The organism is Micromonospora arida (assembly GCF_042873195.1).
In the GTDB taxonomy this organism is placed as follows: domain Bacteria; phylum Actinomycetota; class Actinomycetes; order Mycobacteriales; family Micromonosporaceae; genus Micromonospora; species Micromonospora arida.
On sequence record NZ_JBIALC010000017.1, the window covers coordinates 1 to 107294 of the forward strand.

A 107294-nucleotide genomic window follows, 5' to 3' on the forward strand; every position below is an offset into this window, starting at 1 on the left:
CTGCCTGGTGGATCGGCCCGGTGATTCCTGATACCGAGGGCTCCCCGGGTGACCTGGTGAGGTCGGGAACAGGGAGCAGAGGTGCCCCGACGCCGGCAAGGTCACGCCTGTCAGGCCGGAAACAGGGCACCGAACTGCCCCGACGCCGCCAAGGTCACGCTCGATCCAGGATGTAGTGGCCTCACGACGTGCGGACACCACTACATCCAGGATGTTGCGCGATCTTGCGGCCGGGCCCGGCGCCGGTCAGCGATCTTGCGGTCGGTGGGTCGGTGGGTCGGTGGGTCGGCAGGTCGGCAGGTCGGCGGTCAAGGGTTCCGCAGGTTGGGGGTCTGCAGGTTTGGGGGTCTGCAGGTTGGGGGTCTGCAGTCTGGGGGCGCGGTCCAGGCCTCGGCCTGGTACCCCGGGCTAGGCTCGGCCTGTGGATGAGGTCCTGATCTTTGTGGTGTTCGCGGGCTGCGTGGCGGCGGTCCTCGGCATCCTCTGGTGGCTCGCGTCCCGGGTCCGTCGTCGGGGCATCGGTGGCGACGTCATGGGTCCGTTCGAGGAGATGTGGCACCCCGCGGCGCACCGGTTCCGGGCCGAGGTCCGGGTGCAGGAGACTCGGACGGTGCCGATGCCACCGCAGGGCGGCAAACGCAATGGGCGCGGCGGCAACGCCGCTGAGCTGACCCCAGACCTGAGCTGACCCCAGACCTGAGCTGACCCCAGAGCAGGGCAGCCACTCAGTGCAGGCCCGATCCCAGAGCAGGGCAGCCACTCAGTGCAGGCCCGACCCCAGAGCAGGGCAGCCACTCAGAGCAGGACCGACTCGGAGCGGGGGCCTCAGGAGGGCTTCGGCCCGCAGACGTAGCGGGGCTCCGCGTCGTAGCGCCAGGTGAACTTCTCCCGCTTGACCACCACGCCGCCCTTCTTGATGACCCGGAAGGCGTCCTGGGTGAAGCCGTTGATGCCGTTGGTCTCGATGCACGAGGGGCCAGGAGCCAGATGGATCTGCTTCGGCGTCGTGATGTTGCGGCGCGGCCCGTACTCGGTCTTCACGCTGTCGTAGATCTTCGTGCTCCAGATCGACACGGTGATCGTGCTGGACGTGTACGACGTGTCGATGAGTACGCCGTACTCGGTGTTGTTGCGGAACTTGAAGTCCAGATCCGGCCAGAAGATGGTCGACTCGATGACCGCCGGGTACCTGTCGAACCAGTACGAGTGCGGCTTGTGTTCGACGTCCTCCAAGCCGGCGTAGTAGGTCGCGTTGAACAGCGTGGTGGTGAACTGCGAGGTGCCGCCGCCGACGCCCGGCACGAGCTTGCCGTCGAGGATGACGGGTGCGTCCCGGTAGCCCTGGGCGTAGCCGCGCTCGCCGGTGTGCCCGTTGAGCGAGAACGTCTTCCCAGGTAGCACGACGGTGCCGTCCACCTTTCTCGCGATGGTCGCGATGTTCTGGCTGCGCGACGAGGCCATGCCGCCGGTGAACCGGGTGGTGAAGGTCGACACCCGTTCCTTGATGCCCAGGCCGGCGAGCTTCTCCCCGGTCAGCTCCGGCGGCGTCGGCGTCAACTCGCCGGTCACCTCGCGGCCCTCCGCCTTCGGCAGCACGGCCAGCAGGTCGCGACTGAGGGCTGCCGTGTCCAGCTGCTGCCCGGCTTTCCCCTCCTTGGCGGTGGGCCGACCACCGGCAATCGTCATCGTGGCGTTCTTCGGCGGCACCTCGATTGCGGCCAGCTTGTCGCCGAGCGCCGCCCGCAGCCGCTTGACGTCCACCGAGGGGGTGAGCTTGCCGGTCTTGTCGGCGCCGAACCGGAGGCTCTTCGCGATGGCGGCGGGCGGGATCGTCACCTGGCCCTTGTTGGTACGCAGGGTGACCGGCGCGGCGACCGCCGGCTTCGCCAGCTCGCTGACCATCCGGTCCAACTCCTCCGGAGTGGTCGCCGGGTGGGTCTCCACCAGGGGCACGGTGACCGGGGCGCCGGCCAACCAGCCGGCGCGGACCACGTCGGCGGAACGCTCCGGGTTCAGAGCCAGCCCGGGCTTGGGCTGTACGACCTTCGGCGTGGTGCCCTGGTAGGTGATCGCCGGCATCGTCATGCCCTGGGCCTGGTTGCCGAGCACCTTACGGAGCGCGTCGTCCAACCGACCCACGTCGACGGTCACCACCGGCTCGACGGTGCGGGAGCCGACCAACCGGCTGACCGGGTGGGCGTCGGCCTCGGCGGCTGCCGCGACGGTCGCCGGCACGTCGACGGTCAGCCCCACGTCGGCGGGGTTGATCTCGGCGGTGCGCCCGTCGACGGTGACCTTCAGCGGCGTGGCGAGGGTTGCCGCCCGCCGGTCCAGCTCCGCCCGCAACTCCCGGTCGGCATCCGCGCGGCTCCTGCCGCCCAGTTCGGTGCCGAGGACGCTGGTGCCACGGGGAACATCACCGGCGTACGCCCAGGCGCCGGCACCCGCCACGGCGGCGATGACGCCACCGGTGATGCCGGCGGCGAGCAGCATGCGCACCCGACGCGGCCGGCGCGGGCCGCCGTCCGGCTCGCCGGGAGCGGCTGCGGTGATCGGCTCAGCGCCGTCGTCCGGCCAGGTGACCGCGGTGACCTGCACGGTGGGCCGGTCGTCGGCGGGTGGACTGTTTTCGCCGTACAGCGTCACTGCAACCTCGATCGCCAGGGTGCCGCGGGAGGTCCGCCCTCCCGGAGGCACCTACGGTAACGAATGCCCGGCCGTCCTTGTCGGCTGCGCCCGTCAGGCGCTGCTACCGCGTGTCGTTCGGCGTGTCGCACCGGTCCGGGGGCGGTGCCGGTGGAAGACCACCGACGTGGCACGGTGACCGGGTGGACACTGCGGAACGGGTGTTGGCGTACGGGGGCGGATCGCTGGACCGGGCGGGACCGTTGCGCACCGATCCGACGCGGTTGGGTGCGCTGCTCACCGAAGCGACCAGCGTGCTGCTGCCGATGTGGCGGGACCGTTGTCTCGTCGACGGGCACGGGCCGGTTCGGCTCAGCGCGGAGCGCGCGGCGCTGGTCCGGTCCGCCGCCGGCGAGACCGTTTTCCTGGGGCTCGATGGGGAGGCCGCCGTCTTCGCCGCGGATCTCTCCGCGCTCCCCGAGCGGTCCGCCGTCGAGATGGCCGGTGCGGTGCGGTCCGTCGACGTGCGGGCACTGGTCGGGCGGCTCGAACCCGGCGACGCGGCCGTCCAGGCGTACGCCAGGGGTTTGTTGCACTGGCACCGGCAGCAGCGATTCTGCGGGACGTGCGGTGCGCCGGCCGTCGCCGGCGGCGGCGGGCACCTGCGGACCTGCACCGACACGGAGTGTGGACGTCTGCTGTTCCCCCGGATCGAACCGGCCGTCATCGTGTTGGTCGAGGCACCCGGTCGGAAGGGGCGCTGTCTGTTGGCCCGCCACGCGGGCGCGGCCGAGGACGCGTACTCGACGCTTGCCGGCTTCGTCGAGATCGGCGAGAGCCTGGAAGACGCGGTCCGTCGGGAGATGGGCGAGGAGGCGGGCGTGACTGTCACCGACGTGACCTACCAGGGGTCGCAGGCGTGGCCGTTCCCCGCCGGCCTGATGGTGGGCTTCCGGGCCACCGCCACCTCCGACGAGGTACGCGTGGACGGCGAGGAGTTGCTGGAGGCGCGCTGGTTCACCCGGGCGGAGCTGCGGGACCGGGCGGTCTCAGGTCGTCCGCTCGGTCGGGCGGACTCGATCGACCACCGACTGCTGACGGACTGGCTCGCGGAGGGCTAGTCGGGCTGGGCCGCGGCAACCGGAGCGGGCCGACGGGCCGTCACCGCCATCAGCGCGGTGGTGACGATGGCTGTGCCCAGGGCCACGAGGAGAAGGCCGGGGACGGTGTGGGGCCGGAGGGTCGCGGTGACGGCCACCAGGCCGGCCACGCCCACCCACAGCGGTGCCGCCGCCCAACGCGCGCCGGCCGCGAGGCGGTCGTTGAGCAGCACGAACGTCACCGCGTAGAGCGCACCGACCGCTGCGAAGAGGGGCGCGTACCGGCCCAGGTGGTCGTAGTCGGGCCCACCGGCGAGGCGGAAGGCGAGCCCCCCGGCGAGCGTCGAGCCGAGGACCAGTGCCACGCCACAGCCGCCTGTCACCGCGAGCGCAACCGTTCGGCTGCGTCGGTCGCCGCGGGCCAGCCGCGGTAGGGCGAGGACGGCGGCGACCTGCGGTGCCCAGAGCGCGCCCTTGCTCAGGACGGTGCCGACCGAGTACGCCCCGGAATCCGACGGGGACAGCAGTTGCCGGGCCAGCAGCAGGTCGGCGTAGGAGACGACGAGCATCGCCAGGGTCGCACCGCAGCCGGCGACGACCTGAGCGACGGTCAGCCGTGGCGCGGTGGATGACCGTCGGGGCTCGCGGGCGAGTCGGGCCAGCACCGCAGGGGTGAGGGCGGCGGTCAACGCGCCGAACGCCAGCGCGCCGGTCGGTCCCGCGCCGAGCAGCAACCCGACGATCACGCCGCCGTAGCGGCCGGCGGCGAGCAGGGCCATCCCGACGGCGAGTCGTAGGAAGCGTTGGCCACCCTGCAACTCTCCGAGGGACCGGGAGGACAGCACGATCGCCGCCGTGGTGACCGCCAGCAGCGCGGGCATCTCGACCGGCAGATCCAGGGCGGTGACCAGCAGTGGTGTCGCCGCGACCAGGGTTCCCGCGCACACTGCGGCGGTGACGGCGGTGAGCCGCCGAGTGTCGGAGGCGCCGTGCCGGGCGCGGTGCACGGCGACGGCCAGTTGCAGGCCGAGCCCGGGTACACCGACGATGGCCACCAGACCGAGGGCGGCGGCGAGCGCGCTGAGGTCGGCCGGGTCGAGCCGTCGGGCGGCCAGCACCGGCACCAGGTAGGCCAGGCCGTTGACCAGGACCCCGGCCAGGGTGATGCTGATCCCCGCGGTGCCCAGACCGTTGTTCCGTCGGCCCGGATCCTCCGTCTCCGCCCGCCGCGCCGTCTGCGTTGTCCGGTCTGTCGCCGTCGGACGGACGGGTCGCCAAGGGCTCACGTGACCTCCGAGAAGGTCGGAAGCTGCCCGTCGGCCGGCCCCGCCGGGTCAGGTTTGGTCGGGTCCGGCTTGGCCAGGTCCGGGTTCGGTCCCTCCCCGACCAGCGCAGTCGCCGTAACGGCCGAGGTCACGGCGGTCGGCCTGGCCCGGCGTACGGGCCGCCGTCGGGCGGTGGTGGAGAGCCACAGAGCGCCCAGGGCGACGACGATCATGAGTTGCAACAGGGCGTCGGTGTTGCGTTGCGTCGAATTGAGATAGAGCCACCCGGCGAGCAGGACGAGCACGCCGGGGAGCCACGTCTCGACGGCCCGGCTGATCGTCCTGGCCCGACGTGGGTCGGCCGACCAGGGCAGGCGGCGTGGGCCGGGTACCGCCAGCATGAACCCCGCCGCGACCAGCAGGCCGCCGATGAAACCGCTCCACAACACCAGCGCGGCGGCACCGACGGCCAACAACGGCAGGGATCGGGTGACCCGACGACGGCCCCGCGGTACGGCGGTCGACGACGTGCGCCCGGTGGGCTGCCGGGCGGGTAGCACCGCGAGGAGGACCACCACCGCCAGCAGGATGCCGCCGAGCAGAAGGCCCGCCCGGTACGTCGTGTCCGGGGCGAAGCGGAGTACCACCTCCCCGGAGGTGCCGGCGGGAAGAATCCAGCCCTGTTGCCATCCGTCCACCACCAGCGGCTTCAGCGTCCGCCCGCCGATGGTCGCCTCCCAGCCGGTGTTGGTGTTCTCCCGCACGGCGAGTACGCGGTCGACGGGGTGATCGGCCACCCGTACCCGTCGTTCGGTGGCTTCCCAGGAGCCCACCTCGATGGCGCCAGCGACCGCCGCCGGGGTCGGCGTGGGCGTCCGCGGCACCAGGGCGACCCGAGTCGGCGAGGCGAGCTTGCTCGGTGTGGTCACGAGGCGATGCTCCCCGCGGCCCAGGTCAAGCTGTCGGGGCGTGGCCCGCCCGCACGGTGTCGCCGGCATCTCGCGCAGTTCCAGCAGGTCGCGGAGTGTGCCGCGGAGCGTCGTGGTCACCCGGGACGCGCCGATCTGCAGCGTCGGGCCCGACCCGCAGGCCAGCGTCAGGGGTGCGTCGAGGCGCGGTTTGACGATGGTCGCTCCGGGCAGCACGGTCACCTCGCCGACCGCGACGGGCAGCTTCTCCGGCAACCGCAGCTTGTACGGGTCCGTGCTCGTGGCGGACGGCTTGTCGAGGAACTGGATGGTGATTTCGTCGGTCCGCATCGGCGGGTCCAGGCGAAGGAGCCCATCGTCGCCGAGCAGGCTGCTTCGGAAACCGTCGTCGCCGACCACCCGCACACTGCCGAGGCGGGTGGCGGCTGTGCCGTCGTCGACGGAGAACCGGAGCCCGGTGATGGTCTGCGGCTTGAGCCACGTGAGGCGCAGGATCGGTGCCTCGTCGCTGACCGCCGGTGACCAACTGGTGGTCGGGTCCCCGTCGAGCGCCGCGCCGGCCCGACCGGTCGGGTCGGCAACGGCCGTTGAGGAGGCGCTGACTTGCGCGGCGAGGCGCAGCGGCTGTGCGTCGGCCACCAGCTTGTCGAGAGTGTTGTCCAGGTCCGGGCCGGCCGTCGGCCGCGCCCACAGCTTGGCGTCGTACGCGCCGGCGGCGGGCAGGGTGAGGGTCCGGTCGATGGTGGAGGCGTCCTCGGAACCGCGGACGGCGTCGGTGGAGCAGCGCGGGTGGCCGTCGACGGAGAAGCAGGCCGGTGTGGTGGGCGCCGCCGACACGACGACGGTCGCCGGCCGGTCGGTGGCCGGTGCGGCGGGAAGGACGAGGGTCCGGCTGGTCTGGATGCCGGGAATCTTGATCTCGGCGATGCCGACCGACCTGTTGCCGAGCGAGCGGAGGTCGTACGCGTCGTCGATCGTGATCTGGACCGCGCGGGTGGCGTGGACGCCGGGCAGTTCGAAGACCATGTGATCGCTGAACTGTTCGACGGTGCGGCTCTCGTACCCGGCGGTGACGGTCACCTTCGTGGGCAGGGCGTCGGCTTTCACGTCGAACCAGACCTCGACCCGGGTGACCCGTGTCGGGTTGGCGAGGCCTACCTCGACCCACTGGCGGTCGCTGGGCGAGTACGGCGCGGACTGCCAGGAGGTTTCGGGATTGCCGTCCATCGCCGCGTACGGCTGGTGCTCGGGGCGGGCGCCGCCGGGGGAGTCCACCTGCGAGCGGGCGGTCGACGCGCGGATCGCGTTGATGCCCTCAAAACGAGCGACGGTGGACTGCTGCGCTCCCCACTCGGGCAGGTAGTCGTGGGCGGGTGCCGTCACCTCGAAGGTTTCGTCGGCGGTGAGGGTCTGTGAGGCGTTGTCGCGCGCTCGGCCGAATGACACGTCCCGCCTGCGCAGCCCGTCGGTCATCGCGACCGGACCGGCGACGCCGGCAGCCGCCGCATCGCCCGCCAGGATCGTTGGCGCCGCGCCGAGCTGCCCTGCCGCGGCGAGGTCGAGGAGCGATTCGGGGCCGCCCACCACGGTGGTCACGGCGTCACGGTCGTATGCGACGACCGGCTCGATTTGCCGGTCGACCCGGTAGACCTCCAACGCCCGGACGGGCACGTCGAGCCCCTGGTCGCGGAACTCGTCCGGGGACGAGGGCTTGCCGCGCAGGGGGCCGAAGGAGGTGACGCGGGTCAACCCGGGTGAGCGCTCCAGTGCCTGGCGGACCACTGCCGGGCGGGTCGTGTCGGAGCGGCCGTGGTCAAGGTCGGCGCGGAACAGGACGTGGCTGATCCCGGACCGGGCGAGCAGGTCGGCCAGCCCGGTCGAGCCGGAGCCGGTGGCGAGTGTCGACTCGATCGCGTCCAACAGCCGGATCGTGGTCGGTGGGGTGAAGGGGATGGCGTTGCGTACCGCCCACCGGCTGTTCAGCAGCGGCTGGGCGATCTCATCGGTGGTGTTGCCCCAGTCGTACGAGGGGAAGCGCGCCCCGGGTACGACGAGCACCCGCCCGCGCCCGGTGTTCGCGTCGAGCCAGTCGGTGGCCTCATGCCAGTAGCCGGGCACCGCCTTGACGCCGCTTGGCGTGGCGAGACCGCCGGCAAGCGCGGGCGTGGCAACCGCCGTGACGGCGACCATGGCCACGCCGGCCGTGAGCCAGGCGCGTGCGACCGTTCGTGGGCGATGCTGCTCGGGCGCGGTGCGTGCCGCGCGGACGGCCAGGCCGATCAGGTGCGCCATGCCCAGGGCCAGGGGCAGGCGGAGCAGGACGTCGAACTTGTGCACGTTGCGCAGGGGGGCACCGACGCTGTCGAGGAACTCCCGCTGAGGGCCGGCGAGGATGTTCGGCAGGTCACCGACGTGCCCGAGACCGACGAGCGCGGCGCCCAGCACCAGACCGGTGATGAGGAACCGGCGGTGCGGCATCCCGCGTCGGGACAGCCCGAGGACACCGAGGGCGGCGACCACCAGGGTGGCGGCGACCAGTAGCGCCTCGTTGGCGAGTCGTGCGCCGGCCGGAAGGGTCGCCCCGAACGGGGAGGTCAGGTAGGCGAGCCAGTAGGAGGCGCCGCGGAGCGTCGTGACCGCGTCGGTGACGCTGGTCGTGTTCCGGGCGGTCTCGATGTAGTCCAGGAAGGGTGGGCTGTACCGCCCCAGAACGAGCAGCGGAATCAACCACCACGCCGTGGCCAGCGCCACCGCGCCACACCAGGCGGCGATGGCGGTGACGCGGCGGCGTACGGGTTGGAGGGTGGCGAGCCAGAGCAGGGCGAGTGGCACTACCGCGGCCACGGCTGTGGCGTTGACTCCACCGGCGCAGGCGACGGCGACGGCGGACCCGGCGACGGCGCGCCGCAGGGGGGTGCCGCGGGCGAGGCCCACCAGCGGGATGAGTACCCAGGGGGCGATGGCGCTGGGCCAGGACTCCACCGAGGCGTAGCCGAGCTGGGTGAGGATGCGGGGTGACAGCGCGAAGGCGACACCGGCGATCATGCGTCCGGCGGGCGTGCCGATGCCGAGCCTGCCCGCCAGCCGTACCACTCCCAGGTAGGCGACACAGAAGATCAGCGCCCACCACAGCCGCTGGACCACCCACGGCGCGAGGCCGAGTTCCGATCCGAGCAGGAAGAACGGGCCCATCGGCCAGAGATATCCGTACGCCTGGTTCTGTAGCTGACCGAACGTGCCGGTGGGGTCCCAGAGGTGCAGCGAGCGGAGCAGCCAGCCGGCCGGGTTGACGCTCAGGTCGACCTTGGTGTCGGGGACGACCTGACCCGGGGCCTGCTGGAATGCGAGGGCGGTCAGCGCGATGCAGATGACCAGGTGCCGGAACCGTCGGGCCGTGTGCCGGCTTCGACTGGACGCCGGAGCGGCGCCACTGGTCACCTCTGCACGCATTTCGGCTCCTGTCTTCACCGGCCGGACGCGCACCTGCAGCCGACGACTGTCGCGCGACGTTATCCGGACCGGGCACGGACGGGCGACCAGGGGGCTGCGGTGGCGTTATCGGGAGAACGGCCGTCCCCACGGCGTGTAAGCGTGTGGCAGGCTGCCGACCATGTCAATGCCAGAAGCTGAGGCCGAGACGCGTCCGGAACGCGTCGCGTCCGACGGCGACCGGCCGGGGCCGGTCGGCCGATGGTTCCGTGCCGACCGCGTCCGCGCGGTAGCGATCGCCCTCATCGTCGTGTCCGTCGCGTGGCGCGCCGGCCTTGCCACCCGTGGCTGGTTCTCGCAGGACGAGTTCGTCATCGCTGCCCAGGTCCTCGACACCCGGTTGGACGCGGACTTCCTCCTGCGTACCTTCAACAACCACCTCATGCCCGGCGGCCTGCTGGTGGCGTGGGCGATGGTGCGGGTGGCGGGCTTTGTCACCTGGCCCTGGGTGCTGCTGCTGGCGGTCGGCCAGGCGGCGATCGGGTTCGCCGTCTACCGGTTGCTGCGCCATCTGCTCCGGCCGGGCTGGGGGCTGCTCATCCCGCTGTGCCTGTTCGTGTTCAGCCCGCTGACGCTCGAGGTTTCCTCGCTGTGGCTGGTCGGGCTGCTCGTGATGCCGATGCAGTTGGCCCTGGTCATGGCGGCGACGGCCCAGGTCTGGTACGTGCGGACCGGCCGGCTGCGGCACCTCGTGGCGGTCGTCCTGTGGGTGGTGTTCGGCCTGCTCTTCGACACCAAGTCCCTGCTGATCGTGCCGCTGCTGTTCCTGCTGACCGTCTTCCTCTTCACGTCGGGCGGCGCCTGGCGCAGCCTGGTGACGACGGTCCGCCGACACTGGCCGGCGTGGCTGGTGCTCGGTGCGCTCTCGGGGGCGTACCTGGCGTTCTATCTGACCCGTCCCGCCCGCGAGTTGGACGAACCCACATCCGCCGGTCAGGTCCTCAAATTCCTCGGTGATCTGGTCGGCGAAACCGTCGTTCCGGGTCTGCTCGGTGGCCCCTGGCGTTGGGCGTACGCCGGTGACGGTCCTCCGGCCGTGAACCCGTACGACATCGCCAAGTGGCTGTCCTGGGCGGTGCTGGGGGCTCTCATCGTGGTCACCGCGCGGCGGCGCCCGTCGGCCCGGCGGGCCTGGCTGCTGCTCGCGTGCTACCTCGGGCTGGTCGCCGCGCTCTTCGCCGTGACCCGCCTCGGTGGGCCGCTCGGCTCGTTCGTGGGCATCATTCCCCGGTACGTCGCCGACGTGGTGCTGGTCGCCGCGATCTGTGTCGGCGCGGCCCTGTTGGGGACGAAGGACGCCGATGAGGAGGACGTGTCCGCGTGGCCGGTGCCGACCGTTCTGCGGGAGCCGGGTGCCTTCGCGGTCGGCCTGGTCTCGATAATCGTCGTCCTGGCCACCATCGGGGTGGGCACGCTGTGGAGCACGGCCCGTTTCGGGGACAACTGGAGCACCAAGTACGGACGGGACTACCTCGCGACGACGCAGATCGAGCTTGCCGCCGCTGCGCCGGGCACCGTCTTCCTGGAAACCACCGTCCCGGACCGCGTCATCGCCGGCTACTTCTGGCCGGACAATCTCCAGTCGCACTTCTTCCGCCCGGCCGAGCGTCGGCCCACGTTCGTGGAGGAGGCCGAGAAACCGTTCATGTTCGACGACTTCGGCCGGATTCGTCCGGTCGTGGTTCAGGGGCGGAAGGTCGTGCCCGGCACGGTGCCCGACTGCGGGCACCTGGCGGAGGGTGGTCAGCCCGCCCGGATCCCGTTGGACGGGTACCTGGAGGAGTGGCCGTACGCGATCCATTTCGGCTATGTCAGTTCGGGCGACTCGACGGCAATCTTCCGTCTCGGGGACAGCGTCCGGGTGATCACCCTGAAGCGCGGGCTGAACGACGTGTTCTTCCTGCTGGAGGGGGCTGGGGACGCCGTCGAGGTCACCGTGAGCACCTCGGGGGTCAGGGTGTGCACCCAACTGATCACCGTCGGCCGCGCGGTGCCGGCACCGTGAATGGTTGAGCAGACCACCGGCGTCGGGGCCCCACCGGTGCGGCGGGTGCGGGACGCGCTGCCGCTGTACGCCGTTGCGGCGGCCGTCACGGTGCTGGTGCTGGCCCCGCTCGCGGCACCCGGCTACGCGCTGCTGTACGACATGGTGTTCGTACCCCGGCAGCCGCTGAGTTGGGATCTCGTCGCCCCGGCGCAGACTCTGCCCCGGGCGGTGCCGATGGACGCACTGATGTCCCTGGTCACCCAGATCGTGCCGGGCTGGGCGGTGCAGCGGGTGGCGCTCGGTGGGGCGGTTCTCCTGGCCGCGGTCGGCGCCGGCCGTCTGGTGCCGACGGAACGGCTCGCGGTCCGGTTGCTCGCCGCGGTGGCGTACGCGTGGACGCCCTACCTTGCCGAGCGGCTGCTGATCGGACAGTGGGGGCTGCTGCTCGCGTACGCCGCGCTGCCCTGGTTGGTCCGGGCGGCGCTGGACCTGCGAGCGGGTCGTGATGGCGCGCTCGCTCGGGTGGTGCTCGCCGCCGCTCCCGCCGCGATCACCCCGACCGGCGGGCTGATCGCGTTGGGCACGGTGGTCCTGCTGGTGTGGGACCGGACGCGCCTTCGCCGGTCGGCGCTCGTGGTGGGCGGCGTCGCGTTACTCAACGCCCCCTGGGTGACCGCGGCCCTGGTCACCGGCGCCGGCGGGTCATCCGATCCGGCGGGGGTGGCGGCGTTCGCGGCGCGTTCGGAGAACTGGGCCGGTCCGCTGGTGGCGCTCGCGGGTACGGGTGGCGTCTGGAGCGCACAGGCGACCCCGTCCAGCCGCGCGGCACCGCTGGTGCCGCTGGCGACCCTGCTCCTGCTGATCCTGGCCGGTGTCGGTGCCGGCCTGCTGCGGCGTCGGCTGCCCCCGGGCGCGGCGGTGCGGCTGGCGGTGCTCGCCGGGGTCGCCTGCCTTCTCGCTGCCCTCGGGGTGCTCCCCGGCGGGGCCGCCGCGTTGCGCTGGGCGGTGGTGCATCTGCCGGGTGCGGGGCTGCTTCGAGACGGCCAGAAGTTCCTGGCCCCGTACGCCCTGCTGCTGGTGGTGTGTGCCGCGTTGGGAGCCGAGCGGCTGGTGGCCAGGATCGACCGGGAGGTGGCGGGGGTGGTTCTGGTCGGCCTGCTGCTCCTGCCGGTGGCCGTCATGCCGGACCTCGCCTTCGGCGGTGCCGGCCGGCTTCGTCCGGTGAGCTATCCGGCGGACTGGCAGGTGGTCGCCGAGCGGGTGGCCGGCGAGCCGGGGGAGATTCTCGCGCTGCCGCTGTCCGCCTACCAGGCCTACCCGTGGAACCCGGGACGTGTCGTCCTGGATCCGTTGCCGCGCTATCTGCCGGGGACGGTGCTGACCGACGACACACTGCGGGTCGGCGATGTCGCGGTGGCCGGGGAGAATCCACGGCTCCGCGAGGTGCGCCGGGTGTTGGCCGAGGGGCTGCCCGTCTCGGCCACCGGCGTGCGCTGGGTGGTGGTGCAGCACCAACTGCCCAGCGAGGTCGACCCTGCGACCCTTCGTGACCTCGAAGCCGTTCACGAGGGACCGTTCCTCACTCTCTACCGAAATCCTGCTGTTCCTCCGGAATCGAACCCCCCTGGACTTGGAGCGTGGGCAGTCGTGATGGCGCTCGGCGCTGCCCTTCTGGTGGTCATGGCTGCCGCCATTTCGGCACTACACCGGCGTCCTACCGCGTGGTAACGTCCGCTCGCACGTCTCGCCATTGGAGGATTGGCATGCGTAGAGCTCTGACCCTGGTCGTCTCCGGCATGGTGGCGGCGTTGCTGGGGATCCTGGCCCTCGGCGGGCTCTCGGCCGCCGCGACCGCCACCGACAAAGAGGCGGCCAACGAGGCCAAGAGTGTTTCGGAAGCGGCCAAGCGTGCCGGAAAGAAGGACCCGTACGCCCCCGTGGTCTACGGCGACAGGTAGGACGGCTCGCCCCGCTGCTGCACTGGGCGGGGCGACTCCACACCGCCCAGCAGGTCCGCGAAGTGCCCACCCGCGGCCTGCCAGGTGAAGCTCGCCGCGTGCTTCCGGGCCTGCGCCCCCATCTCCCGCCGCATTTCGTCCTCGTGCAGAAGTGTGCGCACCTTCGCCAGGTAATCGTCGATGTCGTCGGCCAACAGGCCGGTACGCCCGTCGACGACAGCTTCGGCGACTCCACCCGCTTCCCGGAACGCGACCGTTGGCGTGCCCGCGGAACCCGCCTCGACAATCGTCAGGCCCCAGCCCTCCTTGAGTGACGGGGTCAGGGCGACCCAGGCCGAGGCGAGCAGAGCGGCTTTTTCCTCCTCCGTCACGAAGCCCCGGAAATCCACCCGCTCGGTGATGTCCAGCTCCGCGGCGAGCTCGCGCAGGTGCGACTCCCACCAGCCCTGGCCGGCGACGACCAGCCGCAGCTGGGGCAACTCGTCGGCGAGGGCCGCGACCGCCCGCAACGCCACCTCGACCCGCTTGTGTGGCACCAGCCGATTCAGCGTCACGAGCAGCGGGAACGGCGCCCGCTCGGCGTCGGTGCGGGGCAGCGCCGGGGTGCCGTTGTGCACCACGGCGACCTGCTCCGGCGGTACGCCCAGTACGGCCAGTTCTCTACGGGTGGCTTCGGAGACGGTGACGTATCGGCACCGCCGGTAGACGCGTACGGCGAGAGACGACTCGACCCACCAGCCGAACCGGGCGGCCCACTGCGGAAGGACCACCGGCCACTGCTCGCGATGCACGTGGTGGATCAGCTTGACCACCGGGCGCCGTGTCCACAGCGGGGAGAGGAACGGCAACCCGTTGCAGACGTCGACCAGGATGTCGGGCCGGCCACCCCGACGGCTCGACAGTGGGCCCACGCCCACTGCGCCGGCCAGGTAGCAGAGCGCCGCCCAGAGGTAGACCGTGACTCTGCCGCCGCGCCGCACCAGCCGGACGCCTGCCTCGTTGACCTCGTCGCCGGGTGCCTCGCTGTGGGCGGCGCAGAAGAGGGTGGCGCGGAAACCGCGCGACACCAACTCGGCGGCGATCCGTTCCACGTACACCTCGGAACCGCCACCCTCGGGGTTACGGGTGTCTCGCCAGTTGAGGAACAGCACGTGTCCGGGCATGCCGAAGCGACGCTCCACGCGAACCCTACTCTCAAGTAATTTAGGGACGCGCGTCACACTAGGGGCTGGGGTGCCGGCCGGCAATGCCCCGATGGGGCAGCGCTGATCGACTGGCGCTACGCGTTGACCGTGGGTGTCGGCGTGACCGTCGGCGCCGCGACGGCCGGTGCGGCCACGTCGACGGCGGGTGTGCCGGACGCCTGCCCGCGCCTGGCCGGTCGCTTCCGACGCTGCGATCCGAGCACCTGCAGGGGCCGCTCGACGCCGTAGTAGCTGACGGTGGCGTACACCAGACCGAAGATCATGGTGAGTGCGAAGGTGTTGAACAGTCCGCCGGTGAAGAGCGGTCGGTCGTCGATCAGGTAGATCAATTCGATGACCAGCGGGTGCCAGAGGAACAGTCCGTACGAGACGGTGCCGAGCCATCGGGCGGACTTGGCGCCGAAGACCTCCTTGACCCGCGTCCGCCCGCCGAAGGCCACCGGGATCAGGATCAATGTCGCGATCGCGAGGTACAGGGCCAGCTTGATGGCGAACTCGGCGGCTGTCGGACCGGCGAGGTCGCGGGGGCCGGCGATCGGCGTCGTCGCGATCGCCATCAGCCCGACCGCCGCTGCCCAGCAGGCAATCGGTGCGGAGGCGAGGTCGTCCAGCACGCGGAAGGCGGCGGGCGCTGTCCCGGTGCGCAGGGCGACGTGCACAGCCGCCAGGGCCATCCCTGCGCTGAACCAGGCGGCGTACGAGGGGAGCCACATGGTGTGCAGGCCATTGCTGAGCCAGCCGAACCCCAAGAGGGCGAGCCATCCCGCAGTCACCAACAAACCCCCGCAGACGATCGCGACGGTTCGGACGGGACGCCATGACCGACCAACAGCGAGCACGGCTACCAGCGGCAGGATCAGGTAGAACGCGACCTCGGTGGCGAGGCTCCAGGTCTGGGTGAGCCCGGAGCGCAACTGGCCGGGCCCGTAGATCTGGGTGAAGGTGAGGTGGCGAATCCAGTCACCGGCGGACGCCGGCTGATTCTGCGGCAGGACGATCAGGCAGACCAGCACCGCCAGCCAGTAGGCCGGCAGGATTCGTAGGGCCCGCCGCCAGAGGTACCGCCCGGCGCGCGGTCGGGCCTGTCCCGTCGCGGCGTTCAGTGCCCACGGTCGGAACAGCAGGAATCCGGAGAGCACGAAGAAGATGGCAACGCCGACGTCGAGCCGGGCCAGCCAGCCGCCCCACGTGGTGTTCATGGTGGCGGCGGTCTGGAACCCGATGTGGTGACCGACGACCGCCACGGCGCCAATTGCTCGCAGCGCGTCGAGGGCGGGGAGTCGGTCGGTTACCGATGTCTGCGGAACTGTTGGCGCGGCGGCTGTGGACATCTGGACATCCAGGGGGTCGCTTTGAAGGTGACCGGGGAGTAACCTCCCGCCATGTTAAGGATCGGGTGCCCCGGACAACAGGTCGTAGGGCGGCAGGCTACAGGAGGATGAGTGAAGCTTCGCGTGGGCGCCGCGCTCTTCGGGCTCGGTGTTTTGTTGCTGGTCTTCGCGGCTGGGCTGCCGTTCTATGTGGCCCCCTCCGTGACCAAGCTCCCTTATGATCTTGAACCAACGACGTCCGTCGCGGAGGCGAAGAACGCCAAGTTCCTGAAGATCACTCGTGTCGGCGAGTCGGTGAGCATCGAGGTTCTGCAAGGTGACCTCGTCTCCAGCGTCGAGGTCATTCCTCAGCCGGACGACACGAGGGACCGGCTACCCGAGGAACTCAAGGGCGACGCGGTGATCTGGGACGTCTACCAGACGGTCCGGCGTGCCGACACCCCGGATGTGGTCAGCCAGTACAGCACCGAGCTGGCCCTCGACCGGATCTCCGGCGCGGCTGCCCCGTGGAAGGAGCAGTGGCTCAACGAGAGCGGCGCCGAGCAGACTCCGGTCGGGAACGTGAGTTACTCCGGCCAGATCTACAAGTTCCCGTTCGGCACCGAGAAGCGGGCCTACCAGGTTTTCGACCGTGACCTGAAGCGGGCCGTCCCGGCGAAGTTCGTCGGCACGGAAAAGATCAAGGACATCGAGGCGTACCGCTTCGAGCAGCGGATCGAGAACGAGGTGCTGAACACCCCGGAGGCGAGCCTCAAGCCGCTGCTCGGCAGGTTCGCCCCCGGCGCCACCAGCGGTCAGATCGTCTACAGCAACACCCGTACGCTCTGGATCGACCCGGTGACGGGCTCCTACGTGAAGGTCCGGGAACAGCAGAACAAGGAGTTGCGCCCCGACACCGGCGCCGCCACGGTGCTGCTGGACGCGGACTTCAACTACAACGACGACACGGTCACTCGCAGTGTCGAGACGGCCAAGGACAACCGTTTCAAGATCGGCCTGATCAGTTTCTGGGGCCCGATCGCCGCCGGCGTCCTTGGTCTGATCGCCCTCGTCGTCGGCGTATGGCTGGTGACGCGGACCAACGACGGTGCTGCCCGGCACCGCGCCGACCCGGCTGTGGCACCCGGCACCGACCCGACTCACACGCGGGTGGACCAGGAACCGGTACGCGACGCGGAAACCGCCGAGCAGCCCAGGACCGAGCCCGCAGGCGGTCCACTGACCGACGAGATCCCGCCGGCGTCGACGAACTGGAAGTCCGAGGACCCGACGGTGCCGACCCAGCGCCCGGCGCACGGCGAGGTGGAGCAGCGCTGACGGGTACGACAGGAAGCACGACTGGGGGGTGGGCCGCGATGCGGTCCACCCCCCAGTCGTGGAGCGGCACCTGCCTCTAATGCCCTGCGCGGCGCACGGCGTACCGCATGCAGACCCAGTCGTCGCTGTACAACAGATCGCGCCACTGCCCGACGATGTCCCCGCCGTGTGCGGCCATGAGGCGCACCATGTCGGCGTGCGGGACGACCGTCATCTTCATCGGCGCCGGATAGTTGAGCAGGTGGCGCTGTGCCCAACTGATCAGGCGGGACGGTGCCAGATGCCAGACGATGCCCCTGGCCGTACGCCCCCGCTCGGTTGGCAACCCGATGACGGCGGTGCCGCCCGGCCGCAACACGCGCAGGAACTCGGCCAGATAGTGATCGATCGCGGGGCGCGGCAGGTGTTGCAACACCAGAGCGCTGTAGACCAGGTCGAAGTGACCGTCGGGAAACTGGCTCAGGTCCGGTGCGTCGTTGAGGACGAACCGGATGTTCTCGGCGCTCCGGTTCAGTCGCCGGGCGGTTTCCAGCATGGTCGGAGCGATGTCCACACCGACGACCTCGTCCGCGTGTGGGGCGAGTGCCTGCGACAGTCGGCCGACGCCGCAGCCGAAGTCGAGCACCCGCTCCCAACGGGTGGGCAGGCCGAGTTGGCGAAGTTGGCCGGTCGTCTCCTCGACGTCGGTGCGGCCGGTGGCCAGGAACTCCCCGACGTCCCACCGTCCGCCGCGTTTGCCGGGCTCAACGAGTACGGCCCAGAGTGGATCTTCAGCTCCGAGCTTGGTCCAGTGGCGTCGCACGTCGTTCAGATGCACGCCGAAACCCTAGGACCTCGGGCCGTTCAGTGGGGTCCTGCTGTCTCCGGGATCGCCTGGATGTTCGGACGAGAGGACGAGCCGAACGGCCCTCCGCGACCTGCGCACTTTACATCCGTTACCTAATTGTAATTCGTCGATGCTCTGCCACTCTCCGCTGTTGGGGCCCAGGGTTGTGACGTATTTGTCGTACGACGAGGCTTCTGTCCACACAGGTACTTCCACGATTCGTGACGTCGGCCTGCTGTTGGGTCGCCCTCGTGTTGCCGCCGGATGGTCAGGGGGTTGTGAGTCGCGCCGCAACGGGTGCACGATCAGGCTCGATCGTTACCCGCCGGTAACACATGGCGGACCCGGTGCGGGGCCGCCAGTCCGGGACCGGCCACCTGAGGAGGAACCCGTGCAGGATCGGTTTGAGGATCAGGGTCGTACCCGGTGGCGGCGGTTCGCCGCCATGGCGGTCCCCGCCACCGCCGCCGTCGGCGCCATCCTGTTCGGCATGTCGACCGGCGCCATCGCGTCCGACGTCACCGTGTCCGGACAGACGTTCAAGATCGGCGCGGCCCGCCTCGAGGGCGACGGCTTCAAGCAGTACGGCGGCGTCGTCCGCGAGAAGGGTGAGAACGGCAAGACCCACCCGATCGCCGTCGCCGAGATCAGCAGCGCGGAGCTCTACGACCTCTGCCAGTCCATCCGCTCCGACCTGCCCGGCCTGCCGGTGGTGCTCACCATCAACGCCGGTGAGGGCAAGGAGCCTGCCCGGGCCAAGGACCTGCTGATCGCCATGGACTCGCTCGACGGCAACGCGACGTTCACCAACATCAAGATTGGCCGGGACGCGACGGACCTGAACGCCACGGCGCAGAAGGGTTCGTTCGGCCAGAATTCCGACCACGTCACCATCACGAACCTGCAGCAGGTGTCCCGCTACACCACGGCGGCCACCTTCAACCTGGTCGGCCTCCGGTTGAAGGTCAACGTGGGCGATGACGCCAAGGGCAAGGAGTGCTTCTGAGGTGACTGGGTCCGCGCTGGCCGACCACCGCGGGCCCCGGCCCCTGTCCCCGTCCCGCTCCGCCAGGAGGAGTACGTGACAACCGCCAACGCGTCCCACGCCCGGCCCGGCGGTACGGCCCAGGCGTGGCAGACCTTCCGTCGCTGGCAGCGGAGCCGACCGTTCTGGGGTGGTCTCTTCATCGCCCTGGCCGGGGTGGCGATGTTCGCCTCCACCCGGATGACGATCAACGGCCTGAGCTTCCACAGCGGAGCCACCGGCCTGCTCTCGCTCCTGATCCCGGTCATCCTGGTGACCTGCGCCCTGCTGCTCTGGTTGAGCCCGGCGCAGCGGCTGTTCTACTCGGTCGTCGCGGCGGTCACATCGGTCTACTCGCTGATCGGGCTCAACCTGGGCGGCTTCTTCGTCGGTCTGCTGCTCGGCATCGTCGGCAGCGCGCTCGCCTTCGCCTGGACCCCGATCCGACCCGCGCCAGCCGCTGCCGACCTGTCCGACACCGAACTGCCCGTCGCCGAACAGGTCGATGCGGATCAGGCGGAGGCGGATCAGCACGGCGCGGATCAGCACGGCGCGGATCAGCCTGGCGCGGATCAGCCTGGCGCGGATCAGCCTGGCGCGGATCAGGCGGACGCGGATCAGCCCCACGCCGAGCAGTGCGGAGTCGAGCGGCTCGACACGGAGCGGATCGGAGTCGTGCAGGCCGACGCGGCCGGCGAACCGGTGGACCGACCGGCGGGCGACGCGACCGACGCGGGCGCACCCCCCGAGTGGCCGGGACGTTCTGCTGATCCTCGGGTGTTCGGAGTCGCACTGCTGGTGCTGGGCCTCGCCGCGGCCGGCCTGGCCACCCAGCCCAGAGCGGTGCAGGCCGCACCGACCCGACCCGCCGCGACCGCCTGCCCGACCCCGTCCCGGTCCGCCACGCCGTCGCCCAGCCCCACCACTCCCACCACCAGGACGCCGACCCCGACACCGAGCGCCAGCCCGGAGCGGGACGGCAACATCATCACCGACATCCTGGACGAGATCGGGGACCTGCTCACCGGTGGACGCAACGAGAAGACCGCGACGCCGTCGGCTACCCCGACCGCCAGCCCGTCGGCGAAGCCGACAGTCACGCCGACGGCCCGTCCCGGGTCCACGGCCTGCCCGTCACCGAACCCGGGCGGGTCAGGCAAGCCCGGGGCCACGACACCCGACAAGCCAGACAAAGCGGAGCCGGGCAAGCCGCTGCCCCGCATCGCGGCCGACCCGAATCTGCCAATGGTGGGCCAGATGCCGTCCAAGCTCACCGGCTCCAAGGTCACCATGACCGGGCTGCGGTTCGACGGGACCACCGAGCTGCAGACCGAGAAGGGCAGCCTCAAGGTGCTGAAGTTCAGCATGCGGGAGGCGGTGACCGACGACTTCCTGCTGGTCGCCGACGGCCCCGACGGGCGCACCCAGCGATACAAGACCGACCGGCTGACCGTCCGGGGTGACGTGGCCTTCTACTCCACCCGGTTCGTCGGCAAGCTGCTCGGCATCAAGCTCACCCTGACCCCGGACCTGCCGTTGCCGGACGGGATCCCGGTCACCCTGCCGATCTCGATCACGTTCACCGACCCGGTGATGGACCTGGCGTACGTCACCAGTGACACGCTGACCGCCCGGCCGTCGTTGGCGCTGGCCCTCGGCTGAACGTCACCCGTACCGATGGCTCCGGGTGCTGGCGGTACGACGAGCCGCCAGCGCCCGGCGCCATCAGCGACTCAGAGTCGGGCCAGCGCCCGACGCAGCGGGTCGAGACCCAGCGCGCCCAGGTCCAACGCCTGCCGGTGGAACTCCCGCAGGTCGAAATCGGCGCCCTTGCGGGCCTTGGCGTCCTCGCGGGCCTGGAGCCAGATCCGCTCACCCACCTTGTACGACGGTGCCTGCCCCGGCCAACCCAGGTAGCGGTTCAGCTCGAAACGCAGGTTCTCGTCCGGAACCCGGCAGTGCGCCCGCATGAACTCCCAGCCCAGCTCGGGCGTCCACCGCTCGCCCGGGTGGAAACCGAACGGATTGTCCTTCGGGATCTCCAACTCCAGGTGCATGCCGATGTCCACGATCACCCGTGCCGCGCGCATCGCCTGGCCGTCGAGCATGCCCAGCTTGTCGCCCGGGTCCTCCAGGTAGCCAAGCTCGTCCATCAGCCGCTCCGAGTAGAGCGCCCAGCCCTCACCGTGCCCGGAGACCCAGCAGAGCAGCCGCTGCCAGCGGTTGAGCAGGTCGGCCCGGACGGCGGTCTGCCCCACCTGGAGATGGTGACCCGGCACGCCCTCGTGGTAGACCGTGGTCACCTCTCGCCAGGTGGAGAAGTCGCTGATGCCCTGCGGCACCGCCCACCACATCCGACCCGGGCGGGAGAAGTCCTCACTCGGGCCGGTGTAGTAGATGGCGCCGTCACTGGTCGGTGCGAGGCAGCACTCGATGCGGCGGACCTGCTCCGGGATGTCGAAGTGGGTGCCGTGCAGCTCGGTGATCGCCTTGTCGGCCAGGGCCTGCATCCAGTCCCGGAATGCCTCCTTGCCCTGGATGGTCCGGGCCGGGTCGGCGTCCAGGGCGGCCACGGCCTCGTCGACGCTGGCACCGGAGCCGACGATGCGCCCCGCCACGACGCGCATCTCCGCCTCCAGGCGGGCCAGCTCCGCGAAGCCCCAGGCGTACGTCTCGTCCAGGTCGACCTTGGCGCCGAGGAAGTACTGCGAGGCGAGCTCGTAGCGCTCCCGGCCGGCGGCCTGCTTGTCCCGCCCGTGCGGGGCCAGCTCGGTACGCAGGAACTGGCCGAACTCCGCGGTCGCCGCGGTCGCCGCCGCCGCACCCCGACGCAGCTCCGATCCGAGCGTGCCCTCTGCCCCGAGCCGCTCGACCAGCCCGTGGAAGAAGTTGTCACCGGTCGGGTCGACCCAGATGTCGCACTGCTTGGCCACCTCGACCAGCTGCACCTTCGAGCTGACCTCACCGTTGGCGAGCGCCTCACGCAGGGTGGTCTTGTAGCCCTCCAGTGCGGCGCCGAAGCCGTTGAGCCGGGCGGCGATGTTGGCCTGGTCGTCGCTGGTCGCGGTGGGCATCAGGTCGAACACCATGCGGATCTCGTGCAGCCCGCTGGTGATCACGCTGACCTCGCTGGTCACCTCGCCGGCGTCGTACCGGGCGAGGTCCAGGCCGAGCCGTTCCTGCATGGCTTCCTTGGCGGTCCGTTCCGATTCGGTCTCCGGCTCGATCACCTCCAGCTCGGTGAGGGTCCGGCGGGTGAGGTCCGCGCGCGCACCGTAGCCGTCGGGTGAGAGGTCGTCGAGCTGGTCGTCATGGCCGGCGATGCCGACGAAGGTGGCGCCGGTGGGGCTCAACGGCGCCCACTCGGCCACGTAACGGTTGGCGAGTTCATCAATTCGTCCCACGCTGCGACCCTACGTGACCACCCCACCCCTGTGTCGCCGACGTTTGTCGTGTTGGAGCTGCGGGTTCAGGCACGGCGGGACGGCCGAAAAGGCGCGCGACTTTGTCGTACGGTTGCGGCAGAGTGTCAGGGGTGACCACCGATACCACTCCTGACAAAGCGCCGGTCCGCGCCTGGCTGCCCGGCTTTGTCGCCCTCGCCGCGATCTGGGGTTCCAGCTTTCTCTTCATCAAGGTCGGGGTGGCCGAGCTGCACCCGGTCCAACTCACCCTCTACCGGGTCGTCGCCGGCGCGTTGACCCTGCTGGTGGTCCTCGCCGTGCTGCGCGATCGGCTGCCTCGCGAGCCCCGGGTCTGGGCGCACCTGACCGTCGTCGCCGCCTTCGGCGTGGCAGTGCCGTTCACCCTCTTCGGCTACGGCGAGCAGCGGGTCGAGTCGATGCTGGCCGGCATCTGGAACGCCACCACGCCGTTGATCGTGCTGCCGCTGGCGGTGCTGGTCTTCCGCACCGAGCGGCTCACGCTGCGCCGTGCGGTCGGGCTCGGGCTCGGCTTCGTCGGGGTGCTGGTGGTGCTCGGGGTCTGGGAGGGCATCGGCGGGGCGCACTTCACCGGGCAGCTCATGTGCTTCGGTGCGGCGGCCTGCTACGGCGTGGCCATCCCGTACCAGAAGCGGTTCGTTGCCGGCAGCTCGTACTCGGGCCTGTCGCTCTCCACCGCGCAACTGCTGCTCGCCGCCGCGCAGCTGGCCATCGTCACGCCCTTCGTCGCCGGCCTGCCGCCGCTGCCCACCGAGCTGTCGGCGGGGGTGGTGGCAAGTGTGCTGACCCTCGGCGCGCTCGGCACCGGGCTCGCGTTCGTGATCAACATGCGCAACATCCGGGTGGCCGGCGCGAGCACCGCGTCCACCGTCACGTACCTGATTCCAATCTTCGCGGTGCTGATCGGTGCTCTGGCGCTCGACGAACGACTCAACTGGCACCAACCGGTCGGCGCGTTGATCGTGCTGCTCGGGGTCGCGGTCTCGCAGGGGATGTTCAGTCGCCGCCGGAGCAGCCCGGTCGTCGGCGTCGGTGCTCCCGCCACACCCGCCGCCGAACCCGCCCGCAGCTGACAGACCCACGCACCGGAGGCTGGTCAGGCGCGGTTGTGCGTCCAGGCCACCAGTTGTTCTGCCGACCAGGTGTTGATCACGCGGTCGGCGGGGACGCCGCAGAGGGCGGCGCGTTCGCAGCCGAATCGCTGCCAGTCGAGTTGGCCGGGCGCGTGCGCATCGGTGTTGATGGCGAACCGGCAGCCAGCCTCCAGGGCGCGGCGGATCAGGCGCTTCGGCGGGTCCTGCCGCTCCGGCCGAGAGTTGATCTCGACGGCGGTGTCGTGCTCGGCGCAGGCGGCGAAGACGGCGTCCGCGTCGAAGTCGCTCTCCGCCCGGGTACGCGCGCGGTGCCCCCGATCGCCCGGACCGGTCACCCCGGCCGGGCGGGACGACACCATCCGGCCGGTGACGTGACCGAGGATGTCCAGGTGCGGGTTGGCGACCGCCTTCAGCATGCGCCGGGTCATCTTCGACCGCTCGTCCTTCAGGCCGCTGTGCACCGAGCCGACCACCACGTCGAGCCGCGCCAGCAGGTCGTCGTCCTGGTCCAGGGAGCCGTCGGCAAGGATGTCCACCTCGATCCCGGTGAGGATCCGGAAACCCTCGGGCAGCGCCGCGTTGACCTGCGCCACGTGGTCGAGCTGCCGGCGCAGCCGCTCCGCGGTCAGCCCCCGGGCAACCGTCAGCCGGGGCGAATGGTCGGTCAGCACCATGTACTCGTGGCCCAACTCCACAGCGGCCAGCGCCATCTCCTCGATGGGCGAGCCGCCGTCGGACCAGTCCGAGTGGGTGTGACAGTCGCCGCGCAGGGCGGCGCGGAGCGCCGTGGCCTCGGCGTCCAGGTCGCTGCCCTCGGTCGCCACCAGCCGGCGGAGGTAGACCGGCTCCTCACCGGCGAGGGACTCCGCCACGCAGCGGGCCGTGACGTCACCGACACCGGCCAGTTCGGTGAGCGTGCCGTTGCCGGCCCGTTCGGTCAGCTCGGCCGTAGGCAGGCCGGCCAGCGCCTTCGCCGCCGACCGGAACGCGCGTACCCGGTAGGTGGCCTCGTTCGCCCGTTCCAGCAGGAACGCGATCCGGCGCAGGTCGGCGATGGGATCTCTCGCGCGAGCCATGTCAGGGCGCCTTCGGGCAGCCGTGCTTGCGTTGCCACGCGGTGACCTCGGCGGCCGGCTCCCGGTTGCCGCCGCGCCGCCAGGAGTCCAGGTAACGCGCCGGCCAGATCACCCCGCGCCGAATCCACCAGCCGTCCTTGCCCGCGCACGCCGGCGAGATGCCGAAGTGCACATGACACACGTTGTTCGCGTTGCCGGTGCGGCCCACCTTGCCGAGCTGCTGCCCGGCGCGGACCCGCACCCCGGCGTCGACTCCGCTGGTCACGACACTCAGGTGCGAGCCGTAGTAGCGCACCCCGTCGTCGCCGAGCAGGGCGACCGACAGGCCGCCGTTGTCCGGGCCCTGCGGCCCGCGCTTGCGGTACCGGTCCACGCGGCTCACCTCCAGCACCGTCCCGTCGGTCACCGCCACGAACGGCTCGCCGCAGTCGGCGAAGAGGTCAGTCGCCGGGTACGCCCCGTGCGTCGGGTGATAGTCGACGTCGTCGGCGCGTACCGGAAAGACGTGCTTCAGCCCGGTGCGGGTTGCCGTCGCCGACGGCCTGGCCGACGACGGCACCGGGGGGCTCGGGTCGGTCGCCGCCGGCGTGGGCGGCTGCGACGCCGGTTGGTCGGCGGTCGCCCAGACCGAAGGTGGCGTCGGCGCGGCGCCGTCGGGCACCCCCGGCCGGGTGGTCGCACAACCGGCGGCCAGCACCGGGGCGAGCAGCAGCAGGATCGGGTACGCCGGACGAGCGCGGCGGCTGATCGTCGGCGAGGACATCCGGTCATCCTGGCAGAGCCGGTACCGTGGGCACGAGCGGCACGCGTGAGGGAGGGCAGCGACGGTGACCATTGCCCGACCCGACCCTGGCCCGGATTTCGGTGCCGTCCGCCCGGTGCCGCGTACCCCCTCGGGTCTCTTCCCCTCCGGGCCACCGACGCGGCCCACCTACCGCGAGCCGCACCCGGTCACCGGCGGTGGTGTCGCCTCCGGTGGCGGCGCGGCGGCCGGCTGGCTGCTGCTGTTCGGCCTGCTCGGCACCGATGTGACCAGCTACGCGTGGTGGACGGTGTTCGCCGGCCTGCTGGCCTGGGCCACCGCCCTGGTGCTGGTCCGCTTTGGCGACCGAGGGGTGGCCACCGGGGTCGCCATCGTCACGGCGGGTGGTTGGAGCATCGCCGCCGCCGTGGTGGCGGTCCGCTGGGCCACCAGTGGTGACTGGCCGCTGTGGTGACCGGCACGGACAGGCTCCGAAACCGCGTTCGGTGACTGCACCGTGTGCCCGGTTGGCTGCGTAGCGAACGCCGTCTTGACGTGGCCGCCGAGACTCGGCACGCTCGCAACTATGGCCTGGACCACTCCCCGGCAGGATCCCGATCGCAATCGCCGTCGGCTGCAGTTGCTGGCCGAGTTGGCGGGCGCCCGGGCGGTCCGCCAGCGCAGCCGACCGCAGCGGCAGCGCACCGAGCGTCTGCGCCAGCTCATCGCCACCCGCCGTCGAGTCGTCGGCTGATCCGACTTTGTCAGGAATGACCCGCCCTTCGGGGCGTTGACGGGTCGCCTGCCGACCCGACCGGCTAACGTGCACGCGTAACGAGTCGACGCTGTGTCGAGGGCTATTGGGGGGACCGTGTCGTACTTCGCTGCGGCCGTGGTGCGCGACGAGAGTGGCTGGACCGCCGCCGAGGTCAGCCTGCGTGGCGCCACCGACATCGACGAGGTTGCCGACCGGCTGCGTGACGTCGACCTGGAGGCCGACGTGTCGCTGCTCTTCGTCGAGGCCGATGACGCGTACCTGGTGATCCTGCGCCTCGACGAGGGCGAGGACCTGCGCGTGTTCGGTTCGGACTCCGCGTACGCCGAGGAGTCGCAGCTCGGGGCGCTGCTGGTCGGTGACCTGAAGACCTCGGTCACCGGGCTCGACGGTGACGACGAGCCACGCCCGGTGAGCACCGGTGACGAGGAGAGCGAGCAGCCCGTCGTCGACCCGGAGGCCGACCCGGTCGGTGAGGCCGACCTGCTGGCCAACCTGGGCATCTCCGCGCAGAAGCTGCTGACCCTCTGCACGCACGAGGGGATGATGCCGGCGGACGTCACCGCCGAGATCTGCCAGGTGCTCGGCTGCGCCGACGAGGTCGAGGAGTTGCGTGAGGTCTGAGCCGGCCGACGCCACCGATCCGTCGCTGGAGTCGATCCGACCGGGCCAGCCGACCCCCGGCGCGGTGGGCCGCGCCGGGCCCGGCGCTCACGAGGGTCTGGCCGACCTGGGCGAGGTCGGCCGACGACAGCGGCACGAGCTGTGGATGCGCCGCGCCCTGGAGATCGCCGTCGCCGGTCCACCCGTCGACGACACGGTCAGCACCGACGTCGACGACGTGCCGGTGGGGGCGGTGCTCTACGGGCCGGACGGCACCGAGTTGGCCACCGGACGCAACGAGCGCGAGCTGACCGCTGACCCCACCGCCCACGCCGAGGTGCTGGCCCTGCGCCGGGGCGCCGAGCGCACCGGCCGGTGGCGGCTCGACGGCTGCACCCTGGTGGTCACCCTCGAACCGTGCACCATGTGCGCCGGGGCGCTGGTGCTGGCCCGGGTCTCCACAGTCGTGTTCGGCGCGTGGGAGCCCAAGACCGGCGCGGCCGGATCGCTCTGGGACGTGCTGCGGGACCGTCGGCTCAACCACCGCCCCGAGGTCTACGGCGGGGTGCTGGAGGCCGAGACCGCCACCGTCCTGCGCGCGTTCTTCCGCTGACAGGCGCTGGCCGCCGTCTGGCTCTCTGCGGCCTGGCGGCCTGGCGGCCTGCTCTCTGCGGCCTGGCGGCCTGATGCGAAAGAGCGTGATGACTCCGAGGCATATTGATGCCACACAGTCATCACGCTCTTCGCGGTATTGCCGCCCGAACAGGTCAGGCGATGATCGTGTCGAGGGCGATCTCGACCATCTGGCTGAAGGTCTGCTCGCGCTCCTCCGAGGTGGTCTTCTCGCCGGTCTTGATGTGGTCGCTGACGGTCAACACGGTCAGCGCGCGGGCCTTGAACCGGGCGGCGATCGTGTAGAGCGCCGCCGACTCCATCTCCACAGCCAGCACCCCGTAGTCGGCGAGGGTGTCGTACAGGTCCGGGCGGTCGGTGTAGAAGGCGTCCGCCGCCAGGATCGGCCCCACGTGCATGGTGATGCCGCGCCGCTCGGCCACCTCGACCGACGTACGCAGCAGCCCGAAGTCGGCCACCGGCGCGTAGTCGATCAGCCCGTCGAAGCGCATCCGGTTCATGTTCGAGTCGGTGGACGACCCGATCGCGGCCACCACGTCCCGCAGTTGCAGGTCGGTGCTGAGGGCACCACAGGAGCCGACCCGGATCAGCGTCTTCACGCCGTACTCGTTGATCAGTTCGTGGGCGTAGATGGAGGCCGACGGCATGCCCATGCCGGAGCCCTGGACGGAAACCTCGACGCCGTTCCAGCGGCCGGTGAAGCCCAGCATGCCCCGAACCGTCGAGTAGCAGGTGGCGCCCTCGAGGTAGGTTTCCGCGATCCACTTGGCCCGCAGGGGGTCACCCGGCATCAGGACCCGCTCGGCGATCTCGCCCGGCTTCGCGCCGATGTGCGTACTCATGGCAAAGATCCTGCCAGGCCGGCCCGGGCGATACCGGTTCGGCGTCGGAACCGGCGGTCCTGTACCCTCGTCGGCGGTGGCGTGTCCGAGCGGCCTAAGGAGCACGCCTCGAAAGCGTGTGAGGGTTAACGCCCTCCGAGGGTTCAAATCCCTCCGCCACCGCTCTGTAGTGCAGAAAACGCCCGGTCGATCCGCGAGGATCGACCGGGCGTTTTCGCGTCAGAGCTGCTGCTCGCCGCCGTCGACGAACAGCTCGCCGCCGGTCATGAAGCTGCTCTGGTCGGAGGCGAGGAAGAGCGCGGCGTTGGCGATCTCGTCCGGGTGTGCCATGCGCTGCATGGGCACGCCCGAGGCGATGGTCTTCAGCAACCCGGGGGCCTCCGCGGGGCTGGGCGCGAGGCCTGCCAGCCCGGGGGTCTCGGTCGAGCCGGGGATCAGGGTGTTGACCCGGATCTTCCGGCCGATCAGCTCGGCGGCCCAGGTGCGGCCGAACGAGCGGATGGCTGCCTTGGACGCGGCGTAGACGCTGAACGCCGGGGTGCCGTTGCTGGCGGCGGTCGAGCCGGTCAGCACGATCGACGCGCCCTCGTTGAGCAGGGGCAGGGCCTTCTGCACGGTGAAGATGGTGCCGTAGATCTTGGTGTCGAAGGTGGTGGCGACGTGCTCGACCGTGATCGAGTCGAGCGAACGGAACTCACCGCCGCCGGCATTGGCGAACACCACGTCCAGGTCAGCAGGCCGCCGACCCGGTCTGAGCGGTCACCGTTCGAGCAGCGCCGCCATCCCGTCGAGCAGTCGTTGCAGACCGAAGTCGAAGAGACTCTCGACATTGAGGTCGATCGCCGTCCGGCTCAGTCGGGCCAGATGCGGAAACTCGCCCGCCGCGAGCAACCCACCGAACACGTCGGCCTGGGTCTCCATCCACTCGTCGTCGGTCAGGCCGGTCTCCTGCTCCGCTTCGATTCCTCGCTCCAGGTTGATGGCGGTGCCTCGAACATGGTTGGCCAGTGCGGCCACCAGGTGGAGCTGGGTGTGCTGGTCCAGGCCCTGCCGGGCGAGGGCGCGCAGTGCCCACTCGGTGTGCGCGACGGCGTGCGGTGCCATCAGCGGGCGGGTCAGCGAGACGACCTGGGCCAGCCAGGGATGCCGCCGGTAGATCGACCACTGAAGTCGGCTGAGCAACTCCAGTTGGGCTCGCCAACCGGGCGGGAACGTGCCCGGCAGCCGATGCGCGGCGAAGGCCGCGTCCGCCATCAGCACGAGAAGCTGCTCCTTGCCCCGAACCTGCCGGTACAGCGACATGGTGGGGACATCCAACTCCGTCGCGATGCGCCGCATGCTCAGTGCCGGTAACCCCTCGGCGTCGGCGATCGTCATGGCGGTCCGCACGACCTGGTCGCGATTCAGCCCCTGGACGGGCAGCCGCCGACCGGCGGACGGGGCACCCCGACCCGGCCTGGTCGGCGCTGCGCCGGTCACCACCATGCCCACACCCGGCACCGCCCGGACCAGGTTCTCCTGGCGAAGCGCGGTGAGCGCCCGGCTGGCGGTCGCCATGGCGACGCTCCATTCCCGGACGATCTGCCGGGTGGACGGCACCCGGTCGCCGGGGCCCAACTCGCCTGCCACGATGCGCCGTCGCAACTCCCCGACGATGCGCAGATAAGGAGGAGTGGATCCGTCGATCTCCGCCACGATCGCCTCCCGCTGGCCTGCGGTGACCGTAGCGCACTAGAGCACCAGCGGGTGCCCCCGTCTTTCCTGCCACGGCGCACTAGAGCTCCCTGGCCGGATGGTTGCCAGCTCGACATGCTCGGCGCAGCCCGGTGCGTACGCCGTACCGGCGTCGACGAGATGGGGAGAGCATGAGAAGACTTTCGTACCCCCGATGGGCCGTCACGGTGGGCGCTGTCGCTCTCGTCGGCCCGGCGATGGCCGTCGGTCCGGCCGCGGCCGACGACGACCTCCGGAGCGCGGCCGTCGTCCGGACCGACCAGGGCGCGGTGCGCGGGACCGTCGCGGCCGAGCACCGCTCGTTCCAGGGCATTCCGTACGCGAGCCCGCCGGTGGGCGCGCTGCGCTGGGCCCCGCCGCAGCCTGGTCCGAGGTGGACCGGAGTACGCGACGCGAGCCGGCCCGGTGCCGCCTGCGCCCAACTGCAAGGGCTGCCGATGGACACACCCTCCGAGTCCGAGGACTGCCTCTACCTGAATGTCACCACCCCGCGCTCGGCCGCGCGAACGCCTCGACCGGTGATGGTCTGGTTGCACGGCGGGGACTTCCGGTTCGGCAGCGGCGACGGATACGGCGGGCAGCGGCTGGCCACCGGTGGTGATGTCGTCGTCGTCACGGTGAACTACCGGCTCGGCGCGCTCGGCTTCCTGGCGCACCCGGCGCTGGCCGGTCGGGACGGAATCACCGGCAACTTCGGGTTGCAGGACCAGCAGGCCGCGCTCCGCTGGGTGCGGCGCAACGCGGCGGCCTTCGGAGGCGACCCGGGCAACGTCACAGTGTTCGGCCAGTCCGCCGGGGCGACCAGCGTCTGCGCGCAACTCGCCGCGCCCGCCACCGCCGGCCTGTTCCACCGGGCGATCATGCAGAGCAACTCGTGCGCCAACCCGGTCCAGACGCGGGCCGAGGCGGTCGGGGCGGCCCAGGAGTTCGCGTGGAGGATCGGCTGCACCGAACCGGCTGTGGTCGCCGCCTGCCTGCGCGGACGTTCCCCCGCCCAGCTGATCGAGACGGTCGGCTATCCCGGCGCGGGGGTCGACCTGGGCCCGGTCGTCGACGGCCGCACGCTACCGGTGGACCCGGCGTACGCGCTGACCACCGGGAGGCTGCATCCGGTGCCGGTGTTGACCGGGATGAACCGGGACGAGTCCCGGCTCGTGGTGTGGGGGATGGAACGGGTCGGGCTCAACTGCCCGGAGCCGCCGAAGCCGGACCAGGAGCCGGAGTCGTGCCCGCTCACCGACGACCAGTACAGCGACCAGGTGCGCGCCATGTTCGGTGACTACGCGGGGGAGGTGTTGGCCCGCTATCCGCGCGACGCGGCGCAACCCGCCAGCGTGACGTTGGGCGCCGTGCTGACGGATCACGACTACGCCGAGCCGGTCTACTCCGCCGCTTTGGCATTCGCGCGGCGGGTGCCGACGTTCGCGTACGAGTTCGCCGACGAGGACGCGCCGTTCTTCACCGAAGGTCCGGAACCGACGTTCGCCACCGGCGCGTACCACTGCGCTGAGTTGCCGTACCTGTTCACTGTCGACTACGCCGAGGCCTTGACGCCGACTCAGCGGCGGCTCTCCGACGCGATGGTCCGGGCCTGGACCGACTTCGCCCGGACGGGTCGGGCGGGCTGGCCTCGACTCCGCCCTGACGCTCCGTACGTGCGAGGGTTCGCCGGTGGCGGCGGATCGGGCGGGTCGGACTTCGCGGCGGCCCACTCGTACGACTTCTGGCGGTCACTCCGTCGCTGATGCCGTCACGGGCGCGACGAGTGGGCCGGCCCCCGGGAGACCCGGCCCGCTCACCGGCCCGGATCCTTGAGGAAGGTGAGCACGGCGGCGACCCGGCGATGCAGGTCGCCGTCGGGTGGCAGGTCGAGCTTGGTGAAGATGTTCCCGATGTGCTTGCTCACCGCGCGCTCGGTGATGACGAGTTGGGCGGCGATGCCCGTGTTGGTGCTGCCTCCGGCCATCAGCGCGAGCACCTCGCGTTCCCGTGCGGTGAGATCGGTGAGCGGGTTGCGCCGGGCGGTGACGAGTTGGGCCACGACCTGCGGGTCCAGCACGGTGCCTCCGGCGGCGACCCGACGTAACGCGTCAAGGAACTCCTCGACCCGGGACACTCGGTCCTTGAGCAGGTAGCCGACGCCGCCCTGCCCGTCGACGAGCAGCTCGGTCGCGTAGGCGCGCTCGACGTACTGGGAGAGCAGCAGCACCGGTAGCCCGGGATGTAGCCGGCGCGCGGCCAACGCGGTGCGCAACCCCTCGTCGCGAAAGGTCGGCGGCAGTCGGATGTCCATGATGGCGACATCGGGCCGCTGCCGATCGATCGCCGCGATGATGTCGTCCGGTGTGTCCACCGCTGCCGTCACCTCGAAGCCGGCGGTGCTGAGCAGCAGATTGAGCCCTTCCTGGAGCAGGACGTTGTCTTCGGCGATCAGGACGCGCACGGCAACACCACCCGTAGCACTGTCGGCCCGCCGATCGGGCTGCTCAGTTCGACAGTGCCGTCCAGTGCCGCGACCCGGCGCCGGATGCCGGTCAGGCCGGTGCCGGTCGACGACTGTGCGCCGCCGACGCCGTCGTCGGTCACGTTCACCACCAGCTGACCCGCCTGGTGCTCCACCCGCAGGTCACCCCCGGTCGCCCTGCTGTGCCGAGTGATGTTGGCCAGCGCTTCCGCCACGACGAAGTAGGCGGCGCTTTCCAACGCTGCCGGTAGTCGTCGCAGCGGGGTGACCCGGACCGTTAGCGGCACCGGACAGTCGGCGGCGAGCGCGTGCACCGCGCCCGGCAGCCCTCGGTCAGCCAGAATCGGTGGGTAGATGCCCCGCACCACGGCGCGCAGCTCGGTCAGCGCTGCCTCGACGCTGGTCCGTGCCCGCTCGATCAGCTGGTCCGTCAACGCCGGGTCGGCTGCCCGTTGACGTTGCGCGACGCCGAGCTGGATGGCGATCGCCACCAACCGGGCCTGGGTGCCGTCGTGCAGGTCGCGCTCGATTCGCCGCAGCTCCGCCGCGTGGGCGTCGAGTGCGCCGGCCCGGGTGGCGGTGAGCTCAGTGACCCGCCGCTCCAACCGGCTCCGCGAGGACGGCGCGAACGACACTCGCGCCGCCTGGGCGTACGCCACGGCGCAGGCCGGGACGGCCCACCGGAGAAGTGCCAGCGCGGCGAGCCCCAGCAGGGGCGGCACCAGCAATGCCTGGGCCCAGCTCCGGATCGGCACGACAAAGGTCAGCGGCGCCTCGACCGGCACGGCCCACCACATCAGCGGCACGATCAACCCACCCAGCGCGAGTAGCCAGAGCAGCAGCACACCGGCGGCTAGCGGCACACCGGCGACGGCGTGCACGGTCAGCCAGAGCGCACTCCGGTAGGTGGCCGGATCGCCTGCGGCGGCGCGCAGCCACGCGGCTTGACTGGCGCACAGCACCTGGGACTCGACCGGAATCGCCGGGCCCAGCAACCGGTCTGCGCGGCGCCGCTCCAGGCGAGCGAGCGACCTGATGACACGCACGGCTGGCGGTAGCAGCGCGATGCCGACCAGGACGAGGCTCAAGCCGAGTGCCCCGGCGAGCGCGCCGATCGCTACCGCCGACGCCACCGCAGTGGCCCCGCCGGTCACCAGGTACGTCGTCGCGAACCAAGCCCGCCGCATCCTCACATTGTCCGGTCACAGGGGCGGCCGGGGCAGTGTAGCCAGCTACACCATTGATCCGGGTCTCTGCTCCCTCGTGGCCACGCCTGGCCGTCCCTAGCGTCGACGACATGAGAAGACCGACACGACGACGGCACACATTCGGCGTGCTCGCCGGAGTCGTCCTGCTCACCATTGCCGGCGCGGGAGCACCAGCCGCGGCCCGTCAACCAGGGCCGGCGTGCTCCGACCGACCGGCGACGACCGCCGCGCTGCACGACCTGACCGGCGCCCACCTGTTGGTCGGCGCGGCCATCGAGGTGAGCGGACCCGAGTGCGGCCGGTGGTCTGCTGCCAGCGGCCGGGCTGACCTGCGAACGGGCCGGCCGATGCGGGTCGACGAACGGATCCGGATCGGCAGTTCGACGAAGGCCTTCACCGCGACAGTGGTGCTGCAACTCGTCGCGGAGGGCCAGCTCGTCCTGGACGCTGCGATCGAGAGGTATCTGCCAGGTCGGATCCGTGGCAACGGGTACGACGGCCGACGGATCACCGTCCGTGATCTGCTGCGGCACACCAGCGGCCTGCCCGACCACGTCGATGCGCTCGACTGGGACCGGGTGGATCGTTGGCGGTATCGGCACTTCGCGCCAGCGGAGCTGATCGCGATGGCGCTGGCCCAGCCGCCGCCGACGGCCAGTTGGCACTACTCGACCACCAACTACGTCCTCGCCGGCCTGATCGTCGAGCAGGTCACCGGCCACGACATCAGCATGGAGATCACCCGGCGGATCATCGGCCCGTTGGGCCTGCGCGATACCTACTGGCCGGGCGACTCGGTGCGGATCCGGGGTGACCATCCGCGCGGCTACGCGTTGGTCGGCGCCGAGCGGCGGCGCGACGTCACCGAGTTCAGCATGTCGTACGGCGGAGCTGGTGGCGCGCTGGTCTCGTCCCTCGCCGACCAGAACCGGTTCTTCGCCGCGCTGCTCGGGGGTCGACTGCTGGACCCGGTCCGCCTCGCCGAGATGACCCACACCGTGCCGACCGATCCGGACCGGCTGTGGCCCGACGCCCGATACGGGCTCGGGATCATCTCGACGCCGTTGGTCGACTGCGGCGGAGCCCTGTACTGGGGCCACGGTGGCACGACGCCGGGCTTTCGCACCCTGGGCGGGGTCACCGCCGGCGGTCGCCGGGCGCAGTTGGTGGTGAACGACGAGCCGGCGTCGTACGAGAGCTGGCAGGCGTTGTCCACGACTTTGCACACCGCCCTGTGTGAGGCCCGGTGATCCGCCGCCGGGCTGATTTCCCGACCGAGGAGATGACGATGACCTGGAGCAGATGGACCGCGACCGCGACGAGAGTGGCGGCCACGCTGACCGTGCTGGCGATCACCGCCACTGCCGCCGGGGTGGCGCCGGCCGCCGCCGCCGACGACCTGGCCGATACCCAACGGCAGCGGCTCGACTGGCACACCTGTCAGCGGGGCTCGTCCGACGCGGCTGGCGCCGAGCTGGATCAGGCCGGCGCTTCCTGCACCGAGCTGGCCGTTCCGCTGGATTACGCCCGCCCGGACGGCCGCACCATCAACCTGGCACTGTCCCGGCTGCCGGCGACCGACACCACGCACCGGCTCGGCGTCCTGCTGCTGAACACCGGCGGTCCCGGTGCGCCGGGGAGGTCGGACGTTCTGCCGATCCGACAGTGGCTGGGTGAGGTCGGGGCGAGGTTCGACCTCATCGGGCTGGACCCTCGGTTCGTCGGTCGCAGCACCCCGCTCGACTGCGGCTGGCCAACGGGCACCTGGACTCGCTCCGCCGGGCCGGACCGCGCCACGTTCGACCGGCTGACAGCGTTCGAACGGGACCTGGCCGCCCGATGTGCCCGCCGGCACGCCGACCTGCTGCCGCACATCACCACCCGGAACACGGCCCGCGACATGGATCTGCTCCGGGCCGCGCTCGGCGAGCAGAAGCTCTCCTACCTGGGCTACTCCTACGGCACCTATCTGGGCGCGGTCTACACCCAGATGTTCCCGGAGCGTGCCGACCGGGTCGTCCTGGACAGCGCTGTCGACCCCGCCAGCTACGGCGCGAGGGTGCTGCGCGAGGCCGGGCCCGCCAACGAGGTGGCACTGCGCGACTGGGCGGACTGGACGGCCCGCCACCACGAGCGGTACGGCCTGGGCCGCACCAGTCAGCAGGTGCTGGCCGTGGTGGACGGGATCCTCGCCGCCGCGAGCCGCCGCCCGCTACGTGTGGGTGGCTATCAGGTGGACCGGCAGACGGTGCCGTACCTGCTGCTCAATCGGCTCAGCGACGATCGGGACGAAACGCAGGCCGACCTCGCGCAGACGGTTCGGGTGCTCTGGCAGGCCGTGGTGTCGGGCTCCGCGACTCCGACCGCGTCTCTGGCGGACACCCTGTCGTTTCTGTTGACCGGTGCCGAGTCGGCAACCGGCAGCGTGCAGGCCGCGATCCTCTGCGGGGACGTGCCGGTACGCCGTGCTGCCGGGCACTACTGGCGCGATATCCGGCAGCATCAGACCGCTGAACCCCGTTTCGGGGAGTTGACCAGGGCTATCAGTCCGTGTGCGTTCTGGCCTCAGCAACCCCGGGAGCGACCGACAGTCGTGCAGAACTCCGTGCCGGCACTGATCGTGCAGTCCACGGGAGACACCCGCACGATCTACCGGCATGGCCAGGCCATGCACCGGGCGCTCACCGGTTCCCGGCTGATCACCCTGCACGACGCTCGGATTCACGGTGTCTTCGGCAACTACGGCAACGTCTGCGTGGACGATGCAGTCGTCGCCTACCTCGCCCACGGACAGTTGCCGGCCAGAGACCTCGACTGCGCCAGCCGTACGTCGTCCTGATCAGTCCGCGCCGGTCAGCAGGGGCGTCGTGCAGGAACAGGTACGCGCGGTCGCCACTGCGGGCGAGCAACCCGTCGAGGCGACACGTCCCCTGTGGAGCCCGCAGACGGCTGGCCTCCGGGTAGCGGTCCCAGACCGCGTCGACGGGCGAGCCCGCCGTTATGCCCTTGGGTGTCCGCATCGGTCGTTCGGCCGCTGACGCTGCGGTGTTCGGCGAGCCGGCTCTCCGAGTGAAGAGCCGGCTCGCCGCCCGTCACGCGTCGGGGTTGCTGGCGTCGCGGTGGGTCAGCTGGTACGCGGCGTCGACGCCGTCCGCCTCCAGGATCACCGTGACTGGTCCGTCAGGTAGCGAGCAGGAAATGGTCCGCTCGACGGCGTAACCGGTCGGGCCGCAGTAGCGACGTCCCTCCGAGTCGAACACCGACAGGCGAGCGTCACCGGTTCCGTCGGTCCGCTTCCACGTGAACGACTCCGTGGCGGCGCGAGCGTCGGCCGGAATCGAGAAACAGACCCCGAACCGGTCGGCACCCGTCGTCACCGTGGCACCCGTCGCACCCGCGGGCAACGTCGGGCAGGCGGGCGGGCCGTCGGTACGTGCGAACGCGAGCGAGTACGGCCCGTCCGAGGCGCCGTTGCGCGAGTTGAGTACGGCGAAGTACGGTGCCTGGCCGGTCAGCTCGCAGTGGTACTGGCGCAGCGCCCAGGAGGAGTCACACATGAATGCCCCGGTGGAGTCGATCACCGTCACGTCGGGCGAGCCGGCTCCGGTGGCGTCACCCGGGAGCAGTTCGGTGATGAGGGCACCGGAAGGGCTGCTCAACTGGAGGCAGTCGAACTGCGCGGGGTTGGCGAGCTGCCCTCGTACCGGTGCGTCCTGCCAGCCGGTGTCGGACGCCGGCCGGCAGTCGGACGGCAGCCACGGCAACACCGCGAGGTGGTACCGCAGGCTCTCGTCGATCACCGCGTCCACAGTGCCGCCACCGAGCACCAGCGTGTACCTGCCGGCGGCGGGGACCTGACACCACTCGTCCATGCACACCCGGTGGCCGGTGCTGTCGTAGACGTTCGCGTACTGCCGGTAGTTGTCTTCCCCGACCGCCTTGATCCGGTAGGTGCCCGCGGCGGGGAGGTCCAGGACGCGGCACCGGACGGCGCCGAGCGGGCCGGCCGGGGCGGCGTTGTACGCCCCGGGGGTGACCGTCGGGCAGCCGGTCGCGTCCGAGAGGCTGCGGACCTGCATCCGGTAGGTCAGGTCGGTGTCCTCCGAATTCCAGCGGGAGAGGTAGGAGACGACCCGGAAGGTTCCGGTCGACGGAAGGACGCAGCCGTCCTCCCCCTCCGTCGTATCAGCGCACACCACGCCGCCCTGCTCGTCGACGAGCCAGGAGGAGATGTCGTTGTACCGGTCCGGGGTCCGGTACACCATGACGCGCTCACCGGCCTCGCCGTGGAACGGCTGGCAGTTGGTCTGCACCGCCGAGGTCTGGTGCACCGTCAGGGTCGGCTGGTCCCACCCGAGCCCGCTGGGGGCGGCACAACCCTCTGACTGGTCGAGTCGGGCCACCGCCATCCGATAGGTGACCGGTTCCCAGTTCCAGTTCTGCGCCACGAACGTGTAGTTGCCGGCCGTCGGTGCGGCGCAGGACCGCGAGGAGTCCCACTCCGTGCACACCACTCGTCCGGCCTCGTCGTACACCTGCCAGTTGAGGTACTGGTTCGCGTTCTGCTCCATGCGGACGAGCAGTGGGCCGGGGGTGGTGACTCGCAGCGCTTGACAGCCGATGCCCTCGTACGGGGGCACGGTGCCGGTCCCGACCGCGGCGCCGGGGTCACCGAACGCGGTTAGGGGCAGGGCGGGGCAGCCGACGGCCCGCGACAGCCGCGGCATCTTGAGCGTGTAGGCGGCCTTGCTGCCGTAGGCCTCCCGCAGGAAGAGCCGGTACGGCCCGGACCCTTCGAGCGTGCACTCCGTGACGTAGCGCACCGTGCAGACCGGCTGGAACTGCGCATTCAGGATGGCGCCCTGGATGTCCTCGGCACCGCCCGGGTCGGCCAGGTGCAGGACCGAGCCGGCGGGCTGCTTGAACGTGAAGCAGCGGGCGGCCAGGCCGGCGGGCAGCGTGCCGCTGCGTCCGGTCGAGGCGAAGGAGAAGAAGCTCTCGGGCAGGTTGGCGCAGGTGGACGGGGTCCGCATCGACTCTGCCGACAGCGAGTAGGCGCCCTTGCCGGTGCCGTAGTCGAGGCCCACAGTCACCGTGTAGGTGCCCGCGGCGCCGAGCACGCAGTCGGTCAGGTACGAACTGACGTAGCAGGCGTGGGTGCCATCAGGACCCTTGACCTCGGCCCCGACACCGTCGCCGGAGACCTCCAGAAGCCCGATGTAGAGGGTGTCCTGGTCGACAGTCGAGGTGATCGTCCACGTCTGCTTCGTGGCGCCCGAGATCGACGCGCACTTCAGGACCTTGCCCAGCGGGAGCTGCCCGCCGCAGGTGGCGGACGTGCCGACCTTCGCCGGGGTCTCGGTGGCCGCGGGGGTCGCCCGGATGACCGGCGCTTGCGCCGGCTTGGAGGCCGGGCGCGGCTGCTCGGTCGTCACTGCCGGTCGCGCTGACGGCTCGCCGGTCGGAGCGGCGGTCGCTGGACCTGCCAGCACGCCCGCGCCGGCGGCGCTGAGGGCGGCCACGGCCGCCCACCTCGCGACGTGTCTCCACACCGGATCGAACATGGTTGTACGCACGCTTGGCTCCCCCGCTAGAGTCGCGCGATCTGCGCGAGCGCAGGGATAATTTCACGAAGTTCGATAGCCGACAATCGGCTTGTCGGGCATCCGCTGAACGGCGGTTCAGCAGGGGCCGATGCCCTCGTCGAAGAGGCGGCGGGCCCAGTCCGCGTACCCGGCGATGGTTTTTCGGACCGTGCGCCCGTCGTGCAGGAACAGGTACGCGCGGTCGCCACTGCGGGCGAGCAACCCGTCGAGGCGACGCGTCCCCTGTGGAGCCCGCAGCCGGCTGACCTCCGGGTAGCGGTCCCAGACCTCGTCGACGGGCGAGCCCGCCGTTATGCCCTCGGGTGTCCGCATCGGGTCGCCGACCCAGAGCAGCACGAGTTTGTCCTCCACGAAGACCGGGCTGACCATGTCGTGGCCGGCGAGCATCGGCCCGCAGGCGTCCAGGCTGGTACGCAGGATGCCGCGTCGGGTCAGCTCGTCCTCGGTAACACCGAACTCGATGTTGCGCAGGCCGTTCAGGTCGATGATCTCCACGTTGCCGGCGGGCCGACCGTTCGGGATCGACCCGGTTGGCGGTACGCCGCTGCCCGCGATCGAGGCAGCCGTCAACAGTGTGGCGATAAACGCAAATTGTCGCAATTTCATGGAATCCCCCAGTCCCCAACGGAACCGGAGCGTTCAAGTTGCTGCCGAACGCCGGATTACTGGTTTTCCCACTGTTCGACCAGCTCGTCCCAGTGGTCGGCGCTGAGTCGACGCCGCCCGTGCGCCAGCCAACCCTCGGTGCTCCGTTCCAGATGCAACCCCAGCTCGGCGAACGGGTCGATCCAGGTGCCGGGCTCCACGCCGAGCTGACTCAGCGCACCGTTGATCGGCCACTGCTCGCGCGGCGCGCTCAACTCGTCGTCGAAGCGCGGGCCCCAGGACAGCACCCCGCCCAACCACACCGCTGCCGACTGGTGGCCGATGCCACCACCGAACTCCGCCTCCAGATAGGCCACCGGCCCCGACTGTGACCATCGGGTCAGCACCTCGACCAGCGCCGTCGACAACACCAGGTCGAACGGGCGCGCGGCGCTCCGGTCGTCAGTGGCGAAATCCGGCAACGACCCGGTCAGCTCGATCACCAGCTGCGGGGTGACCGGCAGCAACGCGAAGTCCTGGCGCAGCTCGCCGAGGACCGCGTGATCCAGCTCGGCGGTCTGCTCGCGGAGCAGCTCAACGTCCGCGACCACCGCGCTGAGCTGGTAAGCCATCGAACCCTCCGCCGTCCACAGCCTGTGGATAGAACATGTGTACGACGGCTGCAGACCGCCGGCCGCCTCCGGACGGTACCCGTCGTTCCCCCTCAGTTGCCCACTGCCGAATGGTCCGTTCCCCGCACTGCCCGTTCGTCTTATTTTGAAGATCGAGTCGGCTGCCTATGGTGTCCAGGCGCCCATCGAAACGGGGTATCTATGCAGCGAAGCGCAACTTTTCTGGTTCTCCCAACTGTTCTGGCCAGCCTGGCAATCAGTGCCCCCGCAAAGGCTGCGGAAGGCGTCCGGACCATCACCCGGGACGGCGTCGTTCTCCAGCACCACCAGGTGTCCTGGCTGAAGGCGACGCCCCGGTTGCGGGGCACGGGTGTCGGTCAATCCGACTTCGACGGCGACGGCACCGACGACATCGCGGCCTCTGGCGACCCGTTCAATTACAACTTGCCGCTGGTCCCGGCCGGTGTGGTCACCGTGCGGTATTCATCCGCCGCAAAGGTCGACTACCTCATGGGTGCATTACCGGAGGGCGGTGGTTCCGTCGCGTTCGGCACGACTCTCGTGGCGGGGGACTTCAACGGCGACCGTTACGACGACCTGGCGATCGGCAACGCTGACGAGCCGGACGCCCGGACCAAGACCCACGCCGGCGGGATCTGGGTCATTCCGGGAAGCAGCAGCGGCCTGGTGGTCAACTCGGCAATCCATTTCAACCAGGACTCGCCGGGTGTTCCGGACAGCCCGGAGACCTTCGACCAGTTCGGGGGTGCCCTCGCGGCCGGTGACATCAACGGGGATGGCCGCGACGACCTCGCCATCGGCGCCTGGGGCGAGTCGATCGGGACCAAGGCGGCCGCCGGGGCGGTCACCGTCCTCTTCGGTGCGTCGGGCGGCCTCACGGCCACCGGGGCTCAGCACCTTCAGCAGGACCAGGCCGCGGTGCCCGGATCGGCTGAGAGCAACGACCAGTTCGGCTTCACGCTCGCGATCGGAAAGGTCGACAACAACCGGTACCAGGATCTGGTCATCGGCGCTCCGCGGGAAAACGACGGCGCGAGCTGGGACGGCACCGGCATGGTCACCCTGATGTGGGGCTCGGCGAGTGGTGTGTCGTCCACCGGTGCCACCTCGGTCACCGGTGCGGCGATCGAACCCAACGATGGGACCGGCACCGTCGCCTGGTACCTGGGTGACGCGCTCGCGGTCGGCGACCTGAACGGCGACGGGCTGGGCGAGGTGGTCGTCGGTGCCTCCGGCGCGCAGACCCCGCACATCAACGGCGGCCTCATCGCGGCCTTCGCCGGCCGCTCCGGCGGCCTGTCCAGCAGTGCCGTGCAGATCATCACCCAGCGTACGGCCGGTGTGCCGGACGACCCCGAGGACGACGACCGCTTCGGTGGCGTGCTGGCGGTCGGCGACGTGACCGGTGATGGCAAAGCGGACGTGCTGGTCGGTACCCCCGGCGAGGACGTCGGCTCGCGGGTCGACGCCGGCATGATCACCCTGCTCAAGGGGTCCGCCGGTGGGCTGACTGGGGCCGGCGCGCAGGCGTTCGACCAGAACCACGGTGCCGTTCCGGATGCTTCCGAGAACGGCGACAGGTTCGGCTCCTCCGTCGCCCTGCTGAACCTCAGCCGCGCGAGCGGGCTCGACGCCGTCGTGGCGTCAATCGGCGAAGAGGTGAACGGTGACCTCGCCGGATATCCGTCCGGGGTCATGAATCCGTTCTACGCCTCCGCCGGCGGGCTGGCGCCGCAGAACAAGACGTGGAGCGGTCTGTCCGACCGGACCGAGTTCGTCTGGCCCCAGCGCTACGGTCTCCGGATCGCTGGGCCGCAGAGTGGTGGCACGGTTTTCTGAGTGGTGCTCAGCAACGCCCGGTCGGTCTGTCGTGGACCGGCCGGGCGTTTTGCGCGAGTACCGGCCGCGAGCGTGCCGTCAGGCGGGGTCGCTCGGAGTCGGCCGTTGTCAGGCCCGCCGGCGACGGCCGAAAACTGCGGTCAGGCGGGCGTACTCCGCTGCCCGCCGGCCCCTACCGGTGCGCGGTGCCCGCCCATCGAGCCTTCCCGGCGTCAAGCTCCAGATCTTGGACAGTTTCCGTTAGCCCGCCGTGCGAACGGAAACTGTCCAAGATCTCGACGAAGTCGAGGTGCCGGGCCGCAGCCGGCCATGTCGGTCGGCGGTCGGGCGTTTGCGCCAGTCTCGGCCGCGAAGGGTGACGAAGGTCGTCGGGGCGGGTTCAGGCCCGCCGGGATAGCTGGCTGACGAACGCGCGCCAGGCCGTGGGCGCGAAGGCGAGCGCCGGGCCGGTCGGGTCCTTCGAATCCCGTACGCCGACGACGCTGGGCAGGTTGTCGGCGACCTCGACGCAGTTGCCGCCGTTGCCGCTGCTGCGGCTGCTCTTGCGCCACCGGGCGTCGTTCAGCTCCGTGACTCCGCCACTTCCTGGATGAATTCGACCGACTGCCAGTGGGACAACGCCTCGCCGCGCACGTTCTCCCATGCCGCCATCATGGCGGCGATGTCCTCGGGGTCGCTAGCCACTTGTCCCTGAAGTTGGTTGTCGAGGTAGCCGGCGACCCGGTGGTCGTGGCTGTGCGCGCTCACGAAAGGTCCGTTGAGGCACGGGAGCGACCGCGCAGACGACTCAGGGCCGGTCCCCGTTAGGGCCGGCCCTGTCGTTCGTGCTGCTCAAGAGAGCGGAGGATACGAGATTCGAACTCGTGAGGGTGTAAACCCAACACGCTTTCCAAGCGTGCGCCCTAGGCCTCTAGGCGAATCCTCCGCGAGCCAGGATACAGGCCCGTGTCGGGCGGGCCACCCCACCACCCCCTGAAGATCGACGGGCGGTCGGGTAGGCTGGGCGTCACCTCCCGTGCGGCGGTATCTCGTGAACCTCCCCAGGGCCGGAAGGCAGCAAGGATAAGCGAGCTCTGCCGGGTGCACGGGAGGCCTTTTTGTCTGTGGGCCGGTTGATCCACTCGGCATCCGTAATGTCGCGGTGTCCCGGCCACGCGGACACCGCGGTTTCCAGGAAGCCGAGTCGATCAAGGCTGACAGCCGAGTCGATCAAGCCCGAAGGCCCAGGCGCCCGGGGTGGTGGGTGGTCACCCGCGCCCGACCGGCGCAGAATGGCTCGGTCGAGAGGAGGCGGGACGAGTGACGCTGGCGCTCTACCGCAAGTACCGGCCGCGTACCTTCGCTGAGGTCATCGGTCAGGAGCACGTGACCGAGCCGCTGTCGCAGGCGCTGCGCAGCGGACGGCTCAACCACGCCTACCTCTTCTCCGGCCCCCGTGGCTGTGGCAAGACCACCAGCGCTCGGATCATGGCCCGCTCGCTCAACTGTGAGCAGGGCCCCACCCCCGAGCCGTGCGGCAAGTGTGAGTCCTGCCGCTCGCTGGCCACCGACGGCACCGGGTCGATCGACGTGATCGAGATCGACGCGGCCAGCCACGGCGGTGTCGACGACGCCCGCGAGCTGCGCGAGCGCGCCTTCTTCGCGCCGGCCAGCAGTCGCTTCAAGATCTACATCATCGACGAGGCGCACATGGTCTCGACCCAGGGCTTCAACGCCCTGCTCAAGCTGGTCGAGGAGCCCCCGGAGTACGTCAAGTTCATCTTCGCCACCACCGAGCCGGAGAAGGTCCTCGGCACGATCCGGTCGCGGACCCACCACTACCCGTTCCGGCTGTTTCCGCCGAAGGTGGTCCGCCCGTACCTGGAGCAGCTCACCCAGGCCGAGGGCGTCGCCGTCGAGCCGGCGGTCTTTCCGCTGGTCGTCCGCGCCGGTGGCGGCAGCATGCGAGACAGCCTCTCCGTGCTCGACCAGCTCATCGCCGGCGCCGGCGCGGAGGGGGTCAGCTACGCGCGGGCCGTCGCGCTGCTCGGTGTCACCGACTCGGCGCTGATCGACGAGATGTGCGACGCGCTGGCCGCCGGTGACGGCGCGGCCGCGTACGCCACCGTCGACCGGGTCGCCGAGGCCGGGCACGACATGCGCCGGTTCGCCTCCGACCTGCTGGAGCGACTCCGCGACCTGATCGTCATCCAGCAGGTGCCGGACGCCGCCGCGAAGGGTCTGATCGACGGCCCGGCCGACCAGATCGAGCGGATGGCAGCCCAGGCCTCGCAGCTCGGCTCGGCCACGCTGTCCCGTTGCGCAGACATCGTGCACAACGGGCTGGTCGAGATGCGCGGCACCACCGCGCCCCGCCTGCTGCTGGAGCTGATCTGCGCCCGGATGCTGCTGCCCGGCGCGGACGACTCCACCGGCGGCCTGCTCCAGCGCCTGGAGCGGATGGAACGCCGGCTCACCCTGGGCGGCACCGACGCGCCGTCGGCCGCCGCCGGCTCCGCGCCGACCAACCACCCAGGGGTACGCCCACAGCAAGCCACCCCGGTCCCGGCTGCCGCCACCCCGGCACCCGCGAACGCCCCGACCTCCGCACCGCCGTGGGCGGTCGACCCGGCAGCGTCCCCGACCCAGAGCGCTGCGGTCGCTCCCGCCCCGGCTGCTTCGGTCACCGGGGCACCCGCCACGCACGCTCCGACCTCCGGTGCACCTACCTCTTACGTCGTGGCGGCCGACTCGCCGATCCCGGTCTCTCCCGGCGCGTCGACCGGGTCGGCCCCCGCTGACCAGGCCGGGCCCGTCTCACCCGCCGGGCCGGCTCCGCGTCGCGTGGTGCCACCGTCGGCGGTGCTTCCCGACCCGGCCACGCCCGCGCCGCCCCGACCCGGAGCGCCAGCCGCCGCGCTGGACGCGGTCGCGGTCCGCCGCGTCTGGCCGGACGTGGTCGGCAAGGTCAACCGGACCAACAAGCGGATCGCCGCCCTGATGCGCGACGCGGTCGTCCGCGAACTCGACGGCGACATGCTGGTGCTGACGGTGAAGTCCACAGTGCTGGCCAAGATGATGGCCGACCACGCGGCGGTGCTCACCGACGCGCTCTACGAGGAGTTGGGCGGGCGCTGGCAGATCCGGTGCGAGGTGGCCGGCGAGCGCGGTGGCGTGTCGCTGTCCGGTTCACCGCGCACACAGCAGACCGCACCGGCCCGCCCCGACGCGCCCGCCGCCGCGACCCCGACTGCCGCCGGCCCGACGAGCGCGCCGCCGGCCGGGCCGAGCACGAACCCCGCGCCAGCCTCGAACCCCGCGCCTGCCTCGAACGGTGCGCCTGGGTCCAACGCCGCGTCCGGCTCGAACCCCGCGCCTGCCTCGAACGGTGCGCCTCGGTCCAACGCCGCGTCCGGCTCGAACCCCGCACCTGGCTCGAACCCCGCACCTGGCTCGAACGGTGCGCCTGGCTCGAACCCCGCGCCTGGCTCGAACGCAGCGCCTGGGTCCAACGCCGCGTCCGGCTCGAACCCCGAACCTGGCTCGAACGGTGCGCCTGGCACGAACACGCCTGGCTCGAACCCTGCGCCTGGCACGAACACGTCTGGCTCGACCGCTGGGCCCGGCTCAACCGCAGCGCCAGGTGCGAACGCCGCCGGGCGAGGGACTGTGGGACCCAACGCCCCGATCGCCGCCGGTCCGACGAACGCCTCGCCGGCCGCAGCCAACCCGACCGGCCCCGGCTCGGCTTCGCGTGGTGGTGTCGGTGCGGGTTCCGCTGGTCACGGTGCTGGTGGGCAGGGCGCAGCGCCCTCCGCCCCGGCGGCGGACGACGACGGCGACTGGCCGGAGGCGGCCCGCCCCGGCGGCGGCGCCCTCGTCGCCGAGGCTACGGATGACGAGGACTGGCCGGAGGCCGCCCGACCTGGCGGCGCGTCGGCCGGAAACGAGTCGAGCCCGCACTCCGCACCGGCGTCGAGCGGCGCGAACGGCAACCCCGGGAGCGGGAACGCCGGGAACGGCAGCGGCACCAACGGTGGTGGCGCGAACGGCACCTGGCCGGAAGGTTCGGGCGGTTCCGGGTCAGCGGCCGGTGGCGGTAAGCCGGGCGGGCGGGGTAACCCGACACCGGCGGCCCGGCAGCCGGCGACAGCCGGTGGTGCGCCGGTGAGCAGCGCCATCGCCGCGGCTCGCGCGGCGGCGGCGGGGCGCGGTGCGCGTACCGGAGCGGCAGCCCGGCCGGTCGCGGACGCCGAATGGGCGGGCGAGCCGCCCTACGACCCGGACTTCGACGGCCCAGCGCGGGCCGGCCGACCCGGCGGCGCGGCACCGGCCGCGGCCCCGGCCTTCGAGGGGTTCGACCCGGGCGACGAGCCGTTGGACGAGATCATCGACGAGAAGACCGCACGGGAGTCCAGCGAGGAACAGGCGGTACGGCTGCTCCGGGAAACCTTCGGCGCCGAGAAGATCAACGAAGTCGACGCCCGCTAGCGACCCGGCCCCGGCCCGGCCCCGGCCCGGCCCCGGCCCGGCCCCGGCCCGGCTCGCTCGGGCCGGCGATCTTGCAGTTTCGGTCGTCGTCTTGCGCAGAATGCCCCCTTATGTCGCGGCAGGAAGTGCAAGATCGCGCAGGGGAGGGGCCTCGGCTAGCAGGACACCCAGAGTGCAGGCCCAGAGGGGGAACGGAAGGACGGCTACCCGTTCCATACCGCCTACCCCGATCCCCAGGCCTTGCTGGGCGGCGAACAGGGTCGTTCCGGCCAGCGCGATGAGCCCGGCGGTGAGGGTGAGTCGTCGCCATCGGCCGAGCGTCGTGCTGCGGGGTGCGAAGCCGGCGAGGAGCAGGCCGATGTTGCCTATCCCCATGATCAGGACTGCGCCGAGGACGTGCAGGTTCTCGTCGATGTCGGCCGGGTAGAGGGCCACGAGGGCGTATCCGCCGGTGGCCAGCAGCAGGAGTGTCTGGGCCGTGCGCACAACCGGGCCGTGAGCGAGGATCCGCCAGGTCAGCAGGAGCCCGGCGGCGAGCAGGACGGCGGTGGCCAGTGTCGCGGTGTTCATCAGTGGGTGCCACGGTGAGCAGACGTAGCGGGGGCGGGTGGTGTCCCAGATGCCGCAGTGGGCGTTGCCGAGGTCGCTGATGTTGTGGGTGGCCCAGCTGTAGGCGGGCTCGCGCCACCGCAGCCCGGTGATCAGGCTGGCGACGAGGAAGATGGGCGCGGCCCCGAGCCAGCACAGTGCGCCGACCCGGCCGGTGCGGTTGAGGTTCATGCCACGAGCAGACCAGTGCGACGGGTATGGGCGCACTACCAGCAGATGGCCGGTTCGGGGTAGGGGTAGCCGTACCCGAAGGCTCGGCGTGGGCGGACGCACCGGGCGGGGCGAGGTCGGTCCCAGCGGATAGGCTGAGCGGCGGTCGAGCAGACGAGTGCGAGAAGGAGCCATCCCGTGCGCCCAGGTGGACAGCCGAACATGCAGCAGATGCTGAAGCAGGCGCAGAAGATGCAGCAGCAGATCGCCGCCGCCCAGGCCGAGCTGGCCGAGGCCGAGCTGACCGGCACCGCCGGCGGCGGGCTGGTCACCGCGACGGTCTCCGGCTCCGGTGAGTTGAAGGCCATCAAGATCGACCCGAAGGCCGTCGACCCGGACGACGTGGAGACGCTGGAGGATCTGGTCGTCGCGGCCGTGCACAACGCCGCCGAGGCGGCCCGGGAGCTGACCGAGCGCAAGATGGGCCCGGTCGCCGGCGGCATGGGCGGCCTCGGCCTGCCCGGTTTCTGAGCCGGCAGATGTACGAAGGTGCCATCCAGGATCTGATCGACGAGCTGGGGCGGCTGCCGGGCGTGGGCCCGAAGAGCGCTCAGCGGATCGCGTTCTACGTCCTCTCGGCGGATCCGGCCGACGTCAACCGGCTGGCCGGCGCGCTGCGCAAGGTCAAGGAGCTGGTGCGGTTCTGCACGACCTGCTACAACGTGGCCGAGTCCGAGCAGTGCCGGATCTGCCGCGACCCGCGCCGCACCGACGAGGTGCTGTGCGTGGTGGAGGAGCCCAAGGACGTGGTGGCCGTCGAGCGGACGGGTGAGTTCCGCGGTCGCTACCACGTGCTGGGTGGCGCGATCAATCCGCTGGAGGGGATCGGCCCGGACAACCTGCGCATCCGGGAGTTGATGATCCGGCTCGGTGGCGGCGGTGTGCGGGAGTTGATCCTGGCCACGGATCCGAACACCGAGGGCGAGGCGACGGCCACCTACCTGGCGTTGATGGTGAAGCCGATGGGCATCTCGGTGACCCGGCTGGCCAGTGGGCTGCCGGTCGGCGGCGATCTGGAGTACGCCGACGAGATCACCCTTGGTCGGGCCTTCGAGGGGCGCCGCGCGGTCTGATTTCCTGACGTACGGCCGGTGGCCGGCACCCCGTGTGGGTGCCGGCCGCCGCTGCGTCTGTGCCCGGAAATGATCTGACACCTGTGCCCTCATCGGGGCTGTTCGACGTAACAGTTTGGCATCGCGGGTGCTGATTGATCGGTTTTTGCCGCTGTTTACCTAAGAATCGAATGTCAAGCGGCGGTTGAGGCACGATCCGATACCAACCGTCCACTCAGCGGTTTCCGGGTGGACGCATCGGGAGCTATGGTCACCGCCATCGGTGACCCCTGTCACCACGTTGTCCGTACCCCCAAGGACGAGGTGAAGCACACATGCGTGCACCCAGGCCGAAGGTCGCGATCGCGGCCATCGCGGTCGCGGCCCTCGCGGTAGCAGGCTGCGCCGAGAGCAACCGCGACGACGACAAATCCGGTGGTAGCAAGAAGGACACCCTGGTCTTCGGCGTCGCCGGAGACCCGAAGGTGCTCGACCCGAGCTTCGCCAGCGACGGTGAGTCGCTGCGTGTGGCGCGTCAGGTCTTCGAGACCCTGGTCCGACCGGAGGAGGGTGGCACCAAGGTCACCCCCGGCCTGGCCGAGTCCTGGACCCCGGACGCCGCCGGCACCACCTGGACCTTCAAGCTCCGCTCGGGCGTGAAGTTCCACGACGGCACCGACTTCAACGCCGAGGCCGTCTGCGTCAACTTCAACCGCTGGTACAACGCCAAGGGCCTCATGCAGAGCCCGGACGTGACCGCGTACTGGCAGGACGTCATGGGTGGCTTCGCGAAGAACGAGAGCGAAGACCTGCCCCCGAGCCTCTTCAAGTCGTGCGCCGCCAAGGACGCGACCACTGTGGACCTGGCGTTCACCCGGGTCTCCAGCAAGGTTCCAGCCGCGCTGATGCTCCCCTCGTTCTCCATCCACAGCCCGAAGGCGCTGCAGGAGTTCGACGCGAGCAACGTCGCGGGCACCGCCGAGGACATCAAGTACCCGGCGTACGCCACGGCGCACCCGACCGGCACCGGCCCGTTCAAGTTCAAGGCCTGGGACGTCGCCAACAAGACGCTGACCCTGGAGCGCAACGAGGACTACTCGGGCACCAAGGCCAAGCTGAAGACCCTGATCTTCAAGACGATCTCGGACGAGAACGCTCGCAAGCAGGCGCTGCGCTCCGGCGACATCCAGGGCTACGACCTGGTTGGCCCGGCCGACGTCGAGCCGCTGAAGAGCGAGGGCTTCAACATGCTCACGCGCCCGGCGTTCAACGTGCTCTACCTGGCGATGAACCAGAAGGGCAACCCGAAGCTCGCCGACATCCGCGTCCGGCAGGCCATCGCGTACGCCCTGAACCGTCAGCAGCTGGTCACGTCCAAGCTGCCGCCGGGTGCCAAGGTCGCCGACAACTTCATGCCGGACACCGTCGAGGGCTGGAACGGTGACGTCACGAAGTACACCTACGACCCGGCCAAGGCGAAGGCGCTGCTGGCCGAGGCCGGCGCGTCGAACCTGACGCTGAAGTTCCACTACCCGACCGAGGTCACCCGGCCGTACATGCCGAACCCGAAGGACATCTTCGAGTTGCTCTCGGCGGACCTGAAGGCCGTTGGCATCACCGTCGAGGCGATCCCGCTGAAGTGGAGCCCGGACTACCTGAACGCCACCACCTCGGGTAGCAAGCACGACATCCACTTCCTGGGCTGGACCGGCGACTACGGCGACGCCTACAACTTCATCGGCACCTTCTTCGACCGGCCGAAGGACGAGTGGGGCTTCAACAACAAGGCCCTGTTCGACCAGTTCAAGGACGCGGACACCACCGCGGACATCGCGGCCCGGACCGAGAAGTACAAGGCCCTGAACAAGTCCGTGATGGAGTTCCTGCCCGGTGTGCCGATCTCGCACTCGCCGCCGGCGATCGTGTTCGGCAAGGACGTGACCGGCGTCAAGGCGAGCCCGCTCACCGACGAGCGCTTCGCCACCGCCGAGTTCAAGTAAGTCCTGATCTGACGCAAGGAACGCGGGCGGGCGCTGTCGCACAGCGCCCGCCCGCAACCCTCCGCACCCCTTCGAGGCCGCCGTGTTCCGGTTCATCGTCAGGCGCCTGCTTCAGCTGATACCCACGCTGTTCGGGCTCTCCCTTCTGCTCTTCATCTGGCTCCGCCGGCTCCCCGGCGGCCCCGAGACCGCCATCCTCGGCGAGCGGGGCACGCCCGAGATGCGTGCCGCCATCCGCCGCAACATGGGGCTCGACGAGCCCATCCTGGTGCAGTACGGCCGGTTCGTCCGGCGGATGATCAAGCTCGACCTGGGCACCTCGACCTCCACCAAGCGGGCGGTCACCACGGAGTTCATCGAGCGCTTCCCCGGCACCGTCGAGCTGACCATCACCGCGATGATCATCGCGATCGGCATCGGTATCCCGCTGGGCTACCTGGCCGCCCGCCGTCGCGGCCGTTTCCTGGACCACGCGTCCGTGGGCGGTTCGCTGATCGGCATCTGCATCCCGGTGTTCTTCCTGGGCTACGTGCTCAAGGCGATCTTCTCGGAGAACCTGCACTGGTTCCCGTCCAGCGGCCGGCAGGACCCGACGCTCGAGGCGACCCGGGTCACCAACTTCTTCGTCCTCGACGGCCTGATGACCCGCGAGTGGGACGCCGCCGCCGACGCGCTCTGGCATCTCGTGCTGCCCGCCATCGCGCTGGCCAGCATCCCGCTGGCGATCATCGTCCGAATCACCCGGGCGAGCGTGCTGGAGGTGCTCAACGAGGACTTCGTGCGCACCGCCGAGGCGAAGGGCCTGACCGAGCAGACGGTCCGTCGCCGGCACGTCCTGCGCAACGCGATGCTGCCGGTGGCCACCTCGATCGGTCTGCTCGCTGGCGGCCTGCTCTCCGGCGCCGTGCTGACCGAGACCGTCTTCGCCTTCAGTGGCATCGGAGCGTTCGTCGCCGAGGCCATCGGCCAACGCGACTATCCGGTGCTGATGGGCTTCATCCTGATCATCGCGGTGGTGTACGTGCTGGTGAACCTCCTGGTCGATCTCTCCTACAGCTTCATCGACCCGAGGGTGAGGGTGCGATGACACTCAGCCCAGGCAAGAAGCGCGAAAAGATCGACCGGCTCTCCGAACTGGCCGCCCGTGACGACGAGCGGGGCGTCAGCCTCTGGCAGGAGGCGTTCCGCCGGCTGCGCGGCAACCCGGCCGCGATCGTCGGCGCCGTCATTCTGGCGCTCTTCGTGCTGGTCGCGGTCATCGGACCGTTCCTCGTGCCGTACGCGCCGACGGACACGGTCGGCATCCGGGAAGGTCTGATCAAGCCGGGTGTCATCCCCGGCCCGACCGGCGACCACTGGTTCGGTTACGACCACCAGGGCCGCGACGAGTTCAGCCGGATGATCGTGGGCGCCCGGCAGACCCTGCTGGTCGGCGTGGTCTCCACCCTGATCGGTCTGGCGATCGGCGCGCTGATCGGTGGCGTCTCCGGTGCCGCGGCCGGCCTCGGTGGCCGGTGGGGGCGGTGGATCGACACCACCCTGATGCGCTTCATCGACATGCTGCTGGCGATGCCGAGCCTGCTGCTGGCGGTGAGCATCGCCGCCCTGCTCGGGGCCAGCCTGACCACGGTGATGATCGCGGTCGGTGTGGTCTCGGTGCCGGTGTTCGCCCGGCTGCTGCGCGGCTCGATGATCTCCCAGGCCAACAGCGACTACGTGCTGGCGGCGACCTCGCTCGGCGTCAAGAAGTCGAAGATCGCGCTGACCCACGTGGTGCCGAACTCGCTCGCCCCGGTTATCGTGCAGGCCACGCTGACCCTGGCCACCGCGATCATCGAGGCCGCGGCGCTCTCCTTCCTCGGCCTCGGCAACCCGGACACCGCCGTACCGGAGTGGGGGGTCATGCTCGCCGATGCGCAGCAGTACCTCGGCATCCGGCCGTCACTGGCGATCTACCCGGCGGTCGCGATCATCATCACCGCGCTCGGCTTCACCCTGCTGGGTGAGGCGATGCGCGAGGCCCTCGACCCGAAGCTGCGGAAGTAGGCCCGGAATGTGTGAAGCGCGAGGAGTGAGCTTGCGAGCCCCGCAGTCGCGAACGGAAGGCCAGTAATGGCACTGCTCGAAGTTGAAGATCTCTCCGTCACGTTCGCCCGGCGCGGCCAGCGGGCCGTGCACGCGGTCGACGGGGTGTCCTTCTCGGTCGACGCCGGTGAGGTGGTCGGCCTGGTCGGCGAGTCCGGCTGTGGCAAGAGCGTCACCTCGCTCGCGATCATGGGTCTGCTGCCCAAGCAGCCCGGCCTGCGGGTCGGTGGCAAGGCCGTCTTCGACGGCACGGACCTGCTCCAGCTCGACGACCGGTCGCGGCGGGACATCCGGGGCCGCGACATCGCGATGATCTTCCAGGACCCGCTGTCCTCGCTGAACCCGGTGATCCCGATCGGTTTGCAGGTGACCGAGGTGCTCACCCGGCACCGGGGGATGAAGGGCGAGGCCGCGGCGAAGGAGGCGGCGGCGCTGCTGGACCGGGTCGGCATCCCCGACCCGAAGCGGCGGCTCAAGGAGTATCCGCACCAGCTCTCCGGTGGGATGCGCCAGCGTGCGCTCATCGCGATGGCGGTGGCCTGCCAGCCTCGGCTGCTGATCGCCGACGAGCCGACCACCGCGCTGGACGTCACCATCCAGGCCCAGATCCTGGAGCTGCTCAAGGAACTGGTCCGGGACTCCGGCACCGCACTGCTGATGATCACGCATGATCTCGGCGTGGTGGCCGGCATGGTCGACACCGTCAACGTGCTCTACGGCGGCCGGGTGGTGGAGACGGCCCGCCGTCGTCCGCTGTTCCGCCAGCCGCGTCACCCGTACACAGTGGGTCTGCTCGGCTCGGTGCCGCGCCTGGACGCCGGGCGGGGCGAGAAGCTCAACCCGATCGCCGGTTCGGTCCGCGACCTGCTGCCCTGGCCGGACGGATGCGCCTTCGCCCCGCGCTGCGCCCGGCGGATCGACGAGTGTGTGGGTGAGCCGCCGGAGTTGGTGCACGCGCACGACGGACGGAGCTACCGGTGCGTCAACCCGGAGCCGCTGCCGGGCATGGTGCCCGCCCCGCGCGAGGAGGAGACAGCGTGAGTGAGAACGACATCCTCGTCGAGGTGCGCGACCTGAAGGTGCACTTCCCGATCAAACGGGGGGTGCTCTTCGACCGGGTGGTCGGCCATGTGAAGGCCGTCGACGGGGTCGATCTGAGCATCGCGCGGGGCAAGACGTACGGCCTGGTGGGTGAGTCCGGCTGCGGCAAGTCCACGTTGGGCCGGGCGCTGCTCCAGCTCACCCCGCCGACCGCCGGTGAGGTCAGTTTCGACGGCGTCGAGCTGACGACGCTGCCGCCCGGCAAGCTGCGCAGCATGCGTCGCCGGATGCAGATGATCTTCCAGGACCCGATGTCCAGCCTCGACCCCCGGCAGAACGTCGAGTCGATCCTGACCGAGGGCCTGCAGACCCACGGGATCGGCACCGACCGCACCGACCGTCGACGGATCATCGGCGAGACCCTGGACGCGGTCGGGCTGCCGCGCTGGGCGCTGTCCCGTTACCCGCACGAGTTCTCCGGCGGGCAGCGGCAGCGCATCGGCATCGCTCGCGCGTTGGTGCTCGGGCCGGAGCTGATCGTCGCCGACGAGCCGGTCTCGGCGCTCGACGTGTCGATCCAGGCCCAGGTGGTCAACCTGCTGGACGAACTCCAGGACAGCCTGGGGCTGACCTACCTGGTGATCGCGCACGACCTCGCGGTGGTCCGGCACATCTCCGACACGGTCGGCGTCATGTACCTGGGCGCGCTGGTCGAGGAGGCACCGAGCGACCGGCTCTACACCGAGCCGCTGCACCCGTACACCCGGGCGCTGATGTCGGCGGTGCCGGTGCCGGACCCGGACGTGGAGGACCGCCGGGAGCGGATCCTGCTCGCCGGTGACCTGCCGTCGCCGGCCAACCCGCCGTCCGGCTGCCGCTTCCACACCCGCTGCCCGTGGGCGCAGCCCACCCGCTGCGCCGACGAACGGCCGGTGCTGCGGGACATCGGCGCCAGCCGGGTGGCCTGTCACTTCGCCGAGCAGATCGCCAGCGGGGAACTGCGCCCCCACGGGGTCAGCGCGCAGATCGTCCGGCCCGAGGGCGAGGGGGACACGCCAAGCGTGGTCTCCGCACCCACCGAGCCCGGTTCGTACGTCTGAGACTGGACGCGGTGCCGGCCGTCAGCCTTCGGGGCGGCTCAGCAGCCCCACGGCGACGCCGTGCACCGCGTCCAGCCCGGCCGGGTCGGCCAGCGTGACCGACGTGCCGGTCACCGCGTACCACTCGTCCGCGTCCTTGTACTGCACCCGCAGGGTGACCTTGCCGTCCGCGTACTCGGTGCGCAGAGTCAGATCACCGGTGACGACGCCGACCTCGTCGGTCATCACGCCGCCGGGGCCGGGCACGATGTCGGTGGTGCGGGCCTGCGGGCCGGCCGCGCCGCCCGAGTCCGCCACCATGCCGGCACCCGGCACGGCGGCAGGGGTCTCGGCGGTGCCGTCGGCGGTCATCCCGGCGGCGGCCGGGCCGCTCTCTTCGGCGGCGGTCACGAATAGCTCCCCACTCAACAGCCCTCCAACATGTCGGTCAGGGCGGCCTTCTCGGCGCTGGTCACCGTGAGCTTCCAGTAGTGCTTGACCGTCACCCAGTCCTGAGCGTATTTGCACCAGTAGGACCGGTTTGCCGGCTTCCACTGCGACGGGTCCTGGTCACCCTTTGCCCGGTTCGACGAGGCGGAAACCGCGAAGAGCTGCGGACGGGTGGTGTCGTTGGCGAAATCGCCGCGCTTCGCGTTGTCCCACTCGTCGGCACCTGAGCGCCACGCGTTGGCCAACGGCACCATGTGGTCGATGTCCACGTCGGAGGGATCCGAGAAGCTGCGACCGTCGTACACGCTCTCCCAGCGCCCACCGACCACGTTGCAGCCGGAGAGCTTCACGTCCTTGCCGTCGCGCTGGAGGATGCTGTCCCGGACATCGCAGTTCTTGCCGGTGTCCCGCCAGTGCGGAAAGCGTTCCCGGCTGTAGCCCTTCATCGACCCGGCGGTTGCGACGGTCAGTTGGCTGAGCTGCTCCGCGGCGTTGCCGCCGCCGTCGCTCGACGGCGGTGTGGTCGGCTCATCCTGCGGGACGCAACCGGCCATGCCGAGCGCCAGCGCCGCGGCAAGCACGGCCACCGCCGCTCGCGGTCCTGATCTGGTACGCACAGACGACACCTCTCCAGCTTGGGGGCTCCCGGCGATTGCGCACAGTACCCGGGCACGGTTTCGGCGTTTCGTGGCGTCTCCCACATGATGCAAGGCAGATTGGTGGGATGACCGCATCCGTACCGGCGACCGCCCTCCGGATGGGCACCACCGCCGGCCGGGGCACGCTGCTCGCCGCCGTACTCGCCTCTGGCATGGTCTTCCTCGACAGCACCGTCGTCAACGTGGCGCTGCCGAAACTTGGGCAGGACCTTGGGGCGAACGTGGCCGATCTCCAGTGGACCATCAACGGCTATCTGCTGATGCTGGCAGCATTCGTGCTGCTCGGCGGCGCGCTCGGCGACCGCTTCGGCCGGCGACGCATCTTCCTCATCGGCGTTGTCTGGTTCACCGCCGCCTCCGTGCTCTGCGGGCTGGCCCAGGGCACCGGCATGCTGATCGCGGCCCGATTCCTCCAGGGCGCCGGTGGCGCGCTGCTCACACCCGGGTCGCTGTCGGTGCTCCAGGCGAGCTTCCATCCGGACGACCGGGGCCGGGCGATCGGTGCCTGGGCCGGGCTGTCCGGGGTGTCCACAGCGCTGGGCCCGTTCATCGGGGGCTGGCTGATCGACGCGCTCTCCTGGCGCTGGATCTTCTTCCTCAACCTGCCGATCGCCGTGCTGGTGCTGCTGGCCGCCCTGCGCTGGGTGCCGGAGAGCCGGGACGAGAGCGCCTCCCGCACCGAGGGACGGGGGCAGACCCGACGGCGGTTCGACGTCGCCGGAGCCCTGCTCGGAGCGCTCGCGCTCGCCGGCGTCACCTACGCCCTGATCGACGCGCCGGCCCGCGGGTTCGACTCCGCCGAGGTGCTTGTCGCAGCCGTGGTCGGGGTGCTCTCCGCGGTGGCCTTCGTCCTGCTGGAACGGCGACGTGGCGACGCCGCGATGCTGCCCACCGGGCTGTTCAGCAGCCGACTCTTCTCGGTGCTGAACCTCTTCACCGTCGTCGTCTACGCAGCACTCGGCGGTTTCACCTTCTTCTTCGCCGTCTACCTGCAGAACGTGGTCGAGTGGTCGGCCTTCCGCACCGGCATCGCGTTGCTGCCGATGACCCTGCTGCTCCTGGTCGGGTCCGCGCGGGCCGGTGCGCTGTCCGCCCGAATCGGCCCACGGCTGCCGCTCGCCATCGGACCGGTGATCGCCGCGCTCGGCCTGCTGCTGCTGCGCGGCGTCGGACCGGGCGCGTCGTACTGGCGGGACGTGCTGCCCGGGGTGCTGCTCTTCGGCATCGGGTTGACCCTGGTGGTGGCACCGCTGACCGCGTCGGTGCTGGCCGCCGTGCAGGACCGGTTCTCCGGTGTGGCCAGCGGGTTCAACAACGCCGCATCCCGCGCCGGCGGCCTGCTCGCGGTGGCGGCGCTGCCGCTGCTCGTCGGGCTCTCCGGCGGCGGGTACGAGCAGAAGGCCGAGCTGACCGACGCGTTCCGGGGCGCGATGGAGTGGTGCGCAGGGCTGCTCGTGGCCGGCGCGCTGCTGGCCCTGGTGCTGGTCCACCGACCGCCCCGGAAAGCCCCGCCGTCCCAGCCCTGCCATTCACTGCCCGCCGCGACACCCCCGAAGTAGGAAGCCACTTCGGGGGTGTCGCACCCAGGTCAGCGGCGGGCGCGGTTGACGGCGCTGGTGACCGCCTTGATCGACGCGGTGACGATGTTGGCGTCGGTGCCGACACCCCAGACCGTCCTGCCGTCCACCTCACACTCCACGTACGCGGCGGCCTGCGCGTCACCACCGGAGGAGAGCGCGTGCTCGTGGTAGTCGAGCACCCGTACGCCCACCCCGACCGACTGGAGCGCGTTGACGTACGCGTCGATCGGGCCGTTGCCGACCGCGGCGAGCGAGCGCTGCTCGCCGCCCACACCGACCTGGGCCTCGATCTCGACCTTGCCGTCCACCGTGCCGATCGTGTAGCCGGCCAGCCGGACCGCCGGGTCGGGCTGGTGGTCGAGCAGGTAGTGCGTCGCGAAGATCTCCCACATGGCGGTCGGGTCGACCTCGCCGCCGTCGTGATCGGTGACCTGCTGCACCACCCCGGAGAACTCGATCTGGAGCCGGCGCGGCAGGTCCAGTTGGTGCTCGCTCTTCATGATGTACGCGACGCCGCCCTTGCCGGACTGCGAGTTGACCCGGATGACCGCCTCGTAGGTGCGGCCCAGGTCCTTCGGGTCGATCGGCAGGTACGGCACCGCCCAGGTGTGCTCGTCCACCGGTACGCCGGCCGCCTTCGCGTCGGCGGTCAGGGCGTCGAAGCCCTTCTTGATCGCGTCCTGGTGGGAGCCGGAGAAGGCGGTGTAAACCAGGTCGCCCGCGTACGGGTGGCGCTCGTGCACCGGCAGTTGGTTGCAGTATTCAACGGCTCGCCGGATCTCGTCGATGTTCGAGAAGTCGATCATCGGGTCGATGCCCTGGGAGAAGATGTTGAGCCCCAGGGTCACCAGGTCGACGTTGCCGGTGCGCTCACCGTTGCCGAACAGGCAGCCCTCGATGCGGTCCGCGCCGGCGAGCAGGCCCAGCTCCGCGGCGGCCACGCCGGTGCCCCGGTCGTTGTGCGGGTGCAGGCTCAGCACCACGCTGTCCCGGCGCGGCAGGTGCCGGTGCATCCACTCGATCGAGTCGGCGTACACGTTGGGGGTGGCCATCTCGACGGTGGCCGGCAGGTTGATGATCAGCGGCCGGTCCGGGGTCGGGTCGATCACGTCGATCACCCGGGAGCAGACCTCCAGCGCGTACTCCAGCTCGGTGCCCGTGTACGACTCCGGCGAGTACTCGTAAAAGATCTCCGTGTCCGGGGTGTGGATCTCCGCGTACTTCTGGCAGAGCCGCGCGCCGGTGGTGGCGATGTCGGCGATGCCGTCCCGGTCCAAGCCGAAGACCACCCGCCGCTGGAGGGTGGAGGTCGAGTTGTAGAAGTGCACGATGGCCCGCTTCGCGCCGCGCAGCGACTCGAACGTCCGCTCGATCAGGTGCTCCCGGCACTGCGTGAGCACCTGGATCGTGACGTCGTCCGGGATCATGTCGTCTTCGATGAGCTGCCGGACGAAGTCGAAGTCGGTCTGGCTGGCTGACGGGAAGCCGACCTCGATCTCCTTGTAGCCCATCTGGACCAGCAGCTGGAACATCCGGCGCTTGCGCTCGGGCGACATCGGGTCGATCAGGGCCTGGTTGCCGTCGCGGAGGTCCACGGCGCACCAGCGGGGTGCGGCCTGGACAGTGCGGGTGGGCCAGGTGCGGTCCGGCAGTTCGACCCGGAACTGCTCCTGGTACGGCTGGTAGCGGTGGTACGGCATCCGGCTGGGGCGTTGCCGGGCGATCGGATCGGTCTCAGCGTCGGTGACAGGTTGAGCCATCTCAGAGTGCTCCCTGGAACATGTGGCGTCAGCAGATCGGAAGGTGTCGGCGAGATGCCGGGCGACGGTGCGCGGCGGTGCCGAGAAGAAGTTCGGATGTGCTGGACGGCGCGATGCGACTCCGCGACGAGGTGCCGGCCGGTCAGGCCTCGTCGCGGCGGCTAAGGAGGAGCAGCGCCTGCCACATGACCAGGTCACCCTACGTGATGGAACGGGGGGTGGAAAGGCAGGTCCGGACTATGGGACCGGGGTCATGGCCGGCTCTGCGGCCTCGGCACCCAGCCTCGGGGTCCGTTGCGCCCAGGCCACAGCGGGCACGATCGCCACCGCTACCAGCACGAAGATCGCTGCCGTCGGTAACCAGCCCCACCCGCCGGTGGTCACCCCGAGCGCGGTCAGCCCCGCCGGCGCGATCAGGTACTGGACCTGCACGCCGAGTCCGAGCGCCCCCACGTACGCACCGCGCTGGTCGGCCGGCGGCAGGGTGGCGGTGAGCCCCCAGCTGCCCGCCGACTCGATCAGCTCGGCCAGGATCAGCAACATGGCGGCGGCCACCAGCACCACGACGGTCAGCAGGCCCCGGGTGACCCCGGAGATCGGCAGGACCAGGCAGAACAGGGCGATCAGCAGCCCACCCCGACGGGAGGCCCGCGCCGCGCCCGCCGCGGTGTCCGCGCCCCGGCTGACGCGCACCTGGAGCAGCACGATCAGGATCGTGTTGAGCAGCACCAGCCCGGCGATCATCGTCTTCGGGGCGTCGGTGTGGGTGAGGATCCACAGCGGCATGACCGTCAGGTAGAGCACCCCGTGCGCGGTGAGCAGCCCGGACACCAGGGACACCGCCATGAACGGCCGGTCCCGCAGCACGGCGAGCCGACTCATCGGCTCCGCCGGTCGGGCCACCTGCGGCAGCCGGGGCAGTCGCTGCACGAAGAGGGCCGTCACGAGGAAGACCGTCGAGATGAACCAGACCATTCCCCGGTACGCGGTGATCGTGTCCACCGCCAGCACCAGGCCGCTGACCACCGCGCCGAGCCCGAAGCCGACGTTCAGCGATGAGCGCTGGTACGCCATCGCCGTGACCCGTTCGGCCGGCGGGAGCGCGTTGATCGAGTAGACCTGCCGGGCCACGCCGACAGCGGCGTCCACGGCGGCCAGTGCCACCACCACGGCGAGGAACCCCGCGAAGCCGCCCACGAACGGGTAGGTCGCGAACAGCGCCGCGTTGAGCACCAGCCCCACCACCCAGACCCGCTGCGGCCCGTACCGGTCGGTGAGGCCACCCAGCGGCACCGTGCCCAGCAGCGACACCCCCGCCGCGATGGACAGCCCCAACCCGACCTGGGCGGCGCTGAGCCCGAGTGCCCGGGTGAAGAAGACGGCGCTGCCGGCGTGGAACAGGCCGCTGCCGACGGCGTAGACCATGGCCTGCACGGCCAGGGCGCGGGTCAGCCCGGCGGGCGGTACGACGTCTCGAACGGCGGTGCGGATGGTTTCTCTGGTCCCCATGTCCGGGGAGTGAAGCGGGCCCCCATCGTTCCGGTCGAGTCTTTTAGGCTGGACCGAATCCTGTTCCTGGGGGGCGTGTGTCCGAGTTGCGGTTCAGCCTGGCCGACGTGGCGGGAGTACGGCTCGCCGTGTCACCGGTCAACGAGACGGTCATGAGCATGTGGGCGCTGGCCAACCCGGTCCGCTACGCGGTGCACCTGCCCTGGATCGACCGGGCCCGGGTGACGTTGCGTCGTCCCGAGGTGGCCGACCGGGTCCGACCTCTGGTGGGGTTGGTCGTGCCGGGTCGCTGGCTGCCCGACTTCCTCACCCCGGCGGCCCGACCGAACGTGGAGCTGGCCGAGCAGCTCGACCAGATCGCCGCGACGCCGCCGGCCGTGGTGGTCCAGGACCTGCTGTCGACCACCTGGCGAAAACCGCTGAGCCCGTTCGGGCGGGCGCTGCTCGCCGACCCCGGAGGGCTGCTGCCGCAGGTCGTCGACGCGGTGCGGGTCTGGTACGACGAGGCGATCGCCCCGGACTGGCCGCGGATGCGGGCGCTGCTCGACGCCGACGTGGCGTACCGGGCGGCGCAGCTCGCCGAGAGCGGCGCCGGTCGGTTCTTCGAGCAGCTCCACCCGAGCCTGCGCTGGCACGGCGACCGGGTGATCAGCGACGACACGTTCGAACGGGACTTCGACCTCCGCGGCCGTGGGTTGGCGCTGAACCCGACGGTGTTCACCGAGCAGCACGTGCTGTGGAACCTGCTGGAGGATTCGCTGCCGGCCGGCGCGTACCCGGTCCGTGCCGTCGGGACGCTCTGGGAGGCGACCGCGCCACCGCCGGGCGACCCACTGGCACGGGTGATCGGGCCGGGCCGGACCGCGCTGCTGCACCTGCTCGAGACGGCGCTGACCACCACCGACCTGGCCCGACTCACCGGGACGTCCGCCGGAAACGTCTCCCAGCACCTGGCCGCGCTGCACGGCGCCGGCCTGGTGTCCCGGTCCCGCGAGGGTCGGCACGTCCTCTACCGCAACACCGACGCCGCGGCGGTCCTCCTCCGGGCCAGCCGCGGCGGGTGAGCCCGCTCAGCGCAGCAGCAGCTCGGCGACCGGACGGCGGCGACGCAGGCCGGTCTCCCGGGCCTGCAGCTCGGCCGGGAGGGCGAACGGGTCCCCGAGTCGGCCGATGGCGGCGACCACCAACGGGCGGACGCCGCCGGGCAGGTCGAGTTCGGTGGAGAGGCCGGCCCGGTCGAAGCGGGTGAGCTGGTGCACGTGCAGCCCGAGCGCGGTGGCCTGCACGGTCAGGTGGGCGACCGCCTGCCCCAGGTCGTACGCGGCCCGCTCGGTGTCGAGGCCGGTGTGGGCGCCGACCACCAGGGTCGCGGCGTGCCGGATCCAGATCTGGTCGTCGACCGGGAGGCTGATCAGGATCCGTTTCCAGGTCTCGTCGTCGCGGTGGCCGAGGGCGAACCGCCAGGGCTGCCCGTTCTCCGCCGACGGGGCCCAGCGCGCGGCCTCAAGCAGCGAGGCGGACTCCTCCGGGGTCAGCTCGGCGCTCGGGTCGAAAGCTCGTGGACTCCAGCGGTAGGCGAGCAGCGGGGTGAGGTCGGCCATACACCGGATCGTCCTGTATGGGTGATTCGCCCCTCAGGATGGGGTGGCTAAATGTGGGCAAGAGCACCCGTAACGGGACGAAGATCAGGGCGTTCCCGCGCCCGGGCTCTCCGACGGGTCCGGGGTCGGCGGCGCCGCGGTGTCGAGCGGCTCCCGGTCGATCACCACCGGGCCGGCCAGCTGCACGGTGGCCGGTGCCGGGCCGGGTGCAGCGGCCAGCCGCAGCGTCCCGTCCCCGGTCCGGACGCCGGTCGGCGTGCCGTCCTGGTCGTAGCAGTAGATGCCCACATCCAGCGGAGCGTTGAGCGACGCCGAGGTGGAATCCACCGAGTAGCAGGTGCCGGTGAGACCCTCGGGCGCGTTGGCCGGGGCGACCGCCAACGGCGCGCGTCGGTCGGTGAGCACGTTCAGCCAGTCGGTGAGCAGGTGCTGGACCCGGGGGTCCAACCGCCGTGGGATCGCGTCGTCGCGATCACCCAGGCGTACGCAACTCGCCGACCCGGTATGACCGGCCGACGGCAGGGCGCACTGGAACAGCCCGTCGGCCGTGCTGGCCATCGAGACATCGGCGGTGCCACCCAGGGCGCCCCCCGGCACATCCACCCGCCAACTGCCGTCGTTCGCGCTGGTGAACACGATGGTGCGATCCGGTTTACCCGCCTGGCTGTAGACGTACTGGGCCACCAGGTGACGGTCCTGAGCTGCCGCGGCCAGCGCGGCCAGCTCATCCCGCGCGGCGTCCACCTCGACCGGCCCCGGATCGACGGGCGGTGGAGTCGGAGGCTGCTCAGTGGTGCAGGCGACCAGGAGGGCTGGCAGGGCGAGGACGAGCGGCCCGAGCACGCGGCCGGCCGAGCGGATGAGGACGGGCACCGGCCCATTCTGGTGGGTGCGGGCGCTAGGTGGGTGCCGGCGCGTACCCGGCTCGTTCCGGCGTGTCGGGCGGGGCGTCCCGGCGTACCCGTTCGACCTGGTGGGACCGGCCCGGCCGGTCCCGGCCGGGCCGGATGGTGGGATCACCTGACCCGGCTTCGTTATCCGCCGGATACCCTCATGGGGTCTGACACGCGCCGCCGGCCCCGGTTCCGGCGGCGTCGGCACGCTCAGGGTCGCTGGGAGGGAGTGCACCGTCGTGGCACTCGTGGTGCAGAAGTACGGCGGGTCCTCCGTCGCCAACGCCGAGCGGATCAAGCGGGTGGCCGAGCGCATCGTCGCCGCCCGCAAGGCCGGCGACGACGTGGTGGTGGTGGTCTCCGCGATGGGCGACACCACCGACGAGCTGCTCGACCTGGCCAACCAGGTCAGCCCGCTGCCGCCGGGCCGCGAGCTGGACATGCTGCTCACCGCCGGGGAGCGGATCTCCATGGCCCTGCTGGCCATGGCCATCCACAACCTGGGGTACGAAGCCCGCTCGTTCACCGGTTCGCAGGCCGGCGTGATCACCACCTCGGTGCACGGCCGCGCCCGGATCATCGACGTCACCCCCGGGCGGCTCAAGGGCGCGCTCGACGAGGGTTCGGTGGTCATCGTGGCCGGCTTCCAGGGCGTCTCGCAGGACACCAAGGACGTCACCACGCTGGGCCGTGGTGGTTCGGACACCACCGCCGTGGCGCTCGCCGCCGCCCTGCACGCCGATGTCTGCGAGATCTACACCGACGTGGACGGCATCTTCACCGCCGACCCGCGGATCGTGCCCAACGCTCGACACATCCAGCACATCACCTACGAGGAGATGTTGGAGCTGGCCGCCTGCGGCGCGAAGGTGCTGCACCTGCGTAGCGTGGAGTACGCCCGCCGGGCGGGGTTGCCGATCCACGTCCGTTCGTCATACTCGACCAACACCGGCACGATGGTCACCGGATCGATGGAGGACCTTTCCGTGGAGCAGGCACTGATCACCGGGGTCGCGCACGACCGCAGCGAGGCCAAGATCACGATCGTCGGGGTGCCCGACGAGCCGGGTGCCGCCGCGCGGATCTTCGACACCGTCGCCGGCGCCGAGATCAACATCGACATGATCGTGCAGAACGTCTCCACCGAGGGCACCGGCCGGACGGACATCTCGTTCACCCTGCCCAAGGCCGACGGCCCCACCGCGATGGCGGCCCTCAGCAAGATCCAGGAGCCGGTCAAGTTCAAGGGCCTGCTCTACGACGACCACGTCGGCAAGGTCTCGCTGATCGGCGCGGGCATGCGCTCGCACCCCGGGGTGGCGGCCGGCTTCTTCGCCGCGCTCGGCGCGGCCGGAGTCAACATCGAGATGATCTCCACCTCCGAGATCCGGGTCTCCGTGGTCTGCCGGGACACCGACCTCGACGCCGCCGTCCGCGCCATCCACGACGCGTTCGAGCTGGGCGGCGAAACCGAAGCCGTGGTCTACGCGGGGACGGGTAGGTAGCGCCGATGACGGCGCTGCCCACCCTCGCCGTGGTCGGAGCGACAGGTGCCGTCGGCACCGTGATGTGTGAGCTGCTCACCGGGCGACGCAACGTCTGGGGTGAGATCCGGCTGCTCGCCTCCGAGCGCTCCGTCGGTCGCCGGGTGCGCTGCCGGGGCGAGGAACTCGTCGTCCAGGCGCTGACGCCTGAGGCGTTCGACGGTGTCCAGGTGGCCATGTTCGACGTGCCCGACGAGGTCTCCGCCGAGTGGGCACCGATCGCCGTCGCCCGGGGCGCGATCGCTGTCGACAACTCCGGCGCGTTCCGGATGGACCGCGACGTCCCGCTGGTCGTTCCGGAGATCAACCCCGAGCAGGTCCGCAACCGGCCCCGGGGCATCATCGCCAACGCCAACTGCACCACCCTCGCGATGATCGTCGCCGTCGCGCCGCTGCACCGCGAGTACGGCCTACGAGAGCTGGTGCTCGCCTCCTACCAGGCGGTCTCCGGAGCCGGTCAGTCCGGCGTCGACATCCTGCACGACCAGCTCACCAAGGTCGCCGGCGATCGGGCGCTCGGCTCGCGCACCGGCGACGTACGCCAGGCGGTCGGCGACGACCTGGGGCCGTTCCCGGCACCCATGGCGCTCAACGTGGTCCCCTGGGCCGGCTCCCCGGCGGACAGCGGCTGGTCGTCGGAAGAGATGAAGATCCGCAACGAGTCGCGGAAGATCCTCGGCCTCCCCGACCTCAAGGTCTCCGCCACCTGCGTCCGGGTGCCGGTGGTCACCGCCCACTCGGTCGCCGTGCACGCGGTCTTCGCCACCGAGGTCGACGCCGAGGGCGCCCGCGAGGCCCTGCGCAACGCACCCGGGGTGATCCTGGTCGACGACCCCGCCGCCGGGGAGTTCCCGATGCCGATCGATGCCGTCGGCACCGACCCGTCCTGGGTCGGCCGGATCCGTCGCGCCCTGGACGACCCCCGCGCCCTCGACTTCTTCGTCACCGGCGACAACCTCCGCAAGGGCGCAGCCCTCAACACCGCCCAGATCGCCGAACTCCTAGCCAAAGAACTCCGCACCCCCTAACCCCCGGACACCCCCTGCTGCGGCGATCTTGCAGTTTCTGTGCCGGCATAAGGGGCGAGGGCGGCAGAACGGCAACCGAAAGTGCAAGATCGGCGGGGACGTGGGGACGGTTACGCGGCGGAGAGCAGGACGCCGTCTCGGCCTTGGCGTTTTACCGCGTAGAGGGCCTGGTCGGCTCGTTTCAGGGTGCGGTCGGGGGTTTCGCCGGGGCGGGGCAGTGCGACGCCCACGCTGATCGTGCGGCCGATGCGTCGGGCCGCCTCGGTGAGCCGTTCGGCGATGCGGACCGCCTCCTCCGGGCGGCTCACCTCGATCACCGCGACGAACTCGTCGCCGCCGATCCGGTACAACTCGTCGCCGTGCCGCAGCGCCCCCTCCAGCGCCCGCGCCAACCCGACCAGCACCCGGTCGCCGGCCTGGTGGCCGTACGTGTCGTTCACGGTCTTGAAGCCGTCCACGTCGATCGCCAGCAGAGCCGTACGCCCGGGGGTGGCCGCAGCGATCCGCTGCCCGAACGGGCCGGTGTGCCGCAACCCGGTCAGCGGGTCGGAGCTGGCCTGCTCCCGCAGCCGGGCCAGCGTGCGCAGCCGGTCCACGCTCGTCCAGGCCTGACCGGCGAGCAACTCCATGAGGCTGACAGTGGTCGGGTCCGGGCGCAGCGCGCGTTCGTCGGCGACCAGGAGCACCCCACCGGCGTCCGTGGGCCCGACCGGCACGGCGACCAGCGTGCGTACCCCTGCCCGGGTCAGTGGGCGGTAGTCCTCCGTCGGGGGATGCCCGGTCTCGCCCAGCGTGTACCCGGCGCCGTAACGGTGGGCCCGCTCGACCATCCGGTCCAGGGCGGCCGGGCCCGCCGCGGCCAGCTCGGTGCGAATCCGGGTTTCCAGGTCGCTCGGCGTCGCCGGGGACGGGCCGAGCTGACCGCCGATCAGCAGCAGTGCGGTGGAGAGCGTGGAGACCTCCCGAGCGGCGCGGGCCGCAGCCCCCATCACCTCCCCCTCGGTCGGCGCGGAGGAGAGCGCCGCCGCGTGCCGAAGCAGCTTCTCGCTGCGACTCTCCGCAGGTGGGCCACCGAGGGCGGCGATCCGCGCGCCCAGCCCGTCGGCCAGCCGCTGCGCGGTCTCCCGCCACGGCTCCAGGTCGGTCGGCTCACTCCATTGCAGGTCGAGAACGCCGATCGCCCGTCCCGTCGGGTCCAGCACCGGTACGCACAGCTCGGCGGTCACATCCGGGCGGACCGGTAGGTAGTCGGGGTCGACGGTGACGTCCGGGACGACGGCGGGGGCGCCGGTCGCGTACACCCGGCCGACGATGCCGGTCCGCGCCGGCACGGTGGCGAAGACCTGCCAGGCCCCGGTCGCGGCGACGCAGCGCAGGCGGTCGTGGACCGCGAGCAGCACGGAGATGGTCGCCGGGGTGTGGCGGGACAGCGCGGTGACCGTCCACCGACACGCCTCCGGCGTGCTCGACGCCATCGGCAGGCGGACGGTGACGTCACGGATGACTCGCTGATGATCCACTCGCACGTCGTTCCAGGTAGGGGAGAGGGCTCGGCCGACGCCGAACCGCTCGATCAAGCGTACTCACGGTGGCTGGGACCGACCCAGCTTCGTACACACGTGCTATCCACAGGCTGTGGACACAGCCTGTGGGCATTGAGGCCCGGGGTGTGGGGGCGGCGCCACCTCGGCGCACAGGCCCCAGGTCAGGCGTGGGCGGCGGCCGACTCGATCCCCGGAGCGGGCCGGCCCCAGCGCCCAGTCCCCCTCAGCGGCCAACTCACCCCGCATCGGCGTGTGCCCCCGGGACCCCGCGCCTGCCGATAGCGTGGAGCCTCCCGGCGCCGAGGAGGCGAGCCCATGCTCATCGCCCAGCTCAGTGACCCGCACCTGACCACCGGCCTGCTCGCCGCCGAACCGGCCGCCGGGTTGCACCGAGCGCTCGGCCGGGTGCTGGCGTTGCGACCCCGACCGGACTGCGTGGTGATCAGCGGCGACCTGGCCGACCACGGCCAGCCCGACGAGTACGCGGCGCTGCGCGAGGTGATCGGCAGTTTCCCGCTGCCGGTGCACCTGACCACCGGCAACCATGACGACCGGGAGTCCCTGCTCGACGCGTTCGGCGGAACACCCTGGCTCGGCGGCGGCTTCTCGGCGTACTACCACGTCGACCACGAGGCGGCGTCCGTCGTGGTGCTCGACTCGCTCGTCCCCGGCAGCGACGGCGGCCAACTCGGCGAGGAACAGCTCGGCTGGCTCGACGGGGTGCTGGCCGGGCGGCCCGAGGTGCCCGCCGTGATCTTTCTGCACCACCCGCCGGTCGCGGTCGGCATCCCCGTCGCGGACTCCATCCGGCTCGCCGACGGTGACGCGCTCGCCGAGGTGATCGGTCGGCACCGGCACGTGGTGCGGGTCGGCGCCGGCCACCTGCACCGCCCGGTCACCACGGCGTACGCGGGCACGGTCCTCACCGTGGCGCCCAGCACCTGGAAGCAGAGCACGCTCACCATGAGCGCCGACGAACAGATCGGCTGGGTCGACGAGCCCACCGCCTTCCTGCTGCACTCGGTCGAGGCCGCCGGTTGCGTGACCCACACCGTGCAGGTGAGCCACTCCGCCGGGCAGACCTGCGGCTTCTGAGGGGTCCTCGTGCTGGCCTGGTACGTCTCCTACGGCTCGAACATGCACGCCGCCCGGCTGGGCTGGTACATCGGTGGTGGCTGCCCACCCGGCGGAAAGCGGACGTACCCGGGCTGCCGCGACCGGCGTCCACCCAGCCGATCGACGCCCGTGTCGCTGCCCGGCGGCATCTACTTCGCCGGCGAGTCCGGTGCCTGGACCGGCGGCATGGCCTTCTACGACCCGCACCTGCCGGGCGAGGCCGCGGCCCGCGCATACCTGGTCACCCTGGAGCAGTTCACCGACATCGCGGCCCAGGAGATGTACCGGCCGCCGGGCGACCCGACCGAGTTGATCCCGGCGACCGGCGCGGCCATCGACGCCGCCGTCGCCAACGGACGGGCCACGCTCGGCCCGGGGCGGTACGAGACGCTCATCTGCCCGGGCAGTCGCGACGGTGTTCCGATGCTCACCTTCACCGCCCCCGAGGGGGCGTCAGCCGTGCCGTGCCGACCTCCCGCGCCGATCTACCTCGGCATGATCGCCCGAGGGCTGCGCGAGTCGCACGGCTGGCCCGCCGAGCGGATCGCCACCTACCTGGCGGCCCGGCCCGGCATGGCGGGCGCCTGGCCACCGGACGCCGTAGCTGCCCTGGTCGACAAGGCGCTGGCTGACGGCTGAGCCGCCGGCTCGCGCCTCGGCGGCCGCTGGTGCGATCAACCGAGCAGGAACTCGCGCAGCGCAGGGGCCAGCGTCGTCGGCGGCACGTCGTGGTAACCGCCGTCGAGGCTCACGGACCGGCCGCCCGGCACGGCCTCGGCCGCCGCCCGACTCGCGTCCCGCAACCACTGTGGACTGCCGGTGCTGTCCACCGCGAGGGTCGGCGCGGTGATGGTCGCCAGCCGGTCGGCGGGGAGTCGCCCTCCGGCGGTGACGATCGAGTCGTACACCAGGGTGTGCGCGACCGCCGTCAGCCCACCCCACACCGGTTGCGACCGCATCCCGGTGATCTGCTCGGCCGGCAGCCCTACCGAGGCGCTGAGGAAGGTCTCCACCGCCCCGTCCCGGTCGTCGGCGGCGATCAGCTCGATGAGCTGCGGGGTGATGTCCTTGCGGACGCCCACGTGCGGGCCGACCTGGAACGGTGGCTCGAACATGACCAACTTGGTCACCGGCAGGCCCTGAGCGGTGGCGAGGGCAGCCAGAACGGCCCCGGAGGAGATGCCGTAGACGGCGGCGGAACCACCTGCCGCCGCGATCAGGGCCGCCAGGTCGTCGATCTCGCGGTCGACCTCGTACGGTGCGGTGTCGCCGCTGTAGCCCCGACCGCGACGGTCATAGCTGAAGGCGGTGAAGTCCGGCGCCAGTGCCGCACCCAGGTCACGGGTCGCGTTGCGATCGCTGAAAGCGCCGCCGACGAGGACGACCGCCGGCCCGGCACCGGACCGCTCGAACGCGATGGGTGTGCCGTCGACCGATCGCACCTGCTCCGCCACGGGCGTCGTTCCGCTCACGATGCCGTCCCCATTCCTCGTAGGCTGTCCCGTCCTTTCTAGACCCTGGGTCCGACGTTGTCCGGCAGACCGCGTTAAACGATGATCGATAGCGGCCTCGACGTACGCGCTGCTCCGATGCACTGCCCGGCTCGACCGGTGGACGTCCGGATGAGAGGCTGTCGGGGCGGGGGCCATGCTCAACCACCGTCATCCGCGACCCTTTCGACGGCGTCCGTCGGCGGCCCGGTCGACCCAGAGGCCAGGCACCGCACCGTACGCGCCGATTCTCACGAGGAGATCCATGTTCATACCCGGGATGCGTCGGGCCGCTGTCGGCCTGACCGCGCTCGCGGTGGCCGCTTTCGGCGCGGTCGCCACCAGCCCTGAGCAAGCCGACGCGCGGCCGAAGCCGGTCGACGTCACCCTGCTCGCCCTCAACGACTTCCACGGCAACCTCGAACCGCCGAGCGGGTCCAGCGGCACCATCGCCGGGCAGACCGCGGGTGGCGTCGAGTTCCTGGCCACCCACCTTGCCGAGCTGCGCGCCGCAGCCAAGAAGAAGAACACCATCACCGTCGCCGCCGGTGACCTGATCGGTGCGTCCCCGCTGCTCTCGGCCGCGTTCCACGACGAGCCGACCATCGAGGCGCTGAGCATGGCCGGGCTGGACTACGCCAGCGTCGGCAACCACGAGTTCGACGAAGGCGCCGCCGAGCTGCTGCGCATCCAGAACGGTGGCTGCCACCCGGTGGACGGCTGCGCCGACGGCACCCCGTACCGGGGCGCCGGCTTCAAGTACCTGTCCGCGAACGCCTTCAAGACCGCAACCGGCAAGCCGCTGATGGCGCCGTACGCGATCCACAAGGTGCAGGGCGTCAAGGTCGGCTTCATCGGCATGACCCTGGAGGGCACCCCGCAGATCGTCAGCCAGCAGGGCGTCGCCGGCCTCACCTTCGCCGACGAGGCGGACACCGCCAACCGGTACGCCCGCGAGCTGCGCCGCAAGGGCGTGGAGACGATCGTCGTGCTGCTGCACGAGGGTGGCACCCAGGCCGCGACCGGCGGGATCAACGACTGCGTCGGCATGACCGGCCCCATCGTGGACATCACCAACCGGATGGACCCGTCGATCGACGTGGTGGTCAGTGGGCACACCCACCAGGCGTACAACTGCGACATCAACGGCAAGCTGGTCACCAGCGCCAGCTCGTTCGGCCGCCTGGTCACCGACATCGACCTGAAGATCGATCGCCGGTCCGGTGACGTGATCTCCGCTGCCGCGAACAACGTCGTCGTCACCCGGGACGTCGCCAAGGACCCGAAGCAGACCGCGCTGATCGACCGCTACAAGACCGTGCTCGGCCCGGTCGCCGACCGCCAGGTCGGCGAGACCACCACCGCGATCACCAAGACCCAGGAAACCCTCTTTGGTACGACCCTAGGCGAGTCGCCACTGGGCAACCTGATCGCCGACGCGCAGCTCGCCGCCACCGATGACGAGCAGAATGCGGTCGCCGCCTTCATGAACCCGGGTGGGGTCCGGGCGGACCTCAACGCCGGCCCGGTCACCTACGAGGAGGCGTTCACGGTACAGCCGTTCGCCAACAACCTGGTGACGCTCGACCTGACCGGTGCGCAGCTCTACTGCGTACTGGAACAGCAGTTCGTCACCGGTCGGACCCTGTACCCGTCGGCCACCGTCGGCTACGTGGTCGACCCGGCCGGCACCACCGGCACCGTCGCGGACCCGTGCGCCGGCACCCGCGTGGTCCGGGGCAGCCTCACCCTCGGCGGCACCACCGTCGACACCGCCGCCACCTACCGGGTGACGGTGAACAACTTCCTGGCCGGCGGAGGCGACGGCTTCAGCGCCCTCACCGGCGGCACGAACCTGGTCACCGGTCAGATCGACCTGGACGCCTTCGTGGACTACCTGACCGCCCAGTCGCCGGTGTCCGCACCGACGCTGGACCGGATCCGCACCACCGCCGAGGTCCCCGCCGCCTGACGGCCGACCCCGCGATCATCGGGCCCCGGAGCACCAGCTCCGGGGCCCGACCCTTTGCCACGACAAACGGTTCCGGCGCTGTGTCACGACGTCGGGCCGAGCGGCGTGCGCGACGTGGGGCCGGGGTCAGGCCGGGACCGGGGTGGGAGACGCCGGGGTGGTCGTCGTGCGTCCGTCCTGTTCGGCGCTGAGCAGTCGGCGTAGGGAGATCGCCACCAACGAGGCGACCAGGCAGCCACCGACGACTGTCGCCACCCAGACGCTGCCGTTGGCGGCGCCGAGGAGCGGACCGGCGGTCACCGGTCCGATCACTCCGCTGATCCCGAAGATCATTGAGCTCATCGCGTTGTACCGGCCGCGCAGCTCGTCGGTGGCCAGCGCGTTCGTCAGCGCGGGCATCACCGGCGACAGCATCGTCTCGCCGAAGCCGAAGATCGCCGAGCAGGCCACCACGCACAGCGCGGCAAAGACGGCGTTCTCGGCGCTGACCAGGCCACCGGCACCGAGGACCAACCAGGCGGCGGCGAACACCGCCCCGACCACGGCGAGTGCACCGGTACGGCTACGCCCCTCGATCCGGCCGAGCACCAGGAGTTGGGCCAGCACGATCATTGCCGTGTTGGCCGCCAGCGCCCAGGCGACCACCTGGGGCGTCACCTCGACGACCCGCACCGCGTACGCGGCGAAGCCCACCTCGATCTGGGCGTACCCGCAGGTGGTGAGGATGAGACCGAAGATCACCAGTCGGCGGAACGGGCGGTCGCGGAGCACGGTCAGGTAGCCACCGGCGGACGGCTCGCCGCCCGTCCTGGGGCGGACGAGTCGGTGACCGATGCCCGGCAGGGTCAGCAGGATCAGCGCCGGCATCAGGTAACTGACCGCGTCGAGGACGTAGACGATCTGGAACGTGCCCGGCCGGGCGGTGTCGACGATCGCGCCGGACGTCATGCCACCAACTCCGATACCGAGGTTGAGCAGGGCGAAATTCAACCCGAAGACCCGTTGCCGTTCGTCGTCGCCGGTCAACGAGGCGAGAATCGTGTTCTGCCCGGACCAGATCGCCGAGCCGCCGACGGCGATCACCGTCATCACCAGCACTGCCGAGCCGGTCGAGTTCACCAGCGCCAACGAGCCGGTGCCGATCGCCTCGATCAGCAGGCAGGGCACCACCACCCGGCGGGCGCCAAATCGGTCGATGAGCGTCCCGCCCAACGGTGACAGCGCCAGGGTGACCGCGCCGTACCAGCCGATCACCAGACCCGCTCGGGTGTCGGTGAGTCCGCGTACGTCGGTGAAGTAGATGAACAAAAACGGCAGGGTCAGGCCGCGCCCGATCGCCGACAACAGGGTGCCGATCAGGAGTCGGCGAGCTTCGAAACGGCGGGGTAGGGCACGACGCAGCATGTCCGGCATTCTGTTCGTCGGGTGCGACACCGCGCGAACGCTTTTGGGCGTCGCCCCGCTGGCTGCGGCGGCCGGGTGACCAAGCCCACGATGATCCACTCGGCTGACGACTCTCCGGCGTTGTCCACCGGGTCTGCGATGCTGACCCGATGACCGGCACCTGGCGACACCTGCCCGCTACCGCCCGCGCCATCGCGGTGACCGCCACGGCGGCCGTCGCCGCTGCCCAGGCACGCGACGGTCAGGCGTACGACGAGGCGGTCGGCGGTCTCGCCGCGGACGAGCGTTCCGGCCTGGTGCTCGGCGCGGTGGTCCGGTTGCTGCTGGAGGAGAGCCATCCGGACGGGTTGACCGGCGACGACATCCGCCAGGTGTTGACCCGCTGCGTGCAGCAGTCGACGCGGTGGCGTTCCGATGTCGACCCGCACGTGGTGCTCGTCCTGCTGGCCGGCGCGTTGGGCGTGTACGACCCCGACGGCGACGAGTCACCGCCGGACGCGTCGGCGCTGGCCCGACACGCCCCGCTGCTGGTGGCCGACCTGTTGGCGGCGACCAGCGTGCCGTTGGACGACTACCTGGCCGCAGCGTTCGCGGAGATCGAACGCACCGAACGACAGGACTGACAGGCACGCGAACGCCGTTGAGAAGGCCCTGAACCCGCTGCGTACGAGGAACGGCCCGGTCGCTCCGACCGGGCCGTTCCTCGTGCTCACTCCTGGTTCCATCCACCGCCCGCCCGGCCCCTGGAAGCGGGCCCGTCGTCAACGTCGCTCAGGCCCGACCCACCTGGACCTTCGGTGACGCCGCCGTCGACGTGGCTGCGGGGCGCTGCGGTACGACCACCAGACCGTAGTTGTAGTTGGCCATCAGCAGATCCTTCAGACCGTCGTTGTTGATGTCGGCGAGCGCGAGGCCACGCGGGGTGAAGGAGCTGGCGGACGGCAACTGGGAGACCCGGAACTCGTTGCCCAGCCAACCGTCCGGCCGCTGCAACAGCACACTCGCCGCGCTCCAACCGCCGTGGGTGATGGCGACGTCGTCCCGACCGTCGTTGTTGACGTCCGCGATCGCGATGGCGTCCGGCATCTCGTAGACCGGGTAGCGGATCCACCGTCCGAGCACACCCGCGCTGTCGTGCGTGAGCACCTGCACCTGGGCGTTCGGCGCATTGCCGGACACGGTGACGACGACGTCCTTCCTGCCGTCGCCCGTCACGTCGCCGACCGCCATGGAAGCCACAGTCTGCAGGTGACCGGCGGGCGCCTGATAGCCCGCGGGGGCGGCGAACGACCGGGGCTCCATCTGGGTGCTGATCTGGATCAGCTGCCCGAGCTGCACCACCAGGTCCGCCCGGCCGTCCCCGGTCATGTCGACCACGTCCAGAACGAAGCCGCGGTGCGGAGAGACGAGAGCCGCGGGCGCGAAGCTGCCGTTCTCGTCGCCGTACCGCACGAGGACGCCGTTGTCGCTCACCGCGACGATGTCCGTCCGGCCGTCAGCATCGAGGTCGCCGAGCCTCAGGTCGATGAGGTCGTCGGCGAACGACAGGTGCTCCGCCGTCGAGAGCCCCGATCCGGTACGGCGGAACACGTCGACGCCGTCGCCGGTGGCGACGACCAGCTCGTCCGCGCCGTCACCGTCCAGGTCGCCGATCACCGGATACATACTGCCGCCGGTGGAGGTCGACATCGCCACCTGCTGCTTCATCACGAGCTGGTTGTCTGCCTCCTGCACGAACAGGAAAGCGGAATGGTCGTTGGCGTCGTCGAAGTATTCGGTCGTCGTGATCACCACGTCGGAGAGGCCATCGCCGGTCAGGTCGCCGGCGGCGACCGCCTCCTCCCAGGAACCGAGCTTCAGCCACGACGGGCCGTTGAAGGCCACCGAGCCGTAGGGCTGGGTGACCACGGGCACCGCATCGCCGGCCACGCTCGCCCCGGCCGGCGGCCAGTCGGAGCCCTGGAACTGGGCATAGACCGAGGTCGGAGTCCAGCCGGTGCCGTTGACCATGGCGATCGCCGTGCCGTCGGTGCCGTTGACATTGGCGAACGCGACCGCTCCGGCCGCGGACATGAACGCGACCTCACCACCGGGAATCCGGCCGTCGGCGTACCGTACGTTCGCGATGAGCAGGATCCGCTGTCCCTGCTCCACCGAGCCCGGTGACACCGTGACCGTCGTCGTGGTGGCAGGTCCGGTGTAGACCCGCACGGCGTCGGACGTGGCCGCGGCACCGCCCGTGGCGATCGCCCGGATCCAGTAGACGTAGCGGGTGGCGACACTGAGGCCGGTGTCCACGTACTCGGTCGACGTCGTGGTGCCGACCACCGTCTCCACCGGGACCTCGTTACTCAGGCGGACGATCTCGTAACGCGCGGTGCCGGCCACGGCCTTCCACCGCAGGGTCATGCTCGTCTCCGCCGCTGCCGCCCGTACGCTCACAGGCTTCGCCAGCGAGGTCCGCACCGACACCTCGGGCGAGTCACCCGACGCCCGCTTGCCGGATCGGGACCGCACCACGTAGTAGTACGTGGTCTCGGCGGCGACGGTTTCGTCGACGTACGACGTCCCGGTGACGGTTCCCACCATCGTGTACGGGCCACCCGACACGGTCCCACGCCGTACTTCGTAGCTGCTGGCGCTCGCCACCGTCGGCCAGCTCACCTCGACCCGGGTCTCGGACACCAATGTCGCGCTGACCGGAGCGGGCGGCGGCAGGGCCGCCGCGAACGCCGGTGTGCTGGACGCCACCAACACCAGCAGGGCCGTCAGTAAGGCCAGCACGCCACGATTCAGTAATCGCAGTTGCGACAACATAGGCATCTCCAGATCCCCCGAGGGCTTGTACGGGCAGCCGTTGGTACAGCGCCGGCACATGCGGGATCGTCACGCGCGGAACGGGTCACCTCCGGGCGCTTATTCCTGGTTCCAGGCGTCCGTCTCCGGTGTCCCTCGCGCACCCTCGTCAGACACCTGCGCGCTGGCGAGTGTCCTGCCTGAGGCGTCGAGCGCCTTCACAACGAGACCCGCAGTGGGTCGGGGCACTGTCAACGCCGCCCCGGAGCCGCTGGCCGGAGCCCTCGCCACCTCCTGCCCGTCCCGCAGGACGCGCACCGTGGTGGCGGCAGCCGGCGTCACCACGAGCAGGAACTGCTGGTCCCCGCTACCGACCGCGTCACCGTCGATCGGCACGGCCAGCACGCTTGCGGGATCGGTTGGATCCGTCGTGACGGTGAAGGAGGTGCCGGTGCCGACCACGCTGTCGGACCTTGGCTGATCGGGCTCGATCGTCACCTCGCCGACCCAGGTGCCATCGACTGCGGGAGCAGCCAGGACGGTCACCTGGCCGTCCGCCACCGACGGCGATCCGCCGGTCGGGACGCCAGCAACGTGCCCGCCCCACACCACGCTCGGAAGGGCGGTCAGGCGGTAGCCCGCCGACTGGGCCGACTGATACACCAGCACTCGGGCACGCTGCGCCTTGACATCCCCCCGGACCCGGGACATCGCGGTCGCGAGCTGGGCGTCGGTGATCGGCTTGGCCGCCAGCGAGCCCGGTCCGGGAGTTATCTTGCGCGTCACCTCGGCGCAGTTGACCCGCCACCACTCGGGTCGCTGGGTCTGCGGCGTGCGGATCAGGTAGGAACCGGTCAGCTCCGAGGCCCACTTGAACGCGTGGCCGTTCAGCACCGGTGAGGTGAGGAAGACGCAGCCGGCGGGTGCGATCGCCACGTGTATCGCCCTTCCCGGACCGGACCGGTCGTCCACGGCAAGGCTTTCGTAGGGTTCCAAAGCGTCGCTCGTGCCCCGAACAGAGCCGGTGCTGGCCAGCTTCTCGGCGCTGGCGCCTTTTTCGGCGACGAGCCACACTGCGGCGCTGGGCCACCCGGTGACCGGATCGGGCTGGTCACGGACGAAAGCGGCGAGCGCGATCCGTTGGTCGTTGACGTCTTCGATGAAGAGGACCTTCACCGCGTTCACCGGCACCGTCAGGTTGGGAAAGTCTCCCCGGCGCTGGGCGTCCAACAGAATGTCGGAAAGTTGGCGGACATAGCCGGTGTCCCGGGCGACGGCACCGCGTGGCGGTGACTGCAGCAGTTTGTCCGCCCAGGCCAGTACGGGTGCGATGGACTCGTTCGAGTTCGCTGGTGGTGGCTGCGTGGTCCGGGCCGGGCCGGCTATGGCGAAGGCTGTGCCACCCACGCAGACCACGAGGGCCAGGGCCAGCCCGCCGAGGCGTCGCTGCCGCATCCGTCGATAACGCGCCCTGACTCGACCGTACGGATCCGGCTGCGGGGTCAGCGTGCTGCTCAGCTCGGCCAGGGCCCGGCCCAGCTCCTCGTCGACCCTCATGGCGTTGCCCCCGTCATCCTCGTTGTCCCGTCCGGTGCTGAATGAGCTGACGCTGACGCTGACGCTGACGTCGACGGCGGCGCGTCCGCTGCCAGTGCCAGCCGCAGGCGAGCCAAACCCCTCGACGCACGGCTCTTGACTGACCCGACCGAGCAGCTCAGGGTGGCTGCGACCTCCGCCTCCGGCAGATCGACCACGTACCGCAACACGATCACGGCTCGGGTACGGGGCGTCAGTGCCCGCATCGCCGCGTACAAGGCGTGCCGCTCTGCCACCGCATCTGTCATGTCCCGGGTGGACCGCTCCGGCAGAATCGCCGTCACCAACTCGTGCACCCGGTAGCGGCGCCAACTACTGATGTGCTGATTGATCATGACGCGCCGCAGGTAGGCCATCGGATCTTCGACCCGCCGCCAGCGACGCATCACCTTCACCAGCGCCGCCTGCACCAGATCCTCCGCATCCTGTGCCGACCCGGTGAGGTGGTACGCCACGCGCAAGAGATCCATGTAGCGCGTGTCGACGAACTCTCGGAAATGCTCGTCGTCAGCTGCCATAAGCCCCCGCCTCGATTGGTTACCTGTCACGACCCCGCTGAGGGGCAAAAGGTTGAAGACGGCAGCGGGCGGGTTTGCCGTGCCTCGGATGAGCGCTGACGGCTGGCTCGCCAACACCCGGGCGTCCGACGACACGGTGGCGGCAAGCTACGCCGACCTTGTGCGGAACGCACTCGTCAACGCGCCCTAGGAGCGGGCAGCCCTGCGCGCCGACGGCCCTAGCCGGGCAGCGTCGCCACAGTGCTGGGCGGTGCATGGTCAACAAAACGCTTGAGGGCACATCCGTGAACGGATGTGCCCTCATACCTCTGGTCGGGGTGGCCGGATTCGAACCGACGACCTCTTCGTCCCGAACGAAGCGCGCTACCAAGCTGCGCCACACCCCGAGGCGTGCCGACAAATAGTAGCCCACCCGCCCCGGTGGTCAAACTCGGTACCCCCGCCGTCCGGGCCAGCGGGCGGCGAAGCGGTCAGCGGGGGATGAGGGTGAGGATGCTGGCCTCCGGGGGGCAGGCGAAGCGGATCGGGGCGGTCGGGTGGGTGCCGAGACCGGCGGAGACGTGCAGCCAGGAGTCCGAGCCCGGCCAGCGGTGCAGTCCCTGCGCCATCGAGCGTGGCAGGCCGCAGTTGGTCACCAGGGCCCCGAAGCCCGGCACGCAGACCTGACCACCGTGGGTGTGCCCGGCCAGCAGCAGCCCGAAGCCGTCCGCGGCCATCTGGTCGAGCACCCGTGGCTCGGGCGAGTGCGTCAGCGCGATGGAGAGGTCCGCCGAGGACGACACCGCGCCGGCCACGGTGGGGTAGTCGTCCCGGTCGATGTGCGGATCGTCGACGCCGACCAGGTCGAGCTGTCGGCCGCCGGCCTTCAGCATCGTCCGGGCGTTGTTGAGGTCCGCCCAGCCGGCGCCGGTGAAGACCTGACGCAACTCCTCGTAGGGCAGCTCGACGCCCTCGGTGTACTCCCGGTCGGGCAGGAAGTAGGTGAACGGGTTCTTCAACACCGGCCCGGTGTAGTCGTTGGAGCCGAACACGAATGCGCCCGGGTAGTCCAGCAGTGGTTGCAGGGCCCGCAGCACGCCCGGCACCGCCCCCGGGTGCGCCATGTTGTCGCCGGTCACCACCACCAGGTCGGGGTCGAGGGCGGCCAGCGATGCCACCCAGCGCTGCTTGCGCGCCTGGTCGGGCATCATGTGCAGGTCCGACAGGTGCAGCACGCGCAGCGGCTCCGCGTCGGCCGGGAGCACCGGCACGTCGTACCGCCGCAGGGTGAACATGTTGCGCTCGACGAGCGACGCGTACGCGAGGGTGGCCGCGCCGATCGTGGCGGTTCCGGCGGCGAGCCGGAATAGTGTGCGCTTTCGCATGGCGTTCAGGGTAGTTTGACCGTCCATGAGCACGCTGAAGGACCGCCTCACTGCCGACATGCGTTCCGCGCTCAAGGCGCGCGACGAGCTGACCACCTCCACGCTGCGGATGGCCCTGGCCGCCGTCGGCACCGCCGAGGTCGCCGGCAAGGCCAAGCGCGAGCTCACCGATGACGAGGTGCTCGCGGTGCTGACCAAGGAAGCCAAGAAGCGTCGGGAGGCGGCCACCGCCTTCGCCGACGCCGGCCGCGCCGAGCAGGCCGCGAAGGAGAGCGCCGAGGGTGAGGTGTTGGACCGCTACCTGCCCAAGCAGCTCTCAGACACCGAGCTGACCGAGCTGGTGTCGGGGGCGCTCGCCGCGGGCGGCTTCACCGGCAAGGCCCAGATGGGCCCGGCGATGAAGGCGGCCCAGGCCGCGGTGGCGGGCCAGGCCGAGGGTGGCCGGGTGGCCGCCGAGGTACGCCGACAGCTCGGTCTCTGACTCACCGGGGTCAGCGGCGCGGCACGACGGGTTGTCGTAGCCGCTCGCGGGTCCGGACAGACGAAACGGGCGGGCACCCGAGGAGGGTGCCCGCCCGTTGTGTCCTGCTCGTCGGCTCAGCCGCCAGGGCGACCACCGGGTCGGCCCCCGGGCTGGCCCCCGGGCTGGCCGCCCGGGTTGCCGTCGGTGTTGCCCGGCGTGCCGCCACCGCCGCTGCTGACCTGGATGGTGACCACACCACCCTTGATCGTGCGTCCGTCCGGGCTGGTGCCGGCCGCGTCGCCCGCCTTGCAGGAGGACGGCACCTTCGCGCTGGAGACGACCGGCTCGAAGCCGGCGCCCTTGAGCCGGGACTTCGCCTGATCCACCGAAATGCACTTCACGTCGGGGATGCTGCGCTGGTCACCCTCGGAGATTTTCTGGCCCGGTGGCGTGAACTGCACGCGGTCCTTGCCCTTCATGGCATCCCGCAAGGTCTCGTACACCGGCGGGTTGATGCCGTCCTTCTCCTTGTGCTTCATCTCGACGTTCGTCTGCGGCCAGTCCGGGTCGGCCATGATGCCGGCCACCGAGTACTGCTTGGTCATGGCGACCAGGGCGGCCGTCTTCTCCGAGTCGGTGGTGCCGGACTTACCGGCCACCGGCGCGTCGACGATGCCCTTCACGACGGCGGCCGTGCGGGTGCCACCGCACTTGCTGGTGCTGGAGTTGTCACCCACCGGGCAGCGGGCGGCGTCCACGGCGGCCCGGGCCACCTCGGTGCTGAACCGCTTTTCGCAGCGCGGGTTGGCGATGTCGAGCTTGTTGCCCTCCGGGTCCCGGATTTCCTGCACCGGGATCGGCTCGCAGTACTTCCCGTCCGCCGCGAGGGTGGCGTACGCGTTGGCCAGGTCGAGCGGCGTCGTGGAGGAAACACCCAGGGTGAAGGCGCCCCACTGGTGGGCGGCTTCCTTGGTCGCGGCGAACTTGGCGTCGTTGCTCGCGCGGAACTGGATGCCGGCCCGCCGGGCGGCGTCGACCACGTTCTCCGCACCGACCTGCTGTTGCAGTGGGACGAAGTAGGTGTTGATCGACGCGCTGAAGGCGCTCCACATGTTCTGCACGCCGCCGGCCTTGAGACCGGAGTTGGTCGGGCAGTAGAAGTGGGTGCCCTTGCACGCCGCCGGGCTGCTGCTGTCGATGATGTATTCCGACTTGAACTGCTGGGGCGCGTTCATCGAGTAGCTGAGCGGGATGCCCTTCTCCAGTGCGGCGAGGATGCTGAAGATCTTGAAGGTAGAGCCGGCCTGGTAACCGGTGATGCCGTTGCCGCCGGTGAGCAGCGGGTTCACAGTCGCCGGGTAGTTGCCCCGGATGCCCTTCCTGCTCTTGGCCGGATCGCTGGACATCTTGTTCTTCGGGTTCTTCGGGTCGTCGAGCTTGAACTGCCGGTTGACCGCGAGCGCCCGCACCCGGCCGGTGCCCGGCTCGACGACCGCGACCATTGCCGCTTCCTTGCTGTTCACGCTCTTGGCCTTACGGACCGCCTTGTCCGCACCACGCTGCGCTTGGACGTCGATCGAGGTCACGACGGTGTAGCCGCCGCTCTTCAGCCGGCGCTCCCGGTCGTACGTGGTCGAGCCGAACGTCTCCTGATCCAGCCACCAGCGGTAGAAGTAGTCGCAGAAGAAGCCCCACTCGTTGACGTTGGCGGCGACGCAGCCGTTCGGGGTGCGCTTGTCCTTCACGACCAGCTCGGTTGCCTTGGCGGCGTCCGCCTCCTGCTGGGTGATGGCCTTGATGTCGACCATGTTCTGGATGACGTAGTCGCGCCGGTCCTTGGCGAGCGGGTAACCCGCCTCGGTGGTCGGGTCGTTCGTCGTCGGCGCCTTGACCATGCCGGCCAGCAACGCCGCTTCCTCGATCTTCAGCTTGCTCGGCGGCTTACCGAAGTAGACCTGGCTGGCGGCGTAGATGCCGTACGCGCCGTTGCCGAACGAGGCGAGGTTGAGGTAGCGGGTGAGGATCTCGTCCTTGGAGAATTCCTTGTCTACCTGGAGGGCCAGCCGCATCTCGCGCAGCTTGCGGGCGCTGGTGTCCTCGGTCGCCGCGACGACGTCCGCCGGGTGGGTGGCCGAGTAGGCGATGGCCAGCCGGACGTACTGCATGGTCAGCGTCGAGGCGCCCTGCCGGCCGGAGCCTTCGCTCTGGTTGTTGACGAACGCACGGGCGACACCGTTGATGTCGACGCCGTTGTGCTTGTAGAACTCATGGTCCTCGGCCGCGATGATGGCCTTCTGCATGGCCGGCGAGATGTCGGCGAGCTTGACGTCCCGCCGGTTCTCGTCGTACATCGTCGCGAGCGGTGTCTTGCCGTCCGATGCCAGCAGGTAGCTGATCTGTGGCGCGCGGGCCACCGTCAGCTCCGTGGGCAGGGCACCGAATGTCTCGGCGCCGGCCTTCGCGGCCAAGCCGGACATCGCTACCGCGGGGAAGGCCGCCGCAGCGACCACCACGCCGGCCAGCAGGCCACACACGAGTAGCGATGCGGCGTTGGTCAGCACATTGTGGTCACGTTTCCGCATCCAGGTCACCTCGACAGGGTACGCGAGTAGGGAACGAGGGGCGCTGGGGCGTTCTTTCCCCATTTCCTGCGCGCGCTGCCCTCGTTGTGCTAAACGCACGACCCCCGGTGCTTGGTTGCGTGTGAACTGGCGTGAGTCTCCTCCGATTCAGTGAGGCGGCGCAGCGTTATCGCTGACCTCGGCGGGGTAACCGGCGGTCGAAGGCCCGGGAAGCCGGGAGTGTCCGGAATGATGGATTTCGCCGACAACGTTGCGTAATCAGTCGACTACAGAGCATGATGGGGGCGGCGACAGCGCCACATGTCGTTCGCGCCGCCTTGGGGAAGGCAGGCCGGGCGATCGGGGGGAATTGCCGGCTGACGTGCATCGACGAGGTCGGTAGGTACTGCAAGGGGGGACGTGTACACATGGGCATGATCACTGACTGGCCGTCGCTGGCGGCATGTCAGAACGGGGACCCGGACGCGTTGTTCGTACAGGGCGCCGAACAGAACGTGGCGAAGCGGATCTGCCGGAGCTGCCCAGTTCGGTACGAGTGCCTGGCCGACGCGCTGGACAACCGGATCGAGTTCGGTGTGTGGGGCGGCATGACCGAACGCGAACGGCGCGCGCTACTGCGTCGTCACCCCCAGGTGACGAGCTGGCGCAAGATGTTCGAGGCCGCGATGAAGAAGAACAGCAAGGACAAGGCCGGCAAGGACAAGATTCTCGTCAGCGCGGCCAACTGACGCCGGTCACGGCCGGCTGATCGCCGCGCCGATCGTCCGTAGCCCGTCGACGTCGTGCACGTCGGCGGGCTGCGCCGTGACCGAAACCGCCGGCACGGCCGGGAACGCCTCGGTGAAGCGCGCGGCGACCTGCTGCTCGCGTACCGCCTGGCGAGCCAACGCCGCGTGAGCCCGCAGCACGTCGGCGGTGGCCTCATGCCCACCCAGCTGGGTCAACCGCTCGGCGGCGACCAGGCTCTGCTCGGCGTCCAGCTCCGGGACCGCCGGCCGGTGCACCCGGTTGAGCACCAGGCCGGCCAGCGGCATCCGCTCGTCGCGCAGCCGGCCCGCGAAGTAGGCGGCCTCCCGGACTGCGTCCGGCTCCGGCGTCGCGACCAGCAGAAAGGCCGTCTCCCGCGCCTGCAGGATGCGGTACGTCTGCTCGGCGCGCTGCCGGAAACCACCGAACATCGAATCCAGTGCCGCCACGAAGCCGGACAGGTCGGTGAGCAGCTGCGCGCCGAGCACCTTCTGCACCACCTTCGAGAACATCCCGAACGAGGCCGTGACCAGGCTGAACATGCTCCGGCCGCCGCTGCGCGCCGGGGCCAGCAGCAGCCGCAGCATCCGGCCGTCGAGGAAACGGGAGAGTCGAGCCGGCGCGTCCAGGAAGTCCAGTGCCGAGCGGGACGGCGGCGTGTCCACCACGATCAGGTCCCACTCGCCCCGGGCGTGCAACTGGCCCAGCTTCTCCATCGCCATGTATTCCTGCGTGCCGGCGAAGGTCGAGCTCATCGCCTGGTAGAACGGGTTCGCGAAGATCTCCGCGGCCTTCGTCGGGTCGGTGTGCTGCAACACCACATCGTCGAAGGTGCGCTTCATGTCCAGCATCATGGCGTGCAACTCGCCGCCACTGCTCTCGACGTCGATGCCCTTGACCTGGCGGGGGGTGTTGTCCAGCTCGGTCAGGCCCAGCGACTGGGCCAGCCGGCGGGCCGGGTCGATGGTGAGCACCACCGTGCGGCGGCCGTGGTGCTCGGCGGCCCGCAGCGCCAGCGCAGCGGCCGTGGTCGTCTTTCCCACTCCGCCGGCACCACAACACACGACGATCCGCACGCCCGGGTCGGCGAGGATCTGGTCGACGTCCAGCTGCGGCGCCGCGTCTTCGGAAGGCACCAATCGAGCGTATCGGGCCGGTGGGTCCGTCCGCCCGTGCTGCGCTCAGGTGTGAGTCATTCGGCGCGAACGAGGGCCTGGGCCAGCGTCGCGAGCCCCGCCCGGTCCACCCCGTCGGGCAGCAACGGCAGCTCGATCATCGGCAGCCCCAACTCCACCAGGTCGGCGCGGAGCGAATCTTCCAGTTCGCGCCGGATGAGCTGATCACGGGCCTCGTCGTGCAGCCCGGCCACGATGTCCCGATCGGCCGGCAGCCCGGCCGCGACCAGCCCGCGCTTCAACTCCGCGGCGGTCACCGCCGGTCCGGCGGGCAGCGGGGGTCGGACCCCGTTGACGAGCACCTTCCCGACGCCGAAGCCGAGGGCGGTCAGGTCGGCGATCGCGTCGACCGTCTCCTGGATCGGCATCTCCTCCAACAGCGTGACCACGTGCACCGCGGTAATCGGGGACCGCAGCAACGCGGCGACCCCCTCGCTCTGGGTCTTGATCGGGCCCACCTTGGCCAGCCGGGCGGTCTCCGCCGTCACGTTGAGGAACCGGCCGATCCGCCCGGTCGGCGGGGCGTCCAGCACCACCGCGTCGTACGCGCGCCGCTGCCCGGTGGTGCGGGTCGTGGCCTCCTTCACCTTGCCGGTGAGGAGGACGTCCCGCAGGCCGGGCGCGATGGTGGTGGCGAAGTCGATGGCGCCGAGCTTGCGCAGTGCCCGGCCCGCCGCGCCCAGCTTGTAGAACATGTCCAGGTACTCGAGCAGCGCCTCCTCGGCGTCCACCGCGAGCGCGCGGACCTCACCGCCGTCCGGCGCGTCGGCGAGGTGCCGCTCCTCGTAGGGCAGCGGCTCGATGCCGAACAGCTGGGCGATGCCCTGCCGCCCCTCGACCTCGACCAGCAGGGTGCGCCGGCCGCCGGCGGCGAGCGCGAGGGCTAGCGCCGCCGCCACGCTGGTCTTACCGGTGCCGCCCTTGCCGGTCACCACGTGGAGACGGGCGGGCCATCCGGTACCGGCCGGGTCGATCGGACGCTCAGCTGCACACACCCGTCGAGCCTATCCAGGCTCGGCGGTCAGGCGACCTCGCAGACCCACCAACCCGTCTTCTGCACCACAGTGAAGCGCAACTCCTGGTCGGCCACCTTCTCGTCGGCGGTGGTCATGGTGAGCCGGGTGGAGACGGTGGCCCGTTCCCCGGTCTGGTTGTCCACCTTCGGGGTGGTCCACCGGAAGCGCGGGTTCTGGTAGGTGGAGGCGTACTTCTCCACCTCGGCCACCTTCGCGGCGATCTTGTCGTCGTCGCGGGAAGCGGCGCAGACGCGACCGGCCGCCTTTGTCGCGTCGCGATCCTTGTAGACCGCGGTGAGGAACTCGTCGACTGCGACCGCCGGCTCCTTGGCACCCTCGCCGGTCTCGGCATCGCGCAGGGTCAGGAAGGCCACCACGCCACCACCCACGCAGAGCACCATGATCACGACCAGGGCGATCGCCGCGATCAGCAGACCGCGCTTCTTCTTCGGCTCGGCCGTGCCCTGGTAGGGCGGATAGGCCGGCGGGGCCGCGGGGATCGACGAGGGGTTCGGGGCACCGGGCTGCGACGGTGCGGCGGCCGAGGTGGGGCCGCCAGGCCCTTCCGGCTGCCCGGCGCCGCCGGGCTGCCCCGGGAAGGCCGGCTGGCTGGAGCCGCTGGGCTGCCCCGGGAAGGCCGACTGGCCGGCGCCGCCGGGCTGGCCCGGGAAAGCCGGTGAGGTGGGGGCGGCGGAGAGCGCCGGCTGGGCGGGGGAGGCGGGGAGAGCGAGCTGCCCGGGCGGTGGAGGGGTCGGCTGGCTGGGGATGGTCGGCGCGCCGGGCTGACCGGCGGGATCCGGGTGGGCCGGCGGGTGAGCGGGTGTGCCGGCCTGGTCGCCGCTGGGCGGGTGGGTCATGTCGTTCCCCCAGGGGTGCGGCGCCCGTCGCCACCCCTGGCGCCGAGCGTGATCGAGCGGGCGGCCGGGCGCTGCGCGACCGTCCGACCGGAAGGGTAGCGGTCGATGACCGGATCGGTGTCGCCCCTGCCTGTCGAGCGGCCCAGCGAAACGGTGAGCGGTACCAGCGTCGGTTTAGGTGTCGGGCCCCCGACCTGCGGTGTGTCGCATATGTGACTGTTGGTGGCCTCTTGTGCGCGTCCTGTTGGCGGGACCGCGGCCACAGACCTACCTTCGTCCCGGTGCGGGGGCCGGAACGGACGAATGGGTCCGGGCCGGAAGCATGGTCCGAGAGGTACGACCGGAGGCAGTGCATGCGCGACGCGGACAACATCCCTCGCACCCAGTTCCCGACGAACGACCGGCCCCGCCGGCTCGGGTCCGTGGTCGAGGCCGGCGGGCAGGTCACCAACCAGCCGATCAACGAACGGTCGTACCGCCGGATGCCGGAGCAGGCGGAGACGACCCGGATGCCGAGCCAGCCCGCCGAGCGGACCCGCGAGGACGACGAGCCGGGCTTCGTCATCCACCTGCCGATCCGGGTGCCGAATCTGGCGGCGGCGACCGTGCTGGCCGGTCGGGTCGCGGTGTCCCTGGGCTTCCTGCCCGAGTTGGACGCCGGCGAGACCACCGTCTCCAACGCCGACGATCAGAACAACCGGCACCGGGTCTTCTGCGACCTGCTGCTGCCCGACCGGTCCCGCTGCCCGCAGGGGTACGAGCACGAAGGGCGCTGTGGGGAGCTACCGGCCGCGCCGGAGCAGCGTCCCGTACCTCGCCCTGCCAGCGGACCGTAGGCTGTCCCTCGAACAATTCCGCACCGAGAGGGAGCCCTTCAGCGATGCAGAAGTGGGAATACTCCACGGTCCCGCTGCTGGTCCACGCGACCAAGCAGATCCTCGACAACTGGGGCGAGGACGGGTGGGAGCTCGTCGCCGTGGTCCCCGGCCCGAACCCGGACCAGCTGGTCGCCTACCTGAAGCGGCCGAAGGCGTGAGCAACGGTCCGCACGCGAAGCTCGCCGAGCTGGGTCTCGAACTGCCCGAGGTCGTGCCGCCGGTGGCCAGTTACGTCCCGGCCGTGCAGTCCGGGCAGCACGTGTACGTTTCCGGCCAGTTGCCGATGGCCGAGGGCAAGTTGCTGGCGACCGGCAAGGTCGGCGCCGGGATCTCCGCCGAGCAGGCGAAGGATCTGGCCCAGCGGTGCGCGCTCAACGCGCTGGCCGCTGTCGACTCGCTGGTCGGCCTGGAGAACGTGGTCAAGGTGGTCAAGGTGACCGGGTTCGTGGCCTCCGCGCCCGGCTTCACCGGTCAGCCCGCCGTGATCAACGGTGCCTCGGATCTCTTCGGCATCGTCTTCGGGGAGGCCGGCCGGCACGCGCGTAGCGCGGTGGGCGTGGCCGAGTTGCCCCTGGACGCCCCGGTGGAGATCGAGCTGATCGTCGAGGTCGCCTGACGCGTCCCCATCGCCCCGCGATCTTGCACTTTCTGCTCGGACGAAAGCCCTGAACCGGGATGAATCAGGGGCCGCAAGTGCAAGATCGCGGGGTGTGGCGGGCGGGGTCGTACGATCGCAGCCATGAGCGGGCACGTGACGGGGGCGGTGGCGGCGCTTGTCGACGAGTTGCCCCGCTGGGTTTCACTGCTGCGTGCGCCGAACCCGGGGCCGATGACCCTCGACGGCACCAACACCTGGGTGCTGCGCGCCCCGGCGGCCGAGTCCGGCATCGTGGTCGACCCGGGGCCGGCGGACGAGGGGCACCTGACCCGGATCGCCGAGCACGGCCCGGTCGGGCTGATCCTGATCACCCACGGCCACCCCGACCACACCGAGGGCGCGGCCCGGCTGAGTGAGCTGCTCGGCGGCGTGCACGTGCTCGCCGTCGACCCGGCGCACACCATCGGCGGCGAGCCGCTGACCGAGCCGGGCGAGCACTTCGGCGGCTCCGGTCTGCACATCAGTCTGTTGCAGACGCCAGGGCACACCGCCGACTCGGTCTGCTTCCTGGTCGAGCACGGCGACGAGCGGGTGGTGCTCACCGGTGACACCATCCTCGGCCGGGGCACCACCGTGGTCGCCCACCCCGACGGGCACCTCGGTGACTACCTGAGCAGCCTGGAGCTGCTGTCCACGTACCGGGGGATCCCGGCGCTGCCCGGACACGGCCCGGCACTGGCCGACTGCGCCGCCGCCGCAGACTTCTACCTCGCCCACCGCCGGGCCCGGCTCGACCAGGTCCGGGCGGCGGTCGCCGCCGGTGCCGACACCCCCGCCGACGTGGTCGCGACGGTCTACGCGGACGTGGACCGCTCGCTCTGGTGGGCGGCCGAATGGTCGGTCCGGGCCCAGCTGGAGTATCTGGGCGTCGACACCGGGGAATCCGCGCCCGGGGTCAGTGGGTTGGAGCACATGTGACCTGCCCCGTGTGTGGAACCGTTGCCGTTCCCGGCGCGCGGTTCTGCCACAACTGTGGCGCCGCGCTGCCGGCCGCCGCCACGTTGCCGGCGGCCGAGCGCCGGGTGGTCACCGTGCTCTTCGGTGACCTCTCCGAGTTCACCTCCTGGTCGGAGGACCTCGACCCGGAACGCGTCGGCGCGGTCACCGACCGGGTGCTCGCCGCCCTGGCAGGTGCGGTGAAGACGTTCGGCGGGCACGTCGACAAGCTGACCGGTGACGGCATCATGGCTGTCTTCGGCGCCCCGGTGGCACACGAGGACGACGCCGAACGCGCCGTCCGGGCCGCCCTGTCCATGCAACGGGCCGTCCGGCGAGTGCTCGACGACGAGCGGGGCGGCGGCGCGCCGCTCGGGCTGCGGGTCGGGCTGAACACCGGCGACGTGATCGCGGGCATCCAGGCCGCGATTGAATACACGGTCATCGGCGACACGGTGAACACCGCGGCCCGGCTCGCCGACGCCGCCGCTGTCGGGGCCGTCTACGCCGGTGGACGTACCGCTGCAACCACCAGGCACGTCTCCTCCTGGCGGGCGCTGCGCCCGCTGCGGCTCAAGGGCAAGCGTGAGCCGGTCGAGGCGTACGAGCTGCTCGGTCTGCTGGACGCACCGGGCACCCGCTCGGGGCTCGGCGACGAGGCACCGTACGTCGGCCGGGAGACGGAGATCGGTCGGGTCGCCGGCCGGCTCGCCGAGGTGATCGACCAGGGCGACCCACGGGTGCTGCTGATGACCGCCGAGGCGGGCATTGGCAAGTCCCGGTTCGCCGCCGAGGTGGAGCGCCTCGCCGCCGGGTACGACGTCGGTGCTGGCCGGTACGCGGCGCACACCGGAGCCCGGGTGCTCTCGGTGCACTGTGCCGCGTTCGGGGAGCGGCGACGGCTCGCGCCCCTGGCCGACCTGGTGCGGGCCGCCGTCGGCCTGCCCAGCGACGCGTCCACAGCGCTGACCCGCCCTGCGGTCGAGGAGCGGCTGCGCCGGCTCGGGCAGCGGCTCGCCCGCTCCGGTGCGGAGACACCGCCGATCGCCACTGAGCAACTGTTGGCCCTGCTCGGCTACGCCGAACTCCCGGCGCACGGTGGCAGCGACAGCGGCGAGTGGGGCGGCTCGGGCACTCCGGCAGCGGACGCCGAGGTGGTGCCGAACGCGGTCGCCGACCTGCTCAGTGGGCTCGCCTCGGAGGCGCCGCTGGTGATCGTGGTGGACGACCTGCACGATGCCACCGCCGAGACGATCGGTGCCCTCGGGTTGACCCTGTCCAAGCTCACCGGCCCGGTGCTGGTGCTGCTGCTCGGCCGCCCCGAGTTGGTGCGTACCGCCGGTGCGCTGACCCGGGTCGCGGACGCCGAGGTGCACTCGTTGCCGCCGCTGCGCGGTGCCGATGCGGCCCGGCTGCTCACGAGTTACCTCGGCGGCGGCAAGCTGCCGCAGGCCGACACCGACCGGTTGCTCGCCACCGCGCAGGGCAATCCGTTCTATCTGGCCGAGCTGGTCACCCTGCTGATCGAACGGGGCGCGCTCACCACCGAATCAGTGCGCGGTGCCGCCTCGACGCGGGGTGCCGCGGTGGAGCGGTCCGGCTCCGGCGAGCGGGAGCAGAGCGGGCCGGCCGGCTGGCGGCTGGTGCCGGGTTCGCTGGGCAGTCGGCTGCTCTCCCGGGACCTCGCCGCCGTGCTCGCGGCCCGAATCGACGCGTTGCCGCCGGACGCCCGGTCGGTGCTGCGCGACGCCGCGGTCACCGGTGACACGGTGCCGACCGGCGCGCTGGAGGCGATGCGGGAGCTACGCGGCGGTCGCGACGGCCGGCCGTCGGCCGTGGTCGCGGTCGAACTCGACCGGGCGGTCGAGGAGTTGCTGCAACGCCGCATGCTGCACCGCTCACGTGCCGGCTACTCGTTCGCCACACCGCTCATGCGGGAGGCCGCGTACGCCGGGGTGAGCAAGGCCGAGTTGGCCGAGCGGCACGCGGCGCTGGCCCGCTGGGCGGCGCCGGCGGACGAGACCACGGCCAGCACGGTGGGCGGGTTCACCGACGAGGCCCGGGACGACTTCGTGGCGACGCACGTCGAGCGGGCCGCCACGCTCGCCGACGCGGTGAAGCTGCGCCCGGACGCGCCGGCCCGGGCGGTGGTTCCGCTCGGCGTCGCCGCGCTCGGCCGGGCCGCCCGCCGCTCGCTCTCCGCCGGTGAGCCGGTAATGGCCGTCGAGTACGCCGAGCGCGCCACCGAACTGGCCCGCGACGGGGTGCCGGCAGCCGATCGGGTGGTGCACGCGCGGGCGTTGCTCCAGGTCGGCCGGGTTTCCGACGCGTTGGCGTACGCCGAGAAGATCGCCGCGAACGCGGGGGACGAGGCCACCCGGGTCAGCGCCCTGCTGCTGGCGGGGCAGGCCCAGGAGACCCTCGGCGACCAGGGCCGGGCGGTGACCGCCTGGGAGGAGGCGTTGCAGGTGGCCACCGAGGGCCGGCTGCCCACGCAGCGCGCCACGGCGATGCGCCGGCTCGGCATGGCCGACTTCGTGGCCGGGCGGCTGAGTCAGGCGAGCAGCCGGTTGGCGGCCGCGTACCAGGTCAGCCTCGGTGCGCAGGACCGACGCGGGCAGGCGTGGTCCCTGCAGAACCTGGCCTGGGTGACCACCACCCGGGGTGACTTCGCCGGGACCGATGCGGTCCTCGGCCGGGCCGCCCGACTCTTCGCCGAGCTGAAGGACCCGTACGGGCGGGCCTGGCTGCGCGGCACCACGGCGTTCGCCCGACTGCTCGCCGGCCGACTGCGCGAGGCGTGTCGGATGGCGCAGGTGTTCCTGCCGTTCGGCGAGCGGGTCGGTGAGGCGTGGGCGGTGGGCACGTTGCGCGCGGTGGCGGCGTTCGCCACTGCCGAGCTGGGTGACCTGGCCGAGGCGGACCGGGAGGCCCGGCGGGCGTACCGGGAGTTCGCCGCCGCGTCCGACGACTGGGGGCGTGGGTTCGCCCTGGTGGTCCGGGCGGTGGTGGCGCGCGGCCTGGGCGAGCCGGAGCACGCGGCCGACCTGCTCACCGACGCCCTGGCGTACGCGGAGCGCACCTCGCATCCGCTGCTCACCGGGATGGCCGGCACACTGCGCGGCTTCGTCGCGTTGGACATGGGCGACTGCGAGACGGCCGAGCGGGTGGCCCGCGCGGTGCTGACCGCCGTGGAGCCGCACAACCCGCAGGCCCCGGCGCAGGTGGCGCCCCGGGTGCTGCTGGCGACGGCCCGTCTCGCCGCCGGCGACTCGGCGACAGCGGTCGGGCTGCTTGCCCCGGTGGCCACGGCCGCCGCGAACGCACCCTCGCTGCTCTTCTCCCGCCGCCAGACGATGGCTCAGTACGCGGCGGCGCTGCTCGCTCACGGTCAGCGGGAGCAGGCGTTGCACTGGGCCCGCCGGGCGGTCACCGCGCCGGCCGAGGACGTGCGCAGCCAGGTGATCGCGGCGAGTGTGCTGGCCGAGGCGTTGGCCGCCTGCGGTCGCCCGGCGGAGGCGGTGTCCTGCGCGCAGGAGGCGGTCCGCCTGGCGTACGCCACCGAGCAGCGCAGCGAACGAGCCGCAGCCGACGCCCTGCAAACCCGCCTGTCCGCCCTGCTCTAACCCCCGCCCACCCCACCCTCCGTTGTTGATCAAGAGGTTTGGGTCAGATTCCGGGCCGCCGATGACCGAAAGCTCTTGATCAACGCGACCCGGGGGGTGCAGGGTTCTGCCGGGTTTGGGGATGTGGTGGTCTCGGGGAGCGGCTAGCGTGTCAGCACCGCGTACGGATCCACAGTGGTGACCGTCGCCGTGCCTGGGGAGGCCCTTCATGAAGCTGCCGCGATCCATCGCGGGCTGGACCATCGCGGTCTTCGGCGTGTTGGCGCTGGTGATGGGCGCGGTTGGGCTGCTCTGGCCGGAGGCGCAGCTGCGCATGCTCGGGTTCGAGGTGCCGGCGACGCGGTCCGTCGGTGATCACACCGGGACGTTCCTGCTGGCGTCCTCGATGGCGGCCTTCAACATGGGCGTCTACTACCTGCTCGCCACGGTGACCGAGTGGCGGGCGTTCTACCGGTTCACCGTGGTCTTCCGGCTGGTCACGTTCACCGTGTTCACCATCGCGGTGCTGGCCGACATCGCTCCCGACCGGTTCTTCGGGGTGGCGGCGTGGGAAGGGCTGGGCGCCGTGGCCACTGCCATCGGTCTGCGTCTGGACGCCCGGCGGGGCGTCCCGGCCGGCGGGGTCGGATCGTCCGAGGGTGCCGGGACGACTGCGGTCGCCGAGGAGGGTACCGGTCCCGCCGGTGCGGCTCCGGCGGACGCGGTGCGCTGAGCCATCGGTCGGGTTGGGTATTTTCGAGCGGTGACCGACACCCCGACCGGCGGCCTGCCAGTGCCGATCGTGCCCGGCCTGACTGATTTGCGGGTGTTTGCCCGGGGCGGGTACGCGACCGTCTACCAGGCCACCCAGATCTCCGTGGGTCGCGAGGTCGCCGTCAAAGTGGAAAACCGGACGCTGGACAGCGAGCGCGATCAGGCCCGCTTCCTGCGCGAGGCGCGGGCGGCCGGCCGGATGTCGTCCCACCCGCACGTGGTGGACCTCTTCGACGTGGGGGTCACAGTCGATCAGCACCCCTACCTGATCATGGAGCTCTGCGACGGCTCGTACGCCGAACGGATGCGCACCTCACCGCTCGGCCCGGTGGAGGCCCGCGACCTCGGCATCAAGATCGCGGACGCGCTGGCCCACTCGCACGCCGCCGGGGTGCTGCACCGGGACGTGAAGCCGGCCAACATCCTCTACTCGCCCTTCAACTCGGCGGTGCTCGCCGACTTCGGGCTCGCCGTCCTCGCCGAACACCGGGACGCCTCGGTCACCCTGGAGGTGCTCACCCCGGCGTACGCGCCGCCGGAGATGTTCAGCCACAGCCCGCCGTCACCGGCCGTCGATGTGTACGCGCTCTGTGCCACCCTCTACGCGGTGATGCACGGCCGGCCGCCGCGTTGGCAGTCCGAGCGCAACCCGAGCCTGGTCACCGTGCTGGAGATGTTCAACCAGCCGCTTCCCGCACTGCCCGGGGTGCCGGACGACCTGATCGACGTGCTGCGCGTCGGCATGGCCAACGATCCGGGCGAGCGTCCCTCCGCCCTGGAGTTGCACGACCTGCTCACCAACCTGCCACTCGGCTCGCCGGCGACACCGGTCAGCGGCGCTCCGGTCAGCGGTGCCGCGACGCTCTCCGGCCCGTACGCGCCCAGCCAACCGGTGCCCCGACCCTCCATCGAGGACACTCAGCGAAGTGACCCCGCCGGTCGACGGTGGCGGCGCTGGCTCTTCGGCGGCGCCGGGGTGCTCGCGCTCGCCGCCTCCGCGACCGCCGGGGCCTGGGTCGCCGACCGGGCGCCACCACCCACCCCGTACCCGTCGGCCACCCAGATCGCCGCACCGGCGACCGGGCCGTTGCCCGGCTGCGCGACCGGCACCGGTGCGCCCACCGCCCTGCCCGAGGGTGCCCGGTGCCTGCCCGAGCTGGAGTGCTTCGGCCCGATGCGGATCCGCGGTAGCCGCGCCGAGGCGGCTCGGCTGTCCTGCGCCGGCCGGCACACCTGGGAGACGTACGCCGAGGGCATCCTGCCGGTGTCGCTGGTTGGCGCCGACTACGACGAGGTGGTCGCCGCTGAGCCGGTGCGGCAGGTGTGCAGTGCCACGACGTTCCGGTTGACCACCGGGATCGGCGAGGCGACCGGCTGGCACCTGGAGGTGCTACCGCCGATCGACGGCAGCATCGACCGGACCTACCGGTGTCTGGCGGGGCGCGGCGTGGACGCGCTCACCGCACCCACGCTCACCGGCCGCTGAGCCCGTCCGACCCGCGTCGGCGGTCACGCACCGCACGCAACGCGTCCCGGGGGTCCAGGGCATCGAGGGTGTCCGCGTCGATCCCGTACGGCATCAGCTCGGGCGGCCCGACGACTGCCGACCGGTCCGCCGGCTCCGGATCGTCGACCTGACGAGCGGCCGAGACCGCGACCCCGGCGACCATGGTCATCAGCACGCAGAGCAGCGCGAGAACCACGCCGAGGAGGTCCTGTCGGCGCCACACGACCAGCATGACCAGCGGCACAAGGGCTCCCAGCGCCGCGAGCACCGCCACCGTGCGCGCATCGGGTCTGGACAATCGGCTCACGTGTCCAGCATGTCGCGACGAGGCCGGCTGTCAACCGCAGAGCCGACCGCTACGCCGATCGACGTCGATCCGAGCCGTCCACTGGACAGGGTCCACCGCGCGCACACGGATTGGACAAGAACCGCTACTCTCGGTGTTCCGCAGGCCCTTCCGGTAGCGAGGTCGCCCATGAACTCAGGCAGTTCGCAGTCCCGGCTCCGCTCGATCGCGTCGACGCTGGCGGTCGCTCTCACTCTCGTGCTCGCCGCCGCCGCCGGTTGCGACAGCCGGAAGGAACCGGAGCTGCCGTCGGTGCAGGAGAAGATGCGCGAGACGCACATCTACGGTCAGTCGAAGCTACGGATCGGTGTCGCCACCAACGAACCGCTGATGGGTGAGTTGCGGAACGGCCAGCACATCGGGTTCGACGTCGAGATCGCCCGGTACGTCGCGGCCTCGCTCGGCTACGAGGGGGACCAGCGGCTGGAGTTCGTGTCGGTCGCCACCGAGGACCGCATCCCGTCGCTGCAGGGCGGCACCGTCGACCTCGTGGTGTCCAGCTTCTCCATGACGGAGGACCGTAAGAAGCTGGTCAGCTTCGCCGGGCCGTACTTCGTCACCACGCAGGAGGTGATGGTGCCGGTTCGGCTCAAGGACAAGGTCCGCACCATTGAGGATCTGCGCGACCCGGCGTACAAGGTGTGCACCAGCGGTGGTTCCACCACCGAGGCGGAGTTGGAGAAGCACCAGGTCAAGACATTCGTGGTCAAGGACGTCGGGGACTGCGTCGACGGCATCCGGAAGGGGCGGTACGACGCGGTCAGCTCCGACGAGTCGATCCTCGCCGGTTTCCTGGCCAGCTTCCCCAAGGAGTTCGAGATCGTGGACATGCCGTTCGGCACCAGCGAGTTGCTGGGCATCGGCGTGCCGATCGGTGATCCCGCGCTGCGCGACCTGGTCGCGTTCTTCCTGCAGAAGAGCTACGAGCAGGGCCGCGACGGAGATGCCAGCCCCTGGCAGACCGCGTACAACCGGACCCTGGGCCCCTGGCTGAAGGCCGAGAAGCGTCAGCCGCAGCCGCTGGAGGTGCCGAAGCTCGTCGACTTCGACGACAAGGCGCCCGCGAAGTGAGCGCGGCACCGACCGCCACCAGCGGCGACGGGCCGGTCCCGCCGCCCCGCACGTCAGTGCCCGGCGGCGACGCCGACTCGCCGACAGTCGACGGTACGGCCGCAGCGCCGTCGGTTGTCGAGCGTCCGGCTGCCGGCGCGGGAGGTGACGTCGCCTGGCCGGCTGGAGTGCCGGTCGCCGAACCGGCGGAGCCGATCGTCGCCGACGTCGAGCCCGGTCGGGTCCGCTGGGATCCGGACGAGCGGCGCGCCCGGGCCAGCCAGTCGTTCTGGACGGCGGTGGTGGGCGTACCGGCGATCTTCTCGGTGCTCCGCCTCGGTGTGGAGGCCGGCGGGGAGCTTCAGACCACGCTGCTGCTGGTGGCGAACGTCGGGCCGGTCAACCTCCTCGCCGGTTTCCTGACCACTGCGGCCCGGCTGCTCTCCACCGGCCTGGTGGCCGTCTTCGCGCTCGGCGCGGTGCTGGCCGTCAGCGCGGATCGACTTCCGCCGGGCACCCGTCGTCGCCCTCTTTTCGCCCGCTGGGCCGACATCACCCCGGCCTGGGTGGTGCTGGCCAGCTTCCTGCTCGCCCTGATCACCTGGCCGTTGCTCTATCTGCCGTTGCTGTTGCCGGCGTTCGTGGCCGCGTTCCAACTGCGCCCGGCGCGGCTGCACGAGCGGGTGGTGCCTCGGCTGCTGCTGATCGGTGCGCTGCTCGCCGGGTACGGCTGGCTGATGCTGCCGACGATGCGCGACGCGATGCGGCAGGGCGACGAGTGGCTGGTGCTGGCGCTCATCGTGGTGCCCCCGCTGCTGGCGCCCTTCGTCGCGGGGCCGTTGCCGGGCATGGTGATCCGGCCGCTGGCGTCGGTGACCGAGGTGGCGGTGCTGGCCACCCTGATCTGGGCCGCGGTGCCGGTGATCACCACACCGGTGTTGCCGCTGACCGTCACCACGGTGGGCCCGGAGAGCGGGCCCACCGAGGACGTACGTGGGCACGTGGTCACCACCGACGACGTCAACATGGTGATCCTCCAGGAACGGGGCGGAGTCCGGTACGTCCCGGTCGGTCTGGTCCGCGCCCAGGTGCTCTGCCCGAGCGAGGAGGAGTTACCCCGCCACCAACTGCGCATTCACGACTTCCACGTCGAGGATTCGCTGTTGGAGGGCATGGGCCGACGGGTGCGCCCGGTCCACCGCATCGACGCCGCCTGCCGCACCCCGGCCTGAACCCCGCCCCGCCCGCCCAGCGCGACGTCAGTAGGACTTGTCCTGGCCGAGGACGTGTTGGGCCACGAAGTTGAGGATCATCTCGCGGCTGACCGGCGCGATCCGGCCGGCCCGGACGGCGCCGAGCAGAGTTGCCACCCCGTACTCGGTGGTCATGCCGGCCCCACCGAGCACCTGCACGGCGGTGTCCACGGCGAGCGCGGCGGCCTCCCCGGCCGCGTACTTGGCCATGTTGCCGGACACCCCGGCCTCCAGGTCGCGGCCGGCGTCGTACAGGGTGGCCGCCTTCTGAATCATGAGGCGGGCCAGCTCCACCTGCACCGCCGCGTGTGCCAACGGGTGCGACACCCCTTGGTGCGAGCCGATGCTCCGACCACCCCAGACCTTGCGGGTGACGGTGTACTCACTGGCCCGCTCGATGGCGTACCGGCCGGTGCCGGCACCCATCGCGGCCACCGTGATCCGCTCCGGGTTGAGCCCGGCGAAGAGCGCCGGCAGCCCGGCGTCCAACGACTCACCGAGCAGCGCGTCGGCGGGCACCCGCACGTCGTCCAGGTAGAGCAGGAACTGGTTCTCCGGGGACAGGATCTCCATGTCCAGCTTGGACCGGGTCAGCCCGGCCGCGTCGGTCGGCACCAGGAACAGCGCCGGCTTCAACTTGCCCGTGGAGGAATCCTCGGTACGGGCCACCACCAGCACGTGACCGGCCTCGTCGACGCCGGAGATGTAGCACTTGCGGCCGTTCAGCAGCCAACCGTCGCCGTCGCGGCGAGCCACCGTGCCGAGCCGGTGGAAGTTGGAACCGGCCTCCGGCTCGGTGATCGCGAAAACGATCTTCTGGGAGCCGTCGGCGAGGCCCGGCAGGTGCCGCTTGCGCTGCTCCTCGGTGCCGTGCCGGGCGAGCACGGTCGCCGCGATGGCGGGGGAGACCACCAGCAGCAGCAACGGGCAACCCGCCGCCGCCAACTCCTCGCAGACGATGGCCAGCTCGGTGATGCCGCCGCCCCCGCCGCCGTACTCGGTGGGGATGTTGACCCCCAGGTAGCCGAGCCGCCCGGCCTCCGCCCACAGTTCGGTGGTGTGTTCGCCGGCCCTCGCCTTCTCGACAAAGTAGGAGTGACCGTAGCGGCGGCCCAACGCCCGCACGGCGTCGCGCAGTTGGTCCTGCTCGGGGGTGAGGTCGAAGGTCATCGGGCGTCCTCTTCTTCGATAACGGCGAGCACGGCGCCCGTCTGCACCTGACCGCCGGTCGGCACCGGCAACTCGGTGACCACGCCGTCGATCGGGGCGAGCACGGGATGTTCCAGCTTCATCGCTTCCAGGGTGAGCAGCGGTTCGCCGACGGTGACCCGCTGGCCGACCTTGACGTTTACCCGGGTCACCGCGCCGGGCAGCGGCGCGAGCAGCGACCCGGCTGCCACCGCCGCGGTGGGCAGCGGAAGACGTGGCAGCTCGGCCAGGCTCGCCGCCCCGTCCGGGCCGTCCACGAAGACCGCCGCACCCACCCGGTGTACGCGGTACGCGCGCCGAACCCCGTCGACGTCGAGCACCACCCGGTCCGGGGTGGCCTCGACCAGTGCTACTGCCGGTGGCTTCGCCTCCGACGCCGCTGCGTCGCCGGGCGTCGCCACGGACCAGTCGGCGAGTCCACCGGTCCGGTCCAGCCGGTAGCGGATCTCGATCTCGTCGCCGTCCGGCCCGATGAACCGGCTGACCTGCGGGACTGCGGGAACGTTGCGCCAGCCAGAGGGGAGCCCGGAGAGCACCGGTGCGGTCGCCCGGCGGTGGGCGGCCGCGGCCAGCGCCGCGGCGAGGGCGGTGATCGGCAGCCGGTCGGCGGGGAGCAGCGGGGCGAAGACCTCCGGGTGCCGGTCCAGGAAACCCGTGTCGATCTCCACGGCGGCGAAGGCGGGGCTCCGCAGCACCCGGACCAGCAGGTCCCGATTGGTGGTCACCCCGTGCAGCTCGGCCCGGGCCAACGCGCTGGCCAGCAGCCGGGTCGCCTCCGCGCGGGTACGACCCCAGGCGATCACCTTCGCGAGCATCGAGTCGTAGTGCACCCCGACCACCGAGCCGGCCAGCACACCCGAGTCGAGCCGCAGGCCCGGCCCGGCCAGCCCACCGAACTCGGTCGCCACAGCGCCGACGCTGAACCGGTGCAGGGTCCCGGTGGCCGGCCGCCAACCCGCCGCCGCATCCTCGGCGCAGAGGCGTACCTCGATCGCGTGCCCGGTGCTCGCCGGCAGAGCCGCCGGCAACGGCTCACCCTCGGCGACGAGCAGTTGCAGACCCACCAGGTCCAGCCCGGTGCACAACTCGGTGACCGGGTGCTCGACCTGAAGGCGGGTGTTCATCTCCAGGAAGAAGAATTCACCGCCCGGGGCGAGCAGGAACTCCACAGTGCCCGCGCCCAGGTAGTCGACCGCGCGCCCGGCGGCCACCGCCGCCTCGTGCAACGCCGTGCGGACCCGGTCCGGCACAACCGCTGGCGCCTCCTCGACGATCTTCTGGTGCCGCCGCTGGATCGAGCACTCCCGGTCGCCGAGAGCCACCACCCGACCGTGGGCGTCACCAAAGATCTGCACCTCGACGTGCCGGCCGCGCTCGACGTACCGCTCGATGAAGACCGTGCCGTCGCCGAACGCGGCGGCCGCCTCGCGGCGCGCGGAGGCGACGGCCTCGGCCAGTTCGTCGGCGGTCCGGACGATCCGCATGCCCCGGCCGCCACCGCCGGCGGACGCCTTCACCAGCACCGGGAAATCGGTGATCCCGTCGGTGTCGGTCCAGCTCGGCAGCATCGGCACGCCCGCCTCGGCGAGCAGCGCCTTCGCCGCCAGCTTGTCGCCCATCGCGGCGATCACCTTGGCCGGCGGGCCGACCCAGGTCAGACCGGCGTCGGTCACCGCCGCCGCGAACTCGGCGTTCTCGGCGAGGAACCCGTAGCCGGGGTGGACGGCGTCCGCGCCGCTGCGGCGGGCCGCGTCCAGGATCAGGTCGACCCGCAGGTACGTCTCGGCAGGCGTTCTCCCCGGCAGGCGTACCGCCTGGTCGGCCTCGGCCACGAACGGCGCGTCGGCGTCCGCGTCCGAGTGCACGGCGACCGTTTCCACGCCCATCGCGCGGCAGGTGGCGAAGACCCGACGGGCGATCTCGCCCCGGTTGGCCACGAGCAGTCTGTTGATCATGGTCCCCTGAGCCTTCCTTTCGTTCGCGACTGCGGGACTCCGCTTCGCTGCGTTCCTCGCGCTCACGGTCTACATCCGGAAGACGCCGAAACCGTCGGCGCCCTTCACCGGTCCGTTGTGGATCGCCGAGAGGCAGAGCCCGAGGACGGTCCGAGTGTCCCGGGGGTCGATCACCCCGTCGTCGTAGAGCCGGCCGGAGAGGAAGAGCGCCCCGGACTGCGACTCGATCTGCTGCTCGACCATCATTCGCATCGCCGCGTCGGAGTCCTCGTCGTAGTCGCGCCCCCGGGCGGCAGCCGCCTGCCGGGCCACGATCGACAGCACCCCCGCGAGCTGCGCCGGGCCCATCACCGCCGACTTCGCGTTCGGCCAGGTGAACAGGAACCTCGGCTCGTACGCCCGGCCGCACATGCCGTAGTTGCCGGCACCGTAGGAGGCGCCCAGGTTCACCGTCAGGTGCGGCACCTTCGAGTTCGACACCGCGTTGATCATCAGGGCGCCGTGCTTGATGATGCCGCGCTGCTCGTACTCGGTGCCCACCATGTAGCCGGTGGTGTTCTGCAAGAAGATCAACGGGGTGTCCGAGGCGTTCGCGAGCTGGATGAACTGGGCCGCCTTCTGCGCCTCCGCGCCGAACAGCACCCCTCGGGCGTTCGCCAGCACCCCCACCGGATACCCGTGCAGCTCGCCCCAACCGGTGACCAGCGCGTCCCCGTACGCCGGCTTGAACTCGTCGAAGTCGCTGCCGTCCAGGATCCGGGCCAGCACCTCCCGAGGGTCGAACGGCACCTTCAGGTCGGCGCTGGTGATGCCGAGCAGCTCCTCCGGGTCGTACTTCGGCGGCTGCGGCACCGCCGTACGCGGCGACGGACCCTGCTTGCGCCAGTTCAACCGTCGTACGCACTGCCGGGCCAGCCGGATGCCGTCCCGCTCGTCCTCGGCCAGGTGGTCGGCGAGCCCGGACGTGCCGGCGTGCATCGCCGCGCCACCCAGCGACTCGTCGTCGGTGACCTCGCCGGTCGCCATCTTCACCAGCGGCGGACCGGCCAGGTAGACCTGTGACCGGTCCCGAATCATGATCACGTGGTCGGACATCCCCGGCACGTACGCGCCACCGGCCGTGGCGTTGCCGAAGACCACGCTGACCGTGGGGATGCCGGCCGCCGAGAGCCGGGTGAGGTCACGGAACACCCGACCACCGGGAATGAAGATCTCCGCCTGGGTGGGCAGGTCCGCCCCGGCCGACTCCACCAGATTGACCATGGGCAGCCGGTTGGCCAGGGCGATCTCGCCGGCCCGCCGGGTCTTCGCCAGCGACCACGGGTTGACCGCGCCACCGCGTACCGTCGGGTCGTTGGCGACGATCAGGCACTCCACGCCCTCGACCACCCCGATGCCGGTGACCACGCTGGCCCCGACCGGGAAGTCCGAGCCGTACGCGGCGACCGGCGACAACTCCAGGAACGGGCTGTCGGCGTCCACCAGCAGATCGATCCGCTCCCGGGGGAGCAGCTTGCCGCGGGCGTGGTGCCGGGTCACGTACTTCTCGCCACCACCCGCCCGCGCCTGGTCCAGCGCGGCGTCCAACTCGGTCAACCGCTCCAGCAACGCCGCCCGGTTCGCCAGGTACGAGGGCGCGGACGGGTCGACCGCGCTGTCCAGGGTGGTCATAGGCCCATGCCTTTCGCGATGATCTCATTCATGATCTCGGTGGTGCCGCCGCCGATGCCGAGGATCCGCGCGTCGCGGTAGTGCCGCTCCACCTCGGCGTCGCGCAGGTAGCCGAACCCGCCGTGCAGCTGCAACGCCTGGTCGACGACGTGGTCGCAGGCGGCCACCGCCATGTTCTTCGCCATCGCCACCTCGGTCACCACCGGCTCGCCGGCCGCCACCCGAACCGCCACTGCATGCACGTACGATCGGGCCGCCTCGGCCCGGGTGTGCATCTCGGCCAACCGGTGCCTGATCAGCTGCCGGCTGGCCAGCGGACGCCCGAAGGTCTCCCGGTCCCGGCACCAGCGCACCGCCAACTCGACGCAACGCTGCGCAGTCGCGTACGCCTGGGTCGCCAGCGACAGCCGTTCCGCCGCGAAGTTCTGCATGATCGCCAGGAAGCCGGTGTCCTCCGCGCCGATCCGGTTGGCGACCGGCACCCGCACGTCCGCGAAGGACAGCTCGGCGGTGTCCGAGCAGTGCCAGCCCAGCTTCTCCAACCGGCGTCCCACTGTGAACCCGGGCGACCCCTTGTCGATGACCAGCAGAGTGAGCGAGCCGCTGCCGGGGAAGTCGGTACACACCGCGGTGGTCACGAAGTCGGCCCGGTGCCCGCTGGTGATGTACGTCTTCGACCCGTTCACCACGTAGTGGTCGCCGTCCCGGCGGGCGGTCGTGCGGATGCCGGCCACGTCCGAACCGCCGTCCGGCTCGGTGATGGCCAGCGCGCCGATCATCGTGCCGGCCAGGGTGGGCCGCACGTACCGCTCGATCAGACTGTCGTCGCCCGGGGACGAGACGCCACCGAGTCGACCGCCGAGCGAGCCGCCGGTGCGGGCACCGGCCGCCGCCACCATGTGCGGCAACGCGATTCCGTGCGTGAACAGGGCCGCCACCAGCCCGGACGAACCGCCGGAGCGGATCAGCTCCTCGGTCACGATGATCGAGTCGAGCAAATCACCGCCGCTGCCACCGACCGACTCCGGGAAGCCGATGCCGAGCAGGCCGAGCTTCGCGGCGGTCGCGTGCAGCGCCCGGGGCACCTCGCCGGCCCGCTCCCAGTCGTCCAGGTGCGGCAACACCTCCCGGGTCACGAACGTCCGGGTCAGCTCGCGTAGTTGCCGGCGCTCCGGGGTGTCCACGATGCTCATCGGGCCTCCTTCGGTCGCGACTGCGGGGCTCGCGGGGCCGGCTCATTCCTCGCGCTCACCGGGATGCCCCCGCCGGAAGGTCGGCCGGCAGGTCGACGATCCGGGCGCGCAGCAGCTCGCCGAGCGCCTTGGCCTGAGGGTCGAACCGGGTGGACGCGGCCACCCCGGCGCCGAGCAGGCCCTCGATCACGAAGTTGACCGCGCGCAGGTTCGACAATTCGTAGCGCCGCACCGACAGCGGGGCGGTCTCCGGCACCAGCTCGGCCAGCCGTTCGACGGTCAACCAGGTCCGCAACCAGGCGTACCCGGCGTCGGAACGCGCCCAGACACCGAGGTTGGCGTCCCCGCCCTTGTCCCCGGAGCGTGCGCCGACCACCTCGCCGAGCGCCCCGCGCCGGGTCGGGCCGTCGACCGCCGCGTCGCCACCCGGGGCCGACTCGTCCTGCGAGGTGGGGGCGGTGCCGACCGGCGGGGCGATCGGCACCCGCTCGCCACCGGGTAGCACCGCGACGTGGGCCACCGCGTCCTGCGGCACCGCGTCGGCGGTGAAGACGCCGTACGGTGTCGCGTCACCGGGAAGCGTGGTCAGCGTGCAGCCCGGGTACGAGGCCAGGGCCAACTCCACCGCGGCGGCCGAGAACGCCCGCCCGGCCCGCGCCTTGTCGCCGTCGCGCAGGTGTACGTGCAGCAGGGCGCTGGCCGCCTCGGTGTCGGCGGCGTCCGGATGGTCGGTCCGGGCGAGGGTGAACTCCAGCCCGTCCTTGCCCACCGCCTCCTCGACCTGCCCCCGGACCAGGGCCGCCTTCGCCTCGATGTGCAGACCGCACAGGACGAACGTCATCGAGTTGCGGAAGCCGCCGAGGTTGTTGACGCCCACCTTCAGAGTGGGCGGTGGCGGCGTGCCCCGTACGCCGGAGACCCGGACCCGGTCCGGCCCGTCGGGGTGCAGCCTCACCGTGTCCAGTCGGGTCACCACGTCCGGCCCCAGATACGACGGTCCGCCGATCTCGTAGAGCAGTTGGGCGGTGACCGTCTCCACTGTTACCGCGCCGCCGGTGCCCGGATGCTTGGTGAGCACCGATGAGCCGTCGGGGTGCACCTCGGCGATCGGGAACCCGGGCCGGTGACCGCCGTCGGGCAGCTCGGTGAAGAAGCTGAAGTTGCCGCCGGTGACCTGAGCACCGCACTCGACGAGGTGCCCCGCCACGGTGGCCCCGGCCAGCTCGTCGAGGTCGTTGCGGCCCCACCCGTACCGGGCGATGGCCGGTCCGACCACCAGCGACGCGTCGGTGACCCGGCCGGTGACCACCACGTCCGCACCGGCGTCGAGGCAGGCGGCGATCCCGAACGCGCCGAGGTAGGCGTTCGCGCTCAACGCGTCCGGTCGCTGGATCGTGTCGCCCTCGACGTACCCGACCTGGGTCTGCAGGCCGAGCCGGTTGGCGAGCTTCTCGATGGCGGCGGCCAGGCCGGCCGGGTTCAACCCGCCGGCGTTGGTCACGATCCGTACCCCTCGGTCGAGGGCGGTGCCGAGGCAGGTCTCCAGTTGCCGCAGGAACGTCTTCGCGTAGCCCAGGTCGCTGTCCCGCAGGCGGTCCCGGGCCAGGATCAGCATGGTCAACTCGGCCAGGTAGTCGCCGGTCAGCACGTCCAGCTCACCGCCGTCGAGCATCTCCCGCCAGGCGGTGAACCGGTCGCCGTAGAAGCCGGAGGCGTTGCCGATGCGGATCATGCCCGTACCCCGATCCCGCCGGCCGGCTGCCGGCCGTCACCCGGCGGCCCGGCGAAGGCCTGCGCCACGTCGAGCCACTCGTCGGCGACCGGCCCGGTGGCGACCAGAGCGAGGTCCGCGCGGTGTCGACGCTGGGTGACCAGCAGGCAGAAATCCCGAGCCGGGCCGGTGACCCGGTCGGCGGCGTCCGCCGGACCCCAGCTCCAGGCCTGCCCGCCCGGCCCGACCAGCTCGACCCGGATCGGCGCCGTCGGTGCCTCCCGGCCGTGCGCGGCGAAGCCGTGCCCGAGGGTACGCACGCCCAGGTGCGCCACGTGCCGGAGTCGGTCGCTGTCGGGGCGGACCACGTCGAGGGCGTCGGCCACGTCCGCACCGTGCGCCCAGGTCTCCATGATCCGGGCGGTGGCCATCGAGGCGGCCGACATCCGGGTGCCGTACCAGGGCAGTTTGCCGCCGGCCGGAACGGCGGCCAGCGCGTCGACGAGCGCGGTGCGCCCTTCCCGCCAGCGGGCGAGCAGCTCGGCCGGCGGGGCGAGGAATTCCTCGGCGCCGACGTCGACGAGTCGGGTCACGTCCGGCGCGGTGGTGACCGTCGCGTAGAACGCCTCGGGATCGGTCGCGGCCAACAGCGCGACGTGGTCGGTCCAGGCGAGGTGGGCGATCTGATGCCCAACGCTCCAGCCCGGCGCGGGGGTCGGCCTCGCCCAGTCGGCCACGGGTAGGGGTGCCACCAGGGCGTCCAGGTGGGCGGACTCGTCGGCCAGGTCCGTGAGCAGGTCGCTGAGGTCGACCATGGTGCCTCCGGTCGGTGGTGGCCGGTGCGGCCGGCGGTCAGGGCGTGAGCAGGGTGGCGAGCTGGCGCTTCCAGGTGGTCAACAGGGCGGTCCGGCGGGCGGAATCGTCGCTGAGCAGGTTGGCCACCCCGAGCCCACGGAGCAGATCGAGCGTGGCCTGCACCGCTTCGCGGACACCGGGTCGACGCTCGTCGACACCGAGCAGGGCGACGGTGAGCCGATGCATCTCCCGCCCGACCGTCGCCTCCAGCGGCACCAGGGCGTCCCGCAGCTCCCGATCGGTGCGGGCAGCGACCCAGAGCTCAAGCGCGGCCACGAACAGCGGCCCGGTGAACGCCACGGCGAGCAGGTCGACGACCCGGTCCAACCGCTGCGGGCCAGCCGGCAGCGCCTCGGCCTCGGTGCGCAACTCGTCGGCCCGGCGCTCGGCCAGATGGGCCACAGCGGCCGTCACCAGCGCCGCCTTCGTCGGGTAGTGGTGCAGCTGCGCCCCACGCGAAACACCGGCCCGCGCCGCGACGACGGTGGTCGTGGTGCCGGACCAGCCGTGCTCGATCAGGCAGTCGACGGTCGCCTCCAGCAGCCGGGCCTGGGTGGCGCGGCTGCGTTCCTGCTGGGGGACACGCGTCGATGCGGTGGGCACGGGGACAGCTTGGTGCCTACAAAACAAACAGTCAAGACTGACTTTTTCTGAGCCCGCGAGGCTCGGGTGGGCTGGCGGTGGGACAGCGCGGGAGGTGGGCTTGGGTGGCTGGTCTCCCTATGGAGCTGATGTCACAAACGAATCGCCCGTCGGCCGTGCCTGTCGGCCGTGCCTGTCGGCCGCGCCCGTCGGCCGTGCCTGTCGACCTCGTCAGAGGCTCGGCCTGCCGATCACCTGTGGCTGATGCCGCAAACGATTCAGCTCCAAAGGCTCTCTGGCCGGTATCCCGTCTGCCTGCCCGCCTGCCTGCCTGCCTGCCGCTGCCCGCCTGCCGCCGCCGCCTGCCTGCCGCTGCCCGCCTGCCGCCGCCGCCTGCCTGCCGCTGCCCGCCTGCCGCCGCCGCCTGCCTGCCGCTGCCCGCCTGCCGCCGCCGCCTGCCTGCCGCTGCCCGCCTGCCGCCGCCGCCCGCCTGCCGCTGCCCGCCTGCCGCCGCCGCCCGCCTGCCGCCGCCCGCCTGCCGCCGCCGC

Annotated in this window: 86 protein-coding genes, 3 tRNA genes, 1 other RNA gene and 3 pseudogenes; 46 read left to right on the forward strand and 47 right to left on the reverse strand. The window is 71.1% G+C overall.

All coding sequences use genetic code 11. The features are described from left to right. The first annotated feature begins 421 nt into the window (after positions 1-421). The gene (locus ACFYP0_RS31035) at positions 422-688 is read left to right on the forward strand and encodes a hypothetical protein (protein ID WP_386998404.1); all 267 of its coding nucleotides are present in this window, start codon (positions 422-424) and stop codon (positions 686-688) included. Between the two features lie 137 nt (positions 689-825). Here the strand turns inward: ACFYP0_RS31035 and ACFYP0_RS31040 are convergent, their stop codons facing one another. After that, positions 826-2646 carry a VanW family protein gene (locus tag ACFYP0_RS31040; RefSeq protein WP_386998405.1) on the reverse strand — a complete coding sequence of 607 codons (1821 nt, stop codon included), beginning with the start codon at positions 2644-2646 and terminating at the stop codon, positions 826-828. A gap of 182 nt (positions 2647-2828) precedes the next feature. Here ACFYP0_RS31040 and nudC point away from each other — a divergent pair, with 182 nt between their 5' ends. Beyond that, on the forward strand, positions 2829-3746 hold the full coding sequence (gene nudC / locus ACFYP0_RS31045) for an NAD(+) diphosphatase (protein WP_356980889.1): 918 nt from the start codon (positions 2829-2831) through the stop codon (positions 3744-3746). Here the strand turns inward: nudC and ACFYP0_RS31050 are convergent. Further along, complete coding sequence (locus tag ACFYP0_RS31050) at positions 3743-5011, reverse strand: polysaccharide biosynthesis protein (protein ID WP_386998406.1); 1269 nt, start codon at positions 5009-5011, stop codon at positions 3743-3745. The two genes, nudC and ACFYP0_RS31050, sit on opposite strands and share 4 nt — an antisense overlap. Then, positions 5008-9369 (reverse strand): alpha-(1->3)-arabinofuranosyltransferase, encoded by a 4362-nt coding sequence (locus ACFYP0_RS31055; protein WP_386998407.1) that lies wholly within the window; start codon positions 9367-9369, stop codon positions 5008-5010. Before ACFYP0_RS31055 ends, ACFYP0_RS31050 begins: the two co-directional genes overlap by 4 nt. Before the next feature lie 166 nt (positions 9370-9535). On the opposite strand from ACFYP0_RS31055, the gene ACFYP0_RS31060 reads away from it, so the two are divergent. The 3 genes from ACFYP0_RS31060 to ACFYP0_RS31070 are packed head-to-tail and all read left to right on the forward strand — an operon-like array spanning position 9536 to position 13353. Beyond that, entirely contained in the window at positions 9536-11413 is a 1878-nt protein-coding gene (locus ACFYP0_RS31060) for a hypothetical protein (RefSeq protein ID WP_386998433.1), read from the forward strand. Beyond that, positions 11414-13123: a hypothetical protein gene (locus tag ACFYP0_RS31065; RefSeq protein WP_386998408.1), complete on the forward strand. Its 1710-nt coding sequence runs from the start codon at positions 11414-11416 to the stop codon at positions 13121-13123. Between the two features lie 35 nt (positions 13124-13158). Further along, positions 13159-13353 carry a hypothetical protein gene (locus ACFYP0_RS31070; protein ID WP_124858362.1) on the forward strand — a complete coding sequence of 65 codons (195 nt, stop codon included), beginning with the start codon at positions 13159-13161 and terminating at the stop codon, positions 13351-13353. On the opposite strand, the gene ACFYP0_RS31075 is transcribed toward ACFYP0_RS31070, so the two are convergent. Together ACFYP0_RS31075 and ACFYP0_RS31080 are read right to left on the reverse strand one after the other, a co-directional pair. After that, entirely contained in the window at positions 13338-14516 is a 1179-nt protein-coding gene (locus ACFYP0_RS31075) for a glycosyltransferase family 4 protein (protein ID WP_386998434.1), read from the reverse strand. The two genes, ACFYP0_RS31070 and ACFYP0_RS31075, sit on opposite strands and share 16 nt — an antisense overlap. Positions 14517-14632: 116 nt before the next feature. After that, positions 14633-15889 (reverse strand): acyltransferase family protein, encoded by a 1257-nt coding sequence (locus ACFYP0_RS31080; RefSeq protein WP_386998409.1) that lies wholly within the window; start codon positions 15887-15889, stop codon positions 14633-14635. A 111-nt stretch (positions 15890-16000) separates the two neighbouring features. Between ACFYP0_RS31080 and ACFYP0_RS31085 the strand changes: the two genes are divergently transcribed. Continuing rightward, positions 16001-17206, forward strand: coding sequence for a DUF3068 domain-containing protein (locus tag ACFYP0_RS31085; protein WP_124858366.1), 1206 nt, complete (start codon positions 16001-16003; stop codon positions 17204-17206). Positions 17207-17282: 76 nt separating this feature from the next. On the opposite strand, the gene ACFYP0_RS31090 is transcribed toward ACFYP0_RS31085, so the two are convergent. Further along, the gene (locus tag ACFYP0_RS31090) at positions 17283-18023 is read right to left on the reverse strand and encodes a class I SAM-dependent methyltransferase (protein WP_356980899.1); all 741 of its coding nucleotides are present in this window, start codon (positions 18021-18023) and stop codon (positions 17283-17285) included. 400 nt (positions 18024-18423) lie between these two features. On the opposite strand from ACFYP0_RS31090, the gene ACFYP0_RS31095 reads away from it, so the two are divergent. Further along, a complete protein-coding gene (locus ACFYP0_RS31095; protein ID WP_124858370.1) occupies positions 18424-19038 on the forward strand; it encodes a DUF6230 family protein in 615 nt (204 codons plus the stop codon). A 75-nt stretch (positions 19039-19113) separates the two neighbouring features. Continuing rightward, positions 19114-20718 carry a DUF6114 domain-containing protein gene (locus tag ACFYP0_RS31100; protein WP_386998410.1) on the forward strand — a complete coding sequence of 535 codons (1605 nt, stop codon included), beginning with the start codon at positions 19114-19116 and terminating at the stop codon, positions 20716-20718. Positions 20719-20789: 71 nt separating this feature from the next. On the opposite strand, the gene ACFYP0_RS31105 is transcribed toward ACFYP0_RS31100, so the two are convergent. Next, entirely contained in the window at positions 20790-22460 is a 1671-nt protein-coding gene (locus ACFYP0_RS31105; protein ID WP_355500620.1) for a DUF885 domain-containing protein, read from the reverse strand. Positions 22461-22591: 131 nt separating this feature from the next. Between ACFYP0_RS31105 and ACFYP0_RS31110 the strand changes: the two are divergent. Continuing rightward, positions 22592-23713, forward strand: a pseudogene (locus ACFYP0_RS31110) (DMT family transporter); the annotation flags it as partial. On the opposite strand, the gene ACFYP0_RS31115 reads toward ACFYP0_RS31110, so the two are convergent. After that, a complete protein-coding gene (locus ACFYP0_RS31115) occupies positions 23596-24669 on the reverse strand; it encodes a PHP domain-containing protein (RefSeq protein ID WP_386998411.1) in 1074 nt (357 codons plus the stop codon). The pseudogene ACFYP0_RS31110 and the gene ACFYP0_RS31115 overlap by 118 nt on opposite strands. Before the next feature lies 1 nt (position 24670). Further along, positions 24671-25432 (reverse strand): M23 family metallopeptidase, encoded by a 762-nt coding sequence (locus ACFYP0_RS31120; protein WP_355500626.1) that lies wholly within the window; start codon positions 25430-25432, stop codon positions 24671-24673. 64 nt (positions 25433-25496) lie between these two features. On the opposite strand from ACFYP0_RS31120, the gene ACFYP0_RS31125 reads away from it, so the two are divergent. The 4 genes from ACFYP0_RS31125 to ACFYP0_RS31140 all read left to right on the forward strand — a co-directional run bounded on the left by ACFYP0_RS31125 (position 25497) and on the right by ACFYP0_RS31140 (position 27402). Next, positions 25497-25886: a hypothetical protein gene (locus ACFYP0_RS31125; RefSeq protein WP_355500629.1), complete on the forward strand. Its 390-nt coding sequence runs from the start codon at positions 25497-25499 to the stop codon at positions 25884-25886. A gap of 111 nt (positions 25887-25997) precedes the next feature. Next, a complete protein-coding gene (locus tag ACFYP0_RS31130; RefSeq protein WP_167362451.1) occupies positions 25998-26165 on the forward strand; it encodes a hypothetical protein in 168 nt (55 codons plus the stop codon). Positions 26166-26282: 117 nt separating this feature from the next. Next, entirely contained in the window at positions 26283-26810 is a 528-nt protein-coding gene (locus ACFYP0_RS31135) for a tRNA adenosine deaminase-associated protein (RefSeq protein WP_355500632.1), read from the forward strand. Positions 26811-26955: 145 nt separating this feature from the next. Then, positions 26956-27402, forward strand: coding sequence for a nucleoside deaminase (locus tag ACFYP0_RS31140; RefSeq protein ID WP_356980936.1), 447 nt, complete (start codon positions 26956-26958; stop codon positions 27400-27402). Positions 27403-27556: 154 nt separating this feature from the next. Here ACFYP0_RS31140 and deoD read toward each other — a convergent pair whose 3' ends face one another. Further along, complete coding sequence (gene deoD / locus ACFYP0_RS31145; protein ID WP_074315244.1) at positions 27557-28264, reverse strand: purine-nucleoside phosphorylase; 708 nt, start codon at positions 28262-28264, stop codon at positions 27557-27559. Between the two features lie 75 nt (positions 28265-28339). On the opposite strand from deoD, the gene ACFYP0_RS31150 reads away from it, so the two are divergent. Then, positions 28340-28426, forward strand: a tRNA-Ser gene (locus tag ACFYP0_RS31150). Positions 28427-28483: 57 nt separating this feature from the next. On the opposite strand, the gene ACFYP0_RS31155 is transcribed toward ACFYP0_RS31150, so the two are convergent. Next, positions 28484-28984 carry an SDR family oxidoreductase gene (locus ACFYP0_RS31155; protein ID WP_386998412.1) on the reverse strand — a complete coding sequence of 167 codons (501 nt, stop codon included), beginning with the start codon at positions 28982-28984 and terminating at the stop codon, positions 28484-28486. 39 nt (positions 28985-29023) lie between these two features. Next, positions 29024-29959: a TetR/AcrR family transcriptional regulator C-terminal domain-containing protein gene (locus ACFYP0_RS31160; RefSeq protein WP_386998413.1), complete on the reverse strand. Its 936-nt coding sequence runs from the start codon at positions 29957-29959 to the stop codon at positions 29024-29026. Between the two features lie 170 nt (positions 29960-30129). On the opposite strand from ACFYP0_RS31160, the gene ACFYP0_RS31165 reads away from it, so the two are divergent. Continuing rightward, the gene (locus tag ACFYP0_RS31165) at positions 30130-31743 is read left to right on the forward strand and encodes a carboxylesterase/lipase family protein (protein WP_386998414.1); all 1614 of its coding nucleotides are present in this window, start codon (positions 30130-30132) and stop codon (positions 31741-31743) included. A 50-nt stretch (positions 31744-31793) separates the two neighbouring features. Here ACFYP0_RS31165 and ACFYP0_RS31170 read toward each other — a convergent pair whose 3' ends face one another. Together ACFYP0_RS31170 and ACFYP0_RS31175 are read right to left on the reverse strand one after the other, a co-directional pair. Beyond that, positions 31794-32441 carry a response regulator transcription factor gene (locus ACFYP0_RS31170; RefSeq protein WP_355500642.1) on the reverse strand — a complete coding sequence of 216 codons (648 nt, stop codon included), beginning with the start codon at positions 32439-32441 and terminating at the stop codon, positions 31794-31796. Further along, on the reverse strand, positions 32429-33649 hold the full coding sequence (locus ACFYP0_RS31175) for a sensor histidine kinase (protein ID WP_355500644.1): 1221 nt from the start codon (positions 33647-33649) through the stop codon (positions 32429-32431). Before ACFYP0_RS31175 ends, ACFYP0_RS31170 begins: the two co-directional genes overlap by 13 nt. Positions 33650-33759: 110 nt before the next feature. On the opposite strand from ACFYP0_RS31175, the gene ACFYP0_RS31180 reads away from it, so the two are divergent. Together ACFYP0_RS31180 and ACFYP0_RS31185 are read left to right on the forward strand one after the other, a co-directional pair. Continuing rightward, the gene (locus tag ACFYP0_RS31180) at positions 33760-34920 is read left to right on the forward strand and encodes a serine hydrolase domain-containing protein (protein WP_355500646.1); all 1161 of its coding nucleotides are present in this window, start codon (positions 33760-33762) and stop codon (positions 34918-34920) included. Between the two features lie 38 nt (positions 34921-34958). Further along, positions 34959-36509: an alpha/beta hydrolase gene (locus ACFYP0_RS31185; RefSeq protein WP_386998415.1), complete on the forward strand. Its 1551-nt coding sequence runs from the start codon at positions 34959-34961 to the stop codon at positions 36507-36509. 253 nt (positions 36510-36762) lie between these two features. On the opposite strand, the gene ACFYP0_RS31190 is transcribed toward ACFYP0_RS31185, so the two are convergent. The 3 genes from ACFYP0_RS31190 to ACFYP0_RS31200 form a co-directional block, all read right to left on the reverse strand. Then, positions 36763-39192 (reverse strand): hypothetical protein, encoded by a 2430-nt coding sequence (locus tag ACFYP0_RS31190; RefSeq protein WP_355500652.1) that lies wholly within the window; start codon positions 39190-39192, stop codon positions 36763-36765. A gap of 159 nt (positions 39193-39351) precedes the next feature. Beyond that, on the reverse strand, positions 39352-39846 hold the full coding sequence (locus ACFYP0_RS31195; protein WP_386998416.1) for a hypothetical protein: 495 nt from the start codon (positions 39844-39846) through the stop codon (positions 39352-39354). Between the two features lie 92 nt (positions 39847-39938). Further along, on the reverse strand, positions 39939-40493 hold the full coding sequence (locus tag ACFYP0_RS31200; protein ID WP_355500657.1) for a hypothetical protein: 555 nt from the start codon (positions 40491-40493) through the stop codon (positions 39939-39941). A 201-nt stretch (positions 40494-40694) separates the two neighbouring features. Between ACFYP0_RS31200 and ACFYP0_RS31205 the strand changes: the two genes are divergently transcribed. Then, a complete protein-coding gene (locus ACFYP0_RS31205; protein ID WP_386998417.1) occupies positions 40695-42353 on the forward strand; it encodes a hypothetical protein in 1659 nt (552 codons plus the stop codon). 379 nt (positions 42354-42732) lie between these two features. Here the strand turns inward: ACFYP0_RS31205 and ACFYP0_RS31210 are convergent, their stop codons facing one another. The 3 genes and pseudogenes from ACFYP0_RS31210 to ACFYP0_RS31220 all read right to left on the reverse strand — a co-directional run bounded on the left by ACFYP0_RS31210 (position 42733) and on the right by ACFYP0_RS31220 (position 43278). Beyond that, entirely contained in the window at positions 42733-42948 is a 216-nt protein-coding gene (locus ACFYP0_RS31210) for a DUF397 domain-containing protein (RefSeq protein ID WP_355500752.1), read from the reverse strand. Continuing rightward, positions 42915-43115, reverse strand: a pseudogene (locus ACFYP0_RS31215) (Scr1 family TA system antitoxin-like transcriptional regulator); the annotation flags it as partial. The pseudogene ACFYP0_RS31215 and the gene ACFYP0_RS31210, both read right to left, overlap by 34 nt. A 78-nt stretch (positions 43116-43193) precedes the next feature. After that, a tRNA-Ser gene (locus tag ACFYP0_RS31220) sits at positions 43194-43278 on the reverse strand. A gap of 82 nt (positions 43279-43360) precedes the next feature. On the opposite strand from ACFYP0_RS31220, the gene ffs reads away from it, so the two are divergent. Together ffs and ACFYP0_RS31230 are read left to right on the forward strand one after the other, a co-directional pair. Further along, positions 43361-43450, forward strand: an RNA gene (gene ffs / locus ACFYP0_RS31225) — signal recognition particle sRNA small type. Positions 43451-43652: 202 nt separating this feature from the next. After that, positions 43653-46823 (forward strand): DNA polymerase III subunit gamma and tau, encoded by a 3171-nt coding sequence (locus tag ACFYP0_RS31230; RefSeq protein WP_386998418.1) that lies wholly within the window; start codon positions 43653-43655, stop codon positions 46821-46823. Positions 46824-46931: 108 nt separating this feature from the next. Here the strand turns inward: ACFYP0_RS31230 and ACFYP0_RS31235 are convergent, their stop codons facing one another. Continuing rightward, entirely contained in the window at positions 46932-47603 is a 672-nt protein-coding gene (locus ACFYP0_RS31235) for a DUF998 domain-containing protein (protein WP_386998419.1), read from the reverse strand. Positions 47604-47804: 201 nt separating this feature from the next. Between ACFYP0_RS31235 and ACFYP0_RS31240 the strand changes: the two genes are divergently transcribed. The 7 genes from ACFYP0_RS31240 to ACFYP0_RS31270 all read left to right on the forward strand — a co-directional run bounded on the left by ACFYP0_RS31240 (position 47805) and on the right by ACFYP0_RS31270 (position 54920). Then, entirely contained in the window at positions 47805-48113 is a 309-nt protein-coding gene (locus tag ACFYP0_RS31240; RefSeq protein ID WP_007466279.1) for a YbaB/EbfC family nucleoid-associated protein, read from the forward strand. An 8-nt stretch (positions 48114-48121) separates the two neighbouring features. After that, the gene (gene recR, locus ACFYP0_RS31245) at positions 48122-48715 is read left to right on the forward strand and encodes a recombination mediator RecR (RefSeq protein WP_124856597.1); all 594 of its coding nucleotides are present in this window, start codon (positions 48122-48124) and stop codon (positions 48713-48715) included. 314 nt (positions 48716-49029) lie between these two features. Beyond that, positions 49030-50694, forward strand: a complete 1665-nt coding sequence (locus ACFYP0_RS31250) for an ABC transporter substrate-binding protein (protein ID WP_386998420.1) — start codon at positions 49030-49032, stop codon at positions 50692-50694. Positions 50695-50776: 82 nt separating this feature from the next. After that, complete coding sequence (locus ACFYP0_RS31255; protein ID WP_088950603.1) at positions 50777-51781, forward strand: ABC transporter permease; 1005 nt, start codon at positions 50777-50779, stop codon at positions 51779-51781. Further along, positions 51778-52740, forward strand: a complete 963-nt coding sequence (locus tag ACFYP0_RS31260; RefSeq protein WP_124856601.1) for an ABC transporter permease — start codon at positions 51778-51780, stop codon at positions 52738-52740. Before ACFYP0_RS31255 ends, ACFYP0_RS31260 begins: the two co-directional genes overlap by 4 nt. 66 nt (positions 52741-52806) lie before the next feature. After that, entirely contained in the window at positions 52807-53820 is a 1014-nt protein-coding gene (locus tag ACFYP0_RS31265; RefSeq protein WP_124856603.1) for an ABC transporter ATP-binding protein, read from the forward strand. After that, positions 53817-54920, forward strand: coding sequence for an ABC transporter ATP-binding protein (locus tag ACFYP0_RS31270; RefSeq protein ID WP_355500672.1), 1104 nt, complete (start codon positions 53817-53819; stop codon positions 54918-54920). The genes ACFYP0_RS31265 and ACFYP0_RS31270 overlap by 4 nt, the downstream gene beginning before the upstream one ends. A gap of 21 nt (positions 54921-54941) precedes the next feature. On the opposite strand, the gene ACFYP0_RS31275 is transcribed toward ACFYP0_RS31270, so the two are convergent. Both ACFYP0_RS31275 and ACFYP0_RS31280 read right to left on the reverse strand, forming a co-directional pair. Next, positions 54942-55331: a hypothetical protein gene (locus ACFYP0_RS31275; RefSeq protein WP_386998435.1), complete on the reverse strand. Its 390-nt coding sequence runs from the start codon at positions 55329-55331 to the stop codon at positions 54942-54944. Then, positions 55325-55966 carry an HNH endonuclease family protein gene (locus ACFYP0_RS31280; protein ID WP_355500677.1) on the reverse strand — a complete coding sequence of 214 codons (642 nt, stop codon included), beginning with the start codon at positions 55964-55966 and terminating at the stop codon, positions 55325-55327. Before ACFYP0_RS31280 ends, ACFYP0_RS31275 begins: the two co-directional genes overlap by 7 nt. Before the next feature lie 107 nt (positions 55967-56073). Between ACFYP0_RS31280 and ACFYP0_RS31285 the strand changes: the two genes are divergently transcribed. After that, a complete protein-coding gene (locus ACFYP0_RS31285; protein WP_355500679.1) occupies positions 56074-57567 on the forward strand; it encodes an MFS transporter in 1494 nt (497 codons plus the stop codon). Positions 57568-57596: 29 nt separating this feature from the next. On the opposite strand, the gene leuA is transcribed toward ACFYP0_RS31285, so the two are convergent. Beyond that, positions 57597-59348 carry a 2-isopropylmalate synthase gene (gene leuA, locus ACFYP0_RS31290; RefSeq protein WP_355500682.1) on the reverse strand — a complete coding sequence of 584 codons (1752 nt, stop codon included), beginning with the start codon at positions 59346-59348 and terminating at the stop codon, positions 57597-57599. Positions 59349-59585: 237 nt separating this feature from the next. Next, positions 59586-60857: an MFS transporter gene (locus tag ACFYP0_RS31295; protein WP_386998421.1), complete on the reverse strand. Its 1272-nt coding sequence runs from the start codon at positions 60855-60857 to the stop codon at positions 59586-59588. A 77-nt stretch (positions 60858-60934) separates the two neighbouring features. On the opposite strand from ACFYP0_RS31295, the gene ACFYP0_RS31300 reads away from it, so the two are divergent. Then, on the forward strand, positions 60935-61921 hold the full coding sequence (locus ACFYP0_RS31300; protein WP_386998422.1) for an ArsR/SmtB family transcription factor: 987 nt from the start codon (positions 60935-60937) through the stop codon (positions 61919-61921). A 6-nt stretch (positions 61922-61927) separates the two neighbouring features. On the opposite strand, the gene ACFYP0_RS31305 is transcribed toward ACFYP0_RS31300, so the two are convergent. Continuing rightward, a complete protein-coding gene (locus ACFYP0_RS31305; protein WP_386998423.1) occupies positions 61928-62458 on the reverse strand; it encodes a nitroreductase family protein in 531 nt (176 codons plus the stop codon). Positions 62459-62542: 84 nt separating this feature from the next. Continuing rightward, on the reverse strand, positions 62543-63331 hold the full coding sequence (locus ACFYP0_RS31310; RefSeq protein WP_386998424.1) for a hypothetical protein: 789 nt from the start codon (positions 63329-63331) through the stop codon (positions 62543-62545). A 259-nt stretch (positions 63332-63590) separates the two neighbouring features. Here ACFYP0_RS31310 and ACFYP0_RS31315 point away from each other — a divergent pair, with 259 nt between their 5' ends. Further along, on the forward strand, positions 63591-64856 hold the full coding sequence (locus ACFYP0_RS31315) for an aspartate kinase (RefSeq protein ID WP_355500691.1): 1266 nt from the start codon (positions 63591-63593) through the stop codon (positions 64854-64856). Positions 64857-64861: 5 nt separating this feature from the next. Further along, a complete protein-coding gene (locus tag ACFYP0_RS31320) occupies positions 64862-65923 on the forward strand; it encodes an aspartate-semialdehyde dehydrogenase (protein WP_091403390.1) in 1062 nt (353 codons plus the stop codon). Between the two features lie 110 nt (positions 65924-66033). Here ACFYP0_RS31320 and ACFYP0_RS31325 read toward each other — a convergent pair whose 3' ends face one another. Next, positions 66034-67443: a sensor domain-containing diguanylate cyclase gene (locus ACFYP0_RS31325; RefSeq protein WP_356980552.1), complete on the reverse strand. Its 1410-nt coding sequence runs from the start codon at positions 67441-67443 to the stop codon at positions 66034-66036. A gap of 339 nt (positions 67444-67782) precedes the next feature. Here ACFYP0_RS31325 and ACFYP0_RS31330 point away from each other — a divergent pair, with 339 nt between their 5' ends. Together ACFYP0_RS31330 and ACFYP0_RS31335 are read left to right on the forward strand one after the other, a co-directional pair. Further along, positions 67783-68562 carry a phosphodiesterase gene (locus ACFYP0_RS31330; protein ID WP_124856627.1) on the forward strand — a complete coding sequence of 260 codons (780 nt, stop codon included), beginning with the start codon at positions 67783-67785 and terminating at the stop codon, positions 68560-68562. Positions 68563-68571: 9 nt separating this feature from the next. Next, positions 68572-69222 carry a histone deacetylase gene (locus tag ACFYP0_RS31335; protein WP_355500700.1) on the forward strand — a complete coding sequence of 217 codons (651 nt, stop codon included), beginning with the start codon at positions 68572-68574 and terminating at the stop codon, positions 69220-69222. A 35-nt stretch (positions 69223-69257) separates the two neighbouring features. Here the strand turns inward: ACFYP0_RS31335 and ACFYP0_RS31340 are convergent, their stop codons facing one another. Beyond that, the gene (locus ACFYP0_RS31340) at positions 69258-70055 is read right to left on the reverse strand and encodes an alpha/beta fold hydrolase (RefSeq protein ID WP_355500703.1); all 798 of its coding nucleotides are present in this window, start codon (positions 70053-70055) and stop codon (positions 69258-69260) included. A gap of 283 nt (positions 70056-70338) precedes the next feature. On the opposite strand from ACFYP0_RS31340, the gene ACFYP0_RS31345 reads away from it, so the two are divergent. After that, positions 70339-72045 carry a bifunctional metallophosphatase/5'-nucleotidase gene (locus ACFYP0_RS31345; protein WP_355500705.1) on the forward strand — a complete coding sequence of 569 codons (1707 nt, stop codon included), beginning with the start codon at positions 70339-70341 and terminating at the stop codon, positions 72043-72045. Between the two features lie 126 nt (positions 72046-72171). Here ACFYP0_RS31345 and ACFYP0_RS31350 read toward each other — a convergent pair whose 3' ends face one another. Then, positions 72172-73449: an MFS transporter gene (locus ACFYP0_RS31350; RefSeq protein WP_355500707.1), complete on the reverse strand. Its 1278-nt coding sequence runs from the start codon at positions 73447-73449 to the stop codon at positions 72172-72174. A gap of 149 nt (positions 73450-73598) precedes the next feature. Here ACFYP0_RS31350 and ACFYP0_RS31355 point away from each other — a divergent pair, with 149 nt between their 5' ends. Further along, positions 73599-74072 carry a hypothetical protein gene (locus ACFYP0_RS31355; RefSeq protein ID WP_355500709.1) on the forward strand — a complete coding sequence of 158 codons (474 nt, stop codon included), beginning with the start codon at positions 73599-73601 and terminating at the stop codon, positions 74070-74072. A 148-nt stretch (positions 74073-74220) separates the two neighbouring features. Here the strand turns inward: ACFYP0_RS31355 and ACFYP0_RS31360 are convergent, their stop codons facing one another. The 5 genes from ACFYP0_RS31360 to ACFYP0_RS31380 all read right to left on the reverse strand — a co-directional run bounded on the left by ACFYP0_RS31360 (position 74221) and on the right by ACFYP0_RS31380 (position 79723). Next, positions 74221-76233, reverse strand: coding sequence for an FG-GAP-like repeat-containing protein (locus tag ACFYP0_RS31360; protein ID WP_386998425.1), 2013 nt, complete (start codon positions 76231-76233; stop codon positions 74221-74223). Between the two features lie 132 nt (positions 76234-76365). After that, a complete protein-coding gene (locus ACFYP0_RS31365; protein ID WP_386998426.1) occupies positions 76366-77802 on the reverse strand; it encodes a hypothetical protein in 1437 nt (478 codons plus the stop codon). Further along, complete coding sequence (locus ACFYP0_RS31370; RefSeq protein ID WP_386998427.1) at positions 77799-78359, reverse strand: SigE family RNA polymerase sigma factor; 561 nt, start codon at positions 78357-78359, stop codon at positions 77799-77801. The genes ACFYP0_RS31365 and ACFYP0_RS31370 overlap by 4 nt, the downstream gene beginning before the upstream one ends. 309 nt (positions 78360-78668) lie before the next feature. Next, positions 78669-78745 (reverse strand) — tRNA-Pro (locus tag ACFYP0_RS31375). 84 nt (positions 78746-78829) lie between these two features. Then, entirely contained in the window at positions 78830-79723 is an 894-nt protein-coding gene (locus tag ACFYP0_RS31380) for a metallophosphoesterase (protein ID WP_124856644.1), read from the reverse strand. A 25-nt stretch (positions 79724-79748) separates the two neighbouring features. Between ACFYP0_RS31380 and ACFYP0_RS31385 the strand changes: the two genes are divergently transcribed. After that, positions 79749-80204, forward strand: a complete 456-nt coding sequence (locus ACFYP0_RS31385; protein WP_355578805.1) for a GatB/YqeY domain-containing protein — start codon at positions 79749-79751, stop codon at positions 80202-80204. A 116-nt stretch (positions 80205-80320) separates the two neighbouring features. On the opposite strand, the gene ACFYP0_RS31390 is transcribed toward ACFYP0_RS31385, so the two are convergent. Further along, on the reverse strand, positions 80321-82768 hold the full coding sequence (locus ACFYP0_RS31390) for a penicillin-binding protein (protein ID WP_355500714.1): 2448 nt from the start codon (positions 82766-82768) through the stop codon (positions 80321-80323). Positions 82769-83175: 407 nt separating this feature from the next. Between ACFYP0_RS31390 and ACFYP0_RS31395 the strand changes: the two genes are divergently transcribed. After that, positions 83176-83496, forward strand: a complete 321-nt coding sequence (locus ACFYP0_RS31395) for a WhiB family transcriptional regulator (RefSeq protein ID WP_030328078.1) — start codon at positions 83176-83178, stop codon at positions 83494-83496. A 6-nt stretch (positions 83497-83502) separates the two neighbouring features. Here the strand turns inward: ACFYP0_RS31395 and ACFYP0_RS31400 are convergent, their stop codons facing one another. The 3 genes and pseudogenes from ACFYP0_RS31400 to ACFYP0_RS31410 form a co-directional block, all read right to left on the reverse strand. Continuing rightward, positions 83503-84654 carry an ArsA family ATPase gene (locus ACFYP0_RS31400; protein ID WP_355500716.1) on the reverse strand — a complete coding sequence of 384 codons (1152 nt, stop codon included), beginning with the start codon at positions 84652-84654 and terminating at the stop codon, positions 83503-83505. A gap of 53 nt (positions 84655-84707) precedes the next feature. Next, positions 84708-85685: an ArsA-related P-loop ATPase gene (locus ACFYP0_RS31405; RefSeq protein ID WP_355500718.1), complete on the reverse strand. Its 978-nt coding sequence runs from the start codon at positions 85683-85685 to the stop codon at positions 84708-84710. Positions 85686-85711: 26 nt separating this feature from the next. Then, positions 85712-86302, reverse strand: a pseudogene (locus tag ACFYP0_RS31410) (Rv0361 family membrane protein); the annotation flags it as partial. Positions 86303-86916: 614 nt separating this feature from the next. Here ACFYP0_RS31410 and ACFYP0_RS31415 point away from each other — a divergent pair. The 7 genes from ACFYP0_RS31415 (at position 86917) to ACFYP0_RS31445 (ending at position 94900) form a co-directional block, all read left to right on the forward strand. Further along, complete coding sequence (locus ACFYP0_RS31415) at positions 86917-87399, forward strand: hypothetical protein (protein ID WP_112621981.1); 483 nt, start codon at positions 86917-86919, stop codon at positions 87397-87399. Between the two features lie 44 nt (positions 87400-87443). After that, complete coding sequence (locus ACFYP0_RS31420; protein ID WP_007466198.1) at positions 87444-87599, forward strand: DUF4177 domain-containing protein; 156 nt, start codon at positions 87444-87446, stop codon at positions 87597-87599. Further along, positions 87596-88057, forward strand: a complete 462-nt coding sequence (locus tag ACFYP0_RS31425) for a RidA family protein (protein ID WP_124856656.1) — start codon at positions 87596-87598, stop codon at positions 88055-88057. The genes ACFYP0_RS31420 and ACFYP0_RS31425 overlap by 4 nt, the downstream gene beginning before the upstream one ends. Positions 88058-88180: 123 nt before the next feature. Beyond that, complete coding sequence (locus ACFYP0_RS31430; protein ID WP_386998428.1) at positions 88181-89017, forward strand: MBL fold metallo-hydrolase; 837 nt, start codon at positions 88181-88183, stop codon at positions 89015-89017. Continuing rightward, positions 89014-92661: an adenylate/guanylate cyclase domain-containing protein gene (locus ACFYP0_RS31435; protein WP_355500723.1), complete on the forward strand. Its 3648-nt coding sequence runs from the start codon at positions 89014-89016 to the stop codon at positions 92659-92661. The genes ACFYP0_RS31430 and ACFYP0_RS31435 overlap by 4 nt, the downstream gene beginning before the upstream one ends. A gap of 208 nt (positions 92662-92869) precedes the next feature. Then, positions 92870-93373, forward strand: coding sequence for a hypothetical protein (locus ACFYP0_RS31440; RefSeq protein ID WP_355500725.1), 504 nt, complete (start codon positions 92870-92872; stop codon positions 93371-93373). 30 nt (positions 93374-93403) lie between these two features. After that, the gene (locus ACFYP0_RS31445) at positions 93404-94900 is read left to right on the forward strand and encodes a serine/threonine-protein kinase (protein WP_355500727.1); all 1497 of its coding nucleotides are present in this window, start codon (positions 93404-93406) and stop codon (positions 94898-94900) included. Here the strand turns inward: ACFYP0_RS31445 and ACFYP0_RS31450 are convergent. Next, positions 94887-95228 (reverse strand): hypothetical protein, encoded by a 342-nt coding sequence (locus ACFYP0_RS31450; protein WP_355500729.1) that lies wholly within the window; start codon positions 95226-95228, stop codon positions 94887-94889. The genes ACFYP0_RS31445 and ACFYP0_RS31450 overlap by 14 nt on opposite strands. A gap of 168 nt (positions 95229-95396) precedes the next feature. Between ACFYP0_RS31450 and ACFYP0_RS31455 the strand changes: the two genes are divergently transcribed. Together ACFYP0_RS31455 and ACFYP0_RS31460 are read left to right on the forward strand one after the other, a co-directional pair. Further along, positions 95397-96338, forward strand: coding sequence for a transporter substrate-binding domain-containing protein (locus tag ACFYP0_RS31455; RefSeq protein WP_355500730.1), 942 nt, complete (start codon positions 95397-95399; stop codon positions 96336-96338). Continuing rightward, positions 96335-97549 (forward strand): hypothetical protein, encoded by a 1215-nt coding sequence (locus ACFYP0_RS31460; protein WP_386998429.1) that lies wholly within the window; start codon positions 96335-96337, stop codon positions 97547-97549. The genes ACFYP0_RS31455 and ACFYP0_RS31460 overlap by 4 nt, the downstream gene beginning before the upstream one ends. 27 nt (positions 97550-97576) lie before the next feature. On the opposite strand, the gene ACFYP0_RS31465 is transcribed toward ACFYP0_RS31460, so the two are convergent. The 7 genes from ACFYP0_RS31465 to ACFYP0_RS31495 all read right to left on the reverse strand — a co-directional run bounded on the left by ACFYP0_RS31465 (position 97577) and on the right by ACFYP0_RS31495 (position 106767). Then, positions 97577-98740 carry an acyl-CoA dehydrogenase family protein gene (locus ACFYP0_RS31465; RefSeq protein WP_386998430.1) on the reverse strand — a complete coding sequence of 388 codons (1164 nt, stop codon included), beginning with the start codon at positions 98738-98740 and terminating at the stop codon, positions 97577-97579. Further along, positions 98737-100734, reverse strand: a complete 1998-nt coding sequence (locus ACFYP0_RS31470) for an ATP-binding protein (protein WP_386998431.1) — start codon at positions 100732-100734, stop codon at positions 98737-98739. The genes ACFYP0_RS31465 and ACFYP0_RS31470 overlap by 4 nt, the downstream gene beginning before the upstream one ends. 69 nt (positions 100735-100803) lie before the next feature. Then, positions 100804-102405, reverse strand: coding sequence for an acyl-CoA carboxylase subunit beta (locus ACFYP0_RS31475; RefSeq protein ID WP_386998432.1), 1602 nt, complete (start codon positions 102403-102405; stop codon positions 100804-100806). Then, the gene (locus ACFYP0_RS31480; RefSeq protein ID WP_355500739.1) at positions 102402-103598 is read right to left on the reverse strand and encodes an acyl-CoA dehydrogenase family protein; all 1197 of its coding nucleotides are present in this window, start codon (positions 103596-103598) and stop codon (positions 102402-102404) included. The genes ACFYP0_RS31475 and ACFYP0_RS31480 overlap by 4 nt, the downstream gene beginning before the upstream one ends. A gap of 55 nt (positions 103599-103653) precedes the next feature. Continuing rightward, positions 103654-105330 carry an acyclic terpene utilization AtuA family protein gene (locus tag ACFYP0_RS31485; protein WP_356980591.1) on the reverse strand — a complete coding sequence of 559 codons (1677 nt, stop codon included), beginning with the start codon at positions 105328-105330 and terminating at the stop codon, positions 103654-103656. After that, a complete protein-coding gene (locus ACFYP0_RS31490) occupies positions 105327-106124 on the reverse strand; it encodes a TIGR03084 family metal-binding protein (protein WP_356980593.1) in 798 nt (265 codons plus the stop codon). Before ACFYP0_RS31490 ends, ACFYP0_RS31485 begins: the two co-directional genes overlap by 4 nt. A gap of 37 nt (positions 106125-106161) precedes the next feature. Beyond that, positions 106162-106767 carry a TetR/AcrR family transcriptional regulator gene (locus ACFYP0_RS31495; protein ID WP_124853601.1) on the reverse strand — a complete coding sequence of 202 codons (606 nt, stop codon included), beginning with the start codon at positions 106765-106767 and terminating at the stop codon, positions 106162-106164. Positions 106768-107294 lie beyond the last annotated feature (527 nt).

Bases quoted from the DNA above. Each gene is read 5' to 3' on its own strand.
- ACFYP0_RS31055 (WP_386998407.1), bottom strand. From the start codon at position 9,369: ATGCGTGCAGAGGTGACCAGTGGCGCCGCTCCGGCGTCCAGTCGAAGC.
- ACFYP0_RS31060 (WP_386998433.1), top strand. From the start codon at position 9,536: ATGCCAGAAGCTGAGGCCGAGACGCGTCCGGAACGCGTCGCGTCCGAC.
- ACFYP0_RS31065 (WP_386998408.1), top strand. From the start codon at position 11,414: ATGGTTGAGCAGACCACCGGCGTCGGGGCCCCACCGGTGCGGCGGGTG.
- ACFYP0_RS31070 (WP_124858362.1), top strand. From the start codon at position 13,159: ATGCGTAGAGCTCTGACCCTGGTCGTCTCCGGCATGGTGGCGGCGTTG.
- ACFYP0_RS31075 (WP_386998434.1), bottom strand. From the start codon at position 14,516: ATGCCCGGACACGTGCTGTTCCTCAACTGGCGAGACACCCGTAACCCC.
- ACFYP0_RS31080 (WP_386998409.1), bottom strand. From the start codon at position 15,889: ATGTCCACAGCCGCCGCGCCAACAGTTCCGCAGACATCGGTAACCGAC.
- ACFYP0_RS31115 (WP_386998411.1), bottom strand. From the start codon at position 24,669: ATGGCTCGCGCGAGAGATCCCATCGCCGACCTGCGCCGGATCGCGTTC.
- ACFYP0_RS31120 (WP_355500626.1), bottom strand. From the start codon at position 25,432: ATGTCCTCGCCGACGATCAGCCGCCGCGCTCGTCCGGCGTACCCGATC.
- ACFYP0_RS31130 (WP_167362451.1), top strand. From the start codon at position 25,998: ATGGCCTGGACCACTCCCCGGCAGGATCCCGATCGCAATCGCCGTCGG.
- ACFYP0_RS31140 (WP_356980936.1), top strand. From the start codon at position 26,956: ATGCGCCGCGCCCTGGAGATCGCCGTCGCCGGTCCACCCGTCGACGAC.
- deoD (WP_074315244.1), bottom strand. From the start codon at position 28,264: ATGAGTACGCACATCGGCGCGAAGCCGGGCGAGATCGCCGAGCGGGTC.
- ACFYP0_RS31165 (WP_386998414.1), top strand. From the start codon at position 30,130: ATGAGAAGACTTTCGTACCCCCGATGGGCCGTCACGGTGGGCGCTGTC.
- ACFYP0_RS31175 (WP_355500644.1), bottom strand. From the start codon at position 33,649: ATGCGGCGGGCTTGGTTCGCGACGACGTACCTGGTGACCGGCGGGGCC.
- ACFYP0_RS31180 (WP_355500646.1), top strand. From the start codon at position 33,760: ATGAGAAGACCGACACGACGACGGCACACATTCGGCGTGCTCGCCGGA.
- ACFYP0_RS31185 (WP_386998415.1), top strand. From the start codon at position 34,959: ATGACCTGGAGCAGATGGACCGCGACCGCGACGAGAGTGGCGGCCACG.
- ACFYP0_RS31200 (WP_355500657.1), bottom strand. From the start codon at position 40,493: ATGGCTTACCAGCTCAGCGCGGTGGTCGCGGACGTTGAGCTGCTCCGC.
- ACFYP0_RS31205 (WP_386998417.1), top strand. From the start codon at position 40,695: ATGCAGCGAAGCGCAACTTTTCTGGTTCTCCCAACTGTTCTGGCCAGC.
- ACFYP0_RS31235 (WP_386998419.1), bottom strand. From the start codon at position 47,603: ATGAACCTCAACCGCACCGGCCGGGTCGGCGCACTGTGCTGGCTCGGG.
- ACFYP0_RS31240 (WP_007466279.1), top strand. From the start codon at position 47,805: ATGCAGCAGATGCTGAAGCAGGCGCAGAAGATGCAGCAGCAGATCGCC.
- recR (WP_124856597.1), top strand. From the start codon at position 48,122: ATGTACGAAGGTGCCATCCAGGATCTGATCGACGAGCTGGGGCGGCTG.
- ACFYP0_RS31250 (WP_386998420.1), top strand. From the start codon at position 49,030: ATGCGTGCACCCAGGCCGAAGGTCGCGATCGCGGCCATCGCGGTCGCG.
- ACFYP0_RS31260 (WP_124856601.1), top strand. From the start codon at position 51,778: ATGACACTCAGCCCAGGCAAGAAGCGCGAAAAGATCGACCGGCTCTCC.
- ACFYP0_RS31265 (WP_124856603.1), top strand. From the start codon at position 52,807: ATGGCACTGCTCGAAGTTGAAGATCTCTCCGTCACGTTCGCCCGGCGC.
- ACFYP0_RS31285 (WP_355500679.1), top strand. From the start codon at position 56,074: ATGACCGCATCCGTACCGGCGACCGCCCTCCGGATGGGCACCACCGCC.
- leuA (WP_355500682.1), bottom strand. From the start codon at position 59,348: ATGGCTCAACCTGTCACCGACGCTGAGACCGATCCGATCGCCCGGCAA.
- ACFYP0_RS31295 (WP_386998421.1), bottom strand. From the start codon at position 60,857: ATGGGGACCAGAGAAACCATCCGCACCGCCGTTCGAGACGTCGTACCG.
- ACFYP0_RS31305 (WP_386998423.1), bottom strand. From the start codon at position 62,458: ATGGCCGACCTCACCCCGCTGCTCGCCTACCGCTGGAGTCCACGAGCT.
- ACFYP0_RS31320 (WP_091403390.1), top strand. From the start codon at position 64,862: ATGACGGCGCTGCCCACCCTCGCCGTGGTCGGAGCGACAGGTGCCGTC.
- ACFYP0_RS31330 (WP_124856627.1), top strand. From the start codon at position 67,783: ATGCTCATCGCCCAGCTCAGTGACCCGCACCTGACCACCGGCCTGCTC.
- ACFYP0_RS31345 (WP_355500705.1), top strand. From the start codon at position 70,339: ATGTTCATACCCGGGATGCGTCGGGCCGCTGTCGGCCTGACCGCGCTC.
- ACFYP0_RS31350 (WP_355500707.1), bottom strand. From the start codon at position 73,449: ATGCTGCGTCGTGCCCTACCCCGCCGTTTCGAAGCTCGCCGACTCCTG.
- ACFYP0_RS31355 (WP_355500709.1), top strand. From the start codon at position 73,599: ATGACCGGCACCTGGCGACACCTGCCCGCTACCGCCCGCGCCATCGCG.
- ACFYP0_RS31365 (WP_386998426.1), bottom strand. From the start codon at position 77,802: ATGAGGGTCGACGAGGAGCTGGGCCGGGCCCTGGCCGAGCTGAGCAGC.
- ACFYP0_RS31370 (WP_386998427.1), bottom strand. From the start codon at position 78,359: ATGGCAGCTGACGACGAGCATTTCCGAGAGTTCGTCGACACGCGCTAC.
- ACFYP0_RS31380 (WP_124856644.1), bottom strand. From the start codon at position 79,723: ATGCGAAAGCGCACACTATTCCGGCTCGCCGCCGGAACCGCCACGATC.
- ACFYP0_RS31385 (WP_355578805.1), top strand. From the start codon at position 79,749: ATGAGCACGCTGAAGGACCGCCTCACTGCCGACATGCGTTCCGCGCTC.
- ACFYP0_RS31390 (WP_355500714.1), bottom strand. From the start codon at position 82,768: ATGCGGAAACGTGACCACAATGTGCTGACCAACGCCGCATCGCTACTC.
- ACFYP0_RS31395 (WP_030328078.1), top strand. From the start codon at position 83,176: ATGGGCATGATCACTGACTGGCCGTCGCTGGCGGCATGTCAGAACGGG.
- ACFYP0_RS31415 (WP_112621981.1), top strand. From the start codon at position 86,917: ATGCGCGACGCGGACAACATCCCTCGCACCCAGTTCCCGACGAACGAC.
- ACFYP0_RS31420 (WP_007466198.1), top strand. From the start codon at position 87,444: ATGCAGAAGTGGGAATACTCCACGGTCCCGCTGCTGGTCCACGCGACC.
- ACFYP0_RS31430 (WP_386998428.1), top strand. From the start codon at position 88,181: ATGAGCGGGCACGTGACGGGGGCGGTGGCGGCGCTTGTCGACGAGTTG.
- ACFYP0_RS31440 (WP_355500725.1), top strand. From the start codon at position 92,870: ATGAAGCTGCCGCGATCCATCGCGGGCTGGACCATCGCGGTCTTCGGC.
- ACFYP0_RS31455 (WP_355500730.1), top strand. From the start codon at position 95,397: ATGAACTCAGGCAGTTCGCAGTCCCGGCTCCGCTCGATCGCGTCGACG.
- ACFYP0_RS31465 (WP_386998430.1), bottom strand. From the start codon at position 98,740: ATGACCTTCGACCTCACCCCCGAGCAGGACCAACTGCGCGACGCCGTG.
- ACFYP0_RS31470 (WP_386998431.1), bottom strand. From the start codon at position 100,734: ATGATCAACAGACTGCTCGTGGCCAACCGGGGCGAGATCGCCCGTCGG.
- ACFYP0_RS31475 (WP_386998432.1), bottom strand. From the start codon at position 102,405: ATGACCACCCTGGACAGCGCGGTCGACCCGTCCGCGCCCTCGTACCTG.
- ACFYP0_RS31480 (WP_355500739.1), bottom strand. From the start codon at position 103,598: ATGAGCATCGTGGACACCCCGGAGCGCCGGCAACTACGCGAGCTGACC.
- ACFYP0_RS31485 (WP_356980591.1), bottom strand. From the start codon at position 105,330: ATGATCCGCATCGGCAACGCCTCCGGCTTCTACGGCGACCGGTTCACC.
- ACFYP0_RS31490 (WP_356980593.1), bottom strand. From the start codon at position 106,124: ATGGTCGACCTCAGCGACCTGCTCACGGACCTGGCCGACGAGTCCGCC.